Source organism: Paraplanobispora takensis (genome assembly GCF_016863195.1).
GTDB lineage: Bacteria > Actinomycetota > Actinomycetes > Streptosporangiales > Streptosporangiaceae > Planobispora > Planobispora takensis.
The window spans coordinates 57,672-165,183 of sequence record NZ_BOOK01000027.1 but is presented as its reverse complement, the minus strand read 5'-3'; the positions used below and the strand labels follow the sequence as shown (position 1 = coordinate 165,183).

The window sequence follows — 107,512 nt, the reverse complement described above, 5'->3', positions numbered from 1 at the left end:
TATGAGCTTCAGCGCGGCGGGGCCGCCACGGCAGGCTTTGATACAGGCCCTAGAGGTATCCGCCGAATTCCGCCGGGCACATGAGCGGATCTGTCGGTTCCCTCCGCCCGGCCCTGGTCGGACCCACCGAGCACCTTGATCCCTACAAGTGAGGCCCTTCCGATCCGGTCGTGCACACGTGTCCTCCGGTGCTCGCGTCCCGATCTCGTGTCACCGATGATGGACGGCATGACAGAGTCCCCCTCTGTGCCACCGGGTACCGGGCCGCTCGCACCGGGGTTCTCCGGAATCGACCCGGCGTTGATGAACGGGTTCATCGCGGAGCTCGAGCGGGCCGGGCGGGTGATCGCCGAGCAGGCCGAGAACATCCGCCGGGAGCTGACCGCCGCGGACCTGTCCGCCGCCGGGCTGGCTCCCGTCCGGGAGATCGGTGGCTGGGCCGAGCAGCAACTGCCCAAGCTGCGTCAACGGGTGGCGACCATCACCGCTCCCGGGCCCGAGATGCCCGGGATGACCGGTCGGGGTCTGCGGCCCTACCGGGAGGCGTCGCTGCTCGCTCCGGCCGAGGCCCGGCGTCAGGGGGCCGAGCTGGGCAGGCGGTTCGCCGCCATCGACCCGGACGCCTTCCGCCTCGCCGGGCCGTACGCCTCCGACGAGATCGCCGTGGCGCTGGGAGAGTTGGAGGCGCACCAGCACGACGCCGTCTTCACCGCCGCGTTCTTCGCCGCTCTCGGTCCGGCCGGGATCAGGCATGTCACCGCCGCTCTACGCCGCCTGCCCGATGATCAGCGGCCCGACGCGCTCGGTGTTGCCGGTACGGCTTTCGCCTCCGCGGTCGGCGGCGGGGCGGAGGTTCCCGGGTTCGCCGAGGTGATGAAGGCAGTGGAGAAGACGAGGGCCGAGGACACCGAGGGCATGGAGGCGGTCGCCGCCCTGCTGAGCCACGGCGACTACCCGGATGTGTGGCTGGCCGGAATCGCCGGGCTCGCCCTGGGATCCGGCAGCCGGATCAGCGGCTCGACCCTGGCGGGACTGCTCAACGCGCTGGGGAACAACCCCGCCGCTGCCCGCCTGGCGATCGGCTCGGCGGCCAGGTTCGGCCCCGACCCGGCTTCGCGGACTCTCTCCCTTCCCTTCGGGCCTCTCCCGCCGTTGCCGGATGAGTGGGACGGCAGGCCCGAATTGGCCGCGTTCCTGGAGGGGCTCAACGAGCGGGCACGGAAGACCCCCGAGACGGCGGAGGTCTTCGGACGCCTTCTGGCCGCGGCCTCCGGCGCCTACGACGAGAAGGACGGTGAACACGGCCGGGAGGCGGCGTTCTTCGCCTACACCGTGATGACCACGGCGGACGAGTGGTCGTTGAACGACGCGACCCGGATCCATTTGGCGGAGATCGCGGGCTCGTACGCCACGGAGATCACTCTGGGTGCGGATCTCGGTGACGCCGACGTGGCCGAGGACAGCGCCATGCGGACCACTCCGGGCCTGTTCGAGTGGACACCGGCTCCAGGGCTGCGCGGTGCCTTCAGGTTGAGCCCCGAGGACACCTTCCGCTTCATGACCACCTTCGCCGGTGACGCCGACGCGCGGCTCCGCTTCGACGAGGGCATGGGGGAGTTCCTGCACAGGGTTCTTCCGTATGCGTCGGACGCTGCGAAGAGCAGTGGGGATGTCGCTGCGCTGGACGACTTGTTCGCGGCTCTGGGCAACGTCCGGGGCACCGAGCTGGCGGCCGCCGTACGGGTGCTCAAACCCGGAGACGACGGTGCCGAGGCGGCGGAGGACGCCGAAAGCTTTCTATGGGGCCTCGGTATGGGAGCACTCGGGCTGGTTCAGCCCTTCGCTTCCATCCCCAGGACCTGGACTGCTCTGTCCACTGGAGTCTCCGGCTACTACACCTACGGCCGGGAAGTGGATGAGAAGGTGAAGAAGCTCCTGGAGTCGGATGAGGCAGAGACGTTGGGGCGCCGTCGTGACATGGCTCAACTCCTCATGGAACAGGGATTCACTGCCCGGACGCCTCCGGTCGGCGTCATCGCCGACTCTGATGGCGGCCTTCGCCCATTCGAGGACATCCTCAAAGAAGGTACGGAAGGAGTGAGAGCATTCGACCAATGGTTGGTCGACAATGGCATGGGAAAGGGCGATCATCTTTCCTTGGGAGAGGTGGCCGCGAAACAGGCCGATAACTTTATCGGAGCCAAGGGGAACTCGTACAATCGCAGAAGCACTTACACGAGCGGGCAGCTCACGACCGACTGAGACACTGGGTCTCGCCTCGTACGGCGTACCTGCCCTTCGTCGTGGAATCCAGCAGGATGACTGTCTTCGTGGATTCGTTCGTCATGCGGATCTCCGCGCCTGAGCTGTCGGCGATGTCATAGTCGGCGACTCGGTCCAAAGCGCTTGTCATGATGTTGTTCAGTATGTAAGGCGCCCGTTCCGGAGAGGAATCCGGTGCCGTTGCGGCGAAGGTGCGTTTGGCCTTGTCGTCTCCGCACGGGATGTCCTTGCCGCCCGGGTCGGTGACCTGCACGTTCTGGGCGCTCACCTCGTCGAGAAGCTTCAGAATGTGTGTCTTGAGGGTGGCGCCCGCCTCGGCCGCCGTCGGTTCGTTCTCACTGCATCCGGCCATGGCCAGACCGGCCGCCAGGAGCGTCGCGCCGAGCCGTACGGGAAGGCTTCGGTTGGAACGGGGCATTGGATACCCTCCAAAGAGCTGGCCGTCTGAGCGCACCATCTCATATCGTCCGGGAGAGCGCACAAGTCGTTCCAAGGAGAAAGGGGAAGCGTTTGATCCCCGAACCGCCGGATATGGCCCCTAATCCCCGTAGGGAAGAATTGGCGCGAGTGCTGGAGAAGGTGCGCATTCACGCGGCGCAGCTGGAGGCGGCGCTGGACCCGGCGCATGCGACGTTCACCGGTGAGGCCGTCTGGACGGGTCCGGCGGCGCGGGACTTCGCCGGAGAGCTGACCGGGCGCCGGGCGCGGCTGCGGGTGCTCGCCCAGCGGATCGTCGAGGAGCTGGAGGGCGAGTTGCGGGCCACGCCCGAGAAGGTGGCCCGGTCCTCGGCCGCGCGGTGAAGTGACTCGGCCCATGGCCGCGCGGCGGGGTCCACCGGCCACGTCCCTCACGCCGCCGCGCCGGATAGCTCAGGCTCGCCGCAGCGGATACCTCGCACCGTCGCGCCGGACACCTCGGGCCGGTCACACCCGGAGCCCTCAGCTCAGGCGGTGGCCGCCGTCGACGTGCAGCACCGTCGCGGTGATGAACCCGTTGCGCATCACCGACAGGAACGCCTGGGCGATGTCGTCGGGGGTGCCGATGCGCCGGGCCGGGAGGCGCTCGGACAGCTGGGTGAAGGCGGTCTGTTTGTCCATGCCGAGCTGGTCCCAGAGGGGGGTGTCCACCCAGCCAGGGGAGATCACGTTCACCCGTACGGGCGCCAGCTCGACGGCCAGCCCGTAGGCCAGCGAGGCGAGTGCGCCGTTGGCCGCGGCCACGATCGTGTTCGATCCGTTCGGCCGGTAGGCGTTGATGCCCGAGGTGTAGGTGATCGATCCGGTCACGTGTCCCGCCGCGTGCCTGCCGACCAGCCAGGCGCCCAGCAGCTTGGTGTCGATGACCGCCCGGGCGGTCGCGGTGGTGACGTCGGCGCTGCGGCCGTACGCCCCGGTCGCGTCCATCGCGGTGACCACCACGTGCTCCACCTGCCCCACCCGGTCGAACAGGCCGGCCACGTCCTCCGCCCGGCCGATGTCCGCCGTCACCGTGTCGAGCCCGCCCTGCGCGTCCCGTTCCAGCTCCGTCCGGGCCGCGGCGAGCTCTGTCCGGGCCGCGGCGAGCCGGTCGGCGGACCGGCCGACGATCGTCACGTCCATGCCCTCGGCGAGCAGGGTGCGGGCCAGGGCCAGGCCCATTCCTGAGCCGCCTCCGATGATCATTGCGTACGTCATGCCCCAAGGCTCCGACGCCCGGCCGGGGCAGGGAAGGCCGCCTGGTTCCTGGGTGTGACACGGCCACCCGCAGGCCGATCGTCAGGTGGCACACTCGGGGACGTGAACGCGATGGCGGAGTTCCTGCGGGTACGGCGCGGGCGGATCGGCCCGGCCGAGGTCGGGCTGCCCACCGGGCCGGGCACCCGGCGCACCCCCGGCCTGCGCCGTGAGGAGCTGGCCGCGCTGGCCGGTGTGAGCGTGGACTACTACACCCGCATCGAGCAGGGCCGGGAGAGCGCGCCCAGCGACGCGGTGCTGGACGCGCTGGCCCGGGCCCTGCGGCTCACCGACGACGAGCACGCCCACCTGCTCGCCCTGGCCGACCGGGCCGCCGGGCGGACGCCGCGCCGCCGGCCCCCCGAGCGGCAACCGGCCCGGCCCGGCCTGCGGCTGCTGCTGGACTCGCTCCGGCCCGGTCCGGCGTATGTGCTCAACGAGGTCAACGACGTGCTGGCCGCCAACCCCGAAGGGCTGGCCCTGTTGGCCGGGCTCGGAGAGTGGCCGCCCGCGCGGCGCAACGTGATCCGCTACACCTTCCTGCACCCGGCCGCGCGGACGCTCTTCGCCGACTGGGACAGGGTGGCCGCCAACGGCGTCGCGCACCTGCACACCGCCGAGCTGACCGCCCCGGAGCAGGTGGCCGCGCTGGTCGCCGAGCTGTCGGCGGCCAGCGGTGAGTTCGCCGCGCTGTGGCGCCGGCACGAGGTGTGGGTCAAGCGCGGCGGCCGGACCGTGTTCCGGCACCCGGTGATAGGCCCGCTCACTCTGGCCAACGAGGTGCTCGCCACCGCCGGTGACGGCCAGCGGATGCTGGTCTACCAGGCCGCGCCCGGTACGGCCGAGCACGACGCCCTGGTCCTGCTGGCGATGACCGTCCAGAGCGCGGACGCCGTGTGATGACCGCCCAGAGCGCGGACGTCGCGTGAGGCCGTGCCGGGACCGGACCAGCGCTCTGCAGGCGCCGGGGGCCCGGCGCGGTCAGCGGGGACCGGGGACGGCGGCGCCGGCCAGGAGGCGTTCGCACACCTCCAGCAGGCGTCGCCGGTGCACCCGGGCCTGTTCGGCGAAGCCCCGCTGCTCGGCGGCGTACTCGGCCCGTCCCTCGGGTGTCTCGATCCGGATCGCCCGGTAGCCGAGCGCGCTCAGGTCGTAAGGCGCGGCCCGCATGTCCACCGCGCGGATGTCACGGGCCAGCATGAAGCAGTCGGCGACCAGCTCGCTGCTCACCAGCGGCGACAGCTTGTACGCCCACTTGTACAGGTCCATGTTGGCGTGCAGGCAGCCCGGCTGCTCCAGTTCGTGCTGCCGCTGCCGTGTCGGCTGCAGCACGTTGAGCGGGCGCGCCTCGGGGGTGAAGAAGCGGAAGGCGTCGAAATGGCTGCACCGAACGCCGCGTTCCTCCACGACCCGGGCGATCTCCTCCCCGCTGAGCCGCAGCGGCCAGGACTCGTGCCGTATCTCCGTCGTCCGGTAGACCATCGCCCACTCGTGCAGGCCGAAGCAGCCGAAGTGCGCCGGACGTTCCGCGGTGGCGGCCAGCAGCCGCGCGGCCCACTCGACGGTGGCGCCGCGCCTGTCCATCAGCGCCGCGGTGTCGAGCGTGGCTCCCTCGGAAGTGTCGACGTAGTCGCGGCCGAGGTCGCGGGCCCCCTCCAGCACCACCCCGGCACCGGGGTGCCACTGCTGCAGCCGCGCGGGCCGGTATCCGTAGTAGGTGAACAGGAAGTCCTCGACGGGATGGGTCTCGCCCCGCGCCCGGCGCGCCAGGTGGGGCGCCGTCCACGCCTCGACCCGCCGCCGGTGGGCCTGCGCCCGCGCCCGCCACACTTCCGGCTCCAGAACCTCCACCGGTGAATGGTATGCGGGGGTCCGTACCGCCCGGCAAACCGATCACGCCCATCACCGGGCCCGCCGTACCGGTCGGCGCATCCGGCCGGCGCATCCGGCCGGAGGATTTATCCTCAACACGGCAGACGACGTCACGAGATGTTAAAACGATCTCCTCTATGTGTCACCCTTGGGGAGCGGGTCCCATGAAAGGGGCTGGCGGTCATGAGCGGAGGCGATCACATTCCCGGGCCGACTCTCATGATCCTGCCATCGGGAGGCCCGGCGGATCCGCCAGGCTTCGAGCCGGAGACCGTCGCGACGATACAGGCCCTGCTGGACGGCATCACGGCGCACGCCGCCTGGGAGGTGCCGATCCGTGACGAGGCCGGAGAGATCCTCGACTTCGAGATCCGGGCGGTCAGCCCGGACGCGCGGGACGTCCACGGCCGGACCGGCAAGGACCTGATCGGGATGCGCGCCTTCGGAGCCTACCCTCCCACGGAGGGCAGCTCTCTGCGCGAGGCCTACCTGCGCGTCCTGGAGACCGGCGAGCCCGAGGACATCCCCCAGTACGTCCACACGGAGGCCACCGAGGGCGTTCCCCACCGCTCGACGTACACCCTCAGAGTCGCCAGGGTCCACGGCGGGCTGCTCGTCACGTGGACCCACGACGACGAGGAGGAGCGGATCGCGGCGCGCCTGGCCAGCACCGAGCGCCTGGGCAACCTGGGCTGGGGCCGCTGGAACCTGGTCACCGGCGAGGTCGACTGGTCCGACCAGCTCTACCGCATGCACCGGCGGGATCCGGCCGACGGGCCGCTCGACCTGGAGCAGTACCGCGCCATCACCCACCCCGAGGACCTGACGATCGTCGATCAGGCGGTGGCCGCCTTCGACGACGGGGGCACCTCCTACGAATACGAGCTGCGGGTCCTCATCGGCGACGAGTACCGCGTCATCCGCAACATGGCCGAGGTCAGCCGGGACGCCGCGGGCGGGGCAGTGGAGATCTACGGCCTGATGCAGGACGTCACCGACTGGCGGCGCACCACCCACCAGCTCGCCGACGCCCGGCAGCGGCTGGAGGAGGAGTCACGGCTCGCCGCCGAGCTGCAGCACATCATCATGCCCGCGCAGGAGGAGATCCTCTCCCTGCCCGCCCTGCGGGTGGCCGTGCGCTACGACACGGCCGAGACCGCTCCGCTGGGCGGCGACTGGTACCAGGCGATCCCGCTGAGCGACGACGAGGCGCTGCTCGCCGTGGGCGACGTCGCCGGGAGCGGCCTGGCCGCCGCCGCCGCGATGGCCAAGCTCCGCCACGCGATCACCGGGCTGGGCTTCGCGGACCAGGGTCCCGACCGGATCCTGGTGACGCTGAACCGGCTCCTGCGCCGCATCCGTCCCGACGTGCTCGCCACCGCCGTCGTCGCCCGCTTCCGGGCGAAGGACCGCACGCTCACCTTCACCCACGCCGGACACCCGCCCATGCTGCTGGTCCGCGGCTCCCAAGTGCACCGGCTGCTCCACCCCGGCGTGCTGCTCGGGGTCTTCGATGACGTGACCTACAGCGCGGCGCAGGTACGGCTCCAGCCCGACGACCTGGTCGTGATGTTCACCGACGGTCTCATCGAGCTCCCGGGCCGCGACCTCTTCGAGGGCCTGGACCTGCTCGGCGAGAGCATCGCCGAGGCGGTGCGGGCGGCGCCCGCCGACCGGCTGGCCGCGGTGATGAGCGTGCTGGTGCCCAGCAACACCAGCGACGACACCTGCATCCTGGTCGCCCATCTCCGACCCGACAGCCCGGAAGTGCCATGATGTCCGACCTCCATATCCTGACCGCCACGACCCGGTTCACCGCCACCGGCGGCGAGGGCGTCGGCGTTCTGGCGGTCAAGGGAACCCTTGACTACACCACGCACGACCTGGCCATGGACTTCTTCGACCAGGCGTTCGCCCGGTTCGGCCCGAACCTCGTCGTGAACCTGCTGGAGGCCGACTTCCTCGACTCCCGGGCCACGGGGCTGCTGGCCTCGTGCTGGAAGCGCGCCACGGACGAGGGCGGGTGGCTGGCGCTGGTGGCGGTGGAGTCGAGCACGGCCCGGGTCCTGTGGATCACCGGGGTCGCCTCCCGCCTGCCGGTGTTCCCCACGGTCGAGGAGGCACTGGCGGCCGCGCCCTCCAGCTAGGACCGCGTCCCGGCCCGGGGGCGGGTTCCTCTACGCTGACCGGTGATGGACGACCTTCCGGGAACGGCCGCGACGGCCGTCGCCGTTTTCGCCGGGACCAATGTCGACGACCTCATCATCCTGACCGTGCTGTTCCTGTCCTTCCGCGCCTCCGGCCGGCCCCGCCCCTGGCAGATCGTCACCGGTCAGTACGCGGGCGTCGCGCTGCTCGTGGTGGTCTCGGCCGTGGCGGCGCTCGGCCTGACCGTCGTCCCCGACGAGTGGATCGGACTGCTCGGCCTGGTCCCTCTCGGGCTCGGCCTGTGGAACCTGGCCGGGGCCCTGCGCGGCGGCGACGGTGAACAGGCCCCGCCGGCGGCGACCGGTCTGCTGTCGGTGGCGGGGATCACCGTCGCCAACGGCGCCGACAACATCTCCGTCTACACCCCGCTGTTCCGCACCGTCGGTCTCGGCGCGAGCCTGGTCACCGTGGCCGTCTTCGCGGTCCTGATCGCGGTCTGGTGCGCGGCCGGGTCGTGGCTCGGCTCGCACAAGGCGGTGATCGCCGTGGTCGAGCGGTCCGGGCACTGGCTCGTGCCCGTCGTCTTCATCGTCATCGGCATGGTGATCATCATCGAGTCCGGCGTTCTCGGGCGTCTGACCGGCCTCCTGTGAGCGGTCCCCGGTAAGCGGTCTCCCGCGACCGGCCTCCTGCGACCGGCCTCCCGCGATCGGGCTCAGCCGGGCGGGGGGCTCAGCCGGGCGGGGGCTCAGCCGGGCGGGGGATCGGCGCTGGGCGCGGGATCGGGCCCGACGCTGGGAGCGCCGGTCCCGGGGCCGGTGGGCGGTGCACTGGGCGGCGCGGTGGCCCCCGGAGTGCCTCCGGGAGTGCCGCAGGCCCCGGCGGCCCGGCGTTCCTGGACGATCTGGTCGACGTTCTTGGTCTGGTAGGCCTGCGCCTCCTGCGGCGGCACGATGTACCGCCACGAGCCGTTCTCGTAGGCGAAGTCGTAGTCGTAGGCGGTGGGGTCGCCCGCGCGGGTGGCCGTGACCAGGGCGGTCTCACCGGTGATCGTGGTGTCGGTGATGGTGAACGACACGCCGGAGACGGTCTGCGGGCAGAGCTGGAACAGGCGGACGTACTCCTCCCGCGTGATCAGCGCCTGGGACTCGGTGGTCCACAGGTCCCAGAACGCGCCGGAGTCCCCGGAGGCGTAGGCGTCGAACGCCGTCTGGGCGGTCTGCCGCAGCTCCTCCTCCGACGGCTCCGCGCCCGGAGCGCCCGTGGCGGAAGGGGCCGCCGCGCCGTTCCGCGTCGCGGCAGGCGGGTTCAGCACGGCGACCACGATCATGATCGCCGCGATGAGGAAACCGGCGGCCACCAGGACGATGACGGCCACCCCCCGGCTGGTCTCGCCTTTCGGGGGCCGGCCGTACTGCAGCGGGTGGCCCACGTTCGGTCTCCGGGGCGGCTCGGAACGGATGAACATGATCGTAACGTCAGGTCGTCGGACTGGCCACGGTTGTCCGCCATCCCGAGACGTTCCATATGCAACCCGTTATGCGCATGTTCCACGTGGAACATCGACGGCCTCCCGGCCGCGGCCTCAGAGCTGCGCCAGCAGCCAGCCGGGTCCGGCGACGTCGGCGCCGTGACCGGTGACGCGCTCGCGCAGGGCGCGGTCGGCGGTGACGACGAGGACGCGCTCCCAGGGGCGGGTGTCCTGTACGGCGCGCACGATGGCGTCGTCGCCGCTGCCGGAGGCCTTCAGCAGGGTGACACCGGGCAGCGGCTCCACCGCGCGGGCGGCGCCCTCCACCACCATCATGATCATCGGGAACCAGCGGGCCGGCGCGGGCGGGGAGCCGGGGAGACCGCACAGACCGGCCGCGGCCAGGGCGCCGACCTCGGCCATCAGCTTGACGGTGGCCCCGGCGCGGTCCCGCCACCAGCCGTGCTCGGCGCGGGCGCCGACGATATTGGCGGTGTCGAGGACGATCACCAGCGGGCGGAGCGCCAGGCTGACGGCGGGCCAGGTCTCGGCGAAACCGGGATGGAGCTTGCGGGAGGCGACCTCGGACAGGGGCAGCCAGCGCAGATCGGTGCTCTCGCCGTTGGCCGGGGCGGCGGGCAGCAGCCCCTCCGCCTCGGCGATCACGGTCTCGAAGGACCAGCCGCCGTGGTCGTCGGTGTAGACGCCCTGCACGCGCAGGCCGTCCCCGTGCAGCGCGGCCTCCTCGCGGGCCTCGCGGAGCGCGCTGGTGATGGAGTCCTCGTGGCTGTCACGGGCGCCTCCGGGCAGGCCCCAGGTGCCGCCGTGATGACTCCACAGGGAGCGTTTCTGCATCAGGATGTGCGCCGTACCGCCGGGGTCGTGGTGCACGGCGAGCAGCCCGGCCGCCCCGTGCACGCCCCAGTGCCGATGCCCTCGCTCGCATTGGGCCCAGCCGTCCCCGTCACCGGCCACCATAGGCACCATGATGCACCACGGGGAGCCGGTCCCCGGAGGCGGTGGATCAAGGCGCACCACGAGGTGACCGGCCGGAGCGCGTAGCGACCGGAACGCGACCGGCAGGGGCTTGAACCCTCCGCGACGGGAGGTTCTAGCGTTGGCGCCGTGGCCGGGAAGGAAACCGCCGGACGTCGGTGGAGCATCGGAGAGCTGGCGCGGGCGAGCGGGCTGACCGTGCGCGCGCTGTACCACTACGACGAGATCGGTCTGCTGCGGGCCGGTGAGCGCACCGCCTCGGGGCACCGCCGTTACACCGGGGACGACGTGCGGCGGCTGTATCGGGTGCGTGCGCTGCGTGCGCTCGGCCTGCCGCTGGAGAAGATCGCCGAGGTGCTCGCGGATCCGGCCGACGACCTGGACACGATGCGCGCGCTGCTGGCCGTACAGCTCCGCGACCTGGAGGAGCAGGCCGGGCGGATCCATCGGCTCACGCAGGAGGTCCGCGGGTTGTTGTGCCGGATCGACGAGGAGTCGATGCCCGGTCCGGAGCAGTTCATGGCGACTTTGGAGATGATGTCGATGTTCGATGCCTATCTCACCCGGGAGCAGCAGGAGCAGCTGGCCGAGCGCAGGGCCGCGCTGGGTCCCGAGGGCGTGGAGGAGGCCAAGCTCCGGTGGGCCGGGCTGGTGGAGGAGCTCCTGGGTCACGCGCAGGCCGGCACCCCGGCCGACGATCCGCGGGTCCGGGCACTGGTCGCGCGCTGGGACGCGCTGGCGGACCGGTTCCACGCCGACGGCGAGGCCGGGGAGCGGACCAGGGCCGCCGCCCGGCGGATGTGGCGGGACAACGGCACCGAGATCAGCCGGAACCTGCCCTGGCCCGTCGACCGGATGACCGCCCTGGTCGCCTATGTGGAGCGGGTCCGGCGCTCGGAGGCGTGACCCGCTCGGAGGCGTGACCCGCTCGGAGGCGTGACCCGCTCGGAGGCGTGACCCGGGAGCCCCGGACGCCCGGGGACCCGGACGCCCGGAAGGCTCAGCGTGTCGCGCGGGACTCGTCCTCGACGGGCGGGAGGCCGGGTTCCGCGTCGCGGTGGTTGGCGTACACGCTCGTGGCCGTGACGGTGAGCAGGACCGCGACGATGACCCCCAGCGAGAGCAGGGTGGGGATCTCCGGGACCCAGGTCCAGATGCCGTGCGCCCAGTGCAGGACCAGCTTGACCCCGATGAAGGCGAGGATGAGGCCGAGCCCGTGGTTGAGGTGCCGCAGCTTGGTCAGGACGCCCTGCAGCACGAAATAGAGCGCCCGCAGTCCCAGCAGGGCGAAGGCGTTGGTGGCGAAGACGAGGAAGGGGTCCTCCGTCACGCCGTACACCGCCGGGACCGAGTCGACGGCGAACACGATGTCGGTGGCGAAGACGGCCACGATGGCCAGCACCAGCGGGGTCAGGGCGCGGCGCCCGTTCTCGCGGACGATCAGGCGCGAGCCGCGGTAGTCGTCGGTGACCGGCATGAAGCGCCGCAGCAGACGGACCGTCCGCATGGAGGAGATGTCGACCTCCTGCTCCGTGCCTTTCACCGCGTCCCTGAGGATCTTCACGGCGGTGAGGATCAGGATCCCGCCGAACAGCAGGAACGCCCAGGTGCCGCTCTGCAGGACGGCCGCGCCCAGCGCGATGAAGATCGCACGCAGGACCAGTGCCCCGATGATGCCGTACAGCAGGACCCGCTGGGCCAGCGCGGACGGGACCGCGAAGGCGGCCAGCAGCAGCATGAACACGAACAGGTTGTCCACCGACAGGGACTTCTCCACCACGTATCCGGTGAAGAACTCCAATGAGGTGCCGGACCCGAAGGCCGACCAGAGGTAGGCGCCGAAGATCATCGGCAGGATCAGGTAGAAGACCGACCAGCCCACCGCCTCGCGCATCCGCACCTCGTGCGGGCGCCGTGTCAGGAAGAAGTCCACCGCCAGCAATGCCACGAGGGCCACCACGGTGACGGTCCACATCTGTGGTGAGCCGATCGTCTGTATGTCGGCTGCGGGCAGGGTCGCCACGGCGGGCATGGGTCCTCCTCGAACGTGGTCGATCGTTCGAGGTCTCCTTCACCCTGTGCTTCACGGGTGGCCGTCCGGGGACGTTCTGGGACGTCCGTACTGACCGGAGCGACGCTTGGGAAGTACTCCCCTCACCACAAGGTTAGGCCAGTCTCCGGATGCTGCCCACCCCCGAATCGTGTCCGGTGCGGTTGACCAGGCACCTGACCAGGGCGGATAGTGGAATCGAAGCGGAGGGGAGTACCCGCCGTCCGACGCCCCGATCGTCATCACGGTCCCCGAAGACCGGCGGACCCGGCGGGGCGGCCCTCGGTACGAGGGTGTGGGAAGACCTTCGTCCTCGCGGTCACGTGCCCGCGACGAGGGCGAAGGAGGGCCCGATGTCGATCACCGTTTTCCTCGAAATCCTGCTGGGCGTCCTGCTGGTGGTCTCCACGATCGTCACCGCCGCCGTCCTGTGGCCGGGGAAACCCCGGCATCATTGATGATCCACAGCTGCTGAAGAGGAAGAGAAGGCGTGCGATCGTCAGAACGGCTCTGGCATCTTGCGAGCTCCTACGGCATGGGCGAACGGTTCACGGCCGTGTGGGTGCGGGGTCTGGAGGTGTGGGAGGCCGCCCGCCGGATGGGCGTGACGGTGGCGGACGTGGACGACTCCGCCGACTGCACCTGGCAGGCCCTGTCTGAAGGGTGGACGCCCGGCTACGAGTCGGCGGTGATCTGGGCCGGCAGGCTCACCGGGGACTGGATCCAGATCATCCGGCTCGGCGGCCACGGCTGCGCCGGGGACCCGCGGGAGTTGTCGTACGGCGGGCGGGCGTTCGCGGTGGGCTGGCACTTCAACGATCCAGGCAGGCTGCACTACGCCGCCGACGGACGCGGCACCGCCGGGTTCACCCTCTCCGGGCCCGCGGAGCGGTGGGGGGACGCGCTCGACCCCCACACGGAGGGACTGCTGCTCGACGTGCTGGACTCCGACTGGGAGAACGACCCGGAGCTGCCGCCGGGGTTCCGGGAGTACCTCGCCTGGGAGGAGGCCCGCATCGAAAGCGGCGAGGAATACGAGGACGTCGTCATCCCCGAGGAGTGGTGGGGCTTCGTCGACCTCGCCCACGCCGGCTACAGCCCGGCGGAGGCCGAGGGCCGCTCCTCGCTCCTGACGCTCGTCGGCCGGGTGACGGGCCGGGAGCTCGACAGGGAGTGGATGGACGGGACGCACACCCGCTATGTGATCCGCGAGCTCGCGTAGGTCCCGGCGGGCACGGGTCTCAGCCGCCGCCCTTGCTGAAGTGCTGGTAGTCCTTGGTGCCCGACCAGGAGCCGCCCCACTCCCAGCCGAGCCGGGCGAAGGCCTTGACCACCCGGTCGCCCGGGTTGACCACGCCGGGGGCGTTCACCGGGCGCTTGACGAACCTGCGGGCGTTGCGGTGGGCGAACGAGCCGTCGGCGGAGACGTAGGGGTTCTCCCGGGGGTTGATGTCGATGGCCCGGCCGTAGGCGTGCTTGGACCAGCTGCTCGACCCGGTCGCCGGGCGGCAGTTGAAGGCCGAGGTGTTGTCGGCCTCGATCGAGTCGAAGTCGTCGCCCTTGTAGACGTCGACGAGCTCCATCCGGTAGATCGGCCAGCGCCAGCCGTACAGGCGCCGGAAGACCGTGACCACGTCGTTCGCGACGTCCTCGTGCACGACCATCTCGCCGATGTGCGGCCGGTCGTCGAAGCCCCAGTAGGTCATGGTGATCAGGCGCAGGTCGCGCACCGGCACCGGGCATCCGGAGCGCCAGGAGTGCTCCAGGCGCTCGCGGGCGATCCGGGAGACCTTCGCCGAGAAGGGCGGGGGCCCGGCCGGGGACTGCGTCGGCGTCGGGGCGGCCGACGGCGGAGGGGACGTGGCCGGGGCGGTCGGCGCGGCCGGGGACGGCGGGCCGGTGGGTGAGAGCGTGGGCGAGGGCGGGAGGGAGGGCGAGACGGTCGGGGAGGGCGAGGGGGAGACGGCCGGGGTCGTCGAGGAACGCGTGGGCGGGAGGGGGCGGACGGACTCGGCGGTGGGGACCGCGACGGGGTCGGAGGAGCCGCAGGCGGCCAGCGTCAGGCAGGCCACCGCCGCGACGGCCACCCGCATAGGCGTCGTCACCGCCGCGACGGCCACCCGCATAGGCGTCGTCACCCCCGCGACGGCCCGGACGGGCGCCCTCAGCATCGTGAGCGCCCGAGCGGATTTCCCGAGCATCGCGACCGCCCGGACGTGTGTCCCGGGTCCGGCGTCCCTCACCTGCCCACCTCCCCCGCGGATCCGGCCTGCCCGGTGTGACCTGGACGGACACACCTCGTATGACACGACGGCTCCTAGCGTAGCCCTCCGGATACGACACGTGACGGCGTCCCGTACTTCCGCCGGGCGAGACCCGCCGGAGGGGCGGGACGGTGGCCCGGACCGGCCGCGCATCCTAATGTTTGCCGCATGGAGCCGGTGCTCGGGATCGGGGGGTGGGCCGTGCCGACGCACGGGCTGTTCGTCGGGCTCGGCGTGCTGACCGCGGCCGTGGTCTTCGTCGTGGAGGCCCGCCGCCGCGGCGCCCCCGCCGAGCAGTCGCTGGTCGCCGTCGCGGGCGCGCTCGTCGGCGGGGCGGTCGGCATGCGGCTGTCGGGCTGGGCCGAGCACCTCGACCCGGCGCTCAACCCCAGCCTGCTGGAAGCCTGGATGTTCGGCTCACGGAGCGTCCTGGGCGGGCTCACCGGGGCCTACGCGGGCGTGCTGATCGCCAAGAGGCTGATCGGCTACCGCGAGAGGACCGGCGACCTGTTCGCGCCCGCGGTCGCCCTCGGCATGGCGGTCGGCCGGATCGGCTGCCACCTCACCGAGGCCCCGGGACGTCCCACCACGCTGCCCTGGGGCGTGCACGCCCCCGCCTCCACCCCGGGCTGCCCCGGATGCCTGGCCGGGCAGACCATGCACCCGTCGTTCCTGTACGAGGCTGCCTTCCAGCTGCTGGCCTTCGCGGCGCTGTGGTGGTGGCTGCGCGGCAGGATCACCCGGCCGGGCGAGCTGTTCACCCTCTACGTCGCGGCCTACGCCGTCTTCCGCTTCCTGGTGGAGTTCACCCGGGCCAACGAGACGGTCTGGTTGGATCTCACCCGCCCGCAGTGGTTCCTCCTTCCCGGTCTGCTGCTGGTCGTCATCAGACTCCGGTACGGCTACCGCCGGGGCTTCTACGATGCGCTCGTCCGCAGACAGGAGATCCGCGCATGACCACGCCGCCGCCGCAGGGCCCGCAGGAGCCACACGACCCCGCAGGACCGCAGCACCCCGGAGGACCGCAGCATCCCGGAGGACCGCAGCACCCCGGGCAGCCGCAGCACCCGCAGGCCCCCCGCGATCACCACGGCTGGGGGACCCGCCGGCCGCCGCAGGGCCCGGGGGACTCGCCTCCCCAGGGTCCGGGAGGCCCGCCTCCGCAGGGGACGCCGCCCCCGTCCCACCCGGTCAGGTCCGCGGGGGCGACCGTCGGGGCGGCGTTCGGCGGCGTCTTCGGCTTCATGGTCATCAACCTGGCGATCGGGCTGATCGCGCTCAGGATCGCGTCCGGGACCGCCTTCGCGGTGGCCGCCGTGCTCCTCGCGCTGATCGCCTTCGGCGGCGGGTTCCTGCTGATCAGGACGGGCAAGCCTGCGGGGAACGGGCTGGGCATCGGGCTGATGATCGGCTGGGCGCTGGTCTCGATCATCTCGGCCGGCTTCTGCACCGGCCTCAACCCGGAGATGTACCGGTGACGGGGATGCCCCTGAGGGGCGACCGGATCCTGCGTTACGTCAACGCCTTCTGCCCGCGCTGCCACGACGCCGACCCCGAGCGCCCGCTGCACGACGTGCCGCGCCTGACCGGCTATCTCGCCGAGCGCGACGGCCGGGTCTATCTGGAGCGCGGCTGCCGGGTCCACGGCCTGGTCCGCACGCTGTACGACGAGGACCCGGAGATCCTCGCCTACCTGGAGGAGTGGACCGCCCCCACCAAGGCCCACCTCCCCGACGCGCCGGGGAACTTCGACCCCGTCCCGCAGGCCTACCTGCGCGGCCTCCCCGAGACGCAGACCCAGCACACCTGCATCCTGCTGGAGGACATCGCCGAGACCTGCAACCTGCGCTGCCCCACCTGCTTCGCGGGCTCCTCGCCCGACCTGCGCGGGGTCGTCCCGGTCGCCGACGTGCTGGCCAACGTCGACCAGCGCCTGGCCAGGGAGAACGGCCGCCTGGACGTGCTCATGCTGAGCGGCGGCGAGCCCACCCTCCACCCGGACCTGGGCCCGCTGCTGGAGGAGCTGGCAGCCCGGCCGGTCACCCGCATCCTGGTCAACACCAACGGGCTCCTGATCGCCCGCGACGACGCCCTGCTCGACCTGCTGGCCGGGCACCGCGACCGGGTCGAGGTCTACCTGCAGTACGACGGCACCTCCGCCGAGGCCTCGCGCCATCATCGGGGCGGGGACCTGCGGGCCCTCAAGGCGCAGGCCGTACGGCGGCTGTCGGAGCGGGAGATCTTCACGACCCTCGTGATGACGGCCGCGCTCGGCGTCAACGACACCGAGATCGGCGACGTCGTACGGCTCGCGCTCGACACGCCGTACGTGGGCGGGGTGTCCCTGCAGCCGCAGTTCGGCTCCGGGCGGTCCGGGGCGATCGACCCGATGGACCGGCTGACCCACACCGGCGTGCTCGGCCGCCTGGGCCCGCAGACCGGCGGGCTCGTCACCTGGCGCGACCTCACCGCGCTGCCGTGCTCGCACCCGCACTGCTGCTCCGTCGGATACATGATCCGTGACGACTCCGGCCGGTGGCGGTCGCTGACCGCGCTGATGGGACACGACCGGCTCAAGGAGAACCTCGGCCTCGTCTCCAACCGGATCGCCGACACCGAGATCCCCCGCGAGCTGCGCCTGGCCGTACAGGAGTCGCTGCTCGGGCTGCTGTCGGAGCAGTCGTCGCTGTCGCACCCGCAGATCGGCGAGGTGTGGCGGACCGTCTCGCAGAACTGCGACCTGGGCGTCTCCACGCTGTTGGCGGTGGCGTCCTCGGCGCTGCCCGGCCGCCGGCGCAGGATCCGCCGGATGCTCGGCGAGCGGGTGGTCCGCGTCACGGTGAAGCCGTTCATGGACATGTCGACGATGCTGGAGGAGCGGCTCGTGCAGTGCTGCGTCCACGTGGGCACCCGCTCGGACCAGGACCAGTGCGCCCCGTTCTGCGCGGTGCAGGCCTGGCCGGAGCTGTCGCGCCAGCGGCTGTCCTCGGTGGCCTCCTCGGAGACTCTTCTCACCGAGGTCTCCCCCTCCGGCGGAGGCGTACGGCTGCCGCTTCCCGATCCTTCTTGACGGGCCGGGTGGGCGACCTTTAGCCGAGCTTTTCTTCGGAAACTCTCGTCATTGTGTTCGATCCCGCGCTACAGTCGAAGGCGTCGGATCGAACACGGGTTCGGTCGATGTCCGTCCAGGTGAGGGGTGTGCCATGGCGATGCCCGCGACCTCCCCGGCGCTCCGAGCGCCCGCCCCGCGCCGCCCCTCCCTGCGACATGCGACACGCCATAACGCTTTCTACGGAAATCTAGGACGGCCGCTATATCCCGTCATAAAGTCCGAGAGCGTGGACCCCGTGCGCAACCCCTATGCCCCCGGCGCGGGCCAGCGCCCCCCGGAGCTCGCCGGGCGTGACCGCGAGCTGCAGCAGTTCGAGGTCGTCCTGGAGCGGGTGGCCCGCGGCCGTCCCGAGCGCAGCATGGTCATCACCGGCCTGCGCGGCGTCGGCAAGACCGTCCTGCTCAACACCTTCAAGTCGATGGCCATGCAGCGGCTGTGGGGCACCGGCAAGATCGAGGCCCGGCCCGACCGGTCGATCCGCCGTCCGGTGGCCGCCGCCCTGCACATGGCCATCCGCGAGCTGTCCCCCCGGCACCGCGCGCCCGAGCGCATCGAGGAGTTCCTCGGCGTGCTGAAGGCCTTCGCGATGCGCGACGCCTCCGCGGCCAAGGGCACCTCGCACTGGTCGCCCGGGATCGACGTGCCCGCCGCGCGCGGCCGGGCCGACTCCGGCGACCTGGAGATCGACCTCACCGAGCTGTTCGTCGACGCCGCCGCGGTCGCCACCGACCTGGGCGTCGGGATCGCCCTGTTCATCGACGAGATGCAGGACGTCCAGGTCGAGGACGTCTCGGCGCTGTGCGCCGCCTGCCACGAGCTCTCCCAGAGCGGCGGCCCGCTGATCGTGGTCGGCGCCGGCCTGCCGCACCTGCCCGGCGTCCTGTCGGCGAGCAAGAGCTACTCCGAGCGGCTCTTCCGCTACGCCAGGATCGACCGGCTCGACCGCGAGGCGGCCGACCTGGCACTCATCGCCCCGGCCCAGGGCGAGGGGGTCGAGTTCACCCAGGAGGCCCTCGACGCCCTCTACCAGGCGGCCGACGGCTACCCCTACTTCGTCCAGGCCTACGGCAAGGTCGCCTGGGACCTGGCGCTGCGCAGCCCGATCACCGCCGACGACGTCAAGGTCTCCGCCCCGGAGGCCGAGGAGGAGCTCGCGGTCGGGTTCTTCGGCAGCCGCTACGAGCGGGCCACCCCGGCCGAGCGCGACTACATGCACGCCATCGCCTCGATCGGCGACGAGCCGGTGGCCACGGCGGAGGTGGCCGAGTTGCTCGGCCGCAAGCCGTCCAGCCTCTCCCCGGCCCGCGACAGCCTCATCAAGAAGGGGCTGATCTACAGCGCCGAGCGCGGGCTGATCGCGTTCACCGTCCCGCACTTCGGAAAGTTTCTCCGTTCCCAACCGATCTGAACACGTGTTCGATATAGTGGGGAGCGGCTGCTAGCCCTCTATACGGCTCTCTAGTGGGGAAGCTAGAGAGCCGTATAGAGCTGAATCGTGCCGGGCCGCATGGCGGGCATGGGTCAGCATCCGGCGGGAGCGGGGCTGTGACCTGGCGGAGACCGGCTCCCGCCGGCTCTCCTCCGCTGTGGCCGGCTCCACGGTGACCGGCCGTCCCTCGGTGTCGACCAGGGCCACCCGCACCGCCGGGCGCCTGCCGATCAGGTGCACCGCGAAGACCACCTCCAGCCGGTTCCCCCCGGGATCGTGCCCCGGATAGACGAAGAACCGCCAGCACAGCTCCCGCCAGGAGTCGACCGGGTCGGGGCTCGCCAGGAACCTCATGTGCGCCTGCCAGGCCGTGCTCGCGCGCAGCCTGTTCAGGGCGGTCTCCGGGTCCATCCGGCGCTGCTCACAGGGCACGCGATAGCGGATCCGGGCGGCGGCCTCCTCGATCTCCGGAGAGAGCGCGGCGACCAGCAGCAGCCCGCAGGCCATGGCCAGGCCCTCGATCCAGGAGATCCCGGCCAGCACCGACCAGCCCGGGGCCGGGCCGACCCAGACCGTGCCCACGGCCATGGCGGTCAGCACCACCGTGCGCGCCAGCGACCGGGCGCCCACCGGGATCGCGCTGACGTCGCCGAAGCAGCCGCAGCCCGCGTCCGGCCGCCGGCGGCGCAGTTCCCACAGGACGTAGGCGGACACCGCGAAGAAGGCCGCCGCCCCCCAGCGGAAGAACGAGTGCCCGGTGAGCATCAGGCCGCCCAGCAGGACGGCCTCCCCGGCCGCGCAACCGAGCATCGCGGGCGCGCGCCACCGCTCGGCCACCAGCACCGCCGGTCCGAGCCCGCTCATCCCGCCGGGCTCGGAGTCGTGCGTGACGGTCCTGATCTTCGCCGTCATGCCCAGCGCCAGCAGTACGGCCAGCACCGGGATCTGCGCCGCGGCGATCGTGATCCACTCCTGTGCCACCTGTGTCACCCCAATCCGACCCGGGCATTGAAGCATCCCGTGGTCAGGTCCCCACCCAGTTCCACGAAAGAGGACGGCGACAGCTCCGCGATCCGGCCACGCGGAGACGTACCGCACTCCAGGCACCGGTCGCAGAACCGACCGGCGAGACAGCCGCATGTCACGATCGGGACGATCGAGGTGCGTCCCGCGCACACGTTGCGCATCTCCAGCATCGAGCCCAGTGCGAGATAGGGCAGCCTGGCGCAGGACACGCCCGCCTCGTCGCAGCCCGTGTCGGAGGACTCCAGCATCGGGTAGGCCGCTCCGCGCTCGTCGGCGTCGAAGGCGTCCGACCAGGTCGCGGTGCCCGAGATCCGCGACTGCGTGCCGCCGTACGACGGGGGCTGCTCGGGTACGGACGTCCACCGGTAGGGCGGCTGCGAGGTCGCGGGGAGCCGGGCGTGGGAGACGCCGTCCTCGCGCACGCCGATGGCGTCGAACAGATAGCCGGGCTCGAACTTCGGATGGCGGACCTGCAGGCGTCCCGAGGCGCCGTAGGGGATGACGACGGTGCGCCGTCCCCGGTGGGGTCCGCAGTAGAGCTCCATCGTGCGATCTCTCGCGCCCTTGCCGACATTCTGGATCACGCCGGTGATCCGGGTGATGTCCGCCCAGATCCGTTCGGCGACCCTGCCCCCCTTCACCGCCCTGACGATCACTTGGGCGCCCCTCGGCAGGTCGGCCGGAGCGACTGTCTCCCCCCGCCAGGCGGTCGCCCACGGCGCGATGACCAGACGTTCGTGATCGCCGTCCGGTGTCTCGATGATGATCAGATGCGGACTGATGTCCAGGATCTCCCCGGTGACGGCGTGCAGGAGCTCGCCCTCGTCGGCGACCGGCCCCGGGATCGCCGGATTTCGGCCAAGCGCGGCCGCGGCCAGGGCGTGGCGGCGGTCAACGCTCCGATGGAGCATCGTCACTTCCCCTCTTGTCGGCGAGGTGTTCCGGCCAGCGTCACACGATTTGCGATGGGCGGGGTCCGGTGCACACCAATAATTCCGACAGGGGCCCTACCAGGTAGCAAAATTCACATCCCCGGTAGAACGCCTTGATGCCCACGTCGGGTCAAACCCGTATCTAGTACCCCTTGCGTGCTCCGCCACCCAGCTGAATCGATCTTTGCACTCGTCAGGATGAAACCTGGATTCCGGTTCAGCCGTATCCGGGCCCGCGGCTGCGATTCTGACGACGAGACGTCCCATGACCACAGGCTGGTGATCGCAGTGACCGGCGGGATCCACGACGAGTTCCGTGAGTACGTCAGCGCTCGCGGACCGGCGCTCCTGCGCGCCGCCCACCAGGTCACCGGCAACCCCAACGAGGCCGAGGACCTGCTGCAGGCGGCCCTGGTCAAGACCTACCTCGCCTGGGAGCGCATCGAGGACCGCGCGGCCCTGGACGGCTACGTGCGCCGGACGATGGTCAACATCAACATCTCGTGGTGGCGGCGGCGCCGGCTGGAGGAGTACCCGTCGGACGAACTGCCGGAGCCGGTCCAGTCGATCGTCCACGGCTATCTGCCCGAGCGGGTGGAGCAGGCCCTCGAACGCCTGCCGGCCCGGATGCGGGCCGCGATCGTGCTGCGGTACTACGAGGACATGTCCGAGCCGGAGATCGCCAAGGCTCTGGGTGTCAGCGTCGGGACGGTCAAGAGCACCGTCTCACGGGGCATGGCGAAGCTCCGCGGGGCCCTGGGGGATGCGACTTCCGAGCAACTGTGCGCGGAGCCTGGGGAGATGGCTCCGGCGCGGCGGTGTGCGGAGCCTGAGGACACGGCCTCAGAGCGGCGGTGTGCGGAGCCCGCTGCCGTGGCTCCGGAACGGCGGCACCTGGAACCTCAGGGCTGAGCCTGCCCGGCGGACGCCGTTTCCTGCGCCGGCGCGTGCTCGGAACCGGCCGTCGCGCACGGCCGTACGGCGTCGCGGATGATCCGCAGCGTGTCCAGGAAGGCCGCGAGCCGGTCGGGGGCGAGCAGGCCGGTGAACCAGGTCTCGATGTCGACCAGGTGCTGGGGAAGCACGTCGGCGAGCCGGGCGGTGCCCGCCGCGGTGATCGCGGCGTAGGAGGCCCGGCGGTCGGTGGCGCACGCCTGCCGTACGACGAGACCCTCGCGCTCCAGCCGGTCCACGACGCGGGTGACCCCGCTGGTGGAGAGATTGGTCTGCGCGGCCAGGTCGCTCATGCGCAGCCGCTGACCGGGTGAGCGCGCCAGGCGGATCAGGGTCTCGAAGTCGATCTCTGAGACACCCGCGGCGGCCAGGGAAGGGGTCGTCTTCGCCGACAGGCCGGTGGAGACCTCCGCCAGGAGGCCCATCGCCGTCAACCGAGGGTCGTCGAAAGGAATCACGTTCACACTCTATGGGACGATAGTTGACGTGAGGAATATTCCTCGGGTAGAAATGTGTTGACGCAAACATCCGCACGGCAACTATCCCCTAAGGAGCCCCTCGTGAGCACTCGTACCTGGGAGAACCTCCAGATCCCCACCGCCGGCACCTTCACCCTCGACGTCGCCCACACCCGTGTCGGCTTCGTCGTCAAGCACATGATGGTGAGCAAGGTCCGCGGCAACTTCGGCGACTTCTCCGGCTCGGTCACGATCGCCGAGAACCCGCTGGACTCCTCCGCCGAGATCGCGATCAAGGCCGAGAGCATCAACACGGGCTCCGCCGACCGCGACGGCCACCTCCGCAGCGACGACTTCCTCGCCGCCGAGAAGTTCCCCGAGCTGACCTTCCGCAGCACCCGCGTCGCCGGTCACTCCGGTGAGGAGTTCACCCTCGTCGGCGACCTCACCATCCGTGACGTCACCAAGGAGGTCGAGCTCACCGTCGAGTACGGCGGCGCCGGCGTCAACCCCTGGGGCCAGGAGGTCTGGGGCTTCTCCATCACGACCGAGATCGACCGCGAGGAGTTCGGCCTCACCTGGAACCAGGCCCTGGAGGCCGGCGGCGTCCTCGTCGGCAAGAAGGTCAAGATCGAGATCGAGGGCGAGGCCAATCGCGCCTGATCTCGCGGTCCGCAACCGGGCCACGACCGATCATCCACAGCGAGGCTCCCCTCCCGTCCGGGAGGGGAGCCTCGCTGTGTTCATTAGCGCTGTGTTCGTCGACTGAGATGTTGTGTCTCGCTTGGCGAGAATCCACAGGCTTCCACCGCTCTCACCTGGGGAGATGTAAGACTATCCACAGATGTGGAGGAAGTTATCCACAGCGGTGGACAACTCTTCGGGCCGTTTTCCGGGCGCGCTCGGCCCTTCGGTGATACGTCCAGGACGGCCGGGCGCGATTGCACAAAGTTCAAGATGCTCTTGCACTTAGTTCAAGTCATGTCGTACGGTTCCATTGAACTTAGTTCAAGCAATCCGGCGGCAGGCCGGTCCCCAGGGACGAAACGAGGAGAACCCCATGAGCACCACCCTGATCGCCGTGATGCAGCTGCTCGTCGCCGCCGCGTTCGCGAGCATCCCGCTGGTCCGTCACCGCTACGGGGTCCGCGCGATGGGCCGGGCCGAGGCGGAGCTGACCCGCCAGGGCGTGCGGGCCACCGTGCTGACCGAGAACGGCATGCGCTTCGACGCCGGCGGCCACGAGACGTGGGCCCCCGGGGGCGTCGCCGCCGTCATGGCCGCGCTGGCCGGCCTCAACCTGGCCGCCGTCTCCTGGGCCGGCACCGCGACCTGGATCCTGCAGTCACTCGTCCTGGCCGGCAACTGCGTCATCCTCTACAGCCAGCTCACCGCCGTCACCTCCGTGCAGGCCGCCTTCGCCCGCAAGGGAGACCCGGAGCTGGCCCGCATCGACGTCCCCGTCCTGCTCAAGGCGGCCGAGGCGGGCTTCCCCGGCTGGACGTGGACCCTCCAGAACGTGCGCCACATCGTGGTCTTCGGCGCCTCGGCCGCCACCCTGGCGACCCTCGCCCTCGCCTGATCCGGCCCCGCCCGATCAGAGGACATCCCCCCACCCGGGCGACGCGCCCGGCAACCACTTTGCCGCCTCGCCCGATGGCCGGTACTCTGTGCTGAGCCACATGGCTACCAGGAGGCTTCGCCTAGTCAGGTCTATGGCGCCGCACTGCTAATGCGGTTTGGTGGCAACACCATCCGGGGTTCAAATCCCCGAGCCTCCGCCAGGTCAGAGGCCCTCATCCCGAACTCGGGACGAGGGCCTTTTTGATTTCCGAGAGCGCTGGGTGAGCAATTAGGTGAGCAGTTGCGCTCACTCGCCCCACAGTGCCGCTCCCATGCGCGCGGTCGCGTCCTGGACCTGAGGGGACGCGACATGGGTGTACTTCTCCGTCGTCGTCACCCTCGTGTGCCCGAGGATCTCCTGCACGACGCGGATGTGCACACCCTGTTCGATGAGCAGCGTTCCGGCCGTGTGCCGGGCGTCGTGCAGGCGCCCGTCCCGGACTCCGGCGAGCTTGAGAATGCGCTTCCACTCCTTCCAGTCCTCCGTACGGCTCTCCGGTGTCCCGTCCGATCGCGGGAACAGCAGGTCGTGGTCCTGCCAGGCGTCACCCGCCACGAGCCGCTCCAGGTCCTGCGTCTCGCGGTGCGCTCGCAGGACGGGCAGCAGTTCCGGCGGGCACTGGAGCGTGAGTCTCCGCTTGCCCTTGCGGGGACGGAAGGCGATGCCCCCGCCCGTCCGCTGGGGACAGAACTGTGCGTGCTCCCTGCAATCTTTTCCACAGGGGTGCTTCGGGCATGTGTGCTTGCGGTTCTTGCAGCCAGTAGGGCAGTCGGATCTGTGGACATGGGCCCTGCACGGTGTCTTGCAGGGTGCCTTGTGCCGCTTCGCTCCACAGGCGTGCGGGTCGTCGCATCCGTGCCGGAAGTTGGCCTGTTGGACCTGGAACCACGCCCGGATCACGCCGGTATCCAGGTCGACGTACTGCCAGCGGAGCCCGAGCGCCTCACCCTGGCGGATGCCCAGGGCGAGGGCGACCGACCAGCGGGCGGCGTTGCGCCGCCCTTCGGCGGCCTTCAGGATGAGCCGGGCCTCCTCCCTGCTGAACGCCTCGATCTCCGTCTCGGCGGCGGCCGGCGCGTCGACGAGGGTCGCCACGTTGCGGTTGAGCTTCTCCCGTCGTACGGCGACGCTCAGCGCACGAGAGAGGATGCGATGAACCTTGAGGACCGTGCTCGTGGAACGTCCCTTCGCGTGCATCTGGCCGTACGCCTTGTCCAGGTGCTCGGGGAGCAGCCGGTTGAGGCGGTGCTGCCCCAGCAAGGGGACGATCCACACGCGGGTCTTGGACCGGTAGTCGTCGAGGGTACGGGGCGCCATCTTCCCCGATGCCACCAGCCGCGTGCAGACCGTGTCGAGGTAGAACTCCATCCATTCGGCCAGCGTCGGCACCCGGCTCGTCTGTGCGAGCCGTCCCGCCTCGCGGGCGTCCTCGAAGTCCTTCACCTTCTTTCTGAGCTGCTTCTCCGACTTCGACTTGCAGTGGCGCCGGTCGAGTGAGCCGTCGTCCTTGATGCCCATGGTCACGAATCCGTGCCAGTAGCCGTCGGATTCGCTGAAGAAGACCGACGACTCACCGTTCGCCGTCCTGGTGCCCTTCTCTGCGCGGGTCATCTTGATCACCTTCCTTCTGCTCTGCCTGTAGGCGGTCGACGTAGGTCTGAAGGGCGGAGGCGGGGATCTTGCGGCTCCGCCCGATGTGGACGGAGGAGATCTTGTTCTCTGCGAGGAGTTCATAGAGCTTCGTCCTGCTGATCCGGAGGGCTTCGGCGGCTTCGGGGATCGTGTAGAGCAGTGGAGGCGGGGGTGTGGTCTTCGTGATGGATCCCTCCTTTCGGGAGGGCATCCGACCTAAGGAAGAACGTAGTACGTTCACTGTGCGACGTTGAACGTAGTCCGTCAAGAGTCTTCGGATGCCCTCCGGTGAATGGTTACTTAGGGTGATGCCGCAGCGGTTTGTCTAAGCCCGCACTCATGCCCGTTACGTGCAGACGCGCGCGAGACATTAGACAATTAGACGATCACGGAGAGTCGCTTTCCACGCCGCGCCACCGTCCCCGGCTGACCTGCCGGACCTTGCCTTGCGTGTCGAGCTGGTTGAGCCGCCAGTACACCCAGGGACGGCTCATGCCGGTCGCCTCCATCAGTTGAGGCACGCTCACCCCTTCGTCGGGGGCGTCGTGCAGGGCGGCGTGGAGGGCTCCCTCCGCGATCTCCTGAGCGGTCTTGCGGTCGTGTTGCCGTACGGTCTCCGGCTCCTCCGCCATGTCGTCCGAACTGTCCTCGACGGCGGTCTCGGACACCGGGTCGAGGGCGGGCCGGCGGGGTGCGTGCCTGCCCGCCGCGTGCCGTACGGTCTCGTCTTCCAGTAGGTAGGTACGGGCACGACGCGGGATGTCGTGCTCAGGCGCACTGATGAGGAACTTGCCGGGGGCGTTGAGCGCGTCGGCATGCCATCCGGCCTTGTGCATGCCCTGTCCGAGGATCAGATCGACATCACGGCGCTCCCGAACCCGGAAGGAGATCCGTACATCCATCTGGGAACGGACGGCGCTGTTGCCCATGGCCTTCTGCGAGGGGCGTTGCGTGGCGGCTATGAGCGTGGTCGCGGGGGCGCGCCCGCGACGGGCGATGGAGTCGGCGTAGCGCACCGCTCCCGGGGCGTCGTCGACGAGTTCGGCGTACTCGTCGATGAGCACGATCAGCGCGGGAGCCTCGGATGAGGGCTCCCAGGTACGTTCCCCGCGCTGGGCGAGCGTCGCCGCTCTCGCATCCAGAACGGCGACGGCGTCCCTCAGGAGCGTCTCCGCCTCTCTGGGAGTGGTGGCGATCCTGTCGAGGCAGGACGCCCAGGGGAGAAGCTCCATGCCGCGCTTGAGATCGATGCCCCACACGATCACGTCGGGACAGGCGGAGAGGTTGCCCATGACGACGTTGACCCCGCCGCTCTTGCCCGACCCCGCGACGCCTCCCACGAGGGCGTGACGGCGGAGCAGGGAGACGAGAACGGGACTGCCGTCCTCGAAGACGCCCAGCTCGATCGGCTGGGTGATCGAGGTGGCGGACGGACCTGGCCATCCGATGGCGTCGGCGTGCGGGTCGGTCTCGATGATCCGCAGCTCCAGCCGGTTGGCGCGCTCGGGGATCGGCTGGATACGGGCGGCTCCCCTGCGGGTGCCGAGACCCGACTCGATGGCGGGCAGCTTCCCGATCGCCTCCTCCACGGTCTGCCCGCGAGCGAGCGCGATCCTGGCACGCCACCCCCACAGGTCCACCACGGCGGACTGAATGCGGGATCCGGCCAGACCGATCGCCTCCGCGATCTCCGGCCAGGCGTTCAGAGTGCGCTCCACACGGACCCGGGCGCGTCTACGACGGTGCGCCCACCACGGGATGGCGAAGAGGAATCCGCCGATGCCGAGCACGGCCGGGAGCGGTGGAGTGAACGGGTCGAGCGCGGCGGCAGCGGCGAGCCATCCGCCGATCAACAGGACGGTCGCGGCGGCGTAGCCGCGTTCTATGGGACGGGTCAGGTTGACCCACCGGCCGAAGAAGGCCAGTGCCCACGCGATGACTCCGGTGAGGATCAGGACGGTCGGCCACCACGTCGGGTAGGCGGCGTGCAGGATCATCCCGGTGACGAGCGTGAACAGCGCCGTGGTGAACGGTGCGAACTCGGAACGGTAACGCCAGAACCAGCGCCCGATGACGACCAGGAGCACGGAGCCGAAGTCCATGTCGTCGGTGAGGAGCACCATCGGTTCCACGCCGGACCGGCGGAGCCGGCGGGCGTTGCGTCGTATCCGACGACGGGAGATGCGGCGTCTTCTCATCGGGCATCACCGCCGTCCAGCTCATCGCGCAGATACCAGAGGTGGTCGGACTCGCCTTCGTGGTGGGCGGACAGGGTGGCACGAGCGGCGGCGATGAGATTGGCGCGAGAGTGACGGGCACGAGCGAGATCGGCACGGAGCCGGGCGACCTCGGCGATCAGGGTGAATGTGTCGTCCAGGGCGGCGAAGACGTGCTGCCACAGGTCGGCCAGGCTCAGGGTTGAGCGGGAGAAGGCGGTGACGAGCTGGCGAGCGATCTGGTTGCGGGTGAGGGCCTCCTGGAGATCACGGTCGGGGTAGGGGTGAGTGTTGGGCACTAGGCATCCCTCCTTCGGTCGGTGGGCGGGGTCATGAGCCGGTCAGCCAGCGCAGCGCGGCGCTGATCAGGCGGCGGATGTCCGGGGCGAGGGCGGTGGCGGCCAACAGGAAGCCGCACAGCAGGCAGACGAGTGCCTGCCACAGCCGCAGGTGCAGGTAGCGCCAGGCGATGAAGACGATCGCGCCCAGCAGCAGGACCAGGGGAATCGAGACGGTCAACGGGGATCACCTCCTTTCGCGGGTACGGGATCGGGCGCGGGGGGTTAGAGGCCGTCGTGGTGGGCCTTGCGGCGGTGCCAGCGGGCACGGGCGCGGCACTTGCGGCACCGGTCGGTGCCGGGGTCGGTCAGCGCGCCGCAAGGGCAGCGGCGGCCGTGTGGGGTGATAGCGCGCATCAGGGGGTCACCTCCTCACGTCGTGGGGTTCGGGCTCGGCGTCGGGGGAGCGCTGGACATGCGCGCCCAGCAGGTGGCGGGTGAGGGCCTGGACGAGAGTGCGGGGCGGAGCGGTCAGGTCTGTCCGGCGGTCTTCGGCGCGGATACCGATGGTCAGAGTGAGGAACAGCAGCAGCACGCCGGCGGCAAGGAACACCGCGAGATAGACGACGAACAGCGGAACGTTCATGACTCGGGCCTCCTCGGACAGGTCATGGAGAGCCGCGTCGAGGAGTGGCGCGGAGGCGTCGTCGCAGGTTGTAGGGTGAGCGTCTTTCTCATGGGGCATCCCTCCTCCTGGTTGACTCTAGGTAGAACGTCGAACGTAGTACGTTGACGAATGTACGTCCAACGTAGTACGTTCTGTCAAGAGTTCCCGAGCCGAGAAAACGAGAAAGACTGGAACCCGCCGGATTCTGGTTGGGAGACCTCAGATGGTGGAGATCAAAGCCCCTGTATCCCGCTGGAAGCAGGTCGCCGATTACCTGCGGGAACAGATCCTCACGGGCGCCTTTCCCTCCGGCCAGCCCTTGCCGTCCGAGCAGCAGTTAGCCGACGAGTTCGGCCTGTCCCGCCCGACCATCCGCCAGGCGATCAACGAGCTGAAGAGTGAGGGCCTGGTCGAGGTCAAGCGCCCTCGCGGCACCTTCGTCCGCTCGCCGTACGCCCGCCCCTCCCAGACGGAAGAGCGCGGCCTGACTCATGATGCGGACGGGCGGTATGCCGATGCCGGCGACATCGCCTGGCGGGATCTGGGCGATCCCGATTTCTATCGGGAGGATGCCACCGTGACCCACACCGAACTCCTCGGGATTCCGGCAGGAGAACCCATGCTCGTACGGGCCACCGTCCAGATCGCAGGCGACGCGCGCCGCTCCCACAAGCTGATCATGCCGTTCAGCGTCGCGACGGAGACGCCGTGGGCCGACGACCCCAGGCTGCCGGAGCCGGGTGATCTGTACGCCCACTTTGAGGCGAGCGCAAAGGGCCTGCACTGGACGGAGCACGTACGCGCCCGGATGCCCATGCCGGACGAGGCCGCAGCGCTCAACCTCCTTCCCGGCACGCCGCTTCTCCAGGTCACCAGGATCACGCACGCGGGCAAGACGCCAGTAGTCATGGAGGAGATCGCCGTACGCGGAGACGCGCTGGAGGTCTCCTATCCCCTGCCGTTGCACAAGACGCGAGCCACGAAATAGGCCGGGGGGACCGACTGATGATTCGGTCCCCACCCGGCATGCGGCGGCGCGGAGGAAGCCGGGCCTGCCCAGTTGGCTGAAAACCGGGCGGCTTCCCCCGCGCCTGCTCTACTGGATCTCGCCTCGCAGGAGGCGTTCCCAGAACTCCCGTGCCTTGTGGATAGGCATCCGGTGCGTCTCCTCGATGACGTGGCCGTCCGCCAGGCGCACTGTGCGTCGTACAAACGCCTGCCCGTTGACGTGACAGAGCTCGTAGCTCACATTCCTGCATCCACAGGTGTAGGCGACGACGCCCACAGGCTGTGGAGGAAGCCACTGCAACGGCTCGCACTCCGGTTGCCGGGGTGCGGGGTGCACGCTGAGGCAGGCCACCTCTTCAAGCCTTCTCACGCCGCGCATCCAGCGTCCCCGTCTTCCAGCTTTGCCTGAGCAGTAAGCAGGGTCAGGGCCTGCGCGATCAGCGCGGCCGTTTCCGGCGTGACACGTCCCAGCTCCACGAACCCGACACCGAACACGTTCACGTCGGCGCGGAGGTACGGCATCGCCTCAGGCAGTCCCACTGCACTGAGTGAATCCTTAAGATCGCGTACGGCATGCTGCGCCCGAGCCCAAGCCCTGACGTAACCCTTGCCCTCCTCCAGGACGAAGGCGGGATCTCCATCGATCCGGGCGAGTTGCTCGTCTCTCATGAGATGCGACCTCCTCCGTGAACGGCACGGAGTCGATGACGCTGTACATCGTCGAATTCGCACCACACGGCCTTGCCGCGCCCCGCCGGCTTCACGCCCCAGCGGTCGGCGTACCGCTCCACCAGGAGCAGACCCCTCCCGCCCAAGTCCAATGCACTCGGTGTCCTGACCGAAGGCAGGTTGACCGGATCTCCGTCCCGAACCTCAAGACGCAACGTCTCCGCCGCGTACGCGAGGAGAAGTGTCACGTCCTGCTCGCCGTTCGAGTGCTGGATGGCGTTGGTCACCAGCTCGGATGCGGCGAGTTCAACGGACTCGACGACCTGGGGAAGACGCCACCTGTCCAGCGTCATTCGGACCCATGCACGCGTACGCCCGACCCCTTGCGGAACGGGCGGGACGGTCACTGCCCTGGAGAGACAATCGTCAGGCACGTCCGGCATCCGGATCTTCCGCGACTCGTCAGCCAACTCGTCCCCGCAGAGAAGATTTCTTCGCCGCAGCACGGTCCCACCTCCCTTCTCAGCCAGAAGAGACGGCATCCTGTGCTCGTCCTGTCTGATGGGGAGTCTGTCTGTTAACTTCAGACCAGCCCATGAACCACCGATGCACCACCAGTGCACCGGCAATGCACCTCCCTCGTCCCCCGCCTAGGGAGCTGTTGTCCGTGGAAGTCGTCGACCAGTGGACCGGCCAGCTCGCCGGCGCGCTTCAGAAGGCACTCCGGCTGACCAACGAAGGGTTCGCCGGAGAGCTCGGTACGGCGGTGCGGACCGTGGCCAAGTGGAACGCGGAGCCGGAGCTCGTCCCGGTGCCGGAGATCCAGCGGGCGTTGGACACTTTGCTCTGCCGGGCGCCCGAGGATGCGAGAGCGCGGTTTGCCCGGATCGCTGCCACTGAGTCGATGTCTCCAGATGAGGCGGTCCGTTCAAGGAGGTTGCTCACCAGCGTTGGCGGTGCTCCCTCATCGGAAGCGGAAAGACGGCTCGCCGACGATCGGAACATCACCGCCGCGCTGCAGTGGCTGGATAAGCAGACGGGTGGGAGTCCCGGACGCAGCCGAAAGGCGGTGGCGGAGCGGCTCGCGAGTATCGACCCCTGCGAGCTACAGGATCGGGGTCGCCGACGCATCCTTATCAGCAGAGAGCAGATTGCGAACGCGCTCACCGAGTACTACGCCACCGGTCTTGGGGAGCATCAGCCGTACAGCACACAGGTGGATGGCCAGTCTGTCGCGACCAGCGTTCTCGTCAGGAAGCAGTGGCTTGACCTGGGGCTGGATCTCGCCGAAGGCGATCGGCTCCGACTGGATGATGATCCCGAAGCAGTCGTTTCCGTTGTGGTCGACGAGCTGGGCGCGGACGCGGCGACGCAACGCCTGGCGGAGACCCTCATCACCAACGCCCGCATCATCAATTCCCCTCTCTACAGGCTGACCGGGATCGATGTCTCTCATGAAGCGATCGAGGGGACCGTGGGTGTCACGGACTTCGTGAGCTACGCACTCACCATGGATCTCCTAGAAGCAGAGCTCATCGACGCTCTCGCCGAGGGCAGGCCCATGGTGCCCGGCAGTCTGCCGTTGCGTGACCGGTACCTGCCCGACGTGAACACCGTGGTCAACGTGGATCGGCGTCTGTGCGCGGGTGGGGCGCTCGCGCTGTTCGCGGTCGCCCGTCCCGGAAGTCGAGCACGTCGCGGCACCCCTGACTACCTATTGCTGATCCAGGAACGTTCCGGCCACGTGCTGAACTCGGCTCGCCGACTGGCCGTGATCCCGAAGGCGTTCCACGAGCCGCTCGTCGACTACGCGGACGACACGCAGCTCGCGGCGACCCTGGAGCGCGAGATGGAGGAAGAGCTCTTCGGGAGGGACGACGTCGACTCTACCGAGGGCGGCCTGGTCGACGCGGACCCGATGCACCCAACCCGCCTGTCAGAGCCCATGCGGTGGCTGTACGACCGCGCCGGAGGCTCTCACTGGCGCATGGAATGCACGGGGTTCGGGCTCAACCTGGTGAGCGGTAATTTCGAGTTCGCGAGCTTGATCGTCATAGAAGACGAGGAGTGGTGGACTCGGTACGGCGGCCGGATAAGGGCCAATTGGGAGTCACACGGCCTGAGGAGGTACTCCACCCTGGATCGTTCCGTGCTCAAGTCTCTGACTCTCGACCCAGCCTGGAGCAACGAGGGCCTCTTTGCTCTGACGCATGGTCTCCGACGTCTGGCCGACATCGATGATCAGCGGGTGAACCTTCCGACTATCGAATAGGAACCGTAACGGTTATGGCTGATAACTGGTACACGGGCAATGCGAACGATGACGCTGAGGAGAACCGGGGGTGGATCCTCGGGCACTTCATGGACCCGGACACGGGAGGTGTCCGCAGGACCGAAGACCTCGAAGTGAAGTGGGGGATCCACCCTGCAGGCCAGGAGCGTCACGAGTGGACCTCTAGCGACGACAGGACCGCGCTCATAGTCCTCGTTCAGGGACGCTTTCGCCTTAACCTCACGGTTGGCAGCGTGACCTTAGCCCGACAGGGTGACTACGTCGTCTGGGGGCCAGGCATTGACCACTCCTGGCAGGCAGAAGAAGACTCGACTGTGATCACTGTGCGCTGGCCATCCATAAGTTAGTAGGCGTCATAACCGTTTGGAAAAATGCAAATATAATAAATGGGTAATTTGCGGCCAACCTAGAACTTCTGAGTTCGCTTTAGTTAGGCTTATGTTAAGGGGGTGGAGAGCTGAATAGCGGACGATGGCGGGAGAGTAGGCTCTTCATAATTGTCATAGTATTAAGCGCGATGGCAGCAACTCCCGCTGTGCTCACGGTTGCCAAGGTAACAAATCCTTGGATTCTAGGCGGAGCTGCCGCTGGCGCAGCAATACTCCTTTTTCTCGCGGGAGTTTGGCAGGATCGATATAAGAAGATAATCTCTTCCCGAGATGACATATCTCTAAAATTCAAGGAGGAATGTCTCACTTTTCAAGATGGCCTCCCTCCTAAAGTTCGTCAGCTTATTAACCCAATTGCATTAGGGGTTCACTCTTCTATACCGTTAACCAATCACGAGGCGAGCAAGGGGCATGTGCCTCCTTACGTTTCCAGGGATATTGATTCGGAACTTCGTGCGCAACTCCTGGAGGGTGGATTTATACTAATCGTAGGTGATTCCACCGCAGGGAAATCGCGAGCCGCATTTGAAGCCATGCGCCAAACGCTTCATGAGCATACACTGATTGCGCCACGCGGGATGGGCGGCCTACGTGTTGCTATTACATATGCTTTGCGTTGCCAGAAAGCAGTCCTATGGCTAAATGATCTAGAATTCTATCTGCGCCCAGGCGGGCTTTCCAGGGAAGACATCATTCGCCTGGTTACGGGAGATAGATCTTCGAACGTGGTCCTAGCTACTATACGTTCGGCTGAACAAGACCGCCTTCTGCGGGAGCACTCTGACTCTGAGGGCTCAGGGGCGCCAACAGAGCGTGGCGTAAGAGAAGTATTTGAACAAGCATATCAAATCCGTATACGGAGGAAATTTAGCCAAAATGAGGTTGGTCGTGCTCGTGAGCTGGCAAATGATTCACGCATCGCCATGGCGTTGCAGCATAGCGGAACATTCGGTTTAGCCGAATATTTAGCGGCAGGCCCAGCTCTCCTGCGTGACTACGAGAATGCTTGGGACATCGGAGTTAACCCAAGGGGTGCTGCACTCGTATCTGCTGCTATTGATTGCAGGAGAGTAGGCTTTCTTGATTCTATTCCTCGTGGATTATTGGATCAGCTTCATGAGACTTATCTAGTCGAAGCAGGTGGCCATCGACTGAGACCTGAGTCGCTTGAGGATGCTTGGGAGTGGGCAACGCGTCCACGATACGCGACGACGGCTTTACTTACGACTAGCTCAAAAGAGGATGCGGTCGATGTATTTGACTATCTAGTGGATTTAAAGCAATCAACTCAAGTCGGGCAATGGTATGCGTCCAGTGAATTTATTGGCCATGCCTTAGCATATGCATCAGCCTCTGATTCTTTAGCTCTTGGAGAACATGCCTACTGGGCACGCCTGCTTTCTATTGGAAAAATTGCGTTTCGTCGAGCGCTGACGCTCTATGGAAAAACTAATGATGTACAGGGGCAGGCTAATGCATTCAAAGGAATCGGCGATATTAGTCATGCTGAGGATGATTATGCTGAAGCTGAGAAAATGTTCCAACGTGCCTGGGTTCTGTATAAGTCTATCAATGACCTAGGCGGCCAAGCCAAGGTTGCTCGCAGTCTTAGTGCTGTAGCAGCTGATAGTGATAAATGGGCTCACGCCGTGCAAGTTTATATGGAAATCGAAAAACTTCTTAGATCAATCCAAGATGGATGGGGAGGAATATATGTATGGAATGGATTGTCGGACTTGTTTTACCATAAAAACAGCTATGGTCCTCACGGCGACTTATATGAGGTCGCTAACAGCATGCACGATTCCATACTTTCGTGGGCAACCAAAGCTGCTTCTAGTGACCATGAACCTTGGAGTAAGAGTTCAGGCGATGACGTTGACCTAGGCGAGATTTCAGAATTGTACGAACGAATCGCCAGGATGTACGAGGATATAGGCGATTGGATCGGTCAAGGTTATGCGATGAAGGTCCTTGGTTCTATTTCTGAATTGTCATCAAATTTGAGTAGCGCTGTTGATTATTATGAGAAATCGTGGATGCTTTATCGTAATTCTGCAACCAGGCTTACAGCCCTCAGTGACGGTGCCGTCGGAAGGTCGGAAGTTACCCGCTATTGTGACGAATATAACCGCATAGCTGATGCTTATCGTGAGCAGAATGATCAAAGCCTTCCGAATTTCAGATATTCCGAAAAGCAGCTAGAAGTGATACGTAACCTTGATCGTGCTGCGCGTAATCTTGGACACGCCCGATCTAATTACCGTTCCGTCATCAATAATATCGATCTTTCTATCCTGAGAGATAGCATAAAAGACCTATGCGGTCAAGCGAAACATCTGCATTTACAATTGGCCTCACGGCCTATTGATGCTGTGCTGCGCGAGAGGCTTTCGATAATTATTGATGACATAGATACATCTCCATCTGTGAGAATCTTATTGGATCTCCCTTCTGTGGACAAGTGGACCAATTGATCATTGTTTGGATTGTGTGAGGTTGAGTGATCTAATTCCATGATCTACGGATTGAAGCATTAAATATCTCGCCCTGGAGCTGTTATCGCCTATGCTTGTGTTTAATCAATTCGACTTTCTGTTCTGATCGGCTTTCGTGATTCTATTAGGATATTTCGATGGAGGTAATTTTGTATTGTCCGCCAAGGTGCGGATTTTCGTTTAAGTGTTCTTCTAGTGCAGGTAAGAGCTCGCGAGTTGTTGTCATCGTGAGCTCCCACTCCTGGACCTCTTCCACGAGGTCCTTCCACCAGCGGAGCGAACGGATCGGACCGGCAATGCGGACCTCCGCCGCGAGTCTCGCCTGAAGGATGCTCCGGGCGAGCGCAACCGCCTCCTGCTCGCTCTCCGCCGTTGTGAACGCGCGTACGTACTCCGCCATCGGTCCCGTTCCCTTGGTGTCCGAGGTGAAAGATCGTCGAGCGCTTCAACCATAGTTCGCGGTCCCCGGACGCGGCAGAGGGCACGAGAAGGTGAGCAATCAGGTGAGCAGTTCGCCGACGTACGCCGGTGTCCGCTGACGTACGGCTTCCCAGCTCAGGACGCTTGCGGACACCGGCGGACGCTACATCAGATCACTGCTAATGCGGTTTGGGTTTACCGCCCATCCGGGGTTCAAATCCCCGAGCCTCCGCAGATCAAAGGCCCTCTTCCCATCTCGGGGAGAGGGCCTTTTCGGTTCTTCGGGGGTCCGGTGGTCAGGTGCGCAGGCCGCGCAGGAGGGTGAGCAGGGCCTGTTCGGCTTCGGGGCGGGGGTGGCCGGCGCCGACGAGGAGGGCGGTCTCGATGGCGGCGCCCAGCAGGATGCGGGCCAGGACGTCGGTGGGCTGGGGACGGATCAGGCCTTCGGCCACGGCCTGGGTGAGGGCGGCCTCGATCAGGCCGAGGCCGTGGCGGGACTCGATCTGCCGCCAGGTCTCCCAGCCGAGTACGGCGGGGGCGTCCAGGAGGGCGATGCGCCGGACGCCGGGCAGTTCGCAGGCGTCGAGGAAGATCGTGATGCCCTTTTCCAGAGCCGGCCAGGTGCCGGTGGCCGTGACCGTCGCGATCCGGGCGGTCAGCTCGGTCTCCAGTTCCTCGAAGACGGCCTGGAAGAGGGCGCGCTTGTCGCCGAACTGGTGCTGCAGGGCGCCGCGCGTCACGCCGGCCGCGGTGACGATCTCCTCGGCGGGCACCGCCGCGTAACCCTTCTCGGCGAACAGGGAGCGGGCGGCGGCGAGCAGGGCGGCCCGGGTCGCCCTGGTGCGGTCCTCCTGAGTGCGTCTCACGCGGTCAGTCTGGCAGGGCGAACTCCCTGACGAGATCGGCCACCACGCCGGGCCGGTCCTCGGTGATGAAGGTGTAGGAGTCGGTGACCGTCTCCAGCCGCGCGTCGGGGAGCCGCCCGGCCAGCCGGTGGGCCAGGGAGAGGGGGAACAGGCGTTCTTCCTGCGCCCAGACGAGCAGGACGGGCCGGTCGAAGTCCTTGAGCTCCTCGAACGCGGCCAGGGTGTGCCGGGGGTGGACACCCCGCAGGACCTTGCCCAGGTCCCGCCGGATCGCAGGGCTGCGCCGCATCGGCGTCAGGTAGGAGTCGGTGACCGCGGCCGGGAGGGGCCGCTTGGAGACGAGGCCGAAGACGAGCGGCAGCCGGTGCAGCGCGCGCAGCCGGGTGGCCTGGGCGATCAGCCAGGTCGTGCCGGGCAGCCACGCCAGTTTGGGGAGGAACTTGAACGGCTGGGGGAAGAACACCTCCAGCGCGTCGCAGGAGGCGAGCACGACCCGGCCGACGCGGGCGGGCATGCGGGCCATGAGGATCTGGACGAAGGCGCCTCCGGTGTCGTTGGCCACGAGCGTGACGTCGCGGAGGTCGAGGGCCTCCAGGAAGGCGTCGATCAGGGAGGCGACGCCCGGCGGGTCGAGGACGGCCTCCGGGCGCATCGGCAGGTCGTGAGCCCCCAGCGGCCAGGTCGGCACGATGCAGCGCAGCCCCGCGGCGGCCAGCGGCGGCACCTCGTGGCGCCAGATGCCGGCGTTGGTGAGGAGGCCGTGCACGAACACGACGGGCGGACCGGCACCCTCCTCCTGATAGGCGATGGTTCCCTGCGGCAGTGTCACGGTCTTCATGGTCTCAATGTTTCATACATTCGGAATGAATGTAAGTGCGAACCGTGGACGGCGTCGATCGGAGCCGAGCCGGTGAGGGCGTGCTCGCCCGCGAGGGGGTCGACGGCGGCGACCCAGAAACCGCCGTCGCGGTTGCGGTGGGTGCGCAGCGTCTCGATGAACTCGCGCCGAGCCCGGGCGTGCTCGGGGCTGCCGTACCGCAGGCCGGCGAACAGGGCGTGGTGGGGCGCCGCCACCGCGTCCAGCCGGTCGTCGCAGACCACCGTGGGCTCGGCCGTACCGAGATCGAGGATGAGCACCGAATCGGCCAGCACCAGCCATTGCAGGGTGTCACCGGTACGGCGCAGCATCACGGCCGTGGCCGAGGGGGACCCGGCGTGCAGCAGGTCGCAGGTGTCCCCATGCATGGAGGCGACCTGCCTGATACCGGAGGCGAAGACCTCGGTCAGGGAGCCGGGGTTCCGATTCAGTTCGGCCAGCAGGGTGGAACCGAGCGTGCGGGAGTACCACGCCACGCTGTGCGAGCAGCCCGACTCCAGCCCGGCCGGATCCCCGGCCCCGTCCAGGAGGACGACCGCGTCCGGGGTCGCGCCGACGAAGTCCTCGTTCGGCCGGTCGGGGCGGGCTGGTTCGCCGGCGAACGTGACGGGCACGCTCTCGGTCCTCCTCGTGGCGGGCAGGTGCCTTCATCCTCCATGGGGATCGGGCGCCTTGATTTTGCGCCGTGCCGCGTCCCGTCCGAGGACCGGCGATCGGGTCACCCGGTCCTGCGGTTCCTGTCGTATTCCTCGACCAGTTCGAGGAACTCGGATTCGGAGGCGGCGAACTTCGTGACGCCCTTCTCCGGATCGGTGGTCACGAAGTACAGCCAGGGCCCGGCGGCCGGCTTCAGGGCGGCGTCGATGGCGGCCTCGCCCGGGTTGCCGATCGGGCCGGGCGGCAGGCCGCGACGGAGGTAGGTGTTGTACGGCGAGCGGCTCGTCACATCCTTGACCGACGCCGTGCCGGGGCGCTTGCCGAGGCCGTACAGGACCGTGCTGTCCAGTTCCAGCCGCAGCTCGGGCCTGTGATCGAGCCGGTTGTAGACGACCCGCGCGATCTTGGGCATGTCGGCCGCGGTGGTGGCCTCGGCCTGGACGATGCTGGCCACGGTCAGGATCTCCAGCGGCGTGCGGCCGGCGCGTCCGGCGGCGTTCACCAGGTCGGCGTCCTCGGCGGCGCGGTTGAAACGGGCCACCATCGCGGAAAGGATCTCGCCGGGACTCGCGGTGGGTGAGATCTCGTAGACGCCGGGGAAGGCGAACCCCTCCAGCCCGCCCCCGGCGTAGGCCGGAAGGCCGCGGACCCCGCCCTTCCCGACGGCCCGCTCGAACTCCCGCACCGGCCTGCCGGTCGCCTTCGAGAGCCGCTTCAGGATGTCCGACAGCCGCGCTCCCTCCCACACGGTCACGGGGACCTTCCCCCGGCCGGTCTCTCCGGGGCCCGGCGGTTCCGTCACCACGGGGGTCCCGGCGGCGCCCTGCCCGGTGAGCGTCGCCGGGACCGGTGCCCGGGAGGACAGGCTCTGGCCCACGAGCACGGACCCGGCCGCCACCGCGACGACGGCCGCCGCGGCGGTCAGGGCGAGACCTCGGCGGCGGGGCCGGTTCCCGGAGCCGTGAAGGGACCCGGAGCCGTGAAGGGACCCGGAGCCGCGGAGGAACCGGTCCGGCGGGGGCGGCTGCTCCTCGTGCGCCATGTCGGAAAGAGTCTCGCGCAGCAGATCCTCGATGTTCATCGGAGCTCCCTCACGGCGTTCAGCTCGGGTGCGGCCTTCTTCAGGCGGTCCAGCGAGCGGTGGATCTGGCTGCGGACCGATCCCACCCCGATCCCGAGCACCCGCGCGATCTCGGTCTCGGACAGGTCCTCGAAGTACCGCAGGACGAGGACGGCCCGCTGCCGGGGCGTCAGCCGGGCGAGGGCCGAGCGCATCACCAGGCGCAGGTCGACGGTCTCGGCGTGCCCCTCGCCGGCCCGGTCGGGCAGCCAGCCGGTGGACACCTCCGTGACACGCGAACGGCGGCGCCACCGGCTCACCTGCTCGTGGTACATGGCGCGGCGGACGTAGCCCTCGATGGCCGCCGGGTCGCGCAGGCCGCGCCATCGGGCAGCCGTCTTCGCCAGCGCCGACTGCACCAGATCCTCGGCGGCGTGCCGGTCACCGGTCAGCAGGTACGCCGTACGGAACAGCGCGGCCGACCGATCGGTGACGAGCTCCCGGAACGCCGTCGCAAACCCTGGATCCACCCGGTCCTCCTCGTTGCGATGTCACCAAGCAAGGACGCGGGCGGGTCTCGGATCTATGCCGGTACGGTTCGGCCGGGCGTCACGCGCCGCCGGTCACGGCGATGACCTGGCCGGTGATGCCGGTGTTGGCCGCCGAGCCCAGGTAGACCACCGCGTTCGCGACCTCGGAGGCCTCCAGCAGGCGGCCGATCGGGGCCCTCTCGCTGTAGATGTGGCCCGCCGCCTCGACGATCGCGCCGTTGCGGGCGGTCCTGGTCAGGCCCGGCATGACGACGTTGGACAGGATGTCACCGTCGCGGCCGAGGCTGAAGGCGACCGAGCGGCTGAACCCGTGCAGGGCCCCCTTGGCCGCTCCGTAGTACTCGCCGCCGGCCATGCCGTCGGTGGCGATGCTGGAGGAGATGTGGACGAGCCGGCCGAAGCCCCGCTCGCGCATGACGGGGGTGACCAGGCGGCTGAGCCGCAGGGCGCCCTCGGTGTTCTCCCTCAGCATGGTCAGCCACTCGTCGTCGGCCACGTCCTCGAAGGAGGCGTCCTGTCCCGCCATCCGGCCCCAGCGGACCGCGTTGTTGACCAGCACGTCTATCCTGCCTGTCCGCGCCAGGACCTCGGCCACCAGGGCGGCGGCCGAGTCCGGCTCGCTCATCGCGTACGGCAGCGCCGTGCCGCCGATGTCCCCGGCCAGCTTCTCGGCCTCCTCGGAGGCGCTGTGGTAGGTGAGGACCACCTCGGCCCCCTCGGCCGCGTAACCCCGGGCGATCTCCCGGCCGATGCCGCCGGAGGCGCCGGTCACGATCACCGTGCGGCCCTTCAGACCCAGATCCATCAGAACTCCTTAAGTGGTTAACTAATTGGGCGGACCGCGCCCTCGGAGAATGAGGGTGCGGATGCTCAGACCAGACTGGTGATGGCCTTGCGCTGGGCCGGCGTCAGACCGGCCAGCCAGGCGACCTCGGCGTCATGCCAGACCTCGGTCACCGGCTTCTGCAGCGCCCTGCCCGCCTCGGTGAGCCAGACCCGCTGGACCCGGGCGTCCGCGTCGTCGCGGCGCCGGACCACCAGGCCCTGCTTCTCCAGGCCGCGCAACACCTGGGTGACGTTGGCGGCGGACACCTTGGCGCATCCGGCCAGCTCGCCCTGGCACAGCCCGTCCTGACGCCAGAGCTGGGCCAGGTAGACCTCCTGGCCCAGCCGCAGGCCCAGTCTTTCCAGGCCTGCGGCGATCTGGCGCTTGTGGGAGCCGAGTCGCGTGATCAGCGCGTACATCGTGCTGTCCAGCAGCGAGTAGCCGTCGTCCATGTCCTCGATTAGTTAACCACTTAAAGAGTCTTCAGCCAAGAGACTTATGCGCCCAGGTCCTGGAAGGTCGAGCTGACCTCGCGGAGCAGCGGGCCGTGCTCCTCGCCCTTGGTCTCCAGAGTCCAGGTGAGGATCTGGTGGAAGTCCTCGGCGCCCTCGACCAGGGTCACCCAGTAGGTGATGCGCACGCCCTGCGCCGTGCCGTGCAGCTCGTACTGCAGGGCCGGGTCGCCGTTGATCGTCAGCTGCTGGGGCCCGGTGACGTTGCTGTTGGTCAGCCGCTTCTGCATCTGCTCGATGACCAGCCTGGCGTAGCCCTCCAGCTCCAGGCTGCTGAGGTTGGCGTCGGACTGCGACTCGGTGATCACCATCAGGTACTGCTCTTTGGCGGTGTTGCCCTGCTGGACCTCGGCCTCGTCGAGGAGGGAGAGCGTCGTCCAGTCACCGGGGACGGTGAGCCTGCTCTTGCCGTCGGTGGCCGTGACCGTCTTGCCGTCCGGGATCTGGGACGTCGTCGGGTCCTCGGTCGCCGGAGGCGAGGAGCTCGGGGCCTCCGACGTCGGAGAGTCCGACGGAGGCGTCGAGGCCGGAGCCGAGCTCGACCCGGCGGTGGGAGTGGTCTTGTCGTCGTCACCCGTCACGACGATGAAGACCACGACCAGCGCGACGATGACCGCGGTGGCCACACCCACGACCCACGGCCAGACCGGCTTGCGCTTGGGCGGGCCGCTCTGGGGATACCAGGGGCCGCCCGGGCCCTGCTGCCCGGGGGGGAACTGCCGGGTCGGGTCGTGCGGCTGCTGGCCGTACGGCTGCTGCTGCTGCTGGCCGTAGGGAGGAAGCTGCTGGCCGTACGGCGGCTGTTGCTGGCCGTAGGGCTGGTTCGGTTGCTGCCAGGAACCGGCGGGCGGCTGTCCAGGCCCACCAGGGGGCTGCTGGCCTTGAGGTTCCTGCGGAGATGATGGAGGCCACATGAACGTAACCGTTCCCTTTGTCGGTCTCTGGAGCGTTCCTTGAGGATATGTGCTCCTGGCATCAGGACGGTCTCGTTAGTGGTACAACCGTCCCCGGACTTCACCATTCTCCGACGTACCCCCGCCGAAAAGGAATTCGGCGGGGGTGGAACCGGTTTCGCCGAGGTCGGACGGCTCAGCGGTGAACAGCGCCGGATGTCCGTTCGCAAGCCGCACCCGAATGTCATGCAACAGAACACGGGTCACCTGCGTCCCTGTGTTCGTGGAGTTCGCAGACTTCGTGGCCGCGCGGGCGGATGCGCTGTACCGGTACGGCTACGTCCTCACCGGTCACGCCGAGGACGCGGCCGACCTCGTACAGGAGGCGCTGCTGCGCCTGGGCGACGCGTGGCCGCGGGTGCAGCGGCGGGACGACCCCGAGGGGTACGTCCGCACCACCATGGCGCGCCTGCACATCAGCACCTGGCGGCGGCTGCGCCGGGAGCGCCTGGTGGCCGAGGTGCCGGAGAAGCCGTACACGCAGGACGGCTTCTCCGGTGACGCGGGGCTGTGGCACGAGCTGAAGGGCCTGCCGCCGAAACAGCGGGCGGTGCTGGTCCTGCGGTACTACGAGGGGTTGCCGGACCAGGAGATCGCCGAGCTGCTCGGCGTCTCTCGCGGGACGGTGCGCAGCCAGGCGGCGCGGGCGCTGGACAAGCTCAGGGTACGGGTGGCGGAACTGGAGACGGGGCGAGTGCGATGAACCAGTCCGGGGACGGGACGGGGCCGATGGGCGGCAGGAGCGAGGCGGATCTCGTCCGCACGCTCGCGAAGGCGGCGGACGCCGCGCCGGAGCCGGTCGGGGACCTGCTCGGCGTGATCGAACGACGTCGTGTACGGCGCACGCGCAGGCGGGCGCAGTCGATCCTCGCGGTCGCCGCGGTGATCACGGTGATCGGCGGCGGCACGGCGGTGGCGAGGGGGGTCTTCCCCCACAGGGGCGGGGAAGGCCCGATCCTCGCCGACGCCACCGCGACCGCGGTGACGTCGGAGAAACCCAGGCCCACGCCCACGCCGTCGCGGTCGGGGACGAAGGCGCCGGGCGCCTCCATCCGCCCGGCGGCCGAGGTCTGGCCGGCGGCGGTGTCGAAGATCCCGGCGAAGGCGGCGGACGGCTGGAAGTACCGCCCGATCACCGCGCTGAGCGCCACGGAGCTGCTGCTGGCCGCCGAGTCGTCCTTCGAGAAGGCGGGCCGGCTGGAGGTCTACGACACCGGGAGCGGGAGCCGTACGGTGCTGGCCGAGACGCCCGGCCCCGAGGGGGTGAAGGGGTATTTCGCGCAGAGCTTCGACGTGGGGGCCGAGCACGTCGTGTGGTACGGCGAGACTCCCAACAACGGCGACAAGTGGGCCGACTTCTGGGTGGTGCCCCGGTCGGGCGGTACGGCACGGCAGGTCGGCGAGGTCACGGGGGAGCAGTCCGAGGTGGACGCGGTCGGGGTCACCGCCGACTCCGTGGTCTGGTCGGTGGACAAGGGCGGGGTCTACCGCATGCCGCTGGACGGCGGGACTCCGGAGCGGATCGAGGGCACCGACGGGCTGCACCTGGTGTCATGGCCGTGGGCCGCCGACGTCGGCGAGCGCGATTTCCGGAAGCCGCAGACCAGGCTGGTCAACCTGGAGACGATGCAGGTCACCGAAGTGAAGGCCCCGGACGGGCTGACGGCGTTCGACTGCGGCCTGGAATGGTGCTTCGGCTCGGGGGACGGCGAGGACGACAGGGCCGTCGTGGAGCGGGCGGACGGTTCGCAGCACAGGACCCTGCCCGGCCTGGGGGCGCTCGGCGGGGACATCGTGCTCGCCCGGGACATGGGACTGTTCCACATCTCCGGCGTGGTGGGCCTGGACGGGCGGGGCGAGGAGATCGAGGATCACCATGTTCCTCTGCTCGCGTTGTACGACCCGCTCACCGGGACGCTGGCCGGGGCCGGGAGACGCGACCCGAAGGGGGGAGGCTACGGTCGCGGCACCTCCTCCTCACCCACCTCGATCATCTATTGGGACGACGACCGGAGGACCGTGGAGAAGTGCCGCATGGTCGAGGCCGACACCGCCCCCGCCTCCCGGCCGTCCGGGGCCCCCGCTCCCACCGGGAAGATCAAGAGCTGCGAGACGACAGAGGAGGGCGGCGGGAAGGAATTCACCGTCGTGAACCTTCTCGCGATCCCCAGAACGGAATAAAGTTCCGGATATGAGGATCTTCGCGAACGTCCAGGAGCTCAAGGCCGCCGTCGGCGAGCAGTTCGGCCCGACCGAGTGGCGGACCGTGACCCAGGAGCAGGTCAACCTGTTCGCCGACGCCACCGGCGACCACCAGTGGATCCACGTCGACGTCGAGGCCGCGGCCAAGGGCCCGTTCGGCGGGACCATCGCCCACGGCTATCTGAGCCTGTCGCTGCTGCCCTCGTTCATGATGGAGCTGGTCCGGGTGGACGGCCTGGCCATGGGCATCAACTACGGGCTCGACAAGGTCCGCTTCCCCACGCCGGTCCCGGTCGGCTCGCGGGTCCGGGCCCGGGGCGAGCTCGTGGACCTGAAGGGCACTCCCTCGGGGTACCTGTCGAAGCTGCGGATGACCGTCGAGGTCGAGGGCAGGGACAAGCCCGCCTGCGTCGCCGAGACGCTCTCCCTCTACGTCCCGGCGGAGAGCTCCTGAGCGAGGATGGCGGCCTGGACGCGGCTGCGCAGACCGAGTTTGTTCAGCAACCGGCTGACGTGGGTCTTCGTGGTCGCCTCCGCCATGTCCAGCTCCCGGGCGATCTCCGCGTTCGACAGCCCGCGGCCGATGCACTCCAGCACCTCCCGCTCCCGCGGGGTCAGGTTCTCGACCTGACGCGGCATGCTCGGCGGTACGGCGGAGCCGAAGGCGGAGATCAGCCGCCGGGTGACCGACGGCGCGATGAGGCCGTCACCCCGGGCGACCACCCGGACGGCGTCCACCAGCGCGTCGGCGTCGGTGTTCTTGAGCAGGAACCCGGCGGCCCCCGCGCGCAGCGCCCCGAACACGTACTCGTCGATGTCGAAAGTGGTCAGGATCAGCACGTCGGCGACCCCGCTCAGCTCGCGCGTCGCCGAGATCCCGTCCAGCTTCGGCATCCGGATGTCCATCAGCACCACGTCGGGCCGCTCGCGCACGGCCATGGCGACCGCCTCCTCCCCGTCCGAGGCCTCGCCGACGATCTCGATGTCGTCGTGACCGCCCAGGATGAGAACGATCCCGGCGCGGACGGCCGCGTGGTCGTCGGCGACCAGAACACGGATACTCACGGGGTCTCCCGGGGTTTCACGACGGGGCGCCGGCAGGGGAAGCAGCGCCGGGAAGTGCGGCGTCGGGGAGCACGCTGCTGGGGAGTACGGCGCGCACGCGCCAGCTCGCGCCGTACGGCCCGCTCTCGACGAGACCGTCGACGAGCGCGGCACGTTCCCGCATGCCGACGATGCCCGCCCCGGCCCCGGGAAGCCCGGACCGGTCTTCGGCGACGGGGTTGTCCACGGTGAGCACGACCTCGTCCGGCCGGTAGCCGACCACCATGTCCGCCTCCCTGCCCCCGTGCTTGAGCGCGTTGGTCAGGGCCTCCTGGAGGATCCGGTAGCCGGCGAGGTCGACCGGGGCGGGCAGCTCCCTGACCTCGCCGTCCACGCGGAACCGTACCTCCAGCCCCGCCTCCCGCGCCCGCTGCGCCAGCCCCTCCGCCTCGGACAGCCGCAGCCGGACCGCCTCGGCCTCCTCGCCGTCCTGCCGGAGCAGCCCGATCATCGAGCGCATCTCCGCCATCCCCTGGACGCTGTTCTCCCGGACGGACTCCAGCACCCGCCGCACGGTGGCCGCGTCCAGGTCCTTGCGCGACAGCACGGCCGTGGACTGGATGGCGATGGCACTGAAGTGGTTGGCGATCATGTCGTGCAGTTCCCGGGCCATCCTGGCCCGCTCGGCCTGCACCGCCGCCTTGCGGTCCAGCTCCGCCAGGCGCGCCACCTGCTCGGCCCGGGCCCGCTCGGCCACCGCCTGGTCCTCCAGTTGCCGCATGAACAGCGCGGTGAGGACGGGGGTGACGCCGACGAGGCCGGCCTGCACCAGCGAGACGGCGAAGACCGCGAAGTCCCTCAGCATGAACCCGGCCACCGCGCCGCCGACCACGGCGATGACCGAGGTGATGGTGAGCATCCACCGGCCCAGCGGGCGCGGGCCGTACCTGACGGCCGCGTAGAGGTTGTCGGTGACGATCAGGATGGTGCCCAGGGACGGCCCCAGCACGAAGTCGCCGATGAACGCCACGACCCCGAGCGCCAGGCAGAGGATAGGCCGGCTCCGCCGTACCGCGACTCCCAGGCACGTGATCAACAGCGGGCCGATGAGCAGGTAGGAGGGCGTCACCCGGGGGATGTAGGCGTTCGCGAGGATCAGGCTGAGGCCGACGGCGAAGGACGCCACCGCACACAGCACGTCGTTGCGTCTCACCCGTTCCACCAATGTCTCCAGCGGGCCCGGGTGTCCGATCCACGAGGCCCGTTTCATGCCATCCATCCCATCACCGCTGAGCACTCCTTTTGTCCAGCTGAAGTGTGGTCTGTCGTACATACAAGGATGTATGCGGATTCATCAGTGCGATCGTTGTCCCGGCCCGGACGCCCGATGACCATGGTCATATGATTTTGGGGATAATCATCGCCTGCGAGATCGGGTTCTGGGTCCTGCTGGGACTCGGGCTCGCCTCCCGCTACCTGTGGCGCAGGAAACGGCTCAGCACGGTGCTGCTCATCTCGGTGCCGCTGCTGGATCTGGTCCTCCTGGCCGCGGCGGTGATCGACATGCGCGGCGGCGCCGAGGCCGGCTGGCACCACGGCCTGGCCGCCGCCTATCTGGCCTACTCCATCGTCTTCGGCCACCGGACGATCAAATGGGCCGACGCGAAGTTCGCGCACCGCTTCGCCGGCGGACCCGAGCCCTGGAAGCCGCCGCCGGGCGGCATGGCCAGGGCGCGCTACGAGTGGATCGTGTGGCTCAAGATCCTCCTCGCGTACGGCATCGCCTGCGGCCTGCTGTTCGGATTGATCTTGCTGGTCGACGAGCCGTCCAGGACGGAGGCACTGGTCCAGATCATGAGGGATCTGAGCAGAATCCCGGTCATCGCCGCCATCTGGCCGGTGAGCTACACCCTGTTCCCCAAGAAGACCCCCGAGCCCTCGGCCGCCCCGTCCCCGGATGCTCCCGCCTCCCGGCCGACCGTCTGATGGCTCAAGCACCCATGTACGGTCTGGTAGAGTTCTCTCTGTCGCCGATCACCCCGGGTGCTCGGCACGAGGCAAGCGGCCGTAGCTCAATGGATAGAGCATCTGACTACGGATCAGAAGGTTAGGGGTTCGAGTCCTCTCGGCCGCGCCACACGAGGGCCCAGATCATCAGTTGATGACCTGGGCTTTTTCGTGTTCTGGATCACCTGCCGGTGTCCGGTGGTGTCCGGCTGTCATCCGTTGGCTCCGGTTGATCGTGCCGAATACGTGCCGAAGTTCGGGTGGGCGGGAGGAGCCCTCTGGGGTCGCGGTTCGACTCTCTCCCTGTCCGAAGCTGGTGTGTTCGAATCTTGCAGTCAAGAGGATGGCACGTATGGCCTGGTCCAGTAGCTGTTGTGTCAGTAGACCGTCAAGTTGTTCGAACGATTAGGCAACAGTGTTATCACTCCGTGACGGAATCAGTTGACCTCGGTTCCAAGATGCCGTGTACTGATATAGGCCAGTGAAAAGAGGTCCAGGGGACCTCTTCCCGCAGCAGTTGGGGGGATAGCTGGCCTTTAACTTGCCCTCCCCCAGGGCTTGAAGCAGGTCTTCAGTGTGGGTTCAACCGCTTCCATGAAGGCGCTATCTCCGCGCTCCAGGTTCCGCTGGACGGCCCACAGCCCGTAGTCGGCAACCTGAAGCCCCCAGCTTGTCGAAGACTCCCAGTGGCAAACCACGACCTCACGGTCCTGAGGTCCGTGATCTTCGCAGACCTCCTTGATCGCACTCTCGAACGCCCTCTTCCTCGCTGCTGTGCCAAGGGTGGCAACGACGACGTAGAGCGTGTCGCCCGGATCGGTGACCTGCTTGGCGATCTCCTTGAAGTGCAGGTACCACGCCATGCGATACAGATACAGCTCGCCCTTGCTCTTGACGTGGGAGTAAGCCTTCTCCTTGGCCAGGAAGGTGGCGTCAAACCGGGGCTGCTGAGCCTTGATCACATCGTAGACCTCCGTGCGGGTGCGGTAGTTGTCGTTTTTGGCGTGATATCCCCTGGGGAAGGCAAGGCCCGCTCGGGCGTGTGCAAGCCTGAGGCGCTGTCCCTGTCCGAGTGCGGCATCATGATCACCGTTGAAAGTTGCGGTTCCAATGCCGAAGTACTTCGAGCCGCCGCCGGCGATGTTGTAGTCGAGGTTGCCGGTCTCGTCGGTATACATGAACACCTCAGACATCGTTCGCCTTACCAGGTAGTGAGTCTCGGTATGTTCCGCCCAACGGCTATCACGATGGGTCTGCTTGCGTCCCCGCACGTTGGTGTGGTGCGACCCCGCACCTCGTAGAACCGAGACGTTATCTTGCGTTCCCCCAGGTGAAGGCCCCTGTGAAAATCGTGGCATCTAGGGCTTGTGAACGCAACGTGACTTGTTGACTCCCCTGTGGAAAACCTGGGGACAAGGTCCAGATTGTGGTGGATTGACTGTGGAGGGGGTTGGGGACCTTTTGTCTATGTCTGGGGATGATCGGCTGATCGACCAGGTCAAGGCATAGAAGTGATCGAATCGGACTGTGGATTAAAAAGATTCGAGGGAAGCTTGCGAGTCTGTCATTTGACCTAGCCGATGCCGCTTAAGCCAGGTGGTCAAGACGGTTCGGTGGTAGACGACTTTCGCCTCAGCACCTCACTGATCCGGCGCATGGACACCTCGTCCTGGCCTACGAGGCACTTGGCGTAGGTACGCAAGAGCACTTCCACGCTGTTGCCTGCCCATTCGGCCACCTGCTTCGGTGAGACGCCCGCGTTGAGCCAGGTGGACAGACAGGCATGCCGAAGGTCGTAGACCCGCTTGGCCAGCGGTGAACCGTACTCCTCTGGGCTGAGAGCGGCTCGACGTGCCTTATCCCAGACGCGTTGGATGGTGCTGGTGGCCAGTACACCACCGTGAGCACCGTGGAAAACCAGCCCGTCCGGACCGGCGCCGAAGGTCTTGAGGTGCTCACGGAGGATGGTGACGAGTTCAGGGGCACAAGGGACCGGGCGACTCTCCCCGTCAGGGCGGTGCTTCAAGCCGCGGTCGTCGCGTTGTTCGCCGGTATCGGTCCATGCTCTGCCCGCGTCCGGTGTTGCCCTGCTGAAGTACAGCTCTCCCCAGACATCCGGGACGTCCGGCAGGGTCAGATTCTTCTCGCGGAGGTTGACGGCCTCCTCGGGGCGCAGACCGGCGAAGTAAATGACGGCGAAGAACGGCATGAGTAGGGGGCCGCTCGGTTTCTGCGCCTGTACGGCTTGCAGCAGAGCACGAGCTTGGTCGGGGTTGACGACGGATTGCCGGTCCACTTGGGAAGTGCTCTTGCTTGTCTTCCATTTCAGGTCGGGGAGGGGGTTCCTGCTGAGGAGCTTCATCTCCACGGCGTGGGCCATAGCGTTGGACAGGATGGTGCGGTGCTTGCGCGAAGTACTCGCGGCAGCGCGCTTGCCGTCGAGTCGAGACGTGGCAGCGTTGAGCAGTGCCCGCGCGGTGGAGGGCGTCATGAGCGTGGAAACCGGCAGGCTGTTGCGTTTCACCCACGTCAGGACATCAGTGGTTCGCTCCGGGCAGTTCTCGCGCTCCTTGGTGTTGAACCCCCAGCGACGGAGCGCGGTCCGGACTTCTTTGGCGCTGTAAGGGCATGTTGTGCCGTTCAGCATCGCGGGTGTGGCCAGTGCCAGTGCATAGGCGATGCCGGCGCGGTGCTTGGCGGATGCGTCTTTCCACTTCATGTCCACGTACGCACAGGCAAAGTCGTACCAGTTCATTTCCGCCTGACTCGTGCGGCCCCATGAGATGGGTTCGCCAGCATCCAGGCTGAACGCTTCGCCCTTGCGGGCGGCGGACACCAGGCTTGACCGGAAGGACTCGGCTTGCGTGCTGTTGCGAAATGCCTTCTTCCAGGGCTTGTTGCCGGTCTTCCAACGGACGTAGTAGGTGGTGACCTTCGCACCCTTGTAGACCTCGGTCTTGTAGACACGAGCGTCGTAGGTGATGTTCTGCATCAGGCGGCGTCCTCCAGGGTGGTAAGCCAGCGGTCCAGGTCGGTACGGCGGATGCGTAGGTCTCCGTTGGGGAGCTTCAGGCAGCGCGGGGCGCGTCCCTTGGCTCGCCAGTCGTAGAAGGTGGATCGGGAGATCTGGAGTTCGTCGCAGAGTTCGGCGAGGGTGAGCGTCCCTCGTGGCTTGGCCGTGGCCATGGGTGGGTCTCCTTGCGCAGTGGTATGGGCAGGGCCGGAATGGCGGGCGGGTGCGCTTCTACTGCGGAGGGCTGAAACATCTCCGCATCTCCGCATCTCCGCAGAAGTGTCGTTGAGCTGGGGCGATGCGTGCGGAGACAGAAGATTCTGGAGTGACTCCATCTCCGCAAACGGGGGGTCATCTCCGCAAAATCTGCGGAGATGCGGAGATAACAGATCGGTAACTGCTTCTATCTCCGCAGCTGTTTCCGCTGGTAGAGGGCCGGTCTGCGGAGATGCGGAGATGCGGAGATGTTTCAGCGCTTCTCCGACTCGTTCAGGCATGGCACTCGACCCAAAAGGTGTTTCGGTCGCCGCGGTCGTTCTTGGCCGAGCGGATCACGTAGTCCCCGCGCCACCGCCCGACCTGGCCGGTCAGCAGCCGGCCCAGAGCCAGAGCATTGGGCAGGCGACCGCTGTGGGTGGTGATGAACTGGCCGTCCCAGCGGTCGTGTTCGTCGAGTCCAATGCGGTCGGGTTCGCCGGAGCGGCGCAGTTCGGCGGCGGTCATCGGTGTTGCGCCGTGCAGGGCATGCCAGCAGGCCAGGAAGGCCCGCCAGCGGGTTTCGTCTTCGTCGATGTCGCGCACATCGGCGGCATTGCTCAGAAAGCCGTCGATGTGGTGATGCGCCAGGAAGCCGCCCAGGGCGTGTGCCCAGGGGGTGAATTGGCGCATCGACAGCCCGCAGGCGCGCGGGGCGCCATGGTTGGTCCAGTCGAGAACGAGGATGAGCAGGTGCCACAGCACGGTGTGCTGGTTGGCCGGGACGGTGATCCATTGGTCCAGGTGCGGGATGCCGAACTGGCTTTGATCACGCTGTTCGGGCCGGGGCATGTTCGGATCCAGGTGCACCCGCACGGTGCGCGAGGCCATGTCCCCGCCGACTTGGAGGTTGTTGCCGGTGGCCATCCACAGCCGGTCGTTGACGGTGGCCACGTTGCGCGAGGCCCCGAGCTGGCGATCCGACCAGACGCCGGCGGTGACCAGCAGGGCCAGGGTGGGTGAGTCGATGACGGTGCCTTCGGCCAGGTTGTCCCACACGACCACGCCGACCTGTTCGGCCAGCACCGCGGTGATGCTCTTGCGCAGTTCTTCTTCGGTGTAGGCCCACGGCATCACGCGCTGGCCATACAGCATGCCGGGGCCGCCGGTCAGGATGGACTTGCCGGAGGCGGGCATGGTGGCATCGATCAGGGCGAACGGGGTCAGCGAGCGGGTGAAGTGCCGCAGGATCGGGGTGGCCAGCAAGGCGATGTAGTTGGCTCGATCGGCCGGGCTGGCCCAGGGGAAGTCCCGCAGGAAGCGATTGAGCAGGAAGTCGCGGGCGGTGTGCACCTGCTCGGGGGTGGGCCGCTCGGGCACCGGTGGCAGCGCCACCTTCGAGGCGAGATACAGCCCCGTGGCCGGGTCGTAGCCGGGGTGCTGCAACAAGGTGCCGTCGCGGCGCAGCACGGGGGCGCCGATCACCCCGCGCAGCGGCGGCACCCCGGGCCAGGTCTTGCCGGCCAGCACCGAGGAGAGGATCTCCCGGGGCGGGGTGACCTCTTGTTCATACATCTCCATCCCGCCGTCGCTTTTGCGCGAGCGCAGTTGGTAGACGTAGGCGTGTTCGGCCAGCAGACCGGCCAGCGTGGCCGGGGTGATCGGGCTGGCGGTGACGGGCAGGGGGGAGTCCTCATCGGCGGCCGGGTTGACCTGGCCGCCGGAGACGGTCTCCATGTGCACCAGGGCGCCGCCGCAGACGTAGGTGTCGGGCAGGAGCTTGCCGGTCAGCTCGGCCTTGAGGACACGGATGGTTTCGGGTCCGGAGCCGACTTGCACCCGCGTGGAGCCGTTCATGCGGGCACGCTTCGGGGCCGAAGGGCGCCGCGCCGGAAGCCCGAGCGGATGGTCTTGCGGGCCGGGCCTGGCGGGTAGCCGATGCGCGCTGCAGCCTCCAGCAGGAGGGTTTCAACGGTGGCCGCATCCAGGGCGCCACCGGCCACGAGCTGTCCCAGGGAGGCGGCGGCGCCGTACAGAGTGACGTTGCGGTTGCCCTCGCAGGCAGCGGCGATCTTTTCCAGGCTCGCGCAGATCGCGGTATCCAGGTAGGCGCCGCGGCGCCCGGAGAGCACCGGCAGCACGACGGGCCGGGGCGGCGGTAACGGCGCGGGACGGAGCCGTTCGGCCAGCCAGGCCGGGAGCGGCGCCGGGGGCACGGCGTGTAGCACCTCATAGATGCCTGCCCCGTCCGGCAGGTCCACGATGCTGCCGGGGCCGACGACGTAGCCGCCATCGGCGCGGGTGTCGATCAGCCAGCCCAGGCCGGTGCCGCGCTCGCCGGAGGTGTTGCCCAAGACGATGTCGTCGGGGGCGGTGAAGTACAGGTGCAGGCCGCCGCGGCGGGTGCGCACGGTGAAGGTCTCCCAGGGCACCGGTTGGCCGGCCTGGTCACAGATCAGGGCGAAGACGTCGGCGCCATCGCCCACGCCGGGAAGGTTCCAGCGGGCGGGCGGGTGTTCGTCGGGCTTGGGCATATCCAGGTCGATGACGACCAGGTGAGAGGGGCCGGTGGCGATGCCGACGTTGTAGCGCGTTCGGGTCCAGCAGCGGCGGATGGTCTGCGGGTCGGTGGTGTGGCGCTGCTTCCACGGCCAGTCCTTGAGCGGGACCTTGTCGCCGGGAACGAGGGGGAAGACGTGCCAGCCGCGGGCGGCGGCGGCCAGCGCGTAGCGAAGCTGTGGGGTGCTCACAGGAGTCTCCTTCAAAACAGGGCATCCGGGACGGGCACGGCGCGGGTGCGGGCACGGCGGCGTTCGGCCAGTAGGGCGGCGTGGCAGGCGTCGCACAGCACCATCAGCTCCGCCGTCGGGAGCGTCGCGGCCCGGGTGAGAGGCACATCGGCGCGCGGCACGATGTGCAGCGGCTTTTCAGGGCTGCGGACGACCAGGCAGATGCCACCGGTCGGCTTGTGGGGCCGTCCACAGCTTGTGGACGAATCGGTGCGGCACTGGCAGGCCACGGCCGCGCGAAGGACGAGATCGGCAAGACGATCGGTGCTCATGCCGCCCACCTCGCTTCTGTGGTCAGGGCGGCGGCGACGGCGCGGCCGATGTGCAGGGTGTAGGCGGGCGGGATGGCTTCGGCCAGTTCGCGCCGCACGTCGGTCCAGTCGATGCCCATCGCGGTCTGCCATTCGGCGATCGAGCCTTTGCCGCCGCCCTCGCCGTAGACGGCGAGCATGTCGCCGTCGTGGAAGCGACCGTGCCGCCAGCCGCGCACCCGGTGCCCGGCGTGGCTGGGGTGGGCGGGTTGGGGCACGGCCAGGCCGTGCAGCTCGAACTGTCGATGCCGAAACACGCGCAGGGGCGGGAACATCAGCCCGCACAGCAGCAGGTCACAGCGCATGCGGGCGCGGCCGATCGGGTTTTCGATGATCCATGGGCGGCCGGTGGACAGCAGCGCCGTACGGGTGGCGGCCAGCAGGCTGCGGTGGGTGCTGCGGCCCTGGTTGGTGCCGGCCGTCAGGGTGCAGTCGGCCTGACAGGGCGGGCAGGCGCCGATGATGTCGAAGTCGGTTCCGTGCTCGCGCACGAAGGCCAGGGCGTCGCCTTGGACGAAGGTGAACGGGTAGTTGGGCTGGGGGGCGATGTCCACGCCGGTGACCTCGAAGCCGGCCAGGTGGTAGCCCATGGAGGCGCCGCCGGCGCAGCAGAACAGGTCCAGCAGGCGCAGACCGTTGGGCTTGCGCCGAGGAAGCGCCGGAGGGGTGGACAGGATGCTCATGCGGTCACCTCCGGGCCGATGCAGGGCGGTGTCTTGCCGCCGTCGTAGTTGTCGGTGTAGGTCCCGTCGGGAAGGCGCCACTCGGTGAACCAGCGGCGCCCGTACGGGGAGGGGCGCTTTTGCGCGTGGGTGCCGCACTCGGTGCAGGTGGCGTTGTAGGCGTCGCGGCGGGTCCAGCGGTGGCGCCTGCTGGCCGTGGGGGCGGTCATCGGGTGCCGTCCCGGTGCATGCGGCGGAAGTGCGTATAGAGCTGCCAGCCGATGCGGGGGCGCATCCCGGTGCCGGAGCAGGCGCGGCAGGTGCGGTTCTTGCCGCCGGGAGCGCACCGGGCGCAGCGTCCCCATGGGGAGGCGAGACAGAAGCCGATGTAACAGAAAGTGACGATGGGTAGGCAGAGGACTAGTAGGACGATGGCGCTTGCCATGAGGGCCTCCAGGGCCGATTTTCGGGGTTTTCGCAGGTCGCGCTCTAGGCGCTAGGTCGCTGGTAGATCGGGAAATCGGGCTCTAGGCGGGCCTCTAGGTCTAGAGGGGGAAGCCTCTAGACCTAGAGGCGAATCCAGGCTCAGGAACCGGCGCCGGAATCCCGTTTTCCATCACGTTCCGTGATGGCGTTCAGGACGTCGTCCCAGGCGATGCCGATCCGGTTGGCGCCCTTGCCGCCACCGGGTGGGGTGCCCCAGACCTGACCCGTCTTGACGCCGTAGGGCTTGAGGGCGTTGGTGAGTTGCGCGGTCTTGGCCGGGCCCTCCTGCTCCGCCCATGGGCCGTAGACCTCGGGGCGCAGTTCGGCCAGCCGGTCCACCACGATCTCGTTCCACACCTTGGCCTCGCTCCCGACGCGCACGGCGACGACGTCGGCCAGCAGGTCATAGGCGGGTGCGCTGGCTTCGGGCTGGTCTCCGGCGGCATGGCCGGTCAGTCTCCCGGCGGCCTTGCGCAGGGCGTGCGCCCGATCGGCGATGAGCTGGGTGGCGGTGGTGTTGAGGTAGGCGGCCTTGACCACCTTGGGCATCGGGGTGGCGCCGATCAGGTAGCCGGTGCCGGCGTCCCCGCCCTGGTCCGGCGGGCCGGGCACGAACAGGGTGGCGCGGATGCCGTTCTGGTAGGCCGAGGTGCCCAGGATCATGTCGTTCTCGGTCTGACCGGCTACCCGCAGGCAGAACCGGATGGACACGTTCGCGCTCACCCCGGTGGGCAGGCTGTTTTTGTCCGGGCGCTGGGTGGCCAGGATCAGCACCACGCCCAGCGCGCGGCCCAGCTTGATGACGAATTCGGCGTCCTCACCGGCCTGCTTGCCGTAGATGGGATGGGCGAACAGGTTCTGGCACTCGTCGATGATGCAGGCCAGCGGGTGCAGACCGAGTGAGCGCTTGTCGGCGATGGCCCGGGTCACCTTCTTGTCCGGGCACAGGTCCGCCGGTAGCTTTTTGAGTGCTCCGGCGCGGCGCATGACCTCCTGCTTCAGTAGGGCCAGCGAGGCGGCGGCATAGGCGATGGATGCATCGTCGATGCCGGAGACGTAGCGGTGGCAGACCTGCTCATACGGGTCCAGGTCGCCGGAGCCCTTCAGTTCGTGGAACCACGCCTCAGCGGTGGGGTCGAGCACGATGCCGGCGGCCAGCTCGCGCACGGAGGCGGTCTTGCCCTGGCCGGGCTGGGAGCCGATCAGCATGTTGTTTTCGATGAACGGCACGGTGATCAGCCGTCCGCGCGGGTCGTTGCCGAACGGGATGCCCTTGAACACATCGTGGCTGGTGGCCTTGAGCAGCGGGGACTTGACGATGGTCTTGGACAGGTCCCGATCCCCGACCCATAGGATCAGCCGTCCCTCGTGGATGGAGGAATCACCTTCGGGCCAGATGCAGCCCAGCGGGCGACGCAGGCCAGAAGCCAGGCGGGAGCGCTTGTCCAGCACATCGCCCACGGTCACCCCGTAGGGCAGGTCCAGATCGGCGCGCCAGCCGGGGCCGTCGCGGGTGATCGGCGCCACGAAGTTGACATCGGCCTTGGCGTTGAGCCCGGAGACCCCCAGCACGGTCAGGGCACGCACCACGATGTCTGAGGTGAGCTTTTCCACCCGGGTCGGCAGGACCGCGCGGTCGATGAGCGGCCGGTCGGCCGGGCGGCCGACGATTCCCAGGACGGCTATGGCCGCCGCGAGCGCCGTCCATTGGGCAGCAGTGGGCGCGGAGGCGACCATGAGCGAGGCGATCAGCAGCGTGACCAGCGCGGCGCCGCTCACCCAGACCCGTAGCCGCACCCGCGAATCGCGCTGGCGGGACAGCTTCAGGTAGGACTCGGGGTCGGCCTTGACCACGGTGGCCAGCCGCACCGGCTCGCCCTCCAGGTCGAGGGTCCAGCGCGTCATGCCGTAGACCAGGCGGGCCAGGCCGCGCGGGGCACGCAGGGTCAGCCGGGTGGCATACAGCGGGGTGCGGGCGAGCTGGTAGCCGGTCACGTAGGCGGCGTACTCGCCCGCCCACTTCAGGGTCTCGATGGCCTCGGTGCGCGAGCGCAGCCACACCGGCACGATCGGCCGGCGGGTGCGGTTCTTGTCGGCCAGCTCAGATCGCCAGTCGCGCTCCGCCTCGCCGGGCTGATCCACCCGAACGATCTCGCCCTCCAGCACCGGGCCATCGGCCGGGGCGTCCTGCTCAGGGGTGGTGGGCGGGTAGGGGTGGCGGCGCTCGCGAGCGGCCTCCAGGGAGAGCACCTCAGCAGCGGGACCACTGTCCGGGCCGGTGGCCGGTGCGGCTGGCGGGTGCTCGGGTAGGGCGGTCAGCTCGGTGGGCGGGGTGGGGTGATGGCCGTTGGTGGTCGGGTGGTCGGTCATGATGGGGTCACCTCGTTGCCGTTGCTGCGGGCGGGGTTGCGGGGCGCGGCCACTGTTCTTGGCGGAGTGGGGGCCGCGTCCCGTACGGGACGGATCGGGGACGGGGTGCGCTCGCCTGCTGTCTGCTTGGCGGCCTGAATGCGCAGCTGCATTGCGCGGTAGAGGGGTTGCAGCTCGGCGAGCACCTGATGTACGGCGGCGCTCTTGCCCTGGCCGGGTCGTGCGCCGATCAGCCAGTCATTGCCCTGGTTGCAGCCGGACAGGATCATCTGGCCTTCATCGACCATGAACACGATCGGCAGGTCAGCCGCGGTGGGCGGGGTGGGCGTGGTCATCGGTCTTCTCCCGACAGAGCGAGGGATTCCAGATCGTTGGGGCTGAGGGTGGCGGAGGCGGTGACGAAGTCGAAGCCCCCGTTGGTGGGACGGAAGCGGTCCACCAAGATGCGGGTGAGGGAGCCGCGCATGTCGCGGACGTTGCCGCGCAGCAGGTTGTCCTTGGGGTGGTCGGCGGCCAGGTCGAGTTGGCGCTGTACCTCGGAGGAGTTGGTCAGCGTGGTGCACACCGCGTGCTCGCCGTCGATGTACTCCACCAGGAGGGTGCGTCTGCCGAAGACGTCGCGGCGGTCGCGCCAGACGCTTCCGGGGGTGACGGGGTGGGTGGGCTGGATCTTCTTGGTCATCGGGTCTCTCCTTCTGTCAGGGCGTCGCGTACCGCGCGGGCGCTGTCCATACCGCACCGCAGGGTCCGCTGAATGCGGTTGGCGCTCGGGGCGGCGGGCAGTGCGCCGTCGTCGATCAGCCGTTGTGCGTGTGCGGTCAGGGCGGTGATGTCGGTCCTGCCGGGGCCGGTGTTGGCCCTGTACGTAGGGCCGGTAAGGGGGCCGTGGTCCAGGCCGGTGAAGGCGGCCAGGATGATGGGCAGGGCGGTGACGATGGCCACCGCGACGATCGCTCCCAGGATGTGCAGCACCAGCCGGGAGAAGCTGAAGTGCTCTGCCACGAGGGGTAGATACGGCCAGGCGTTCATGCCGACCGTCAGGGCCAGGAACAGCCATTCGATGCGGATCAGGGCGGGGGCGGTGATGGGCTGGCCGCGGGTGGCAGTGTAGGCGCGGGCGCCAACGATGACCAGCAGGGCCAGCGACAGGAACGGCTCGACCAGCCAGGCGAACACCCACGCTGGGGACCAGGCCGGGGCGTCGTCGGCGGCGAACGCCTGTACACCCGCAGTAGACCAGGCCAACGCGAGAGTCAGCGAGACCAGGGCGGCGGTGATGAGCAGGCGCCGCATCCGGGCGGCCTGCCAGGCCCGCATGGTCGGGTCTTGAGCCAGCGCGTGCAGTCGGGCCGCTTCATGCGCGGCTTTACGGCGCTTGCGGACCTTGGGCGTGTCCAGCAGCAACGGTGTGTCGTCGTCCTGGAGGTCGGCCAGGGCGTGCGCTTCGGCGACTTCGGCGCGAAGCTGCCGCACGCGCCGGGTCTCGCCGGGCATGACCGGCGGGCGCGACGCCCGGCGGGCAGCTTCTTCGGCGAGGAGGTGTTCCAGTGCGGCCAGGCCGCGCGAGACGTCCTCGGGCGTGGGCTCCGGGGTTGGGGTGGTGACGCTCATGCGTGGGTTCTCCTTGTGATGGTCGTGCGGGGGTGGGTGATGCGGTGCAGTCGGGCGCGGGTGGCCGGATGGCTGCCGACCAGCCAGCCGATGCGCGCATACCAGTGCGGTTCGTCGGCCAGATGCGCGGTGAGCGTGGCGGCGACGATGGCGGTTCCGGGCTGGCCGATGCGATCCAGCAGCACGGCGGCGTAGGCATCGGCGGCGTACTCGGCGCGACGCTGGCACCAGGTCGAAGCCAGGTAGGCGGTGATGGCGACGATGGCCAACGTCAGCACCAGGGCGCCGGGCAGGCGCGCGGTCCAGACCAGCGCGGCACCGAAGGCCGACCAGGCGCTCAGCCGCTCCAGCATTGGGACGGCCGGGGCGGTGGGGTGGCCGAGGGCGTGGTGGGCGATCTCGTGGGCGATGGTGCCGTGCAGCGCGGCCGATCCGGTGTTGGCCAGCAGGTCCGTGCCGATGCCGACCAGCGGCACCGGAGTACAGCGGCGCGTCTCGGCACAGGCGTTGTCGCCCAGCTCGGGGCACAGATAGACCAGCAGGCCGGGCAGATGGGCGGCGGTGCGCAGGGTGCCGGCCAGCTCCGCCACCGCGGCGGGAGAAGGGGTACTCATGCCGTCCACCCCCGCTTCCAGCAGGCCGGGCAGTAGGGCCGGTCGCACCAGTTGGCCGGGCAGGCCGACCAGGCGCGGGCCACAGCGTCGGTGTGCTGGCCGTGCATGGCCGCGCGAGCGATCAGGCGCCGGGCGCGAGCCCAGATCAGCAGGTCGCCCAGATGCACCCGCAATGCCAAGGTCAGGGTGGTCATGCCGCCCACCTCCGTGCCAGAGTCGCGGGGTGAGGGCCGGTCCAGGTCCGGCGCAGCCGATCGACGGCGGCGATGTCGGGCAGGTCCTTGGGACGGCGGGCGGCCTGCTTCCAGGCCAGCACATCCCCGAGCCGCATGAACGGCAGGCCGTCGATGAGATCGGCCGTAGCGATCAGGCGCTCGGTGGGCCAGCCGGGGGTCCAGCGGTCCACGAACTCGATGGCCGCACGCGGGTGGTGGATGACCAGGCCGTGCCCGGACAGGGCCGGGCACGGGGCACCGAGCGTGGTGACGATGTCCCAGGCGGGGCCGGTGGCCAGCACATCCAGATCCCCCAGGCGGGCACGCAGGCCACGGATGTAGAGGGCAGCCGATCCGCAGATCACATAGAAGCCGCGGGGCAGGTGCAGAGCGGCCAGGGTGGCGAACAGTCCGGCCGGATCGGTCAGCAGCACCCGCGGCGTAGGGCTGATGTCGGGGGCGGGGAGCAGGGTGAGACTCATCGGTGGACTCCCTTCGGCAGAACGGGCTTGGCGATGTCGCGGTGCTCGGTGGCGGCGCTGATGTCCAGGTCATCCAGCGCGCTGGCCAGGGCTTCGGCCAGGGCGACCGAGCGGTGCCGCCCGCCCACGCAGCCGATGGCGATGCGCACCGGCCGGCCGGTGGAGGTCTGGGGCAGCAGGCCAAGCGCGATGAGGGTCAGGAAGCGCACGGTGTCGGTGGCGCCGGAGGTGGTCATCACGTGCTCGCGCACCACCTCATCCAGGCCGGTGTGCTGCCGCATGGCCGGGTCGTGGTGCGGGTTGCGCAGCGAGTCGCGCACATCCAGGCTGAGGTCCGCCACGGGCGGGATGCCGTGGCCGTAGCCGAAGGAGATCACGATGACCTCCGGTCTCGGCTGGTCGAGGACGTCCCGCAACAGGTCTGTGTGCGCGGCGAAGATGGTCCCGCCGTAGACCGCCTTCAGACCGGCAGCCAAGGTGGCGTAGTCGTCGGCGCGCACCCAGGCGGCGCGGGCGGCGTCGTCGGCTCCGACCACGGCAGGCAGGTTGCCGCGGCAGACACTTCCCAGGTCACACTGAGCGGGAACGGTGACCATCCATGCCTCATCGGAGGCGCGGGGATCGGGCACGTAGCGGGCTGGGAGCGGCTGCCAGTGCGTGTTGTCCCCGAGGTGCAGGCCGGTCTCTTCGGCCAGCTCGCGCACCGCGGCCTCAGCCAGGTCCTCACCGGGGTCCACGCATCCGCCGGGCAGGGCCCAACCGTGACCGTCTTCGCGCTCGACCATGACCAGCCAGCGGCGGCCGTGTTCGTCGGTGGCGGTCACGATGGCGTCGGCGCAGAGCTGTTCTCCCCAGTGGCCCAGCTCGTTGCGGCCGAAGCGGATGCCGGTGGGTGCGTACGGGTTGACGGGCCGGCCGTCCACCACGGTGAACGGGATGGAGGCGGCGGTCTGGCGGGGAGCCCAGTCGATGCGGGTGGGGTCGGTCTCCGGGTCGGCCCAGCCGTCGCGGATGCCGATGGTCAGGACGTCGGGGTGGGTGTAGGTGCGGGTGGTGGTGCTCATGGTTGGCAGGTCTCCTTGCCGGGTCAGATGGTGATGATCAGGGCGGCGATGAACAGCCAGCCGATGTGCCAGGACTGGTCGAGGGCGTAGGCGCCGGTGCCCAGGTGGGGTGCGTCGTCGCGGCCGGGGCGCGAGGCGCCCAGCTCATAGAAGCCGCGCTTGCCGATCGCGGTAGCCAGGGCGGCGAGGGTGACGCGCCGGTCGGCCCAGTAGTGGGAGGCGGCGTCCACCGCGAGGCCGATCAGCAGGGCCGGCGGGTGCACCGTCAGGTCGGTGACCAGCGCGAGTGCGGCCAGCGCGGCGGCCTTGGTCAGGGTGAGGGTGGTCACGTGCTTCAGGCAGGCGATGCGCCCGGCGGTGGTGGGCGCGGCTTTGGCGCATGCCTGGTGGTGGGTCTGCACCCAGTGGTCGCCCACGCTGTGGGCGGCGAACAGGGCGGCGAAGGTCGCGGCGAAGGCGGCCAGGTCGGTGGTCATGGGGATCACCTCGCAAGTCAGTAGGAACGGGAGCGGGCCAGGCGGCGGCACATCCGGCAGGCGCCGATGCAGCGGCCCCCGTGGATGGGGCAGCGCTGAATCTGGCGGACGGTGCTGCCACAGCGGTGGCAGCCGGTGGCGCGGTGGGAGCGGGCGCCGCAGTCCAGGCAGGAGAAGCGGGCCATCACGCCACCTCGCGGGCGCCGGCGGTGGCCATGGTGCGGATCTCGTCAGCCGTCTGGCCTGCCCACACCCCGACCGCGGGGCGGATGGCCAGGGCGTAGGCCAGGCACTCGATACGGGCCGGGCATCCGGCGCAGATTTCCTTAGCCACGGCCTCACGGGCCTCGCGCACCGAGTCGGGCTCAACCTCATCGGGGCCGGTGAACAGCTCCGCGTCGGTGGTGTCGCAGGCCGGAACGGCATCGATCAGCGCGTCACGCAGATCGGCGATGTCGTCGGCGCCGAGCCGGGCCAGGTGGTAGCGCTCGGGACGAACCTTGCCCCCACCGGCGGTGGGGAGAAGCGGGACGGTCCTCATGATGGTGGGCTCCTTGTCTGTGGTCGGGTCAGCCGAAGTTGCTGGCGAAGGTGCCGATGGCATCGGCCAGCGCAATCAAGCCGTTCAGGGCGCTGGTAGCGAAGGCCGCGGCCTTCTCGGGCTGCCGGACGATGAAGATCAGCGCCAGGACCAGGAGCAAGGTCGGGAGAAAGCGGCCGGTCGCTTTCGGGGTGGGAAGCATCGGAAACATCCTTTGGTCGAGGGCGGTACGTCTCGTGCAGGGGTCCTGCACGCCTCTACCGTAAACCACCCCTGCACGAATCGGCAAGGGGCCCTTTCCGGAAAGTGCACCTTCACGGCAAGAGCCCCTGCACGTAGGATGTGCGCATGAGTGACGAGGAGGACAAGCGACTGTCCTCGCTTCTGCATGCCTTCACCGCAGCCACCGAGCGCACCGAGCGAGCTGTGTTGGGTGACCAGGACCTCGATAGGGCATTCCGGCGCGTGGATGACGTGAGCGAGCACGTTCGCAAGCTGTATGAGCAACTGACGGCCTTGCGATCGCAGATCGCTGCACAGATCTACGAGAAGGAAAAATTGAGCCTGAGCGTCCTAGCTGAGAGGTGGGGAATGAGTAAAACTAGGGCGGGACAGATAATCCGCGCAGCCAAGCAGGGCGAACAAGGAGGAAATCAGTGAACGAAACAGCAAAGGTGCGGATAGAGGTCTGGCCCGTAGCGGCCGACGAAATAGGACTATGGCTTGTTAGCGGGCTAGATGCCTGGCGTAGCGGAAATGTCCCCTATGACACCGGGCCCCGCGAAGAAGTCCAACTCATTCTCGATCAGCAGAATGTGGGTGACAGCCTGCGTGTCATTCACTCAACAAGTTGGCGAGCAGAAGATGGGCATGTCGTCCTGACCTACATCGCAGCCCTCAATGCGCCTGGCCTAGCAAGACAGAACTGGGCAGATGCCACCCCCATCTCTCCGGAGCTTGCAAGCTCCGTAGGGCGCCCGGTACCCACTCCGGCGACTGGCGAGCCGACGCCTCGGCATATTGACGTGCTCCTTCACGGTCTTCGCCACTTTAGGTTCCTGACCCTTACGGATGGACCGGCCAGGGATGCGCTTGGAGAGCTTTGGAGACAGCACCTCGAAGCGTTCGCCCCCGCACTTTCGGGAATGTACGAGTACCCCGACGAGCCCCTCACAATTGATCCGAAGATCCTGGATCATTAGTACCTGGTGATGTCGGATTCGTCGTGGATGCGGCCGCGCTGCACACCGAAGGCGGCCTGCAGGTGCACCATGACCCGGACGTGGGCATAGTGATCAGTCGAATATCGGCGGTCCGGGCTCTGTCCGAGGAGCTGGCCCACCACAGCTCCATCTGCGCGGCGATCCGGTTGGCGTTGGGAGAGGTGTTAACCCGGGCTGGCTATCAGGTCACCTGTGGCCGAACCCATGGGGAGGTCATCGTCCAGGTGCCTGCAGCTGAGGATTAGCCGGATCCGGGCAAGCGGAGGTCGGCCTCAACGGCTGACGCTGACAACAGGTTCAGTGCACGGAAGCTGGCGCCCCTTTGAAGCCTGGAGTGGGCCGTTAGGGTTGGCCTTGACTCGTCTCACGTGCCAGCTCAAGAAGTCAAGCAGTTTCGACCTGACATGTATCTATCCATCGCGCTAACACGCTGAATGCTGTCAGATACTCCAAGGCTTCTTGCTCGTCCCAATCAAGTGTGTGTTGGTGAACGGCGACGTTTCGGATCCCAGTGAAGCATCCTGAGGAAAACGCGACTGCCCCTTCCTGACGGCTTTTCCAAGTCTCGGTGTTTCGGTCCCCAGGGAATCTGAAGCGCGGCGCTCCAGGTCTTGGATCTTCTCGTGTAAAGCCTTGCTTTAAAAGGTTTCCTTCAGAGATGTCCTTTCTTCCTAGCTTCGCCTGGGCATGAGCGCTGATCGCCCTTGCTGCCTGCTCTACAGCTTCCCGATGATGGCCGGCATCCCAAAACGTAGAAGCGGCGTCCCATACCCATGGGTGGAGTTGTGATGCATGAATTGACGGACCTTTGGGCCCTAGGTTTTCCTCGACCTCTCGGAGGTCTATCAGCATGCCAAGTGCAACATTTGCATGTTGTCTTATTTCCCATCGGCTGTCCCAGCTGTAGCGCGCCGCTAATTCCGGATCCAGGCGCTGCATAATGGTATGAGCTGTTGGCGATAAGCGGAGAACGAGCTGCTCTGCTTCTTCGGTGGCTTGATGACTGGTGTTGGCGTATGAGGCATTATCAAGCGTAAGAAGCGCGTCACAGTAAGCTTCTAAACGGTTAATGCACCACTCGATATTCACGATACGAAGTGTAACCTTAGCTTCCTCTCCGTACACCGGAATCAGGTAAGACGTCTTATGCGGGACCCAGGGCATATCTGCATGGGTTGCCTTCTTATGGTCCTGGTCAGCCTGGGCTGGTTACCGCTCAACAGCACGGGGTGGGCTCTTGGTCAGAGTTCAGCTTTGCGGTGGTCGCCATGGTGATCCTCGGACGGGAAGATCGAAGCCAACGACGCTGCTCGCCCTACGTGACTGTGCCCTCACGACGCTGTCCACAGTGCGGAGCCGCGGACTATGGATCAGTCTTGCGAGTGGCCGCACCATCGAGCTGGCGAAGCATGGCGCTCGATGCGGTTGGCTCACCCGTCTTGGCCAGCCTGGCGGAACAGCTCCACGGCCCTATCCAGCTCGATGTCAGGGCTATCAGTGAGTTGGTAGACGGCTGGACCAGACCCTCAGCCGTACTCAAAATCATTCTACATCCGAAAGTGACAGAATCGACATATAAGACAAAAGCCATAAATCTAGCACTCAAGAAACACTTGCCACCCTTAACGCGATTAACATCAAACGACTTCAGTTCACAGTGGAACAAAATGGGACAAATGGTGCAATCCCGGCCTTGATTAGATGGAGAATGTGTCGGAGGGGCTCAATGAAACTATATACGGGGTATGGATTTACGCTTGCTCTGGCATCTGCTGCAATGCTTGCTAGCTGCAGTAGTCAGGTGGCGCCATCTAATAACTCGACATCGCAGGCTCCGAGCCTCAGTAGCCAGAACCCTGTGACGAAAGAAGATCCTGCTATTGAAACACCTACCCCCGGAGACGGGAAGCTTGCCTGTGAAATCCTCACCCCTGCGTCGGCAGCTGTATTTGCAGGACTGCCTTTAGACGTCACCCTAACATCGACCGAAAGCGCTGGCGAGGGATCTTCCAACGCGCCTTATGTGATCAGATCTATATTCCCAAATGTTCAATCCTGGAGCGAGTGTACACGGGCATCGGGCGGCACAGAAAAGCCCTTATCCGAAATTGGGAACGCCTCGATCATCATCGCGGAAATGAGCGATGACCTGACGGCAAAAAGGTATATAAACGACTATATGCAGAATAGGGCACGATCTTCATCCGCGACTCAAATACCTAACGGAGAGGACGGGTTTTCCTATTCTGGTGACATTCCTACCACAAGTAGCCGAACATGCATAGTCGGTGCTCGATTTAAGAAAACTGACATCCTTTTAGTTAGCCAGACGGGCAAGCCATGTGCTCATGCTGCAATGAGTGGTTTTTTAGGGATTGTCGGTAAGCGGTTTTTATAGACGGCCAGGGGAGTGCCACGTGGGATATCTACACTAGGTGGGAACTGTGAAGGGGTTCAGAAAATGGTTTAGCGAGCTGGACGGTGGGGCCAAGGGAGCAGTCGCCGCAGCTGTCATTGCCGGCTTGTTTGCAGTCGTCGTAGCTCTCGTGCAGGGCGCCTTCGCGTTACTCGGTGGCGGAGGGGGCGCCAATAAGGAAGCGAGTCCGGGTTCACCTTCGCGCGCCAGCGCAAGTATTTCTGTAATTCCCAGTGCAGAAGTCCCTATAATCCCAAGCGCAGAATCTACGTCTGCTACTAGTCCAGAAACTAGTCCTTCGATGCCATCTCCTTCCTCAACTGAACGCACAGCCTCCGCTCTCTCTAGCAGTACACCCGATCCTTCAGACCTAACCAATCTGTTACTGATAGAGTTGAAGGTTTACGCGAACGGATCGAGAAAGATAGGAATCAACCCTGATACGTTTAGAAGCCCCATGGAGTGGGGCTTCGACTCAAAGATTTCCGGAGACGATGGGCCATTAAGCGGCGGATGTTATCTCCGGGTGATCTTATATAAAGATAAGACTCCAGTTTATTCAAGGAGAACGATATGTAATAACAGCGTCAGTAATATCTCTACCCTTGGTCCTGGCGTTTATCGTCTCGTTGGGCACGTCACCACGGACTGGGGGGCGGCAGGAAGTGAAGAAAAGGTCTTCAAGGTAGGCGAGGGATGATCGAAAAAGTAGAACATGGGTTCTTTTCAGCGTGGCGACGCTGGTCGGTGCAGGTGTGGGAGGCCGGTATTGAAGCGGGATGGGGCCCCGATGGGATAGTCGGTCAATATCCGATGCTCCGGTCCGGAGTCTCGTTACCGTTTTACTGGGTCATGATTTCGCTAGCCTACGACGGACGATCACAGGTGAATCGACGTCCTCGAATGGTCGTAGAGGGCCGTTCGGGTACGGGCTCGACCGTCCTGATGCGCCGGATTCGATCGCCTCACAGAGGCTCTCAGGCTTGATCATGCCGAATGCGTGCCGAGACTCGGGCTGTTGGCGAGGTGATCAGTGCTCCCCTGCTGGTCAAGCGATATGGCTCGTTCGTGTGAGGCTTCCACTACGGATCAGAAGGTTAGGGGTTCGAGTCCTCTCGGCCGCGCCACCCACAGAAGGCCCTTGAACAGGCGATACGCCGTTCAGGGCCTTCTTGCTTTCCGGATCTTCCGGTTCGTTCGGTCATTCGCCCCCGTTGGCCTCCGACAACTCGCGGGTACGGCGCAGCAGGGCTTCCCGGACCTCGTCCGGGGACAGGACTCGCAGCGGGGTGCCCAGGCCGAGGAGATAGTCGGCGAGCTGGCCGGCGTCGTTGGCGCCGATTTCGACGATGGTGGCATCGGGCCCGTCCGGGTGATGGGTGCCGATCGTCGGTGGCACCAGCCGCAGAGCCCGGTCCATGGGGTGCGGGAGGCGGACTCTCCCATACAGGGGGTACACGACGCCGGCGATGCCCTGGGAGACGAGCAGGGCCGGGTCGGGCGGGTCGAGGAGCTCGACCGGCTGTCCGGTCGGCTGCAGGTGCACCACCCGGTCGGCCCGGAACGTCCGCCACTGGTCCCGGGCCACGTCCCGGGCGACGAAATACCAGCGCAGGCCCGTGTGCACCAGGCGGTAGGGGTCGACGTCCCGGACACTGTCCTTGCCCGCATGGTCGCGGTAGGACAGACGGGCGCGCTCGCCACGGCGACAGGCGGCGGCCAGCTCCAGCAGCGCGCCGGGGGAGATTTGAGGCCCCTCCGGCCGGGGAGTGTGGACGACGGTGGCGTCCATCTCGGCCAGCCGGTCGGCGATCCGAGGCGGCAGGACCTGCCGCAGTTTCAGCAGCGCCGACAGCGCGGCCTGGTCGCTGCCCAGGACGCCGCTGAGCGCGGCCTCACGTAGGGCGACGGCCACGGCCAGCGCCTCCTCGTCGTCGAGGATCAGCGGCGGCACCCGGGTGCCGCCGCCGAGCCGGTAACCGCCCCAGGGCCCGGGGTCGGACTCGATGCAGTAGCCCAGCTCCCGCAGCCGGGCGACGTCCCGCCGCACCGTGCGGTCGGTGACCGCCATCCGCTCGGCCAGTTCGCGGCAGGTCCAGGCCGGCCGTGCGGACAGCAGCGAGACCAGTCGCAGCAGGCGGGCGGGAGTGCTGATCACAACTCGCAGTGTTCCTCATGACCAGGACCGGATCTGTCCTGGTCGGGTCCTAGTGTCCCTCCCATGAGTACGGAAATCACAACCGCACCGGCGATCCGTCTGCTGTCGATCGACTTCGACTGCCCGGACCCCGTCGAGCTGGCCCGTTTCTACGGCGAGGCCCTCGGCCTGCCCGTCGTCTACTCCAGCGACGACTTCGTCCTGCTCGGCCGGGAGGGTTCACCGGGGCTGGGCTTCATCCGGGTGGCGGACTACCGGCCTCCGACCTGGCCCGACCCCTCCCAGGGCAAGCAGGCCCACATGGAGCTGGGAGTCGAGGACCTGGAGGCGGCTCAGGCGCGGATGCTGGCCCTGGGCGCCACCGAACCCCCGGTCCAACCGCATCCCGAGGAGCGGAGGGTCTTGCTGGACCCCGCAGGCCACCCGTTCTGCATCTCCACGCAGAGCTGAGCGCCGGTCGCAGCGAGTTCGGGTCCGCGGCCGTCAGTTCGGGCAGGCGTCGTGGCAGGCGCCGAAGCGCGCGGCGTCCGGCCGGGTGAAGCCGGTCTCGGGCGTCCCCCGCACCGCCTCGGTCATCGCCTCCTTCCAGATCAGGGCGGGAATCGACGTGCCGTCCACCCGGGGGTAGCGGTGGCCGCCGATGGTGACGTCGGACAGCGGATACTGGTGCCCACGGGGGTCGCCGAGGCTGACGGCCGAGGCCAGGCCGGGGGTGTAGCCGGCGTACCAGGCGGCGAGGAAGGCGTCGACCGTGCCGGGCATGCCCGCCGCCTCACGGCCGAGGCCCTTGAGCGTGCTCTTCGCCAAGGCGTCCGACAGCAGTCCGGTGACCGCGTCGGCGACCGCCGGGTCCAGGACCTGCCGGCAGCGCGGCGGGAAGGATCTCGGGGCACCGGAGCCGTCCCGGATCTCCGTGATCATCGTCGGCTCACAGAAACGGCCGCGGGCGGCGAGGGTCGCGTAGGAGTTGGCCACCGAGACGGGGTCGACCTCGTCGATGCCCAGGGTGAACGTCTCCAGCTCCCGGAGCGGCCCTCCGTCGGCGCGCCTGAGTCCGAGCCGCTCGGCCATCCTGACGGTCTCGCACAGACCGACCTTCTCCTCCAAGCGCATGTAGAAGGTGTTCACCGCGTCCCGGGTGCCTGATCGCAGGGTGACGAACCGGTCCCCCTTCTTCTCCGGATTCAAGATGACGTGGGCCGGCTCACCGACAGCCTGGCCCGCGCAGTTCTTGAACGCCCCGGAGTCCTGGGGGCGGTACTGGTCCGAGACGGGGAAGCCGTCGTCATACCGCAGGCCGGCCGCGAGCGCGACGGTCAGGGTGTAGGGCATCGCGGTCGTGCCCTGCCGGAAGGCCGGCCCGTCGGCGGCCCAGCGGCTGGCGGCCATGGCCCTGATGGCGCCTTCGCCCGGAACGATCATGACCTGGGTGGCGATCTGCGGGTCGTCGCGGTGGACACGGGCGTCGATGGCCTGCTGCGCCGCCCGCTGGAGCCGCCGGTCGATCGTCGTCCGGATCGTCAGGCCGTCGCGGGTGAGCAGGCGCGGGTCCTCGGCGAGAAGCCGCTCTCTGACATGCCGGCAGAGGTGGGGGTACTCGCTGCCCGTGCAGTCGCCGGAGAACTCCTCGATGACGGCGCCCTCGACATCCAGCAGCACGCTCTTTCGGGCCACGGGGGAGGCGGAGGCCGTGACGGTGGAATCCGGGGCCGCGCGCTCCTCACCCGTATCGCCGTCCGCCGCGCTCCGCAATATCAGCAGGACCGTGATCAGCGCACCCGTCGCGGCGACACTCAAGAGAACCAGCAATGCCTTCATCGTCGCCCCCGGTGCACCTCACTCGATATTCGGATCATCCGGGAACGGTGCGGCTCGGACAACCGGCCGGAATCCGGAACGGCGGCGGCGGCCTTCTCGCCTCCGGTGCTCACCCGGTCTCTTCCCCGTCTCCGGGAGCCGGTCGTCCCGGTTGATTCAGGCAAGAGACGGATCGCGCTACCGTGCGTCCATGCAGGACGACGTCACCCCGCCCCCGCCCCCGCCCCCGGCAGCAGACCGACGGACCGGCGCCGTCGGTGAGGGCGGGCATGCGGCCGGCAAGGAGATCTGCCGGTGTTTCGATCAGTACCGGATCCGCCGGCCGCGCGTGGTCCGTTTCCACGCCCAGCGTCAGGACACGACGTCCGCCGCCTGGCATCGCCTGCTCGAGGCGGTGGAAGAGGCGGCGGCCGACGGCCGGGAGGAGTTCCGGCCCCTGGCCGGGCTCAGCCCCGAGGAACAGCGTCAGATCATCACCCTGCCGCCGACCATCGCCAAGCTCACCGAGGTCAGGCACCTGATGCTCTACGGCAGCAACCTGGTGCGGATCCCGCCCGAGATCGGTGCCATGACCGGCCTGCAGCGCTTCACCCCGTACACCTCGAACCGCCTGCACTGGTTTCCCTACGAGCTGATCCGGTGCCCGCGGTTGAAGTCCGGCACGGTCAGCATCCGCTCGCTGTACGGCAACGCCAAGATCCGGCCGCCGTTCCCTCCGCTCCAGCCGGGCAGGACCTCGACCCGCGACCTCGACCTCGGCGACCTCGACCCCGAGGTGTGGGGCGCCGAGTCGATCCGGGCATGCAGCGTCTGCGACCGGCCGATCGCCGCGGCCGGGCTCCACCAGGTCTGGATCTCCTTGCGGGTCGGCGCCGATGTGCTGCCGTTCCTGGTCAACGCCTGCTCGCCGGACTGCGTCGCCGCCCTTCCGGCTCCCGCGGAGGGCTACGTTCCCACGCCGCACACCGGCGGACCCGGCATCGTCCAGCCGCGCGCCGACTACGCGTGAGGCCGGACACGGTTCGACGACGCCGCTGCGGGCCCCGGCCGCGTGGGCGGGGCTCATCTTGATCTTCGTGGCGCCGTCGGGGATAGTCGGTGTACCTGCGCGACCGTAGCTCATCGGACCTGAAAGGCACTGCATGAGAAGGTTTCTGCGTCGACGGTTCCTCGTCCCCCTCGCGCTGGCGTCCATGACCGGGGCGCTCCTCAGCGCGCCCCCGGCGCACGCCGCAAGATCGGACTGCCCCGGCAACGCGTTCTGCCTGTGGGTGGACGCCAACTATCCGGGAAGACCGTGGTCCATCGGGGGAGACTGGGACTACGGCACCTGCTGGAACCTGCCGCCGTCCATCAACAACAAGGCCAGCTCGACGTACAACCGGAGGGCTCGCGGCATCACCCTCTATGACGGCGCCAACTGCACGACCATGATCGGTGAGATCGGTCCGCAGAGGTTCTATCCGACGCTGAGCATCAACGACAAGATCACCTCGATCCGGTTCGAGTCGTGGTGATAGAGGGCTGAACGGCGACGTCGCGTCCGCTCAAGAGGCGGCAGGCTCCGCCTCTTGAGCGGGCTCGGAGCCGGTGCCGGAGGTGAGGATCCGGGCATTCGACAGCAGCGGACGGGACGTGCGGGCAAGCCGGCCCGAGCTGTCAGCGGAGATCGACGTGCTTCACCCCGATGCCCGCGAACTCTCCGGGCGGTGGGTGCGCAGGGTGGCGAACAGGCCTCGGTCGCGGGTGCCGACGAGGGCGTGCTCCGCTCCGTCGAGCGGGGCGCCGCGGTAGGTGAGCGGAACCAGGTAGGCGACCGGATGGGTGCCGGAGGCGTCGGTGACCACCATGAACTCGATGCCGGCCTCGCCCTCCGGGTCGTCCAGGCGGAAGCCGCCGGCCTTGGTCGGTTCCGGGTTCCCCGTGCCGCCGGAGTACCACGGCCGGGAGGGGAGCCAGGCGGTGAGCAGTTCCAGCTTGGTCGGCTTCAGGACGGTGCGGTGGATGACGGCCATGCCCGGGGTTCTCTTCCGTCACGCGGGTCTTCGATCTTCGCATCCTCCCATCCGCCGGCCGTACGCCGGCATGCGCGTCCGCCCGGTCGACCGATGCGCCTTCGCGGAAAGGGCCGTGAAAGGGGGCTCCCCGTCCGGGGAGCCCTTTTCTGTGATTCGGAGCCTGTGAGGCCACAGCTGATCGATGCGGGCGATGTACGGCTTCAGCCGATGTGGGCGGCGGCCGGACTCAGCGCTCGTCGACGACCTGGCCGTTCTGCGCCGTCGCGTCCTTGGTGAGCGCCATGGTCAGCGGGGACTCCGGGAAGGTGGCGATGGCGGCGAGCGCGGCGCCCATCTGCGCGCCGCTCTCCCAGTGCCAGGTGTCGCTGTAGGTGCCGTCGTCGAGCTTGACCAGACGGGTCGTCGTCAGCCCGGGATGCGTCTCCCGGACGGTGCCGATCAGCGAGGCCCGGCGGGCCAGGAACTCCTCCAGGTCGGCGGGGTCGACCGAGTAGGTGTGGGACCGGATGACAGACATGGGAGACCGATTCCTTCACCAGGTGCCGGCGGTCTGCCGGATGGGGGCGTTGAGGCGGTTGAAAAGGTTGGTCACGGCGATCATCAGGAGGATCGTGGCCAGTTCCTGCTCGTCGAAGTGGTCGGTGGCCGCGTCCCAGATCTCGTCGGGCACCGCGTCGGCGCGGTCGGCCAGCCGGGTGGCGGCCTCGGCCAGCTGCAGGGCGGCGCGCTCGGCGTCGGTGTAGTACGGCGCCTCGCGCCAGGCGGACACCAGGCCGATCCGCTCGTCGCTCACGCCCAGCTTCCTGAGCTTCTTCAGGCCGCCGTCCACGCAGAAGCTGCAGCCGTTGATCTGGCTGACCCGCAGGTGCACCAGGTCCAGGAGCTCCTCGGGGACGTTCTGCGACTGGACGGCCTGCATCAGCCCCTGGATCGGCTGCATCGTGGCCGGAATGACCGTGGCGGGGTTCTTCATCCGTGCTTGCATCGTTCTCGCTCCTCAGCGGTGTCGTCGTGCCGGTCTCGGCGGTGCCGTTGTGCTGACGAGAATGAGGATGTCTGTCCGGGTTGATACATTCGCGATGCGTCGACGATGGAAGGCGATACGTGGGGACACGCTTCACGCTCTTGGGCCCGGTGCAGGTGACCGCCGACGGCGGTGCGGTGCAAGGCATCGCTCCGCGGCATCGCGCGGTGCTCGCCTACCTGCTGCTCAACGCCGGACGGGTGATCAGCATGGAGAAGCTGATCGACGCCGTCTGGGGCTACGACCAGCCCGACACCGCCCGGTCGCAGATCCACGCCGCGATCACCGCCCTCCGCAGGGCGCTGCGCGGCGTCGGCGCCGACCACATCCTCCAGACCCGGCCGGGCGGCTACGTCGCGCTCCCCGAGCCCGGCCAGCTCGACGTGCAGGACTTCGCCGACCTGGTCGCGGAGGGACGGTTCCGGGACGCGCTGGAGCTGTGGAACGGCGACGCGCTGGCCGACGTGCAGGCCGGTTACGCGCAGGGCTCCCGCGCGCTGCTGGACGACCGGCGGCTGACGGCGGTCGAGCGCCTCATGGAGGCCGAGCTCGAGGCGGGTCGCCACGCCCGGGTGCTCGACGAGCTGGCCGGCCACGTGGCGGCCAACCCGCTGCGGGAGCGCCTCGTCGGCCAGCTCGTCCTGGCCCTGCACCGCTCCGGGCGGCAGGCCGACGCCCTGGCCGCGGCCCGGTCGTACCGTACGGCTCTCGCCGAGGAGCAGGGCCTCGACCCCGGCCACGCCTTCGCCGAGCTGGAGCGGGCGGTCCTGGCCGACGCCCCCGCGCTCCAGGTCAAGCCCGAGACCGAGGCCGAGACCGAGGTCAGGGAGAAGGCCCGGTCGAACTTCCTGCCCTACGACATCCCCGACTTCGCCGGCCGTACCACCGAACTGGACCGGCTCGTCGCGGAGCACATGAGCACGATCGTGACGATCGACGGCATGGCCGGCATCGGCAAGACCACGCTCGCGGTCCGCGCCGCCCACCGCCTGGCCGGCCGTTTCCCGGACGGCCAGCTCTTCATCGACATGCGGGCGCACACCGCGGGTCAGGATCCGCTCCCGGCCTCCGCCGCGCTCGAGGCCCTGCTGCGGCAGCTCGGCCTGACCGACGTCCCGACGGCGGAGGCCGAGCGGAGCGCCCTGTGGCGCGCGGAGCTGGCGCAGCGCCGCGTGGTCGTCGTCCTCGACAACGTGGCCGACGACGAGCACGTGCGCCCGCTGCTCCCCGGCGTCTCCGACAGCCTCCTGCTGATCACCAGCCGGCGGCGGCTGATCGGCCTGGACGGCGCGCACGCGCTGTCGGTGGAGGTGCTGCCGTCCGAGGACGCCGTCGCGCTCTTCGGGAGCATCGTGGGCGAGCGGGCCGCCGGTGAGCCGGAGGCCGTACGCCAGGTGCTGGAGTTGTGCGGATACCTTCCGCTGGCCATCCGGATCTCCGCGGCGCGCCTGCAGCACCGGCCCCGGTGGACGGTGTCCTACCTGGCCGGACGCCTGCACGACGAGCGGCGGCGGCTCGCCGAACTGGCGACCTCCGAGCGGAGCGTCGCGGCGGCGTTCACGGTCTCGTACGAGCAGCTCAGTACGGCGGAGCAGCGGATGTTCCGGCTGCTCGGGCTGGCGCCCGGCCAGGACATCGAGCCGCACGCCGCGGCGGCCCTGGCCGACGTCTCGGTGTTCGAGGCCGAGGATCTGCTGGAGAACCTCCTGGACGCGCACATGCTCCTGCAGCGCGAGCCGGGCCGTTACACCCTGCACGACCTGCTGCGCGAGCACGCCCGCTCCCTCGCCGAGGACGACCCCGCGCTCATGCGCCTGCTGCTGCACTATCTGCACCGGTCCCGCTCGGCGGTCAAGCAGCTGTTCCCCCACAGCGTCCCCGACCGGCCGAACATGCCGCCCCAGATCACGCCCGTGGAGCCCGTCGGCGGGGCGGCCGAGGCCATCGGCTGGCTCGACGCCGAGCGCTCCAACATCATCGCGACCGTGGTCCACGGGCCCAACGTGTGCATCAGCCACCTCGCCGTGGCGCTGAGCCCCTACCTCGACCGCCAGGCCCACCACGACGACGCCCTGACCCTGCACTCCATCGCGCTGCAGCGCAGCCGCGCGCTCGGGGAGCGCGCCATGCCGCCGGGCCGGGCGCTCGCCGACCTCTCCTGGACCCACTGGCGGCGCGGCGACTACGAGCGGTCCGAGGACCTCGCCCACCAGGCGCTCGAGGCCTGCGATGACGCGTATGAGAGGTCGCTCGCGCTCAACGCCCTCGGCAACGTGGCCTGGCGCCGCCGCGAGAGCGCCAGGGCCGAGCAGTACCTCAAGCAGGCGCTCGACCTCACCCGGATCGCCGGCGACTGGTCCCGGGAGGGGTTCGTGCTCGCCGACCTCGGCATGATCCTGGTCCAGACGGGCCGCCACGAGGAGGCCCGCCGCCATCTGGACCTGGCCCTGGCCCTGCACCGCAAGGAGGGCAACACGCTGGGCGAGGCGCGCGTCCTCAACCACATCGGCGTGGCCCTGCGGCACCAGGGCAGGGCCGAGGAGGCGATGGCCCGCCATCGCGAGGCCGGGAGGCTCTACCGGGCCATGGGCAACGGCAGCGACGAGGCCGCGGCCTTCAACGGGCTGGGCGAGGCGGTCCTGTCGCTGGGCGATCCGGCGCGGGCGGTCGACGAGCACACCGCGGCGCTCGCCCTCGCCGGTACGGCCCGCAACCGGCCCGAGCAGGCCCGCGCGCACGACGGCCTGGCCAGGGCCCACCTGAGCCTCGCACACGACGACCGGGCGCGCGAGCACGGACGCGCGGCCCTGCGGCTCTACGAGGAGCTCGGTGTCCCCGAGACCGACGAGGTGCGCGCCCTCCTCGAAAGCACCTGACGCCCGAGTCCGAGGCGGCCCGAGCCCGAGGCGGCCCGAGTCCGAGTCGGCCCGGGGCCGGTCCGTCCGGCCCCGGGCCGCTGTCACCGGGTCATGCAGACGGTTCCGTTGAGGGTGAAGACGGAGGGCAGCACGTTCGGTCCGCTGTAGTTGCCGACGAATCCGATCGTGGCCGTCGCGCCGGTGGGCAGCGAGCCGTTGCCGGGCTCGTTGACGACCTTGACCTCCCGCCCGTTCTGCGTCCAGACGGCGCTCCAGCCGCTGCCCAGGCTCTGCCAGGTCGTGGGCCAGCTGAAGGTCAGGGTCCAGCCGTTGACCGGCGCGCCGTGGTTGGTGATCTCGACGGCGCCGACGTAGCCGCTGGCCCAGTCGGTCTGTTTGGTCAGCCGTACCGAGCAGGAACCGGAGGCGGGCGTGCCGGTCGTGAACGTCAGCGGCGCGGAGGGCGGGGAGACGCCGCCGCCGCTGTCCCGAGCGATCACGTTGACCGTGTAGCGCGTGCCCGGCCGCAGGTTGGCGGCGGTGAGCGAGGTGCCGTCGGTCTCGCCGATCTGCTCGCTGACGGCTCCGTTCTGACGGTAGACCTCGTACTTCACGATCGGGCGCGCACCGGCGGGGGCGGCGGGCCAGGAGATCGTGGCGGTCCCGTCCGTCACGTCCGAGGCCGCCGGCTGCCCCGGCGCACCCGGCAGGCCCGGCTGGGCGGAGGCGGGACGCAGGATGACCGCGGTCAGCGACAGGGGCGGCAGCGTCTGGCCGGTCGCGCTGCCCGCGGTCGCACTGGTGATGCCCGTGGCGCCGTTGGTGTGGGTCAGCACCGTGGGAGCCCCGGACGCCGGGCTGAAGCCGGAGTAGTCGATCTCGACGGGGTAGGAGGTGTCGGACGAGGTGTTGATCATCAGGACGGCCAGCCCGCCGTCGGCGCGGCGTACGGCGTGCGCGGCGACCTTCGCCTGGTCGCTCGCGGCCCGGATGAACCGGTCGCCGGGGCGGGCGAACCTGCTCACCATCTGGATCGCGTAGTACGGCGCGAAGGGCGTGTTCAGCGCCGGTTCGCAGACGCTGCCGTCGGAGGTGCACGTCCCGCTCGACAGCAGGCCGAAGTCGCCGTAGTCGGTGTGCCCCTCGACCTGGGTGACGTTGCCGATGCCGTTGTGGACGTTCCACCAGTCGACGGTGAACACCCCGTTGGCCAGCAGCGTCGCGTAGGCGTCGGCGGCGGCCAGCGCGCCGGGCTGGGTGTTGGTGCCGTTGCTGCTGCTGCCGGTGTTGAACTCGGTCATCGCGATGCCGATCCGCTCGGAGCCGGCCCCGGCGTGCTCGGCGATCTGCCGGCGAACGAGGTGGATCATGTCGGGGATCTGCGCGGTTTTGTCCAGGGCGCCGGGGTACCAGTGCAGGATCACGAAGTCGATCTTCTGCCCGGCGGTGGACAGGACGACCTCGTTCCAGCTGCCGGCGTCGCCGTCGCCGACCAGCGCGTCGGGCCAGTTGGCCGGGGTGGTCAGCACCGCGCCGATCTCGATGGTCGGGTCGACGGCCTTCATCGCGTCGGAGTAGGCCACGACGTGGCGCGCGTACTCGGCCGGGCTCTTGTCGGCGTGGTCGTCCGCCTCCCAGGCGGTGCCGTAGTGGCCGTTGCCGTAGTTCTCGTTGCCGATCTCCCAGTACTTGACGCCGTAGCCCTTGGTGACGTTGGCGTGCCGTACCCAGGCCGCGGCCTCCTGCGCGGTGCCGGTGCCGTAGTTGGCGGTCACCATCGGCTGCGCCCCGATGCGTCGTACGCCGCGCATGAACGTCTCGAAGTCGGTGTCGGGCGCCACGTAGCCGCCGGGAGCGGTGTGGTCGGCCCAGTGGTAGATGTCGGAGTAGGAGCCGCCGGGATAGCGCAGCAGCTTCATGCCCGCGTCCTTGAGCAGGTCCGCGGTCGCGTCGGTGCCCAGGTTGCTGTCCCAGATCGCATGGTTGGTACCGATGCCGGTCTCGGGGACGGGGGCGAGCGCGGCACGGGCGTTGACGGTCACGGCGACCGGGGCGGCGTCACCGGTGTCATCGGCGTGCGCGGCGGGGACGTTCAGGGCGGCCAGCGTCAGCAGAACGGCGGACGCGGCCCGTAACAGAGATCTCGGCATCGGCGTACCTCGCAACGGGTAGCGGCATTCACTCGACGCCCCCTGACCGAGGCACCATGATCATGGATGTCCGCCCCGCATCCGGTCAACCGGTGATGAAACTTTCACGCCGCAGGGGCGCTCAGGTGTTCCCGGAGTCTTCCGGGATGGGCTCGTTCTGCCTGCGGACGTACTCCCGCAGCGCGGCCTCGCCGATGACCTCGTCGGCGGGCGGGGCGGTGACGACGAGGCGGGACCCCCAGCGGGTGTAACGCGTGTCGCTCCGCTTGACCAGCGGATCCTTGCCCGTTCCCACGGTGTCGGTGGTGACCAGGCGGGTGGGCAGGCCGCGGCGGTCGGTCCAGAGCCGCCAGGAGACCTTCCCCTTGCTCTTGGCGGTGACGGGCCGGCCCGAGGTCCAGCTGAGGAAGGTCCCCTTGGACACCTTGCTCAGCTCGCGGTAACCGATGGTGCCCCGGTAGAGGAAACCGCCGGAGACGGGCGTGCTCGTCGAGCACTTCAGCACGGCCTTCATCGTGGCCGGGTCGTACAGGTCGATCGGCTGCAGGCTGGCGTCCTGCGCCATGTCCCGGGCCGCGGCCCCCCGGTGATCGTTCGGGAACCGGATCCACTTCCTGCCCTCGGGAACCGGTCCCGGATAGGTGTTCCTGGAGTCGTACACGTTCTTGCCGACGCGGATCACCCGGTAGGGCTCCGACTTCTCGGACGGGAGTCCCCCGCCCTTCGGCCGGGACAGGTTCCACCAGGTGAACTTCGCCGCCACCGGACCCGACGGGGACAGCTGGAGGTCACCGCTGATCCTGGTCCCGCTCCCGGAGACCTTCGACTTCTCACCGAAGAAATAGCGGCTGGTCTCGGAGATCCGGACGCCGCGCTCGTCGCGCGACTGCCGATCGACCGCCCGCACCGGATCGGGGGCGCCCGCCCGCACGACGGCGGTGCTCGCGGCGGCGGGACTCGCGGTGACCGGTACGGACGCGAGCAGTACGGCGACCGCCGGGACAACCCATCGCCTCATAGGGGATCCGTCCTTGTCCTCGCGTGCCGTTCAGCTCGTCTGTGGAAATTCTTGCACGGTATCCGGCGGAAAGGAGAAGCTCCCCTGGGATGGTATGGGCGTTCCTCCGGGGCCGTGGGCCGGTCAGGGAGCGAGGGTGATCACAACGTTGCCGCTCTTGTGGCCGGTCTCGACATAGCGGTGCGCCTCGGCCAGCCGCTCGAAGGGATAGCGCCGGTCGATGACGATCCGCAGCTTCCCCGCCTCGATGAGCTCCTTGACGAAGACCAGGGCGTCGTTCTTGTCCACCGACATCCCCGTCACCACCTTCCTGCCGCGCGACAGCGACGTCCCCAGCGACAGGAAGGTGTTGTGCAGCCCCGTGGTGGCCACGTACCGGCCCGTGGGCGTCAGTACGGCTCTGGCCCGCGAGAACGAGGTCTTGCCCAGGGTGTCGAAGACGATGTCGTAGGCCGCGCCGCTCCGGCTGTAGTCCTCCTCGGTGTAGTCGATCACCTCGTCGGCCCCCAGCTCGGTGACCAGGGCGGTGTTCCGGGGGCCGCACACCGCCGTGACGTGCGCTCCGAAGTGTTTGGCGAGTTGCACGGCGTAGGTGCCGATGCTGCCGGACGCGCCGTACACCAGGATCTTCCGGCCGTCGCGGGCCCCGGCCTTGCGGAGGAAGTACAGCGCCGTCGAGGCGCCGTCCACCGCGGCGGCGGCCTCCTCGAAGCCGGTGTTCACCGGCTTGGGCGCCAGCGAGGCCCGCTGCGGCAGGCACACGTACTCGGCGTTGGCGCCGAGCCGGAACCCGGTGAACCCGAAGACCTCGTCACCGGGCCGGAACCGGGTGACCCCGGCGCCCACCTCCTCGACCTCCCCGGCCAGCTCGGTGCCCAGCCTGCGCATCCTGGCCCGTGGGCGGAGGATCCCGAGGACGACCCTGCCCCACAGCGGCTCGCCGCGGCGCATGGCGCACTCCGCCGAGGTGACCGTCATCGCCCGCACGCGGATGAGCACCTCGCCCTCCCGGGGTTCCGGCTTGGGCACCTGGTGCAGGGTGAGGACCTCGGGAGGGCCGAACCGGGTGTAGACGGCTGCTCTCATGCGCCCACTTCCTGTCATGGCTGTACGGAAAAGACCGGTACGACCAAGAATCGTTCATACGAGCTGTGGAGAGGCTGAGAGAGCTGTAGAGAAGCTGAGAGACTGGGACCCCTCCCGGAACCGGATGGAGTCGACCGTGGCCGATCTGACTGCAGACCTGTTCGTGACGCTCGACGGCTTCGCCGCCGGGGTGGACACCGGCGCCTTCTTCGACTGTCCGGGCGCGGACCTCGACGCGTGGGTGCGCCGGGAGAGCGAGGCGCCCCAGATCCTGGTCATGGGGCGCGTCACCTATGAGGCACTGGCGGAGATCTCGTCCTCGGCCGTCGACGAGGCGAGCGCCCGGATGAACGACCTCCCGAAGGCCGTCTTCTCCAACACCCTGCGAGAGCCGCTCTCCTGGAAGAACACGCGGCTCATCCACGGTGACCTCGCCGAGGGGATCGGGGCGCTCAAGTGGGAGTCGGAGGTACCGCTGCGCTCGATCGGCAGCCTCATGCTGGTGCGGGGCCTGCTGGAGCTGGGGCTGGTCGACCGGCTCCGGCTGATGGTCTTCCCCCTCACACTGGGCGGCGACGGGCGGGAACCCGCCTTCGCGGGCCACCCCCGGACCGGCCTGGAGCTGGCCGGGACGAGGGTGCTCGACTCGCGTCTCGTCCTGCTGGAGTACCGGCCGGAGGGGGTCAGCCCTCCAGTACGGCCGGCGTGAGGTACTCGGCCGGAGCCCCGATCACGACGGCGACCGCACCGGTGATCACCGTGACGTCCACCGTGTATCCGGCCCCGCCGGTGGGCCCGGTCCGGTGGCGTGCGGTGCCCTCTACCGCGCTCCTCCGATCGTGAGCACGGCCTTTCCCCTGATGCGCCGGTCCCGCAGGTCGACCAGGACCGACGCGCTGTCGGCCCAGTCGGCGACCCGGCCCACCTCTGGCCGGAGCCGTCCGGTGTCCACGAGCCGGACCAGGGTCTCCAGGTCGGGACCGTAGGGGTCGCCGGCGTAGTGGAAGTGCCTGATGCTCGCGCCCTCGGGGCCGTCGAACAGGTCGAAGAAGTTCAGGGTGACCGGGGTACGGCTGGCCTGGCCGTACCAGAGGAGGGTGCCGCCGGGGCGCAGCCGGGCGAGCGCGGCCGGCAGGGCGGGGCCGCCGGTGGACTCCAGCACCAGGTCGAAGGTCCCCCGCGCGTCGGCGAGGTCGTGCACGACGTGCGCGGCGCCCAGCTCGGTCAGCCGCCGCCCGCGCTCCGGCGAGGCCGTCACCGCGGTGACCTCCGCCCCGGCGTTGGCGGCGAGCTCGGTGAGGTAGTGACCGACCCCGCCGGAGGCGCCGGTGAGCAGCAGGCGGGCGCCCGTCACCGCGCCCGCCGTACGCAGCAGGCGCAGTGCCGTGATGCCGGCGAGCGGGAGCGCGGCGGCCTCGACGGCGCCGACCGAGTCCGGCAGGACGGCCAGCGAGTGGGTCGGCACGGCGGCGTACTCGGCCCAGCCCCCGGCGGGCGGGTGGCCGACGACGCGCGTGCCGACGGCGGGACCGGTGCCGTCGGCGGCGGCCTGCACGACCAGGCCGGCGACGTCCTTGCCGGGGCGCAGCCCGGGGTCGGGGTTCTCCAGCAGGAACGTCTCGCCCCTGTTGACCGAGAACGCCTCGACCCTGATCAGGGCCTCGTCGGCGGCGGGAACGGGCTGGGTGTCTTCGGCGAGCTCGACGGGGCTGGAGGGCTCGCCCGTGGCGATCAATCTCTTCATGACGACCATGAAAGCCACCCGGCCCCTGCGGCGGCCAACAACCGGCGCGAGTGGCCGACAACCGGTGGTTGTCATCTAAGGTGAGGCCGTGGATCTCGACCTCGCGCAGGTGCGTGCGTTCGTGCTCGCGGCGGAGGAACTGCACTTCGGCAGGGCGGCCGAGCGGTTGTCGATCTCCCAGCAGGCCCTGTCCAAGCGGATCGCCGCGCTGGAGACCCGGCTCGGCGCCCGCCTGTTCGACCGCGGTGGTCAGGGGGTACGCCTCACCGGGCCCGGCGGGCGTTTCCTCGACCCCGCCCGGCGGGCGCTGGCCGCGGGCGAGCTGGCCGCCGCGGCGGTCACCGAGGTACGGCGGCCCCTGCGGGTGGACGTCTGGGGACACCTCTACGCGCCGATGCGCACGCTCGCCCAGGTGGCGGCCCGTGACGAGCGGCTCGAACTGGAGCTGGGGCACGGGCGCGACCTGCCGTCGGTGTCGGCCGCGCTCCTGCACCACGAGATCGACGCCGGTTTCGGCCGGGTCCACCCGCCCCTGGACGACGGCCTCACCCACCGCCTGGTACGGCTGGAGCCGGTCGACGCGGTGGTCAGCGCCGGCCATCCGCTGGCGGCGGAGCCGTACCTGAGACCGGACCAGCTGCGCGGCAGCGTGCTGTGGACCCCCGGGCCGCTGGACCGCCTCGACTTCCTGCGCCGCTTCGCCGACCGCTTCGGCGTCGCCGGGCACGCCGGCGGTCCCAACCTGGGACTGGACCACTTCGCGGCCCGGATCGTGGCGGATCCCACCTTTTTCTCCCTGTTCCCCGCCGACAGCGCTCTTCCCGAGATCCCGGGGATCCGTTCGATCCCCCTGCTGGAGCCGACGCCCCTGTACGCGTGGTCGCTCCTGTGGCGGCGGGAGGAGACCGGTCATCTCCTCGACCCCCTGCTGGCCGCCGTCGTCGAGGAGGGCCGGCGGAACCGGTGGATGGAGTACGACCCCCGCCGCGACTGGCTGCCCTGACCCTCACGGCCGGGGCCGGCGCAGAACGGTCAGCGTGACGAGGAGGGCGGCGGCGAGCAGGGCGGCGGAGGTGCCGAAGGCCAGGTGATAGCCGCCGGTCAGCGCGGAGGCCTCGCCGTCCCCGGCCGCCAGCAGCTCCCGGGTGCGCGAGGCGGCGAGCGTGGACAGCACCGCGACGCCGACGGCCATGCCGATCTGCTGGGTGGTGTTGAACAGCCCGGAGGCCAGGCCGGCGTCGTCGGCCCGGGCGCCGGACATGCCCAGTGAGGTCAGCGACGGGAGCACCAGCCCGCCGCCCGCGATGAGCAGCATCACCGGGAGCAGGTCGGGGACGTAGTCCGCGTCCACCGGGACGCGGACGAGCCAGCCCATCGCCCCGAGCAGGAGCACCAGGCCGGCCGTCAGGACGGCCCGCTCGCCGAACCGGGTGCTGAGCCGGGCCGAGACGAACAGGGACACCCCGCCGATGGACACCGCCGCGGGGAGCATCGCCAGGCCGGTCGCGAGCGCACCGTAGCCGAGGACCTTCTGCATGTAGAGCGCGACGATGATCTGGAAGGCGAACATGGCCGACAGCGTCAGCATCTGGACCAGGTTGGCACCCGCGACGTTGCGCGAGCGGAGGATGCGCAGGGGCATCAGCGGGGTCGCGGCGGTCGCCTGGCGGACGAAGAAGGCGGCCAGCAGGGCGAGCGAGGCGGCGCCGAGGCCGAGGGTGCGCGCGGCGAGCCAGCCGTACTCCTCGATCTTGACCACGGTGTAGATGCCCAGCATCAGCCCGGCGGTGACCAGCACGGCGCCGATGACGTCGGCTCCGGCGGCGAACCCGATCCCGCGGTCGTCCGGCAGCGCCCGTACCGCCAGCACGACGGTGACCAGCCCGATCGGCAGGTTGATGAAGAAGATCCAGTTCCAGCTGAACGCGTCGGTGAGGATCCCGCCCAGGACCTGGCCGATCGAGGCCCCGGCGGCGCCGGTGAAGCTGAAGACGCCGATCGCCTTCGCCCGCTCCGCGGGCGCGGTGAACAACGTCACCAGGATGCCCAGGACCACGGCGGAGGCCATGGCGCTGCCGACGCCCTGGCCGAACCGGGCGGCGATCAGCAGGCCGGGCCCGTCGGCCAGTCCGGCCAGCAGCGACGCGGCGGTGAAGACCGCGTTCCCCGCCAGGAACATGACCTTGCGGCCGATGAGGTCGCCCAGGCGACCGGCCAGCAGCAGCAGTCCGCCGAAGGCGATCAGGTAGGCGTTGACGGTCCAGCTGAGCCCGGCGGGCGAGAAGCCCAGATCCTGCTGGATGGCGGGCATCGCCACGGTCACGATGCTGCCGTCCAGGATCGTCATCAGCATCGCGGCCGACAGCACGATCAGTGCCGGCCACCGCGATCGGGGCCTGGCGGGGGTCTGCTGGGGAGAGGGGGTGGTACGCGACATGACGGCCTCCTGTCCGGAAGGGAACAGGAGTGACCGTAGCAGATAGTTTTGTTAGAGACGATATCTTTCGGTCCTACTTTGTGCGCTGCCGTGCCCGCCGTACCGGCTGCGGAACCTCGGCCGGGGTCGCCAGGTGCCCCGTCACCAGGCGGTTCAGGGCGCGCACGAGCACCTCGCGCTCGTCGTCGGGCAGCGAGCACAGGGCGTCCCTGTGCACGCCGTCGACGATCTCCTGGCTCCGCTTGGCGACCTCCGCGCCCTTGCCGGTGACCGCGATGATCCGGGCCCGCCGGTCCGTGCCGGACGGGCGGCGCTCGGCGAGGCCGGCCTCCTCCAGGGCGTCGACGGTGACGACCATCGTGGTCTTGTCCATGTCGCCGAGCTCGGCCAGCTGGATCTGCGTGCGCTCCTCCTCCAGGGCGTGGACCAGCACGCAGTGCATGCGCGGCGTCAGCCCGATCTCGGCGAGCGCCGCCGCCATCCGGGTTCTCAGGACGTGGCCGGTGTGGTCCAGCAGGAACGACAGGTCCGTCTCGGTGCGGGTGGGTGCCATGGCGGTCATCCCTCTAGCGTACGTAGCAGACGGTCCCGTTCCGGATTATCCGCAAGGGATCGCGCCGGGCGGAGCGGGACATATGTGATGGACATCCGCCGCGGGCGTCTGTCACGATGGTGAGCATGATCGTTGGAAAGGACGACGCCACCCTCATCCGGTGAGCGCTCTGGTGCAGCGGGAAGCTGCCGCAATCCGCGAAGAATGGCTGGGCCTGGCGCTGTCGGCGCTGCCCGCCGACCGTCCGGCCGCACAGGCCGCCATCTCGGAGCTGTACCGCCTGATCGGGCAGGCTCCACCCCGTTTCCACTGGGTCTCCTCACCCGCGGCGGCCCTGGTGACCGCCCCGCCGGGGACGCGGCCACGGCCGTCGGACGCCGTCGAGAACCTGTCCGGATGGCCCCTGCCGCCGCTCCTCACCTCCGCGATGAGAGAGCTGTGCCGCGAGCTCGACGCCCGGGTCAGATGGGTCCACCAGCCGATGGACCAGATGATCCGCCGGCGGGTCCGCGGCCCGCTCTCGCGATCCGCCGACAGGTCGCTCCGCATGGCGCTGTGGTCGGCGCACCATCCGCGGGACCACCCGGCGAACACCTGGTACGGCACGCAGTGCGTCTCGTGGATCGCCCACTACGACGCCCTGCGCCGGGCGGCCGGCGTGGTCTTCACCCCGGAGCAGACCCGGCGGTTCGAGGCGTGGGCCACGGTGGCCCGCTCGTGCGGCTGGTGGTGGCCCGGCGAGGAGGTGTGCGTCGTGTCCGAGCGGCCCGTGGAGGTGCGCACGGAGCCGGGGGGCGACGACGGCGAGGTGCGGCTGCACTGCGCGGACGGCCCGGCCGTGCGGTACGCGGACGGGTGGGACGTGCACGCCTGGCACGGCACCCGCGTGCCCGCCTGGGTGATCACGGATCCGGGCGTCCGGCGGATCGAGCAGGAGGCCAACGTCGAGGTCAGGCGGTGCGCGATCGAGCGCATCGGCTGGGAGGCCTACATCGAGGGGGCCGGGTTGCGCCCGATCGCCTCCGCCCCCGACCCCGGCAATCCCGGGTCCGAACTACGGCTGTTCGCCATGCGGCGGGGAAGCCGGGTCCTCCTGGCGGTCAACGGCTCCCTCGAACGCGACGGGCGCCGCCGCCGGTACGGACTGGTCGTGCCGGACTTCCTCGACGACCCGATCGCCGCCGCCGGCTGGACCTACGGGCTGTCCGCCGAGCAGTACTCCCTTCTCGTCCGCCGAACCTGAGGTGATCTCCATGACTGTGACGACGACTTCCGTACCGACCGCCCAGACTGCTCCGACCGCTCAGGCCGCGCCGGCCGTCCGGACCGTGACGCTCGCCTCGCTCTCGCGGCAGACCGGTCTCGCCGTACTCGACCACCTCGAACAGTCGGTGAGCATCCCCGTCGTCGACGGGCTCCAGGCCCAGGGCGACCTCATCGTCATCCCGCTCTCCGTCCTCGGGCTCTCCGTACGGCCCCGGCCCTGGGCGCGCTGGACGGAGGTGCCTCCCCAGGGGGTCGAGCTCCTGCGCGGCGAGGCCGGGGGCAACCCGCACACGCTCGTCGCCGACCCGGGCACGTGCCGCTGGACGACCGAGGTGATGGACGCCGAAGGACTGGCGATCGGCCTGTTCGAGACCTCGGCCGTGGCCTACCTGCTGCATCCCGAGCACGGCGCCACGGGATGCGCGCCGGGCGCCTACGCGGTCCGGCGGCAGCGGGAGCACGGCGAGCATGGATGGCGCCGGACCCGCTTCGTCGCCGACTGATCACCGGAGCCTTCCGGCTCTCCGCCTGACGCTCCCCGCGCCGGAGTGTCAGGCGGGACCCTACGCCGGGACCAGGCCGTGGACCTCCGCGAGCAGTTCGAAGGAGCGCAGCCACGCCTTCCTGTCCGGGGCCGCGGAGACGACGATCAGCTCGTCGGCCTGGGCGTGCGCGGCGAAACGGCCGAGGTGGTCCTCGACCTCGGCCGCGGTGCCGACGGCGGAGTACTTGGTCATCTGCACGATCTGCTGCCCGGCGGGGGATTCGAGGATCATGTCCGCCTCCTCCGGGGTGAACGTCCGGTCCCGGCCGAGGAACAGCGCCACCCGCTTGCGCTTGGCGGACAGGAACTGCTCCTGCGCCTCCTGCGTGGTGTCCGCCGCGATGACGTTGACGCCGGCGATGACGTACGGGCGCTCCAGCTGCGCGGACGGCTTGAACTCGCGCCGGTAGAGGGCGACGGCCTCCTCCAGCGCGTTCGGGGCGAAGTGGGAGGCGAAGGCGTACGGGAGCCCGAGCGCGGCGGCGAGCTGGGCGCCGAACAGCGAGGAGCCCAGGATGTACAGCGGCACGTCGGTGCCCTTGCCCGGCGTCGCGTCGACGCCCGGGATGCGGGACTGGCCGGTCAGGTATCCCTGCAGCTCCAGGACGTCCTGGGGGAACCCGTCGGCGGAGGACGGCGTGCGGCGCAGGGCGCGCATGGTCTTCTGGTCGCTGCCCGGCGCCCGGCCGAGCCCGAGGTCGATGCGTCCCGGGTGCAGCGACTCCAGGGTGCCGAACTGCTCGGCGATGGTCAGCGGCGAGTGGTTGGGGAGCATGACGCCCCCGGCGCCCAGGCGGATCGTGCGCGTGTGCGCGGCCACGTGCGCGATGAGCACGCTGGTGGCCGAGGACGCGATGGTCGGCATGTTGTGGTGCTCGGCGTACCAGATCCGCCGGTAACCCCACTCCTCGGCCCGCCGGGCCAGCGTCACGCTGGCGTTCAGGCTGTCTCGCACCGTCTCTCCCTCACCGATGTGGGCCAGGTCGAGGATGGAGAGGGGAAGAGCCATGGGAACACGCCTTTCGCCGGGAAAGCCTTCGTCGAGGGAGCTTCGGCCGGGAGGACTCCGGCCGGGAGAGGGGCCCGCGTCCCGGCCGTGGGCCGCGGCCTCGGTACAGGCGGTGCAACAGCCGTGATCGTGCGGATATTTCTGGCCGGATGCCGCGTTCGTCACACTCACCGCGGCCCCGGCGGCCACTCCCTCATCGGGGCCATCTATAGGGAGAAGATGCCCTAAAGTCGGGCAAATGGTCCCGACGTCTCCCCGACTGACCTGGCTGGATGCCGTACGGGGTCCCGCCGCGCTGGCCGTCGCGATGCACCACGCCGGCTGGACCTTCATCCCGGGCCTCTGGGGAGAGGTGGACCGCAGGATCGACGTCGGGACCTGGGGCGTCTTCGTGTTCTTCCTGGTCAGCGGCTATATCATCCCCGCCTCCCTGGAGCGGCGCGGCGACGTCCGGGCCTTCTGGATCGGCCGGGCCTTCCGGCTGCTGCCCCTGCTGCTCGTCGCGCTCGTCCTGGCGCTCCTGCTCGCGTACGCCGGGGCGCTCGCTCTCCATCCGGGCCTGAGCGCGCGGCCCCTGCCCCTGGTGGTCCTGGGGAACCTGACCATGCTGCAGGAACTGCTCGGCGTGCCCGCCGTCGTCGACGTGATGTGGACGCTCTCCTACGAGATGGCGTTCTACCTGCTGACCGTCGGGCTGTTCGCCGTACGGCGGGCGCACGGGTCGGCCGCGGTCGCGATCGCGCTGGCCCTGTCGGCCGTACCCCTCGGACTCGTGCTGACCCGCCCCGTGATCAGCGGTCGTGCCGACCTGCTCGCCGCGACTCTGGGGCTCGCGGTCGTCGCGGTCGTCGTCGTGTCGGCGCGGGCCCGCGGCGGGGTGGGTACGGCCGCCGCGGTGGCGGGCGGCTTCCTCGGCCTGGCGCTGGTGATCCTGGGCAGCCGGATCGGCCCGTGGCAGGGGCTGATCGTCCTGGCCGCGATGTTCGCCGGCACGGCCGTGTACCGCGCCGAGCAGGGGACGATCCGGTGGCGTACCGCCGTCGCCGCCGTGGTGACGGTCCTGGTCTGCGGGATCCCGGCCAAGGACGACCCCGGCTGGGCACCGGCGATCCTGCTGGCCGCCGCCTTCTTCGCGGCCGCGTTCGCGATGCGGCACCGCGAGTTCCCCGGATGGCTCGCCCACCTCGGGGTGATCAGCTTCTCCCTCTATCTGCTCCACCCGCTCCTGCTGCGGGTGAGCCCGAACCTCGTGCTGTTCCTCCTCCTGCTGGTGCCGCTCGCCCACCTGACCCACCGCCTGGTCGAGGAGCCCGGCCGGCGCCTCGGCCGGCGGCTGTCGCGGCCCGCCCGGTCGTCCCGGCCCGCCGCGGAGAGCCCGGCCGACCCCCTGGACCCCTTGGCGGACGGTGATACGCGGCCCCGAGCATGATCGTTCGGCACTGGCTAGGATCGGCTCGTACGAGCCCGTCGAGCTCACACGAGCCTGTTCCTGGAGAGCGGTGACCGAGCACACGCGTCCGGACGGCCGCCCGCGCAACTCTCTCGCGGTGGCCGCGTCGGGGCTGTCCCGCCTCGGACGGCTGCGCGACCTGCCGGTCATCCTGATGCTGGCGTGGGTGGGCTGGCTCGCCATCCCCTGGCCGTCGAGCGCTCCCGGTCAGGCTCCCGGCGGCTCCAGCCAGGCTCCCGGCGGCTCCAGCCACGTCCCCGGCGGCCCAGACCGCGTTCCCAGCGGTCCCGGCCACGTCCCCGGCCGGGTCTCCGGCGATTCCGGTAAGGCTTCTGCCGATTCCGGCCAGGTCCGCGGTACGGCCGACCGGCCGGTGAGCACGGCCGCCTGGGCGGCCCCCACCGTGGCCCCGGCCCACCCGGTACCGCTCGTGAAGCGCGTCCCCGCGGTGACCCCGGCCGACCCGGCGGCGCTCGTGGAAAGCGCCGGGTCACCGGCGGACGTCCGGGAGCTGATCGCCGCGGAACGGGCCCGCATCGCCGGGGAGGTGCACGACGTCGCCGGGCACGATCTGGCGACCATCGCCATGCAGGCGGGGGTCGCCCTGCTCGTCTTCGACGAGAACCCCGCCCAGGCCCGCGCGTCGCTGGAGGCCATCCGCTCGACCAGCACGCAGGCGCTCGGCCGCCTGCGCTTCGCGCTCGACGCCCTCGACCCGGGGAGAGCGGGTCACGACCTGCCCCTGCTGATCGACGGGGTCCGGGCGGCGGGGCTGCCCGTCGACGTCGAGCCCGCCGATCCGGAGGTCCCCGGCCACCTGGAGGACGTGGTCTACCGGGTCGTGCGCGAGTCCCTGACCAACGTCATGCGGCACGCCGGGCCGACCAGGGCCCTGGTGAGCGTCACCGGCGGCCCGCGCGAGCTCGTCCTGGAGGTGGCCGACCGGGGCGGCGGCCCCTCGGGCACGGCCGAGGGCCGGGGGATGGCCGGGATGCGGGCCCGGGTGACGGAGTCCGGCGGGACGTTCAGCGCGGGCCCCCGGGAGGGCGGCGGCTTCCGGGTCGTGGCCCGGTTCCCCGCGGAGTCCGCGTGACGGCGCGGGCCGTGCGGGCTGGTTCCCGCGGAGCCCGCGCGACGGCGCGGGCCGTACGATCCGGGCGTCCTGTGGGCGGGGGCGTCGGGTGACCTCGCGGACGGGGCCGATCCGGGTGGCGCTCGCCGACGACCAGGCCGTCGTGCGCATGGGGCTCCGGGCGCTCATCGACCGCGAGCCCGGCCTGGAGTTCGCCGGTGAGGCCGCCGACGGCGCCGCGGCCCTGCGGCTGCTGGGCGAGACCCGCCCCGACGTCCTCCTCCTCGACGTCCGCATGCCCGGCATGGACGGCATCGAGACCCTTCGGGCCATCGCCGCCGACCCGGAGGTCAGCGCCACCCGGGTGATCGTCGTCACCACCTTCGAGGTCGACAGCTACGTCTTCGCCGCCCTGCAGGCCGGGGCCAGCGGGTTCGTCCTCAAGGACAGTGCCCCCGAGGAGCTCGTCCACGCGATCAGGGTCGTCGCCGCGGGTGAGGCGCTGCTGTCCCCCTCCGTCACCAGGAAGGTCATCGGCCTGTTCGGCCGCCACGACGTCACCCCGGTCGAGGGCCTCGACACCCTCACGCCCCGGGAGCGGGAGATGGTCGCCTGGGTCGCCACCGGCCGGTCGAACGACGAGATCGCCAAGGAACTGGTCATCAGCCCCGACACGGTCCGCACCCACGTCAGCCGCGCCATGGTCAAGCTGCACGCCCGCGACCGGGCCCAGCTGGTCGTCTTCGCCGTCAGGTCCGGTCTGACGATTCCTTGAGGAAGCCCCGGTAGGCGCGCTGCTCCAGGTGCGCCTCGATCTGCTTCACCGTCTCCAGCCCCACGCCGACCATGATGAGGACGGTCGTCCCGCCGAAGGGGAAGTCCGTCTGGCTCGACGGGTCGTCCAGGATCGCGAACGCGATGATCGGGATCAGGGACAGCGCGCCGAGGTAGGCGGCCCCCGGCGCGGTCAGCCGCGAGAGCACGAACCGCAGGTAGGCGGCGGTGGCCCGGCCCGGCCGGACGCCGGGGACGAACCCGCCGTAGCGCATGATGCCGTCGGCCACCTCCGCCGGGTCGAAGGTGATCGAGGTGTAGAGGTAGGTGAACGCCACGATCAGCGCGTAGTAGCCCAGCATGTAGACCGGGTGGTCGCCCGAGACGAGATAGCGCGTGACCCATTCGCCGACCGGTCCCGTCCCGCCCGTCAGCTGCGCGGCCATCTGCGGCACGACCAGCAGGGACGAGGCGAGGATGACCGGGACGATCCCGGCCTGGTTGACCTTCAGCGGCAGGTAGGTCGAGGTCCCGCCGTACACCCTGCGCCCGACCACCCGCCTGGCGTACTGCACCGGGATCCGCCGCTGCGCCTGCTCGATGAACACCACCGCCGCCACCAGGAAGACGCCCGAGACCAGCATCGTCACCAGCGCGACCGGGTTGAGCACGAAGATCTTCGACAGGTAGGACGGGAACACGGCGACCACCTGGGTGAAGATCAGGATCGACATGCCGTTCCCGATCCCGCGCTCGGTGATCAGCTCGCCCAGCCACATGATCACGCACGTCCCCGCCACCATGGTGGACACGATCACCGCCACCGTCGTCGGGCTCTGGTCGTGCAGCAGTCGCCGGTCGCAGTTGGGGAAGATCCGGCCCGCGCGGGCCAGCGACACGACGGTGGCGGCGTTGATCACGGCCAGCGCCACCGTCAGATAGCGCGTGTACTGCGTGATCTTCGCCTGCCCCTGCCGTCCCTCCTTCCTGAGCGCCTCAAGGCGCGGGACCGCCGTGGCGAGCAGCTGGACCACGATGCCGGCGGTGACGTACGGCATGACCCCCAGGGCGAACACCGACAGCTTCAGCATCGCCCCGCCGCTGAAGAGCTGCACCATGTCGACGAGCCCGCTGTCGGACCTGCTCAGGCACTCCCGCACCGCGATCACGTTCACGCCCGGCGCGGGCAGGACCTGCCCGAACCGGAACAACACGATCATGGCCAGGGTGAAGAGCAGCTTCCCGCGGAGATCGGGGACGCGGAAGGCGCGGACGAGGAGGGTGAGCATGCGGCCGAGTCTGGCCGCGCGGGCCCCGGCGGGAATCCGCTCACCGGAGGCTCCGCCGTACGCAGATCCGCGTACCCGCACCGGCGTCGCACACGGCGCGCACGGCGCACACGGCGCACACGGCGCGCACGTCGGTGGCGCGTACGGCGGTCGCGGTGGCGCGTACGGCGGTCGCGGGTCGGCCGGCGCGGGTTCAGCCCTCCGGGACGAGGGCGTTGAGCGCGTCGGTGAGCTGCTCCTCCTCGTAGGCGAAGTGGGACTCCAGCTCGGCCGAGAGCCGGTCGAACTCCGCCCGGACCCGCTCCGGATCCGACCCGCCGGGATCGGCCAGGAGCGTCCGCAGGCGGTGGACGGCGCCGGCCACCGCCACGTGCTCGCGCCGCAGCCTCTCCAGTACCGGGCGGAGCTCGGGGTGATGGCGTTCGAGGATGGGGAACCCGGTCCCGTCCTCGCGGGTGTGGTGCGTGTGGAGCGCATCGCAGAACGCCAGGCAGTGATCGCGCAGATCCGTGCCCAGGCGAGCCCGGGGCGGGGCGTCCCGCCGGCCGGCGAGGAACTCCTCCAGCTCCCCGCGTACGGCCGTCAGGTCCCGGCGGAGCCCGGCGTGGATCCGCGCCAGGTCGTCGCCGATCCTGCGGGCCCGTTCGCGGTCCACCGGGTGCAGGGCGATCACGGGGATGATCCGTGAGGTCCCGGCCTGGTAAGTGGCGAAGGCGGGCACGATCGCGGCCTGGCGGGCGTAGACCCCGTCCCGTTCCTCGCCGCGGAGCACGACCGCCGTCGCGGCGCGGGTCTCGACCCGGTGGCCGTCACCGATCTCGAAGGTGACCCGGGGACGGGCCAGCAGATTGTGGTACCAGGCCGGGTGGCGGTCGGACCCGGCGTTGGTGGCGAAGACGAAGACGCGGTCGTCCTCCCGCAGATAGGCGGCCGGGTTCGTCCGCGGCCTGCCGGTCCTCGCGCCGGTCGTCGTCAGCAGCAGCAGGGGCGCGCCCTCGAACCTGCCGCCGACCCTGCCGCCGTTCTTCCGGAACTCCTCGATGACCTGCCGGTTGAAGTCGATGACCTGCTGCTGGGAATAGTCGGCCACGTGGTGACCCTCCTGGTCGTACGGAGACACGGCTGGATAGCCTCCGGGGCAACGGAGAACTTTTGCTTTGTAAGCAAAGCTATTTTGGAGATCAAGCTATGTCAACCGACGGCCTGAGCGTCGAAGCCGGAGTCCGGACGCTGCTGCTCCTGATGCCCCGCATGGTCGGGCGGATCAAGCGCGTCAAGGTCCCGGAGCAGCTGCAGTCGCTCAACCTCGCCCCCCGGCACCTGTCGCTGCTGGCGTACCTGCTCTTCGACGGGCCGCTCGGCGTCAACGAGCTGGCCGCCCGGCTCGAGGTCGCCCCGGCGACGGTGAGCCTGATGGTCGGCGACCTGAGCCGCAGGGGCGTGGTCGAGCGGCGCGAGGACGACGCCGACCGCCGCCGCACGATCGTGGCCATCGCCGAGGAGAGCCGCGAGTCGGTCGACAGGTGGCTGGCCAGGGGGGCGCGCGCCTGGCGCAAGGCGCTGGAGCCGCTGACGCCCGCCGAGCGGCTGCTGTTCGTCGAGACGCTGCGGGCCTACGAGCGCGAGGTCCTCGCCGAGGAGGGGGAGGAGCGCGAGGGCTGAGGCCCGGACCGGAGGCTCCGCCGTACGTGGTCGGCGTACCCGGACCGGAGGCTCCGCCGTACGCGATTCGCGTACCCGCACCGGCGGAGCCCCGGGGTCAGAGCGCGGGGTTCCGTACGGCGGCGGCCACCGCCGCACCGCCCCGGGGGGACAGCGTGATCGTGTAGTGGTTGACGCCGTCCACGGTGGACTCCGTGACGCCGGGCAGCCACTCGGTGGCCCGGCCGGGGGCGTACAGCGGCAGGTCAGGCTCGTCCAGCATGCCGCGGGCCGCCCGCAGGAACACGGCGGGCACCGGCAGCGGCCCGGGGACGGCGCCGGGCAGCGCGTACACCTCGGGCGCGTCGGCGAGCGCGGCCTCCAGCCGGCACGCGGCCTCGAACCGGTCGCCCACCTCCACCAGGTCGTAGTCGGCGTAGGCGGCGCACGCCTCGGTCCACTCGGCGAAGGCCGGGTGCGCGCGCCACAGGTCCCGGCCCTCCTCCCGGGTCGCGAACGTCCGTCCCAGCCGCGCCACGATCGGCCCCACCGTGCGCTCGATCGCCTCCCGTACGGTGCCCGCGCCCTCGGGCAGGGGGAGCGGCGCCCCGCCGTCCACCAGGACGAGCCGGTCCACCAGGTCCCGGTGGCGGCGGGCGGTCTCGGCCACGACGAAGCCGCCCATCGAGTGCCCGGTCAGCAGGGCCGGCCCGCCGCCGTAATGGTCGATCACGGCGGCGAGGTCGTCGGCGTGCGCCGCCATGCCGTACGGCTCGGGCAGGTCCCGGCTGCCGCCCCGGCCGCGCAGGTCCACCGCGACGAAGCGGTGGTCGCGTCCCAGATCCGGGCCGACGAGCGTCCAGGCCAGGTGGGAGGAGGTGATGCCGTGGGCGGCGACGACCAGCGGGCCGCGCTCGCCCCACACCCCTACCCGCAGCGTGCCGCCCCGGACGGGCACCCGCTCCCGGCGATGAACCGGCTCGCTCACCGGTTCACTCACCGGCCTCCGCGTCGGCCGCCGCGGCCTCCTTCACGACGCGGGCCATGACCGCGGCGAAGTCGGTGGCGCGCTCGATGTGCGGGCTGTGCCCCACCCCTTCGTAGACGATTTCCTCGTAGGAGCCCCCGGCCTCGGCGTACCGGTCGAGGACCGCCCTGGTCTCGGTGACCATCGGCTGGGGCGGGCAGATCTCCTCGCCCGGCCAGCCGGGCACCGCGCCGAGCTTGCCGAGATAGGCCAGATCGAACAGGGAGGTGTCCGAGACGATCTGGTCGGCGTCGCCCCGCACCCAGGTCACCGGCGGCTTGCCGGGGACCGCGACCAGGTCGTCGGCGATGCCGAACCACTGCGGCGCCATGGAGTTGAGCACGCCGCGCCGTCCGGCGCCCGCGCCCGGCCACTCGTCGCCGGGAGCCGCGTCGCCCGGATAGTTCCCCTCGCCGATCGCGGTGGACAGGACCGTGTCGAGCAGCAGTTCCTCGTCCGCGCCCAGGCTCGCCGGGTCGGCCACGTAGTACGTGCGCAGGATCATCCGGGGGCTGGCGGGCGACTCGTCGGTGCGGTCACCGGCCGCCAGGCGGGCCACGAAGTCGGGGTTGGCCGCGCCCGCCCCGCCCAGGCCGAAGCCGTACGGCGACAGCGGCGCCTCCAGGACCAGCGCGGCGATCCGCTCGGGGGCGTCGATCAGCAGCTGCATCGCCACGCCGCCGCCCATGGAGTGGCCCACCACGACCGGGCGGGCGCCGGCCGGGAAGACCTCCTCCGCCTCCAGCAGGGCGGCCAGGTCGTCGGAGAAGTCGCGCAGCCCGCGGGTGGCGTCGACCGGCGCGGCCTCGGTGCCGCCGTAGCCGCGCAGGTCGGGCGCGACGATCCGCCAGTGCTCGGGCAGCAGCCGTACCAGCGGCTCCCAGAACGCCCCGGAGGAGCAGTTGCCGTGGACCAGCAGCACGGGCGGGCCATCGATGGGTCCGCGGACCATGAGGTTGTGCCGCAGACCACGAGCGGTGAGTTCCATGTACGAATCCTGCCAAGGGGGACCCCGGCCGGCAGTGTGGTCCGGCGACATACTTTCCGCCGCCGCATGTCGGCCGGCGACGCCGTCCCCGGGGACGGTGCCCCGGGGCGCCTCGCGGATCAGAGACGGACGATCATCTTTCCGGTGTTCTCGCCCCGCATCAGGCCGATGAACGCGGCCGGGGCGTTCTCCAGGCCGTCGACCACGGTCTCCTGCGCGGAGATGCGGCCCTCCCGCAGCCAGCCGCCGACCTCCGCGATCATGTCGCGCATCCGGGAGGAGTGGTCGCCGACGATGAAGCCGCGCAGGGTGAGCCGCTTGCCGACGGCGAGGAAGAGGTTGCGCGGGGCGGGAGAGGGCTCGGTGGCGTTGTAGACCGCGATCGCGCCGCACATGGCGACCCGGCCGCCGGTGTTGAGCGAGTCGATCGCCGCTTCCAGGTGGTCGGCGCCGACGTTGTCGAAGTAGACGTCGATGCCGTCGGGGGCCGCCTTGCGGAGCTGCTCGGTGACCGGGCCGTTGCGGTAGTTGAAGGCCGCGTCGAAGCCGAGGTCGTACAGGTTGGAGACCTTCTCGTCGGAGCCCGCGCTGCCGATGACGCGCGAGGCCCCCTTCAGCTTGGCGATCTGGCCGACGAGGCTGCCCACCGCCCCGGCGGCGCCCGAGACGAAGACCGCCTCGCCCTCCTTGAAGGAGGCCACGTCGAGGAGGCCGGCGTAGGCGGTGAGGCCGGGCATGCCCAGCACGCCGAGGTAGGCGGTGGGGGAGACCCCCTCGATCGGGTCGACCTTGCGCACCCGGGTGGCGTCGGTGACCACCTGCTCGCGCCATCCGTAGCCGTGCAGGACGAGGTCCCCCTCGGCCAGGCCGGGCGCCCGCGACTCGACGACCTCGCCGACCGCCCCGCCCTCCAGCGGCTCGCCGAGCTTGAACGGGGGTACGTACGACTTGGCGTCGTTCATGCGGCCCCGCATGTACGGATCGACCGACATGAACAGGTTGCGGACCAGCACCTGGCCCTCCTGCGGGGCGGGCGGCGTCACCTCCACCAGGTCGAAGTCGTCCGGGGTCGGCCAGCCGGAGGGGCGCGAGGCGAGATTGATCTGCCGAGACATATGAGCTCCGTCAAAGGTTGATGTACGTCAAATATAATCACCCCATGAACGTGACCGGTGAAGTGGTGGCTCTGATGGGAGAGGTGGCGGCCCGCTACAACAGGAGATACGAGGAGGCCGCCGGGCGGCACCGGCTGACCGCCCTGCAGGCCAAGATGCTCGTGCTGATCGCCGCCGGGCCCCTGCCCATGAGGCGCATCGCGCGCCTGTTCAACTGCGACCCGTCCAACGTCACCGGCATCGTGGACCGCCTGGAGGGGCGCGGCCTCCTGCGGCGCGAGGCCGATCCCGCCGACCGGAGGGTGAAGAACATCACGCTCACCCCCGACGGCCGGCGGGCCGTCACGGAACTGCGCCGCTCCCTCGGCTTCGCGGCCGCGCCGCTGGGCGCGCTGGAGGAGTCGGAGCGGATCCAGCTGCGGGACCTGCTGAAGAAGATGCTGGCCGCCGACGAGACCGCCGGCGAGACCGTCCGTGAGATCGCTGACGGGACCGCCGGGGAGGCCGCGGAGGAGGCCGGGCCGCTCACACGGTGAGCGTGAACGCGCCGAGCTCCTCCATCCGGCGCAGGAAGGGCAGGGCGTGGAAGGCCTCGGCGGCGCTGAGGACGCCGGCCTTGGCGGTCTCCCTGCCCTCGGCCAGCAGCAGGGCCGCCTCGACCGAGGCCACCGCGCCGACCCACCAGATGTCGGTGCCCCTGATGTGCGCGTTGCGGCCGCCGCCCCCGGCCGCGACGGCCTGGACGGCGACCATGAACTCCGTGCGCGCCCGTTCGGCCGCGTCGGCGTCCACGCTGGTGAAGATCTGCTCCTCCTCGAAGGTGCTGGAGGTCAGCTGGGACTCCACGGTGCGGACGGGGACGTGCCTGGGGATGGTGACCATCTCCCCGGAGGGGAAGGGCGCGATCATCGTGCGGGGGCCGATGGGCGGGGGGAAGGGGAAGACGGTGTTGCGGATCTCGACCGGTCCCGTGCGCAGGACCCCGTCGGTGTAGGTCACCCTGTCGATCTCGCCGATCAGCAGCTCCGCCGTCTTGATCGCGGCCTTCGTCATGCGCCAGCCGGTGACCCGGTAGCCCACCGTGATCCGGTCGACCTCGGACATGCCCTCGGTCACGACCGCGGCCAGCAGATCGGCGAGCGCGCCGTAGAAGCTCATCTGGGGGATCATCACGGCGCCGGTGCGCTGGGCCTGCGCCTGAAGGGACTCGAACAGGTGCTTGACGTGGCGCGGCTCGATGGCGTGGTCGACGTAGTGGCAACCGGCCGCCGCCGCGGCGGCGGCGACCGGCTCGCCGGTCCGGGCGTAGGGCCCGGCGCAGTGGATCAGGACGGAGGCGTTCTCGGCGAGCTCGCGCAGGGCGGCCCGGTCGTCCAGGGGCGCGAGGTGGACCCGCACGCGCCGCGGGGAGTCCAGCTCCTCGGCGAGGGCCCGCAACGCTCCGGCGTCACGGCCGGACAGCACGATGTCCTGGTCCCGGGAGAGCAGCTCGGCGGCGACCAGGCGGCCCGTGTGCCCGTTGGCGCCGTAGATTGCGATGGGCGGTGCGTTCATGACCGGCTCGCTTTCATACCGAGGGTATGTAACTGTTCGAATCGAACGTATGTTCCATCGAGTGTCCCGTCAAGGACCACCGCGCGACCGGTCCGCCGGGAGGGAAGCGTTCCGCAGGTGAGCCTGCGGAGAAGGGAGGGCGGATCGATGCCCGCCAAGGACGGCGCCGTGGTCCGGCGGACCCAGGCCGAGCGTTCGAGTGCGACCTCGTCCCGGCTGCTCGCGACCGCGGAGGAGATGTTCGGCCGGGACGGCTACGCCGCCACGTCGCTCGCCGCCGTCGCCGCGGCGGCCGGGATGACGAAGGGCGCGGCCTACCACCACTTCCCCGGCAAGGCCGGGCTGTTCCGCGAGGTGTTCGTCCGCAGGTTGCGCCGGGCCGCCACCGCGCTGGAGCGCGTGGCCGCGCACGCCCCCGACTCCTGGTCCGCCCTGCGGGAGGGGTGCCGGACCTTCCTGGAGTGCTGCACGGACCCGGGGTTCCGGCAGATCGTGCTGCTGGACGGGCCGGCCGTGCTCGGCTGGGACGCGGTCCGCGAGATCGAGTATGAGCACCTGCTGCGGGTGCTGCGGGACGGCATGCGCGTCGCCGCGGCGGAGGGGTGGATCGCCGGCGGGGATCTCGACGTCCGTTCGCAGCTGGTCTTCGGCGCGCTCTGCGAGGCGGGCATGATGCTGGCCAGGTCCCCCGATCCGGAGGGTGCGTTCCCCGCGGTGGCCGGGGAGGCCGAGCGCCTCCTGGGCGCGCTCGTCCGCGGGTGAGGCGGCCCGGCCGGGCGGTCAGCCGGTGCGCCGCCGCTGGGCCGCCTCGGCGTCCAGGACGGTGCCGAGCAGGCCGGGGAACAGGGTGTCGAGGTCGTGGCGGCGCAGCGCGTTCATCTTCGCCGTGCCCCGGTAGACCTGGTTGATCACGCCGGCCTCGCGCAGCACCCGGAAGTGGTGGGTGGTGGTCGACTTGCTGACCGCCAGCTCGATCGCCGAGCAGGCCGCCTCCCGCCCCTCGCCCAGGTCGGCGAGGAAGCGCACCACCTGCAGGCGCATCGGGTCGGACAGGGCGTGCAGTACGGCCTCCAGGCGGATCTCCTCAAGCCGAGGGTGCTCCAGGGCCCTGGCGGTTGCGGTCGACACGGCGGCTCCTCCCGTCGGAGCGTTCATTGTACGACGAATATCGTAATTTGACATTCGTCGTAGTACGATGACTATCGTATCAATGGACGGCCGGAGCCCGTGGTGGGCGATCCCCGACCGAGTCCGGTGACCCCCGACCGAGGAGCATGTCGTGAGCGCGTTGTTCGAGCCGTTGACGGTGCGGGACCTGAGCATCCCCAACCGGGTCTGGATGGCCCCGATGTGCCAGTACTGCGCGGCCGTCGAGGGCCCGGAGCAGGCAGTGCCGACCGACTGGCACCTCGCCCACCTGGGCGCCAGGGCGGTGGGCGGGGCCGGCCTGATCATCACCGAGGCGACCGCGGTCGCACCCGAGGGCCGGATCAGCCCGGCCGACCTCGGCCTGTGGAACGACCGCCAGCAGGAGGGCTTCGCCCGCATCACCGCGTTCCTGCGCGAGCACGGCGCCGTGCCCGGCATCCAGCTCGCGCACGCCGGCCGCAAGGCCTCCACCGACCGCACCTGGCTCGGCGGCGCCCCGGTCGGCCCGGACCGGCACGGCTGGCAGCCGGTCGGCCCGAGCCCGCTCGCCTTCGCCGACGGCTATCCCGTGCCGGCCGAGCTGAGCGTGGACGAGATCGGGCGGATCGTCGAGGGGTTCGCCTCCGCCGCGCGGCGGGCGCTGGCCGCCGGCTTCCAGGTGGCCGAGGTGCACGGCGCGCACGGCTATCTCATCAACGAGTTCCTGTCCCCCCACACCAACCGGCGCACCGACGCCTACGGCGGCTCCTACGAGAACCGCACCAGGTTCGCGCTCGAGGTGGTGGACGCCGTCCGCGCGGTCTGGCCGGACGGGTTGCCGGTCTTCTTCCGGATCTCGGCCACCGACTGGCTGACGGAGAATCCCGAGGACGGCCGGGAGGGCTGGACCGGGGACGACACGGTGCGCTTCGCCAAGGACCTGCTCGCCCACGGCGTCGATCTGCTGGACACCTCCACCGGAGGCAACGCGCCGAACGCCCGCATCCCCGCCGGGCCCGGCTATCAGGTCCCGTTCGCCGCCCGGGTGAAGGCCGAGACGGACCTGCCGGTGGCCGCCGTCGGCCTGATCACCGAGGCCCGGCAGGCGGAGGAGATCGTCGCCTCGGGGCAGGCGGACGCGGTGCTGCTCGGCAGGGAACTGCTGCGCAACCCGTACTGGCCGAACCTGGCGGCGCGCGAGCTCGCGGAGCTCGGGGCCGCGGCGCGCTGGCCCGACCAGTATCACCGCGCGGTCTGACCGCGCCTCGTCCCGTCCCTGAACCTCGTCCCCTCCCTGAACAGGGAGGGGGGCGAGGAGACGTAGGAGACCAGCGCATCGGCCGCGCCGGCGACGTCGCTCACGGGGTGGCGCTTCTCGGCGCACTGCCAGGAGAAGAACCGGCCGCCGTAGCCGACGAACACCCAGACGGGCATGGGCGATGTCCGGAGGTGGACGACCAGGGCTTCCCCGCGCAGATCGGCGGGGACTCCGCGCTCTGCGAGGTGGGCGCGGAGCCTTTCCAGGGATTCGGCCTCTGCCATCCCCCCACTATCTCTCACTCAGAGTTAATTATCCATTACCTGGAGTCACAAAGCGAGAATTGGGCCCCTTGCCGCCCATCTCGATCGTCACACCTCAGGCGTCACGGCGGCGCAGCATCAGATAGCCGCCGATGAGGGCGGCGGCGGCCCAGAGGGCGAGGATGCCCATCCCGGCCCACGGGCCGTACGGGCGGCCGAAGCCCGGATCCCCGGGCGGGCCGGTGAGGCGCATGATCACCATGCCTGCCTGATCCGGCAGATACTGCGCGACGACCTTCACCTTCGGGACGTTGCCGAGCCCCTGGGAGCCGAGGAAGAACACCGGGAGCAGGACGCCGAGCGAGAGCGCCGGGCTGCGCAGCATCGCCGTCACTCCGGCGGCGAAGACGCAGATGAGCGTCAGATAGAGGCATGAGCCGAGGACGGCCTGCGGCACCCCGTCAGCGTCCGGGGGCATGCCGTACCGGCCCAGGCCCGCCTGCGCCGCGAAGAAGGCGGCCGGGACGGTGACCACCGCGACGCCCAGCACCGTCAGCGCCACGGCGAGCATCTTGCCGCCGTAGAACGCGCCGCGCCGGGGAACCGCCGTCAGGGAGGCGTGGATGGTCCCGGAGGAGTACTCGCCGCCCACGGTCAGGACCGCGAACACCACCAGGGGGAGCTGGCCGAGGGTGAGGCTGTAGAAGGTGGCGAAGAGCAGGGCGGCGGGCTCGGGCCGCTCCTGAGCCGTGTCGGAGAAGCCGGCGCTGAAGCTCAGCCCCAGCAGATAGCCGAGACCGGCGCTGAGGGCGACGCCCAGCAGCAGGGTCACGGGCGTCGATCGCAGAGTCCTGATCTTGACCCATTCGGCGGCGAGGACCGCGCGCGCGGAGGCCATGTCCATCACCGCCTCCCGGCCCGGCGCTCCCCGGAAGGCGGCCGCACGGCCCGGCGGCCCGCGCCGTCCCCGGTGTCGGGCGCCGCCGTCCGGTCATTCGTGCCGCCCCCGGTGTCGGGCGCTTCCTGGCGGTCCGTGCCGTCTGCGGTGTCCGGTGCCGCCGTCCGGTCGTTCGCCCCCTCTCCGGTGAGCCGCATGAACGCCTCCTCCAGCGACGCCGTCTCCGTGGCGATCTCGTGCACCGTCAGGCCGCTCGCCGCGGCCAGCTCGCCGACTCCCGCGGCCTCCGTCCCGTACGCCTCCAGCGTGCCGTCCGCCGCCTGCCGTACCCGGACGCCGGCCGCGGTCAGCGCCCGGCGCATCCGCTCGGGCTCGGGTGTGCGGATCCGGACGTGGGAGCGGGAGTTGGCCTCGATGAACTCCCGCGTGGAGGTGTCGGCGAGGAGCCGGCCGCGGCCGATCACGACGAGGTGGTCCGCGGTGAGCGCCATCTCGCCCATCAGGTGGCTGGAGACGAACACCGTCCGGCCCTCGGCGGCCAGCCCCCTCATGAGGTTGCGGATCCACCGGACCCCCTCCGGGTCCAGCCCGTTGACCGGCTCGTCGAGCAGGAGCACCGGCGGGTCCCCCAGCAACGCGGCGGCGATGCCGAGCCGCTGGGTCATGCCGAGCGAGAAGCCCCGGACCCGCCGGCGGGCGGCCTTCTCCAGCCCGACCAGCTCCAGCACCTCCCGGACGCGGGCGGCGGGGATCCGGTTGCTCCGCGCCAGCCAGAGCAGGTGGCCGTACGCGCTGCGACCGGGGTGGACGTCCCGGGTCTCCAGCATGGCCCCGACCCGCCGCAGGGGGCCGGACAGCTCCCGGTAGCGCCGGCCGTCGATGAGGACCCGGCCCCCGGTGGGGTGGTCGAGACCCAGCGCCATCCGCATCGTGGTGGATTTGCCGGCCCCGTTCGGGCCGAGGAACCCGGTCACCCGGCCCGGCCGCACGGTGAAGGAGAGCCCGTCGACCGCGACCGTGTCCCCGTACCTCTTGCTGAGGTTCTGTATGTCGATCACGCGGCTCACGCTAGGAACCGGGGCCGGTCCCGCGCAGTCCTCGAAAGTGCCCGGTTCCCGCCGACGAAAGTCGACAGGCGAGCCGGAACGGCGGCCGGGACGTAGTCTGCGCAGCATGGGCCGACACCGCAGCACGGGCCGACACCTCCTCGCCGTCGTCGTGGTCCTGGCCGACACGGCGCTCGTGGTGACCAGGGGACAGGGCGCTCTGCTGTCGTGGGGCACGGCGGGATACGCGCTGGCCGCGGGGCTGGTGATCGTGCTGTGCCGCCGGTCCCCGGCGGGGGCGTTCGTGTCCGCGCTGACCCTCGCCTCGCTGACCGGCGGCACGTATTTCCTCCTGCTGTGGACCGCCTACCACGCCGGGCGCGGGATCACCTCGCGGCGGGGCCTGGCCGTGGCCGTCGGCGCGGCGTCCGGCGGCCTCGCCGTGCAGCTCGTGCTCCTGCCCCCGTCCGTGACGGAGGCCCCCTCCTTCGTGTACGCCTATCTCGTGTTCGCCGCGCTGCCGCTGCTGGTCGGCCGGTACCTCGCCCAGCACGAGCGGCTGGTCTCGACGCTCGACCGGCACAACCGGCGGCTCCGGCAGGAACGGGAGCTCCTGGCCGAGCGGGAGCGGCTGCGCGAGCGGCTGAGGATCGCCCGGGACATGCACGACTCCCTCGGGCACCGGCTCAGCCTCGTGTCGGTCCAGGCGGCGGCGCTGGAGGTGTCGCCGCTGCCCGCCGCGGAACGGCAGGCGGTCCGGCAGCTGGCGGGAGCGGCGCGCGCCGCGATGGACGAGCTGTACGAGCTGGTCGGGGCGCTGCGGGCGCAGGACGAGCCGCCGCCCGCACGGTCGTTCGGCGCGGAGACCCTCGCAACGCTGCTGGAGGGGTTCCGGGCGGCCGGGGTCACGGTGGAGCTGCGGTGGCGGGGGGAGGCCCGGGCGTTGTCCCCGGAGGCGGGGCAGGCGGTGTACCGGGTGGTCGAGGAGGGGCTGACCAACGCGGTCAAGCACGCCCCGGGCCTGCCGGTCGCGGTGAGCGCCGCGTGGGAGCCGGACGCGCTGCTGGTCACCGTGTCCAACCCCGTACCGGACCGTCCGGTCTCGCCGGTCACCGTCTCCGGCCCCGCACCGGGCCGCCCGGCCCCCGCGGGCCCCGGCGGTTCCGGGCACGGCCTGGCCGGGCTGGGTGAGCGGGTACGGCTCGCCGGCGGGTTCCTGGACCACCGAGGGTCGGCCGGGGAGTTCCGGCTCTTCGCGATGGTGCCGGCCGCCGGTGCGGAGACGGCCGAGGGGGAGGCCCCCGGAGAGATCTCCGGCGGGCCGTCCGGGGCGGAACGCGCCCGCACGGTCGCGCTCGGCCTCCTCACGGCGATCGCGATGATCGGCATCCTGTCCGCGGGCGTCGCGGTGGGGGTGAGATGAGGTGATCAGGGTCCTGGTCGCCGACGACGAGCCGCTGATCACGGCCGGCATCCGCACCGTGCTGGAGTCGGCGGGCGACATCGAGGTGGTCGCCGAGGCGGCGGACGGCAGAGCGGCCGTCGAGGGGGCGATCAGGTGCCGGGCCGACGTGGCGCTGGTCGACATCAACATGCCGGTGCTGGACGGCCTGGGCGCGGCCGAGGAGCTGCGCCGCCGGATGCCGGGGCTGCGGACCGTGGTGCTCACGGCCTTCGGCGCGGAGCCGAACGTGCTGCGCGCCGTGCAGAACGGCGTGGCCGGTTTCCTGCTCAAGAACTGCACGCCCGACGAGCTGATCCGCGCGGTCCGGGCGGCGCACCGCGGGGACGCCTACCTGTCCCCCGCGGTGGCCCGGACGGTCCTGGACATGGTCACGCCGGGCGAGGCCCACCGCCGCAGGGAGGCGGCCGGCCTGCTGGCGGCGCTGGCCCCCCGGGAGTCGGAGGTGGCGGGCCTGCTGGCCGAAGGGTTGTCCAACGCCGAGATCGGCCGCCGGATGAACATGAGCGAGACGACCATCAAGACCTACGTGAGCCGGATCCTGGCCAAGCTCGGCTGCTCGAACCGCGTCCAGGCCGCCCTGCTCGTCCGGGACGCCGGCTCCCGCGGCTGACGCGGCCGGCACCGGCGGCGCGGCCGTCAGACGGGGATGGAGATCCCGAGGCCGCCGCGGGTCCGCGCGCCGTACCTCTCCTTCTCGCGGGCGATGTCGAGGGGCTTGATGCCCTTGCGCCCCTCCAGGACCTCCGGGGTGATGAGGTCGGCGGGCAGCAGCCAGGAGACCTCGAACTCCAGCCCGTCGGGGTCCTTGGCGTACAGCGCCTTGGTGGTGGAGTGGTCGGAGGCGCCGACCAGGGCGTCGAGCTCCGCGAGCTTGACGGCGATCCGCTCCAGCTCCTCCAGGGTGTCCACCTCCCAGGCCAGGTGATAGAGCCCGACGGTGGAGCGTCCCGCGCCGGAGGGGCCCGCCTGCGCGCCGATCTCGAACAGGCCGAGGTCGTGGTCGTTGGTCGAGCCCGAGGCCTGCAGGAACGCCGCGCCCGGCATCCCCATGACGACCTCGAAGCCGAGGGCCTCCCGGTAGAAGGCGACGCTGCGCTCGACGTCGCGCACGAACAGGACCGCGTGGTTGAGACGCTGGACCGGCATGGTCCCTCCCCGAGGTGGAAAGTTGAACTCTCAAGCATTGTACCTTTCGACGATTGAGGCCTCAACTAGGCTTGACCCATGACGAGATGGCTGGACGACGGCGAGCAACGCACCTGGAGGGCGTTCCTGGCCGCCTCACAGCGCATTCAGGAGGAGCTGGACCGCCAGCTGCAACGGGACTCCGGGATGCCGCACACCTACTACGCGATCCTGGTGCGGCTGTCCGAGGCGGAAAAGCGCAAGATGCGCATGAGCGAACTGGCGGGGAGCGTGGGCTCCTCGCCGAGCAGGCTCTCGCACGCGGTGGCGCGGCTGGAGGAACGCGGCTGGGTACGGCGCGTGCCGTGCGAGAGCGACAGGCGGGTGAGCTGGGCGGTGCTCACCGACGAAGGGCTCGCGGTCCTGGTCGCGGCCGCGCCCGGTCATGTCGAGGCCGTACGGCGGACCCTGTTCGACCGGCTCGGCCCCGAACAGGTCGGGCAGCTCGCCGAGATCTGCATGGAGATCCTGCACGACGCGGTGCTGCAGGACCCGGCCTCCTGAGGGCCCGCTCCGCCGCGGCGCCCGGCCCCCCGGGCGCCCGCTTCACCGCGGGGCGGGAACCGCGCGGGCCGCGGCCAGGTGGAGCCCCGGGTCGGCGATGACCCGGTGGATGACCTGCCCGGCCGCCCCGAGGGTGGCCGCGTCGGCGCCGAGCCGGGAGACGGCGATCTCGGGTACGGCGTGGCGCATCGCGGTCAGCCGCCCGGTCATCGTGTCGCGGACCGGGCCGGAGATCCAGGGGAACAGCGGCGCGAAGACGCCGCCCAGCACGATGGTGCCGGGGTCGAGCAGGTGGGTGGCCGAGGTGAGCGCGATGCCCAGGGCCCGCCCGGCGCGGGCGCAGGCCTCCAGCGCGGGACCGTCGCCGTCCCGCAGGCGGCCGACCAGCTCCGCCACGCCGCCCGGGGCCGCGGGGGTGCCCGAGGTCGCGACGGCGTCGTCCGGGGAGGTCGCCTCCGGGGCGGTCCTGGGGGCCGGGGCGGGGAGGCCGGCGGCGCGCAGCAGGGCCTCCTGCCCGGCGTACTGCTCCAGGCATCCCCGGCCGCCGCAGCGGCAGGCGGGCCCGTCGGGGGAGACGACCACGTGTCCCAGCTCGCCCGCCAGGCCCCGGGCGCCGCGGAAGAGCGCGCCGCCGACCACCAGGCCGGCGCCGATGCCGATCTCCCCGGACACGTGCAGGAAGTCGCCGTGGCCGGTGCCGAACCAGAGCTCGCCCAGCGCGGCGAGGTTGGCCTCGTTCTCCACCTC

117 protein-coding genes, 2 tRNA genes and 1 pseudogene (1 of these 120 running past the window's edge) are annotated in these 107,512 nt (G+C 69.6%); 45 read left to right on the top strand and 75 right to left on the bottom strand.

What is annotated here, in order from left to right; genetic code table 11:
• Positions 1–216: 216 nt before the first annotated feature.
• Positions 217–2,262 carry a hypothetical protein gene (locus Pta02_RS18840; RefSeq protein WP_203876168.1) on the top strand — a complete coding sequence of 682 codons (2,046 nt, stop codon included), beginning with the start codon at positions 217–219 and terminating at the stop codon, positions 2,260–2,262.
• Here the strand turns inward: Pta02_RS18840 and Pta02_RS18835 are convergent.
• Positions 2,249–2,701 carry a hypothetical protein gene (locus tag Pta02_RS18835; RefSeq protein ID WP_203876167.1) on the bottom strand — a complete coding sequence of 151 codons (453 nt, stop codon included), beginning with the start codon at positions 2,699–2,701 and terminating at the stop codon, positions 2,249–2,251. The genes Pta02_RS18840 and Pta02_RS18835 overlap by 14 nt on opposite strands.
• Positions 2,702–2,850: 149 nt before the next feature.
• On the opposite strand from Pta02_RS18835, the gene Pta02_RS18830 reads away from it, so the two are divergent.
• On the top strand, positions 2,851–3,084 hold the full coding sequence (locus Pta02_RS18830) for a hypothetical protein (protein ID WP_203876166.1): 234 nt from the start codon (positions 2,851–2,853) through the stop codon (positions 3,082–3,084).
• A 138-nt stretch (positions 3,085–3,222) separates the two neighbouring features.
• Here the strand turns inward: Pta02_RS18830 and Pta02_RS18825 are convergent, their stop codons facing one another.
• A complete protein-coding gene (locus Pta02_RS18825) occupies positions 3,223–3,957 on the bottom strand; it encodes an SDR family oxidoreductase (protein WP_203876165.1) in 735 nt (244 codons plus the stop codon).
• Positions 3,958–4,068: 111 nt separating this feature from the next.
• Here Pta02_RS18825 and Pta02_RS18820 point away from each other — a divergent pair, with 111 nt between their 5' ends.
• Positions 4,069–4,896, top strand: coding sequence for a helix-turn-helix domain-containing protein (locus Pta02_RS18820; RefSeq protein ID WP_203876175.1), 828 nt, complete (start codon positions 4,069–4,071; stop codon positions 4,894–4,896).
• Positions 4,897–4,977: 81 nt separating this feature from the next.
• On the opposite strand, the gene Pta02_RS18815 is transcribed toward Pta02_RS18820, so the two are convergent.
• Positions 4,978–5,847 (bottom strand): 3-methyladenine DNA glycosylase, encoded by an 870-nt coding sequence (locus tag Pta02_RS18815; protein ID WP_203876164.1) that lies wholly within the window; start codon positions 5,845–5,847, stop codon positions 4,978–4,980.
• 204 nt (positions 5,848–6,051) lie between these two features.
• Between Pta02_RS18815 and Pta02_RS18810 the strand changes: the two genes are divergently transcribed.
• The 3 genes from Pta02_RS18810 to Pta02_RS18800 are packed head-to-tail and all read left to right on the top strand — an operon-like array spanning position 6,052 to position 8,669.
• Entirely contained in the window at positions 6,052–7,644 is a 1,593-nt protein-coding gene (locus Pta02_RS18810) for a SpoIIE family protein phosphatase (RefSeq protein WP_203876163.1), read from the top strand.
• Positions 7,644–8,015 carry an STAS domain-containing protein gene (locus Pta02_RS18805; RefSeq protein ID WP_203876162.1) on the top strand — a complete coding sequence of 124 codons (372 nt, stop codon included), beginning with the start codon at positions 7,644–7,646 and terminating at the stop codon, positions 8,013–8,015. Before Pta02_RS18810 ends, Pta02_RS18805 begins: the two co-directional genes overlap by 1 nt.
• Before the next feature lie 45 nt (positions 8,016–8,060).
• Positions 8,061–8,669 carry a cadmium resistance transporter gene (locus Pta02_RS18800; protein ID WP_203876161.1) on the top strand — a complete coding sequence of 203 codons (609 nt, stop codon included), beginning with the start codon at positions 8,061–8,063 and terminating at the stop codon, positions 8,667–8,669.
• Positions 8,670–8,764: 95 nt separating this feature from the next.
• Here the strand turns inward: Pta02_RS18800 and Pta02_RS18795 are convergent, their stop codons facing one another.
• Both Pta02_RS18795 and Pta02_RS18790 read right to left on the bottom strand, forming a co-directional pair.
• Complete coding sequence (locus tag Pta02_RS18795; RefSeq protein ID WP_203876160.1) at positions 8,765–9,484, bottom strand: nuclear transport factor 2-like protein; 720 nt, start codon at positions 9,482–9,484, stop codon at positions 8,765–8,767.
• Between the two features lie 117 nt (positions 9,485–9,601).
• Positions 9,602–10,465, bottom strand: a complete 864-nt coding sequence (locus Pta02_RS18790) for an NUDIX domain-containing protein (protein WP_203876159.1) — start codon at positions 10,463–10,465, stop codon at positions 9,602–9,604.
• Between the two features lie 147 nt (positions 10,466–10,612).
• Here Pta02_RS18790 and Pta02_RS18785 point away from each other — a divergent pair, with 147 nt between their 5' ends.
• Positions 10,613–11,389, top strand: a complete 777-nt coding sequence (locus Pta02_RS18785; RefSeq protein ID WP_203876158.1) for a MerR family transcriptional regulator — start codon at positions 10,613–10,615, stop codon at positions 11,387–11,389.
• Positions 11,390–11,483: 94 nt separating this feature from the next.
• On the opposite strand, the gene Pta02_RS18780 is transcribed toward Pta02_RS18785, so the two are convergent.
• The gene (locus Pta02_RS18780) at positions 11,484–12,515 is read right to left on the bottom strand and encodes a TerC/Alx family metal homeostasis membrane protein (protein ID WP_203876157.1); all 1,032 of its coding nucleotides are present in this window, start codon (positions 12,513–12,515) and stop codon (positions 11,484–11,486) included.
• A 508-nt stretch (positions 12,516–13,023) separates the two neighbouring features.
• Between Pta02_RS18780 and Pta02_RS18775 the strand changes: the two genes are divergently transcribed.
• The gene (locus Pta02_RS18775) at positions 13,024–13,755 is read left to right on the top strand and encodes a hypothetical protein (RefSeq protein ID WP_203876156.1); all 732 of its coding nucleotides are present in this window, start codon (positions 13,024–13,026) and stop codon (positions 13,753–13,755) included.
• Between the two features lie 19 nt (positions 13,756–13,774).
• On the opposite strand, the gene Pta02_RS18770 is transcribed toward Pta02_RS18775, so the two are convergent.
• Entirely contained in the window at positions 13,775–14,704 is a 930-nt protein-coding gene (locus Pta02_RS18770) for a M15 family metallopeptidase (RefSeq protein ID WP_239130872.1), read from the bottom strand.
• 261 nt (positions 14,705–14,965) lie between these two features.
• Here Pta02_RS18770 and Pta02_RS18765 point away from each other — a divergent pair, with 261 nt between their 5' ends.
• The 4 genes from Pta02_RS18765 (at position 14,966) to Pta02_RS18750 (ending at position 19,317) form a co-directional block, all read left to right on the top strand.
• Positions 14,966–15,754, top strand: a complete 789-nt coding sequence (locus Pta02_RS18765; RefSeq protein WP_203876155.1) for a prolipoprotein diacylglyceryl transferase — start codon at positions 14,966–14,968, stop codon at positions 15,752–15,754.
• Complete coding sequence (locus Pta02_RS18760; protein WP_203876154.1) at positions 15,751–16,275, top strand: hypothetical protein; 525 nt, start codon at positions 15,751–15,753, stop codon at positions 16,273–16,275. Before Pta02_RS18765 ends, Pta02_RS18760 begins: the two co-directional genes overlap by 4 nt.
• A gap of 5 nt (positions 16,276–16,280) precedes the next feature.
• A complete protein-coding gene (locus Pta02_RS18755; protein ID WP_203876173.1) occupies positions 16,281–17,867 on the top strand; it encodes a radical SAM protein in 1,587 nt (528 codons plus the stop codon).
• Between the two features lie 268 nt (positions 17,868–18,135).
• Positions 18,136–19,317: an ATP-binding protein gene (locus Pta02_RS18750; protein WP_203876153.1), complete on the top strand. Its 1,182-nt coding sequence runs from the start codon at positions 18,136–18,138 to the stop codon at positions 19,315–19,317.
• Between the two features lie 30 nt (positions 19,318–19,347).
• Here the strand turns inward: Pta02_RS18750 and Pta02_RS18745 are convergent, their stop codons facing one another.
• A complete protein-coding gene (locus tag Pta02_RS18745; RefSeq protein ID WP_203876152.1) occupies positions 19,348–20,319 on the bottom strand; it encodes a MauE/DoxX family redox-associated membrane protein in 972 nt (323 codons plus the stop codon).
• Positions 20,320–20,324: 5 nt separating this feature from the next.
• Complete coding sequence (locus Pta02_RS18740; RefSeq protein WP_203876151.1) at positions 20,325–21,275, bottom strand: hypothetical protein; 951 nt, start codon at positions 21,273–21,275, stop codon at positions 20,325–20,327.
• A 300-nt stretch (positions 21,276–21,575) separates the two neighbouring features.
• On the opposite strand from Pta02_RS18740, the pseudogene Pta02_RS18735 reads away from it, so the two are divergent.
• Positions 21,576–22,046, top strand: a pseudogene (locus tag Pta02_RS18735) (SigE family RNA polymerase sigma factor); the annotation flags it as partial.
• 152 nt (positions 22,047–22,198) lie between these two features.
• Here Pta02_RS18735 and Pta02_RS18730 read toward each other — a convergent pair.
• On the bottom strand, positions 22,199–22,714 hold the full coding sequence (locus tag Pta02_RS18730) for a MarR family winged helix-turn-helix transcriptional regulator (RefSeq protein WP_203876149.1): 516 nt from the start codon (positions 22,712–22,714) through the stop codon (positions 22,199–22,201).
• 96 nt (positions 22,715–22,810) lie between these two features.
• Here Pta02_RS18730 and Pta02_RS18725 point away from each other — a divergent pair, with 96 nt between their 5' ends.
• From Pta02_RS18725 to Pta02_RS18715, 3 genes are all read left to right on the top strand, one after another.
• Positions 22,811–23,371: a YceI family protein gene (locus Pta02_RS18725; protein ID WP_203876148.1), complete on the top strand. Its 561-nt coding sequence runs from the start codon at positions 22,811–22,813 to the stop codon at positions 23,369–23,371.
• Between the two features lie 397 nt (positions 23,372–23,768).
• Entirely contained in the window at positions 23,769–24,290 is a 522-nt protein-coding gene (locus Pta02_RS18720) for a hypothetical protein (protein WP_203876147.1), read from the top strand.
• 110 nt (positions 24,291–24,400) lie between these two features.
• Positions 24,401–24,492: transfer RNA gene (locus Pta02_RS18715), tRNA-Ser, on the top strand.
• An 86-nt stretch (positions 24,493–24,578) separates the two neighbouring features.
• Here the strand turns inward: Pta02_RS18715 and Pta02_RS18710 are convergent.
• The 7 genes from Pta02_RS18710 to Pta02_RS18685 all read right to left on the bottom strand — a co-directional run bounded on the left by Pta02_RS18710 (position 24,579) and on the right by Pta02_RS18685 (position 29,104).
• On the bottom strand, positions 24,579–25,943 hold the full coding sequence (locus Pta02_RS18710) for a tyrosine-type recombinase/integrase (RefSeq protein WP_203876146.1): 1,365 nt from the start codon (positions 25,941–25,943) through the stop codon (positions 24,579–24,581).
• On the bottom strand, positions 25,903–26,175 hold the full coding sequence (locus tag Pta02_RS18705; protein ID WP_203876145.1) for a helix-turn-helix domain-containing protein: 273 nt from the start codon (positions 26,173–26,175) through the stop codon (positions 25,903–25,905). Before Pta02_RS18705 ends, Pta02_RS18710 begins: the two co-directional genes overlap by 41 nt.
• Positions 26,176–26,350: 175 nt before the next feature.
• On the bottom strand, positions 26,351–28,087 hold the full coding sequence (locus Pta02_RS18700) for a cell division protein FtsK (protein WP_239130870.1): 1,737 nt from the start codon (positions 28,085–28,087) through the stop codon (positions 26,351–26,353).
• Between the two features lie 71 nt (positions 28,088–28,158).
• Positions 28,159–28,479, bottom strand: a complete 321-nt coding sequence (locus Pta02_RS18695) for a hypothetical protein (protein ID WP_203876144.1) — start codon at positions 28,477–28,479, stop codon at positions 28,159–28,161.
• A gap of 31 nt (positions 28,480–28,510) precedes the next feature.
• On the bottom strand, positions 28,511–28,699 hold the full coding sequence (locus tag Pta02_RS18690) for a hypothetical protein (RefSeq protein WP_203876143.1): 189 nt from the start codon (positions 28,697–28,699) through the stop codon (positions 28,511–28,513).
• Between the two features lie 44 nt (positions 28,700–28,743).
• Complete coding sequence (locus Pta02_RS41950; protein WP_275423588.1) at positions 28,744–28,875, bottom strand: hypothetical protein; 132 nt, start codon at positions 28,873–28,875, stop codon at positions 28,744–28,746.
• Between the two features lie 7 nt (positions 28,876–28,882).
• Positions 28,883–29,104: a hypothetical protein gene (locus Pta02_RS18685; protein ID WP_203876142.1), complete on the bottom strand. Its 222-nt coding sequence runs from the start codon at positions 29,102–29,104 to the stop codon at positions 28,883–28,885.
• 244 nt (positions 29,105–29,348) lie between these two features.
• On the opposite strand from Pta02_RS18685, the gene Pta02_RS18680 reads away from it, so the two are divergent.
• Positions 29,349–30,113 (top strand): GntR family transcriptional regulator, encoded by a 765-nt coding sequence (locus tag Pta02_RS18680; protein WP_203876141.1) that lies wholly within the window; start codon positions 29,349–29,351, stop codon positions 30,111–30,113.
• Positions 30,114–30,499: 386 nt separating this feature from the next.
• On the opposite strand, the gene Pta02_RS18675 is transcribed toward Pta02_RS18680, so the two are convergent.
• Both Pta02_RS18675 and Pta02_RS18670 read right to left on the bottom strand, forming a co-directional pair.
• Complete coding sequence (locus Pta02_RS18675) at positions 30,500–30,802, bottom strand: hypothetical protein (protein WP_203876140.1); 303 nt, start codon at positions 30,800–30,802, stop codon at positions 30,500–30,502.
• The gene (locus Pta02_RS18670; protein WP_275423589.1) at positions 30,799–31,245 is read right to left on the bottom strand and encodes an ATP-binding protein; all 447 of its coding nucleotides are present in this window, start codon (positions 31,243–31,245) and stop codon (positions 30,799–30,801) included. Before Pta02_RS18670 ends, Pta02_RS18675 begins: the two co-directional genes overlap by 4 nt.
• 224 nt (positions 31,246–31,469) lie before the next feature.
• Between Pta02_RS18670 and Pta02_RS18665 the strand changes: the two genes are divergently transcribed.
• Both Pta02_RS18665 and Pta02_RS18660 read left to right on the top strand, forming a co-directional pair.
• Positions 31,470–33,074, top strand: coding sequence for a hypothetical protein (locus Pta02_RS18665; protein ID WP_203876138.1), 1,605 nt, complete (start codon positions 31,470–31,472; stop codon positions 33,072–33,074).
• 538 nt (positions 33,075–33,612) lie between these two features.
• On the top strand, positions 33,613–35,961 hold the full coding sequence (locus Pta02_RS18660) for a hypothetical protein (protein ID WP_203876137.1): 2,349 nt from the start codon (positions 33,613–33,615) through the stop codon (positions 35,959–35,961).
• A gap of 145 nt (positions 35,962–36,106) precedes the next feature.
• On the opposite strand, the gene cutA is transcribed toward Pta02_RS18660, so the two are convergent.
• The 9 genes from cutA to Pta02_RS18615 form a co-directional block, all read right to left on the bottom strand.
• Positions 36,107–36,382, bottom strand: a complete 276-nt coding sequence (gene cutA, locus Pta02_RS18655) for a divalent cation tolerance protein CutA (RefSeq protein WP_203876136.1) — start codon at positions 36,380–36,382, stop codon at positions 36,107–36,109.
• A 316-nt stretch (positions 36,383–36,698) separates the two neighbouring features.
• A complete protein-coding gene (locus Pta02_RS18650; protein ID WP_203876135.1) occupies positions 36,699–37,268 on the bottom strand; it encodes a TetR/AcrR family transcriptional regulator in 570 nt (189 codons plus the stop codon).
• 4 nt (positions 37,269–37,272) lie between these two features.
• The gene (locus Pta02_RS18645) at positions 37,273–38,106 is read right to left on the bottom strand and encodes an alpha/beta fold hydrolase (protein WP_203876134.1); all 834 of its coding nucleotides are present in this window, start codon (positions 38,104–38,106) and stop codon (positions 37,273–37,275) included.
• The gene (locus tag Pta02_RS18640; RefSeq protein WP_203876133.1) at positions 38,103–38,759 is read right to left on the bottom strand and encodes an integrase; all 657 of its coding nucleotides are present in this window, start codon (positions 38,757–38,759) and stop codon (positions 38,103–38,105) included. The genes Pta02_RS18645 and Pta02_RS18640 overlap by 4 nt, the downstream gene beginning before the upstream one ends.
• Positions 38,760–38,863: 104 nt before the next feature.
• On the bottom strand, positions 38,864–39,883 hold the full coding sequence (mltG, locus tag Pta02_RS18635) for an endolytic transglycosylase MltG (protein WP_203876132.1): 1,020 nt from the start codon (positions 39,881–39,883) through the stop codon (positions 38,864–38,866).
• Positions 39,880–40,392 (bottom strand): SigE family RNA polymerase sigma factor, encoded by a 513-nt coding sequence (locus Pta02_RS18630; RefSeq protein ID WP_203876131.1) that lies wholly within the window; start codon positions 40,390–40,392, stop codon positions 39,880–39,882. The genes mltG and Pta02_RS18630 overlap by 4 nt, the downstream gene beginning before the upstream one ends.
• Positions 40,393–40,471: 79 nt before the next feature.
• Positions 40,472–41,218 (bottom strand): SDR family NAD(P)-dependent oxidoreductase, encoded by a 747-nt coding sequence (locus Pta02_RS18625; protein ID WP_203876130.1) that lies wholly within the window; start codon positions 41,216–41,218, stop codon positions 40,472–40,474.
• A 65-nt stretch (positions 41,219–41,283) separates the two neighbouring features.
• Positions 41,284–41,691, bottom strand: coding sequence for a MarR family winged helix-turn-helix transcriptional regulator (locus tag Pta02_RS18620; RefSeq protein ID WP_203876129.1), 408 nt, complete (start codon positions 41,689–41,691; stop codon positions 41,284–41,286).
• 44 nt (positions 41,692–41,735) lie between these two features.
• On the bottom strand, positions 41,736–42,377 hold the full coding sequence (locus Pta02_RS18615; RefSeq protein WP_203876128.1) for a superantigen-like protein SSL4: 642 nt from the start codon (positions 42,375–42,377) through the stop codon (positions 41,736–41,738).
• A 105-nt stretch (positions 42,378–42,482) separates the two neighbouring features.
• On the opposite strand from Pta02_RS18615, the gene Pta02_RS18610 reads away from it, so the two are divergent.
• The 4 genes from Pta02_RS18610 to Pta02_RS18595 all read left to right on the top strand — a co-directional run bounded on the left by Pta02_RS18610 (position 42,483) and on the right by Pta02_RS18595 (position 45,360).
• Positions 42,483–42,653 carry a hypothetical protein gene (locus Pta02_RS18610; protein WP_203876127.1) on the top strand — a complete coding sequence of 57 codons (171 nt, stop codon included), beginning with the start codon at positions 42,483–42,485 and terminating at the stop codon, positions 42,651–42,653.
• A 274-nt stretch (positions 42,654–42,927) separates the two neighbouring features.
• Entirely contained in the window at positions 42,928–43,407 is a 480-nt protein-coding gene (locus Pta02_RS18605) for a SigE family RNA polymerase sigma factor (RefSeq protein ID WP_239130869.1), read from the top strand.
• The gene (locus tag Pta02_RS18600) at positions 43,404–44,885 is read left to right on the top strand and encodes a TolB-like translocation protein (RefSeq protein ID WP_203876125.1); all 1,482 of its coding nucleotides are present in this window, start codon (positions 43,404–43,406) and stop codon (positions 44,883–44,885) included. Before Pta02_RS18605 ends, Pta02_RS18600 begins: the two co-directional genes overlap by 4 nt.
• 10 nt (positions 44,886–44,895) lie before the next feature.
• A complete protein-coding gene (locus Pta02_RS18595) occupies positions 44,896–45,360 on the top strand; it encodes a MaoC family dehydratase (protein WP_203876124.1) in 465 nt (154 codons plus the stop codon).
• Here Pta02_RS18595 and Pta02_RS18590 read toward each other — a convergent pair.
• Together Pta02_RS18590 and Pta02_RS18585 are read right to left on the bottom strand one after the other, a co-directional pair.
• Positions 45,336–45,971 (bottom strand): response regulator, encoded by a 636-nt coding sequence (locus Pta02_RS18590; RefSeq protein WP_203876123.1) that lies wholly within the window; start codon positions 45,969–45,971, stop codon positions 45,336–45,338. The genes Pta02_RS18595 and Pta02_RS18590 overlap by 25 nt on opposite strands.
• 16 nt (positions 45,972–45,987) lie before the next feature.
• Positions 45,988–47,172 carry a sensor histidine kinase gene (locus Pta02_RS18585; RefSeq protein ID WP_203876122.1) on the bottom strand — a complete coding sequence of 395 codons (1,185 nt, stop codon included), beginning with the start codon at positions 47,170–47,172 and terminating at the stop codon, positions 45,988–45,990.
• Between the two features lie 179 nt (positions 47,173–47,351).
• On the opposite strand from Pta02_RS18585, the gene Pta02_RS18580 reads away from it, so the two are divergent.
• Positions 47,352–47,936, top strand: coding sequence for a hypothetical protein (locus Pta02_RS18580; RefSeq protein ID WP_203876121.1), 585 nt, complete (start codon positions 47,352–47,354; stop codon positions 47,934–47,936).
• Between the two features lie 75 nt (positions 47,937–48,011).
• A tRNA-Arg gene (locus tag Pta02_RS18575) sits at positions 48,012–48,087 on the top strand.
• A 406-nt stretch (positions 48,088–48,493) separates the two neighbouring features.
• Here the strand turns inward: Pta02_RS18575 and Pta02_RS18570 are convergent.
• The 20 genes from Pta02_RS18570 to Pta02_RS18475 all read right to left on the bottom strand — a co-directional run bounded on the left by Pta02_RS18570 (position 48,494) and on the right by Pta02_RS18475 (position 62,988).
• On the bottom strand, positions 48,494–49,150 hold the full coding sequence (locus tag Pta02_RS18570; protein WP_203876120.1) for a DUF3800 domain-containing protein: 657 nt from the start codon (positions 49,148–49,150) through the stop codon (positions 48,494–48,496).
• Between the two features lie 407 nt (positions 49,151–49,557).
• Positions 49,558–50,949: a tyrosine-type recombinase/integrase gene (locus tag Pta02_RS18565; protein WP_203876119.1), complete on the bottom strand. Its 1,392-nt coding sequence runs from the start codon at positions 50,947–50,949 to the stop codon at positions 49,558–49,560.
• Complete coding sequence (locus Pta02_RS18560; RefSeq protein WP_203876118.1) at positions 50,949–51,143, bottom strand: helix-turn-helix transcriptional regulator; 195 nt, start codon at positions 51,141–51,143, stop codon at positions 50,949–50,951. Before Pta02_RS18560 ends, Pta02_RS18565 begins: the two co-directional genes overlap by 1 nt.
• Before the next feature lie 316 nt (positions 51,144–51,459).
• Positions 51,460–53,022 carry a hypothetical protein gene (locus Pta02_RS18555; RefSeq protein ID WP_203876117.1) on the bottom strand — a complete coding sequence of 521 codons (1,563 nt, stop codon included), beginning with the start codon at positions 53,020–53,022 and terminating at the stop codon, positions 51,460–51,462.
• Complete coding sequence (locus Pta02_RS18550; RefSeq protein WP_203876116.1) at positions 53,019–53,915, bottom strand: bifunctional DNA primase/polymerase; 897 nt, start codon at positions 53,913–53,915, stop codon at positions 53,019–53,021. Before Pta02_RS18550 ends, Pta02_RS18555 begins: the two co-directional genes overlap by 4 nt.
• An 11-nt stretch (positions 53,916–53,926) precedes the next feature.
• Entirely contained in the window at positions 53,927–54,226 is a 300-nt protein-coding gene (locus tag Pta02_RS18545; protein WP_203876115.1) for a hypothetical protein, read from the bottom strand.
• Entirely contained in the window at positions 54,223–54,948 is a 726-nt protein-coding gene (locus tag Pta02_RS18540; RefSeq protein WP_203876114.1) for a DNA cytosine methyltransferase, read from the bottom strand. The genes Pta02_RS18545 and Pta02_RS18540 overlap by 4 nt, the downstream gene beginning before the upstream one ends.
• The gene (locus Pta02_RS18535) at positions 54,945–55,157 is read right to left on the bottom strand and encodes a hypothetical protein (protein WP_203876113.1); all 213 of its coding nucleotides are present in this window, start codon (positions 55,155–55,157) and stop codon (positions 54,945–54,947) included. The genes Pta02_RS18540 and Pta02_RS18535 overlap by 4 nt, the downstream gene beginning before the upstream one ends.
• A gap of 355 nt (positions 55,158–55,512) precedes the next feature.
• Positions 55,513–57,783, bottom strand: coding sequence for a cell division protein FtsK (locus Pta02_RS18530; protein ID WP_203876112.1), 2,271 nt, complete (start codon positions 57,781–57,783; stop codon positions 55,513–55,515).
• Positions 57,780–58,118: a hypothetical protein gene (locus Pta02_RS18525; RefSeq protein WP_203876111.1), complete on the bottom strand. Its 339-nt coding sequence runs from the start codon at positions 58,116–58,118 to the stop codon at positions 57,780–57,782. Before Pta02_RS18525 ends, Pta02_RS18530 begins: the two co-directional genes overlap by 4 nt.
• Positions 58,115–58,465, bottom strand: a complete 351-nt coding sequence (locus tag Pta02_RS18520) for a hypothetical protein (protein ID WP_203876110.1) — start codon at positions 58,463–58,465, stop codon at positions 58,115–58,117. Before Pta02_RS18520 ends, Pta02_RS18525 begins: the two co-directional genes overlap by 4 nt.
• On the bottom strand, positions 58,462–59,394 hold the full coding sequence (locus tag Pta02_RS18515) for a hypothetical protein (RefSeq protein ID WP_203876109.1): 933 nt from the start codon (positions 59,392–59,394) through the stop codon (positions 58,462–58,464). Before Pta02_RS18515 ends, Pta02_RS18520 begins: the two co-directional genes overlap by 4 nt.
• Positions 59,391–60,008: a M48 family metalloprotease gene (locus Pta02_RS18510; protein ID WP_203876108.1), complete on the bottom strand. Its 618-nt coding sequence runs from the start codon at positions 60,006–60,008 to the stop codon at positions 59,391–59,393. The genes Pta02_RS18515 and Pta02_RS18510 overlap by 4 nt, the downstream gene beginning before the upstream one ends.
• Complete coding sequence (locus tag Pta02_RS18505) at positions 60,005–60,202, bottom strand: hypothetical protein (protein WP_203876107.1); 198 nt, start codon at positions 60,200–60,202, stop codon at positions 60,005–60,007. Before Pta02_RS18505 ends, Pta02_RS18510 begins: the two co-directional genes overlap by 4 nt.
• Complete coding sequence (locus Pta02_RS18500; RefSeq protein WP_203876106.1) at positions 60,199–60,705, bottom strand: hypothetical protein; 507 nt, start codon at positions 60,703–60,705, stop codon at positions 60,199–60,201. The genes Pta02_RS18505 and Pta02_RS18500 overlap by 4 nt, the downstream gene beginning before the upstream one ends.
• On the bottom strand, positions 60,702–61,769 hold the full coding sequence (locus Pta02_RS41945) for a RapZ C-terminal domain-containing protein (RefSeq protein ID WP_203876105.1): 1,068 nt from the start codon (positions 61,767–61,769) through the stop codon (positions 60,702–60,704). Before Pta02_RS41945 ends, Pta02_RS18500 begins: the two co-directional genes overlap by 4 nt.
• 23 nt (positions 61,770–61,792) lie before the next feature.
• Positions 61,793–62,245, bottom strand: a complete 453-nt coding sequence (locus tag Pta02_RS18490) for a DUF3307 domain-containing protein (RefSeq protein ID WP_203876104.1) — start codon at positions 62,243–62,245, stop codon at positions 61,793–61,795.
• Positions 62,246–62,262: 17 nt separating this feature from the next.
• Positions 62,263–62,430, bottom strand: coding sequence for a hypothetical protein (locus tag Pta02_RS18485; protein ID WP_203876103.1), 168 nt, complete (start codon positions 62,428–62,430; stop codon positions 62,263–62,265).
• Positions 62,430–62,786 carry a WhiB family transcriptional regulator gene (locus Pta02_RS18480; RefSeq protein ID WP_203876102.1) on the bottom strand — a complete coding sequence of 119 codons (357 nt, stop codon included), beginning with the start codon at positions 62,784–62,786 and terminating at the stop codon, positions 62,430–62,432. The genes Pta02_RS18485 and Pta02_RS18480 overlap by 1 nt, the downstream gene beginning before the upstream one ends.
• 28 nt (positions 62,787–62,814) lie before the next feature.
• The gene (locus Pta02_RS18475) at positions 62,815–62,988 is read right to left on the bottom strand and encodes a hypothetical protein (protein ID WP_203876101.1); all 174 of its coding nucleotides are present in this window, start codon (positions 62,986–62,988) and stop codon (positions 62,815–62,817) included.
• Between the two features lie 146 nt (positions 62,989–63,134).
• Between Pta02_RS18475 and Pta02_RS18470 the strand changes: the two genes are divergently transcribed.
• On the top strand, positions 63,135–63,446 hold the full coding sequence (locus tag Pta02_RS18470) for a hypothetical protein (protein ID WP_203876100.1): 312 nt from the start codon (positions 63,135–63,137) through the stop codon (positions 63,444–63,446).
• Between the two features lie 947 nt (positions 63,447–64,393).
• On the opposite strand, the gene Pta02_RS18465 is transcribed toward Pta02_RS18470, so the two are convergent.
• The gene (locus tag Pta02_RS18465; protein ID WP_203876099.1) at positions 64,394–65,098 is read right to left on the bottom strand and encodes a TIGR02391 family protein; all 705 of its coding nucleotides are present in this window, start codon (positions 65,096–65,098) and stop codon (positions 64,394–64,396) included.
• A 769-nt stretch (positions 65,099–65,867) separates the two neighbouring features.
• On the opposite strand from Pta02_RS18465, the gene Pta02_RS18460 reads away from it, so the two are divergent.
• Positions 65,868–66,407, top strand: a complete 540-nt coding sequence (locus tag Pta02_RS18460; RefSeq protein ID WP_203876098.1) for a hypothetical protein — start codon at positions 65,868–65,870, stop codon at positions 66,405–66,407.
• Between the two features lie 1,219 nt (positions 66,408–67,626).
• Here the strand turns inward: Pta02_RS18460 and Pta02_RS18455 are convergent.
• On the bottom strand, positions 67,627–68,583 hold the full coding sequence (locus tag Pta02_RS18455) for a helix-turn-helix transcriptional regulator (RefSeq protein WP_203876097.1): 957 nt from the start codon (positions 68,581–68,583) through the stop codon (positions 67,627–67,629).
• A gap of 63 nt (positions 68,584–68,646) precedes the next feature.
• Here Pta02_RS18455 and Pta02_RS18450 point away from each other — a divergent pair, with 63 nt between their 5' ends.
• A complete protein-coding gene (locus tag Pta02_RS18450) occupies positions 68,647–69,033 on the top strand; it encodes a VOC family protein (protein ID WP_203876096.1) in 387 nt (128 codons plus the stop codon).
• A gap of 33 nt (positions 69,034–69,066) precedes the next feature.
• Here the strand turns inward: Pta02_RS18450 and Pta02_RS18445 are convergent, their stop codons facing one another.
• The gene (locus Pta02_RS18445) at positions 69,067–70,392 is read right to left on the bottom strand and encodes a penicillin-binding protein (RefSeq protein WP_203876095.1); all 1,326 of its coding nucleotides are present in this window, start codon (positions 70,390–70,392) and stop codon (positions 69,067–69,069) included.
• A gap of 199 nt (positions 70,393–70,591) precedes the next feature.
• On the opposite strand from Pta02_RS18445, the gene Pta02_RS18440 reads away from it, so the two are divergent.
• Entirely contained in the window at positions 70,592–71,410 is an 819-nt protein-coding gene (locus Pta02_RS18440; protein WP_203876094.1) for a hypothetical protein, read from the top strand.
• Positions 71,411–71,543: 133 nt separating this feature from the next.
• Positions 71,544–71,918, top strand: coding sequence for a peptidase inhibitor family I36 protein (locus Pta02_RS18435; RefSeq protein WP_203876093.1), 375 nt, complete (start codon positions 71,544–71,546; stop codon positions 71,916–71,918).
• 162 nt (positions 71,919–72,080) lie between these two features.
• On the opposite strand, the gene Pta02_RS18430 is transcribed toward Pta02_RS18435, so the two are convergent.
• From Pta02_RS18430 to Pta02_RS18420, 3 genes are all read right to left on the bottom strand, one after another.
• Positions 72,081–72,416 carry a maltokinase N-terminal cap-like domain-containing protein gene (locus Pta02_RS18430; RefSeq protein WP_239130868.1) on the bottom strand — a complete coding sequence of 112 codons (336 nt, stop codon included), beginning with the start codon at positions 72,414–72,416 and terminating at the stop codon, positions 72,081–72,083.
• Between the two features lie 229 nt (positions 72,417–72,645).
• Entirely contained in the window at positions 72,646–72,936 is a 291-nt protein-coding gene (locus Pta02_RS18425) for a hypothetical protein (protein ID WP_203876092.1), read from the bottom strand.
• A 15-nt stretch (positions 72,937–72,951) separates the two neighbouring features.
• The gene (locus Pta02_RS18420) at positions 72,952–73,404 is read right to left on the bottom strand and encodes a carboxymuconolactone decarboxylase family protein (RefSeq protein ID WP_203876091.1); all 453 of its coding nucleotides are present in this window, start codon (positions 73,402–73,404) and stop codon (positions 72,952–72,954) included.
• Positions 73,405–73,523: 119 nt separating this feature from the next.
• Here Pta02_RS18420 and Pta02_RS18415 point away from each other — a divergent pair, with 119 nt between their 5' ends.
• Positions 73,524–76,319, top strand: a complete 2,796-nt coding sequence (locus Pta02_RS18415; protein ID WP_203876090.1) for an AfsR/SARP family transcriptional regulator — start codon at positions 73,524–73,526, stop codon at positions 76,317–76,319.
• 83 nt (positions 76,320–76,402) lie between these two features.
• On the opposite strand, the gene Pta02_RS18410 is transcribed toward Pta02_RS18415, so the two are convergent.
• From Pta02_RS18410 to Pta02_RS18400, 3 genes are all read right to left on the bottom strand, one after another.
• Positions 76,403–78,451 carry a cellulose binding domain-containing protein gene (locus tag Pta02_RS18410; RefSeq protein WP_203876089.1) on the bottom strand — a complete coding sequence of 683 codons (2,049 nt, stop codon included), beginning with the start codon at positions 78,449–78,451 and terminating at the stop codon, positions 76,403–76,405.
• Positions 78,452–78,572: 121 nt separating this feature from the next.
• Entirely contained in the window at positions 78,573–79,469 is an 897-nt protein-coding gene (locus Pta02_RS18405; protein WP_203876088.1) for a hypothetical protein, read from the bottom strand.
• A 123-nt stretch (positions 79,470–79,592) separates the two neighbouring features.
• Positions 79,593–80,555: an NAD(P)-dependent alcohol dehydrogenase gene (locus tag Pta02_RS18400; protein ID WP_203876087.1), complete on the bottom strand. Its 963-nt coding sequence runs from the start codon at positions 80,553–80,555 to the stop codon at positions 79,593–79,595.
• Positions 80,556–80,691: 136 nt separating this feature from the next.
• On the opposite strand from Pta02_RS18400, the gene Pta02_RS18395 reads away from it, so the two are divergent.
• Positions 80,692–81,264 (top strand): dihydrofolate reductase family protein, encoded by a 573-nt coding sequence (locus tag Pta02_RS18395; RefSeq protein ID WP_203876086.1) that lies wholly within the window; start codon positions 80,692–80,694, stop codon positions 81,262–81,264.
• A 111-nt stretch (positions 81,265–81,375) separates the two neighbouring features.
• On the opposite strand, the gene Pta02_RS18390 is transcribed toward Pta02_RS18395, so the two are convergent.
• Positions 81,376–82,299: a zinc-binding dehydrogenase gene (locus Pta02_RS18390; RefSeq protein WP_203876085.1), complete on the bottom strand. Its 924-nt coding sequence runs from the start codon at positions 82,297–82,299 to the stop codon at positions 81,376–81,378.
• Positions 82,300–82,387: 88 nt separating this feature from the next.
• On the opposite strand from Pta02_RS18390, the gene Pta02_RS18385 reads away from it, so the two are divergent.
• Positions 82,388–83,302 (top strand): LysR family transcriptional regulator, encoded by a 915-nt coding sequence (locus Pta02_RS18385; protein ID WP_203876084.1) that lies wholly within the window; start codon positions 82,388–82,390, stop codon positions 83,300–83,302.
• A 3-nt stretch (positions 83,303–83,305) separates the two neighbouring features.
• Here Pta02_RS18385 and Pta02_RS18380 read toward each other — a convergent pair whose 3' ends face one another.
• Together Pta02_RS18380 and Pta02_RS18375 are read right to left on the bottom strand one after the other, a co-directional pair.
• Positions 83,306–84,736, bottom strand: a complete 1,431-nt coding sequence (locus Pta02_RS18380; protein ID WP_203876083.1) for an MFS transporter — start codon at positions 84,734–84,736, stop codon at positions 83,306–83,308.
• Positions 84,737–84,809: 73 nt separating this feature from the next.
• Positions 84,810–85,298, bottom strand: coding sequence for a MarR family winged helix-turn-helix transcriptional regulator (locus Pta02_RS18375; protein WP_203876082.1), 489 nt, complete (start codon positions 85,296–85,298; stop codon positions 84,810–84,812).
• Positions 85,299–85,449: 151 nt separating this feature from the next.
• On the opposite strand from Pta02_RS18375, the gene Pta02_RS18370 reads away from it, so the two are divergent.
• Both Pta02_RS18370 and Pta02_RS18365 read left to right on the top strand, forming a co-directional pair.
• Positions 85,450–86,532: a DUF6745 domain-containing protein gene (locus Pta02_RS18370; RefSeq protein WP_203876081.1), complete on the top strand. Its 1,083-nt coding sequence runs from the start codon at positions 85,450–85,452 to the stop codon at positions 86,530–86,532.
• Between the two features lie 10 nt (positions 86,533–86,542).
• Complete coding sequence (locus Pta02_RS18365) at positions 86,543–87,058, top strand: DUF8820 family protein (RefSeq protein ID WP_239130866.1); 516 nt, start codon at positions 86,543–86,545, stop codon at positions 87,056–87,058.
• A gap of 60 nt (positions 87,059–87,118) precedes the next feature.
• On the opposite strand, the gene Pta02_RS18360 is transcribed toward Pta02_RS18365, so the two are convergent.
• Positions 87,119–88,108, bottom strand: coding sequence for an LLM class flavin-dependent oxidoreductase (locus Pta02_RS18360; protein WP_203876080.1), 990 nt, complete (start codon positions 88,106–88,108; stop codon positions 87,119–87,121).
• A 238-nt stretch (positions 88,109–88,346) separates the two neighbouring features.
• On the opposite strand from Pta02_RS18360, the gene Pta02_RS18355 reads away from it, so the two are divergent.
• The 3 genes from Pta02_RS18355 (at position 88,347) to Pta02_RS18345 (ending at position 91,405) form a co-directional block, all read left to right on the top strand.
• Complete coding sequence (locus Pta02_RS18355; protein WP_203876079.1) at positions 88,347–89,537, top strand: acyltransferase family protein; 1,191 nt, start codon at positions 88,347–88,349, stop codon at positions 89,535–89,537.
• Between the two features lie 70 nt (positions 89,538–89,607).
• Positions 89,608–90,651, top strand: a complete 1,044-nt coding sequence (locus Pta02_RS18350) for a sensor histidine kinase (RefSeq protein ID WP_203876078.1) — start codon at positions 89,608–89,610, stop codon at positions 90,649–90,651.
• Positions 90,652–90,739: 88 nt separating this feature from the next.
• Positions 90,740–91,405 carry a response regulator gene (locus tag Pta02_RS18345; RefSeq protein ID WP_275423587.1) on the top strand — a complete coding sequence of 222 codons (666 nt, stop codon included), beginning with the start codon at positions 90,740–90,742 and terminating at the stop codon, positions 91,403–91,405.
• On the opposite strand, the gene secY is transcribed toward Pta02_RS18345, so the two are convergent.
• The gene (gene secY / locus Pta02_RS18340) at positions 91,380–92,693 is read right to left on the bottom strand and encodes a preprotein translocase subunit SecY (protein WP_203876077.1); all 1,314 of its coding nucleotides are present in this window, start codon (positions 92,691–92,693) and stop codon (positions 91,380–91,382) included. The two genes, Pta02_RS18345 and secY, sit on opposite strands and share 26 nt — an antisense overlap.
• 193 nt (positions 92,694–92,886) lie before the next feature.
• Entirely contained in the window at positions 92,887–93,783 is an 897-nt protein-coding gene (locus tag Pta02_RS18335; RefSeq protein WP_239130864.1) for a nitroreductase/quinone reductase family protein, read from the bottom strand.
• Positions 93,784–93,881: 98 nt separating this feature from the next.
• On the opposite strand from Pta02_RS18335, the gene Pta02_RS18330 reads away from it, so the two are divergent.
• Positions 93,882–94,355, top strand: coding sequence for a MarR family winged helix-turn-helix transcriptional regulator (locus Pta02_RS18330; RefSeq protein ID WP_203876076.1), 474 nt, complete (start codon positions 93,882–93,884; stop codon positions 94,353–94,355).
• A 97-nt stretch (positions 94,356–94,452) separates the two neighbouring features.
• Here Pta02_RS18330 and Pta02_RS18325 read toward each other — a convergent pair whose 3' ends face one another.
• From Pta02_RS18325 to Pta02_RS18315, 3 genes are all read right to left on the bottom strand, one after another.
• A complete protein-coding gene (locus tag Pta02_RS18325; RefSeq protein ID WP_203876075.1) occupies positions 94,453–95,322 on the bottom strand; it encodes an alpha/beta hydrolase in 870 nt (289 codons plus the stop codon).
• Positions 95,323–95,326: 4 nt separating this feature from the next.
• Complete coding sequence (locus tag Pta02_RS18320; RefSeq protein ID WP_203876074.1) at positions 95,327–96,349, bottom strand: alpha/beta hydrolase; 1,023 nt, start codon at positions 96,347–96,349, stop codon at positions 95,327–95,329.
• 119 nt (positions 96,350–96,468) lie between these two features.
• Positions 96,469–97,464, bottom strand: coding sequence for an NADP-dependent oxidoreductase (locus Pta02_RS18315; protein ID WP_203876073.1), 996 nt, complete (start codon positions 97,462–97,464; stop codon positions 96,469–96,471).
• A 44-nt stretch (positions 97,465–97,508) separates the two neighbouring features.
• Here Pta02_RS18315 and Pta02_RS18310 point away from each other — a divergent pair, with 44 nt between their 5' ends.
• Entirely contained in the window at positions 97,509–98,000 is a 492-nt protein-coding gene (locus Pta02_RS18310; protein WP_203876072.1) for a MarR family winged helix-turn-helix transcriptional regulator, read from the top strand.
• On the opposite strand, the gene Pta02_RS18305 is transcribed toward Pta02_RS18310, so the two are convergent.
• Complete coding sequence (locus Pta02_RS18305) at positions 97,990–99,018, bottom strand: saccharopine dehydrogenase NADP-binding domain-containing protein (protein WP_203876071.1); 1,029 nt, start codon at positions 99,016–99,018, stop codon at positions 97,990–97,992. The genes Pta02_RS18310 and Pta02_RS18305 overlap by 11 nt on opposite strands.
• A gap of 147 nt (positions 99,019–99,165) precedes the next feature.
• On the opposite strand from Pta02_RS18305, the gene Pta02_RS18300 reads away from it, so the two are divergent.
• A complete protein-coding gene (locus Pta02_RS18300) occupies positions 99,166–99,780 on the top strand; it encodes a TetR/AcrR family transcriptional regulator (RefSeq protein ID WP_203876070.1) in 615 nt (204 codons plus the stop codon).
• An 18-nt stretch (positions 99,781–99,798) separates the two neighbouring features.
• On the opposite strand, the gene Pta02_RS18295 is transcribed toward Pta02_RS18300, so the two are convergent.
• Entirely contained in the window at positions 99,799–100,146 is a 348-nt protein-coding gene (locus Pta02_RS18295) for an ArsR/SmtB family transcription factor (protein WP_307837478.1), read from the bottom strand.
• Positions 100,147–100,297: 151 nt separating this feature from the next.
• On the opposite strand from Pta02_RS18295, the gene Pta02_RS18290 reads away from it, so the two are divergent.
• Positions 100,298–101,404, top strand: coding sequence for an NADH:flavin oxidoreductase/NADH oxidase (locus Pta02_RS18290; RefSeq protein ID WP_203876068.1), 1,107 nt, complete (start codon positions 100,298–100,300; stop codon positions 101,402–101,404).
• On the opposite strand, the gene Pta02_RS18285 is transcribed toward Pta02_RS18290, so the two are convergent.
• The 3 genes from Pta02_RS18285 to Pta02_RS18275 form a co-directional block, all read right to left on the bottom strand.
• Entirely contained in the window at positions 101,389–101,688 is a 300-nt protein-coding gene (locus tag Pta02_RS18285) for a hypothetical protein (RefSeq protein WP_203876067.1), read from the bottom strand. The genes Pta02_RS18290 and Pta02_RS18285 overlap by 16 nt on opposite strands.
• A gap of 94 nt (positions 101,689–101,782) precedes the next feature.
• Positions 101,783–102,571, bottom strand: coding sequence for an ABC transporter permease (locus tag Pta02_RS18280; protein ID WP_203876066.1), 789 nt, complete (start codon positions 102,569–102,571; stop codon positions 101,783–101,785).
• On the bottom strand, positions 102,571–103,623 hold the full coding sequence (locus tag Pta02_RS18275) for an ABC transporter ATP-binding protein (protein ID WP_203876065.1): 1,053 nt from the start codon (positions 103,621–103,623) through the stop codon (positions 102,571–102,573). The genes Pta02_RS18280 and Pta02_RS18275 overlap by 1 nt, the downstream gene beginning before the upstream one ends.
• Positions 103,624–103,738: 115 nt before the next feature.
• On the opposite strand from Pta02_RS18275, the gene Pta02_RS18270 reads away from it, so the two are divergent.
• Positions 103,739–105,034: a sensor histidine kinase gene (locus tag Pta02_RS18270; protein ID WP_203876064.1), complete on the top strand. Its 1,296-nt coding sequence runs from the start codon at positions 103,739–103,741 to the stop codon at positions 105,032–105,034.
• A gap of 1 nt (position 105,035) precedes the next feature.
• The gene (locus Pta02_RS18265; protein WP_203876063.1) at positions 105,036–105,686 is read left to right on the top strand and encodes a response regulator transcription factor; all 651 of its coding nucleotides are present in this window, start codon (positions 105,036–105,038) and stop codon (positions 105,684–105,686) included.
• 26 nt (positions 105,687–105,712) lie between these two features.
• Here the strand turns inward: Pta02_RS18265 and Pta02_RS18260 are convergent, their stop codons facing one another.
• Positions 105,713–106,222, bottom strand: a complete 510-nt coding sequence (locus tag Pta02_RS18260; protein WP_203876062.1) for a VOC family protein — start codon at positions 106,220–106,222, stop codon at positions 105,713–105,715.
• Between the two features lie 78 nt (positions 106,223–106,300).
• Here Pta02_RS18260 and Pta02_RS18255 point away from each other — a divergent pair, with 78 nt between their 5' ends.
• On the top strand, positions 106,301–106,765 hold the full coding sequence (locus Pta02_RS18255) for a MarR family winged helix-turn-helix transcriptional regulator (RefSeq protein ID WP_203876061.1): 465 nt from the start codon (positions 106,301–106,303) through the stop codon (positions 106,763–106,765).
• A 42-nt stretch (positions 106,766–106,807) separates the two neighbouring features.
• Here Pta02_RS18255 and Pta02_RS18250 read toward each other — a convergent pair whose 3' ends face one another.
• Positions 106,808–107,512, bottom strand: the 3' portion of a protein-coding gene (locus tag Pta02_RS18250) for an ROK family transcriptional regulator (protein ID WP_203876060.1). The gene runs 561 nt beyond the window's last position; the window shows 705 of its 1,266 coding nt (coding positions 562–1,266); its start codon lies off the right edge, out of view; it ends in the stop codon at positions 106,808–106,810.

Bases quoted from the DNA above. Each gene is read 5' to 3' on its own strand.
- Pta02_RS18360 (WP_203876080.1), bottom strand. From the start codon at position 88,108: ATGGCTCTTCCCCTCTCCATCCTCGACCTGGCCCACATCGGTGAGGGA.
- Pta02_RS18680 (WP_203876141.1), top strand. From the start codon at position 29,349: ATGGTGGAGATCAAAGCCCCTGTATCCCGCTGGAAGCAGGTCGCCGAT.
- Pta02_RS18510 (WP_203876108.1), bottom strand. From the start codon at position 60,008: ATGAGTACCCCTTCTCCCGCCGCGGTGGCGGAGCTGGCCGGCACCCTG.
- Pta02_RS18255 (WP_203876061.1), top strand. From the start codon at position 106,301: ATGACGAGATGGCTGGACGACGGCGAGCAACGCACCTGGAGGGCGTTC.
- Pta02_RS18435 (WP_203876093.1), top strand. From the start codon at position 71,544: ATGAGAAGGTTTCTGCGTCGACGGTTCCTCGTCCCCCTCGCGCTGGCG.
- Pta02_RS18620 (WP_203876129.1), bottom strand. From the start codon at position 41,691: ATGGACGACGGCTACTCGCTGCTGGACAGCACGATGTACGCGCTGATC.
- Pta02_RS18705 (WP_203876145.1), bottom strand. From the start codon at position 26,175: ATGCCCTCCCGAAAGGAGGGATCCATCACGAAGACCACACCCCCGCCT.
- Pta02_RS18600 (WP_203876125.1), top strand. From the start codon at position 43,404: ATGAACCAGTCCGGGGACGGGACGGGGCCGATGGGCGGCAGGAGCGAG.
- Pta02_RS18260 (WP_203876062.1), bottom strand. From the start codon at position 106,222: ATGCCGGTCCAGCGTCTCAACCACGCGGTCCTGTTCGTGCGCGACGTC.
- Pta02_RS18300 (WP_203876070.1), top strand. From the start codon at position 99,166: ATGCCCGCCAAGGACGGCGCCGTGGTCCGGCGGACCCAGGCCGAGCGT.
- Pta02_RS18645 (WP_203876134.1), bottom strand. From the start codon at position 38,106: ATGAAGACCGTGACACTGCCGCAGGGAACCATCGCCTATCAGGAGGAG.
- Pta02_RS18545 (WP_203876115.1), bottom strand. From the start codon at position 54,226: ATGAGCACCGATCGTCTTGCCGATCTCGTCCTTCGCGCGGCCGTGGCC.
- mltG (WP_203876132.1), bottom strand. From the start codon at position 39,883: ATGAACATCGAGGATCTGCTGCGCGAGACTCTTTCCGACATGGCGCAC.
- Pta02_RS18480 (WP_203876102.1), bottom strand. From the start codon at position 62,786: ATGAGGACCGTCCCGCTTCTCCCCACCGCCGGTGGGGGCAAGGTTCGT.
- Pta02_RS18440 (WP_203876094.1), top strand. From the start codon at position 70,592: ATGCAGGACGACGTCACCCCGCCCCCGCCCCCGCCCCCGGCAGCAGAC.
- Pta02_RS18520 (WP_203876110.1), bottom strand. From the start codon at position 58,465: ATGACCAAGAAGATCCAGCCCACCCACCCCGTCACCCCCGGAAGCGTC.
- Pta02_RS18515 (WP_203876109.1), bottom strand. From the start codon at position 59,394: ATGAGCGTCACCACCCCAACCCCGGAGCCCACGCCCGAGGACGTCTCG.
- Pta02_RS18720 (WP_203876147.1), top strand. From the start codon at position 23,769: ATGAGCACCACCCTGATCGCCGTGATGCAGCTGCTCGTCGCCGCCGCG.
- Pta02_RS18580 (WP_203876121.1), top strand. From the start codon at position 47,352: ATGATTTTGGGGATAATCATCGCCTGCGAGATCGGGTTCTGGGTCCTG.
- Pta02_RS18660 (WP_203876137.1), top strand. From the start codon at position 33,613: ATGGCAGCAACTCCCGCTGTGCTCACGGTTGCCAAGGTAACAAATCCT.
- Pta02_RS18755 (WP_203876173.1), top strand. From the start codon at position 16,281: ATGCCCCTGAGGGGCGACCGGATCCTGCGTTACGTCAACGCCTTCTGC.
- Pta02_RS18530 (WP_203876112.1), bottom strand. From the start codon at position 57,783: ATGACCGACCACCCGACCACCAACGGCCATCACCCCACCCCGCCCACC.
- Pta02_RS18285 (WP_203876067.1), bottom strand. From the start codon at position 101,688: ATGGCAGAGGCCGAATCCCTGGAAAGGCTCCGCGCCCACCTCGCAGAG.
- Pta02_RS18390 (WP_203876085.1), bottom strand. From the start codon at position 82,299: ATGAAGAGATTGATCGCCACGGGCGAGCCCTCCAGCCCCGTCGAGCTC.
- Pta02_RS18485 (WP_203876103.1), bottom strand. From the start codon at position 62,430: ATGGCCCGCTTCTCCTGCCTGGACTGCGGCGCCCGCTCCCACCGCGCC.
- Pta02_RS18525 (WP_203876111.1), bottom strand. From the start codon at position 58,118: ATGACCACGCCCACCCCGCCCACCGCGGCTGACCTGCCGATCGTGTTC.
- Pta02_RS18790 (WP_203876159.1), bottom strand. From the start codon at position 10,465: ATGGTGGCCGGTGACGGGGACGGCTGGGCCCAATGCGAGCGAGGGCAT.
- cutA (WP_203876136.1), bottom strand. From the start codon at position 36,382: ATGGCGGAGTACGTACGCGCGTTCACAACGGCGGAGAGCGAGCAGGAG.
- Pta02_RS18505 (WP_203876107.1), bottom strand. From the start codon at position 60,202: ATGACCACCCTGACCTTGGCATTGCGGGTGCATCTGGGCGACCTGCTG.
- Pta02_RS18475 (WP_203876101.1), bottom strand. From the start codon at position 62,988: ATGCTTCCCACCCCGAAAGCGACCGGCCGCTTTCTCCCGACCTTGCTC.
- Pta02_RS18330 (WP_203876076.1), top strand. From the start codon at position 93,882: ATGTCAACCGACGGCCTGAGCGTCGAAGCCGGAGTCCGGACGCTGCTG.
- Pta02_RS18565 (WP_203876119.1), bottom strand. From the start codon at position 50,949: ATGCAGAACATCACCTACGACGCTCGTGTCTACAAGACCGAGGTCTAC.
- Pta02_RS41945 (WP_203876105.1), bottom strand. From the start codon at position 61,769: ATGAGCACCACCACCCGCACCTACACCCACCCCGACGTCCTGACCATC.
- Pta02_RS18670 (WP_275423589.1), bottom strand. From the start codon at position 31,245: ATGCCGGACGTGCCTGACGATTGTCTCTCCAGGGCAGTGACCGTCCCG.
- Pta02_RS18315 (WP_203876073.1), bottom strand. From the start codon at position 97,464: ATGTCTCGGCAGATCAATCTCGCCTCGCGCCCCTCCGGCTGGCCGACC.
- Pta02_RS18490 (WP_203876104.1), bottom strand. From the start codon at position 62,245: ATGACCACCGACCTGGCCGCCTTCGCCGCGACCTTCGCCGCCCTGTTC.
- Pta02_RS18700 (WP_239130870.1), bottom strand. From the start codon at position 28,087: ATGGTGCTCCTCACCGACGACATGGACTTCGGCTCCGTGCTCCTGGTC.
- Pta02_RS18765 (WP_203876155.1), top strand. From the start codon at position 14,966: ATGGAGCCGGTGCTCGGGATCGGGGGGTGGGCCGTGCCGACGCACGGG.
- Pta02_RS18685 (WP_203876142.1), bottom strand. From the start codon at position 29,104: ATGAACGTTCCGCTGTTCGTCGTCTATCTCGCGGTGTTCCTTGCCGCC.
- Pta02_RS18310 (WP_203876072.1), top strand. From the start codon at position 97,509: ATGAACGTGACCGGTGAAGTGGTGGCTCTGATGGGAGAGGTGGCGGCC.
- Pta02_RS18625 (WP_203876130.1), bottom strand. From the start codon at position 41,218: ATGGATCTGGGTCTGAAGGGCCGCACGGTGATCGTGACCGGCGCCTCC.
- Pta02_RS18365 (WP_239130866.1), top strand. From the start codon at position 86,543: ATGACTGTGACGACGACTTCCGTACCGACCGCCCAGACTGCTCCGACC.
- Pta02_RS18555 (WP_203876117.1), bottom strand. From the start codon at position 53,022: ATGAACGGCTCCACGCGGGTGCAAGTCGGCTCCGGACCCGAAACCATC.
- Pta02_RS18355 (WP_203876079.1), top strand. From the start codon at position 88,347: ATGGTCCCGACGTCTCCCCGACTGACCTGGCTGGATGCCGTACGGGGT.
- Pta02_RS18760 (WP_203876154.1), top strand. From the start codon at position 15,751: ATGACCACGCCGCCGCCGCAGGGCCCGCAGGAGCCACACGACCCCGCA.
- secY (WP_203876077.1), bottom strand. From the start codon at position 92,693: ATGCTCACCCTCCTCGTCCGCGCCTTCCGCGTCCCCGATCTCCGCGGG.
- Pta02_RS18800 (WP_203876161.1), top strand. From the start codon at position 8,061: ATGGACGACCTTCCGGGAACGGCCGCGACGGCCGTCGCCGTTTTCGCC.
- Pta02_RS18400 (WP_203876087.1), bottom strand. From the start codon at position 80,555: ATGAGAGCAGCCGTCTACACCCGGTTCGGCCCTCCCGAGGTCCTCACC.
- Pta02_RS18560 (WP_203876118.1), bottom strand. From the start codon at position 51,143: ATGGCCACGGCCAAGCCACGAGGGACGCTCACCCTCGCCGAACTCTGC.
- Pta02_RS18450 (WP_203876096.1), top strand. From the start codon at position 68,647: ATGAGTACGGAAATCACAACCGCACCGGCGATCCGTCTGCTGTCGATC.
- Pta02_RS18570 (WP_203876120.1), bottom strand. From the start codon at position 49,150: ATGTCTGAGGTGTTCATGTATACCGACGAGACCGGCAACCTCGACTAC.
- Pta02_RS18280 (WP_203876066.1), bottom strand. From the start codon at position 102,571: ATGGACATGGCCTCCGCGCGCGCGGTCCTCGCCGCCGAATGGGTCAAG.
- Pta02_RS18420 (WP_203876091.1), bottom strand. From the start codon at position 73,404: ATGCAAGCACGGATGAAGAACCCCGCCACGGTCATTCCGGCCACGATG.
- Pta02_RS18805 (WP_203876162.1), top strand. From the start codon at position 7,644: ATGTCCGACCTCCATATCCTGACCGCCACGACCCGGTTCACCGCCACC.
- Pta02_RS18540 (WP_203876114.1), bottom strand. From the start codon at position 54,948: ATGAGCATCCTGTCCACCCCTCCGGCGCTTCCTCGGCGCAAGCCCAAC.
- Pta02_RS18820 (WP_203876175.1), top strand. From the start codon at position 4,069: ATGGCGGAGTTCCTGCGGGTACGGCGCGGGCGGATCGGCCCGGCCGAG.
- Pta02_RS18710 (WP_203876146.1), bottom strand. From the start codon at position 25,943: ATGACCCGCGCAGAGAAGGGCACCAGGACGGCGAACGGTGAGTCGTCG.
- Pta02_RS18430 (WP_239130868.1), bottom strand. From the start codon at position 72,416: ATGGCCGTCATCCACCGCACCGTCCTGAAGCCGACCAAGCTGGAACTG.
- Pta02_RS18840 (WP_203876168.1), top strand. From the start codon at position 217: ATGATGGACGGCATGACAGAGTCCCCCTCTGTGCCACCGGGTACCGGG.
- Pta02_RS18675 (WP_203876140.1), bottom strand. From the start codon at position 30,802: ATGAGAGACGAGCAACTCGCCCGGATCGATGGAGATCCCGCCTTCGTC.
- Pta02_RS18740 (WP_203876151.1), bottom strand. From the start codon at position 21,275: ATGCTCCATCGGAGCGTTGACCGCCGCCACGCCCTGGCCGCGGCCGCG.
- Pta02_RS18595 (WP_203876124.1), top strand. From the start codon at position 44,896: ATGAGGATCTTCGCGAACGTCCAGGAGCTCAAGGCCGCCGTCGGCGAG.
- Pta02_RS18535 (WP_203876113.1), bottom strand. From the start codon at position 55,157: ATGACCGCCCCCACGGCCAGCAGGCGCCACCGCTGGACCCGCCGCGAC.
- Pta02_RS18770 (WP_239130872.1), bottom strand. From the start codon at position 14,704: ATGCTGAGGGCGCCCGTCCGGGCCGTCGCGGGGGTGACGACGCCTATG.
- Pta02_RS18825 (WP_203876165.1), bottom strand. From the start codon at position 3,957: ATGACGTACGCAATGATCATCGGAGGCGGCTCAGGAATGGGCCTGGCC.
- Pta02_RS18835 (WP_203876167.1), bottom strand. From the start codon at position 2,701: ATGCCCCGTTCCAACCGAAGCCTTCCCGTACGGCTCGGCGCGACGCTC.
- Pta02_RS18305 (WP_203876071.1), bottom strand. From the start codon at position 99,018: ATGAACGCACCGCCCATCGCAATCTACGGCGCCAACGGGCACACGGGC.
- Pta02_RS18270 (WP_203876064.1), top strand. From the start codon at position 103,739: ATGGGCCGACACCGCAGCACGGGCCGACACCTCCTCGCCGTCGTCGTG.
- Pta02_RS18795 (WP_203876160.1), bottom strand. From the start codon at position 9,484: ATGTTCATCCGTTCCGAGCCGCCCCGGAGACCGAACGTGGGCCACCCG.
- Pta02_RS18810 (WP_203876163.1), top strand. From the start codon at position 6,052: ATGAGCGGAGGCGATCACATTCCCGGGCCGACTCTCATGATCCTGCCA.
- Pta02_RS18780 (WP_203876157.1), bottom strand. From the start codon at position 12,515: ATGCCCGCCGTGGCGACCCTGCCCGCAGCCGACATACAGACGATCGGC.
- Pta02_RS18425 (WP_203876092.1), bottom strand. From the start codon at position 72,936: ATGTCTGTCATCCGGTCCCACACCTACTCGGTCGACCCCGCCGACCTG.
- Pta02_RS41950 (WP_275423588.1), bottom strand. From the start codon at position 28,875: ATGCGCGCTATCACCCCACACGGCCGCCGCTGCCCTTGCGGCGCGCTG.
- Pta02_RS18380 (WP_203876083.1), bottom strand. From the start codon at position 84,736: ATGTCGCGTACCACCCCCTCTCCCCAGCAGACCCCCGCCAGGCCCCGA.
- Pta02_RS18405 (WP_203876088.1), bottom strand. From the start codon at position 79,469: ATGAGGCGATGGGTTGTCCCGGCGGTCGCCGTACTGCTCGCGTCCGTA.
- Pta02_RS18375 (WP_203876082.1), bottom strand. From the start codon at position 85,298: ATGACCGCCATGGCACCCACCCGCACCGAGACGGACCTGTCGTTCCTG.
- Pta02_RS18320 (WP_203876074.1), bottom strand. From the start codon at position 96,349: ATGGAACTCACCGCTCGTGGTCTGCGGCACAACCTCATGGTCCGCGGA.
- Pta02_RS18470 (WP_203876100.1), top strand. From the start codon at position 63,135: ATGAGTGACGAGGAGGACAAGCGACTGTCCTCGCTTCTGCATGCCTTC.
- Pta02_RS18410 (WP_203876089.1), bottom strand. From the start codon at position 78,451: ATGCCGAGATCTCTGTTACGGGCCGCGTCCGCCGTTCTGCTGACGCTG.
- Pta02_RS18500 (WP_203876106.1), bottom strand. From the start codon at position 60,705: ATGAGTCTCACCCTGCTCCCCGCCCCCGACATCAGCCCTACGCCGCGG.